A 111212-nucleotide genomic window follows, 5' to 3' on the forward strand; every position below is an offset into this window, starting at 1 on the left:
CGGCCGGTCCCGAACAGTTCTTCCTGGACTACGGCGACGATCCCGACCCGACGGGTGCGATGCCGCCGGCCTGGACGCCCGAGCGGATCGCCGCGATCGTCGCCGAGCAGGATCCCCACAAGGTGATCCCGCTCCCCGGCCCGGACTGGGACTGAGAACCGCGCCCCCGGGCCGTGCGCCGCCGATCGATCGGCACGGCGCGTGAGCTCGGGGGCGATGTCACCGTCATCCTCTCCGGAGGGTCGGTACCGAGCCGGTCCCCGGAGCCCCGGCGGCGTTGGCGGAGCTGCGAACCGGGGGGCCGATCCGGCGGGTGCGGCTGGGAAGTAGGAAGAATCCCGAGCCCGCCCTGGCGGCTCTGAAAGCGGCCGGTTTCACCTCGCACAAGGTGGGTGAGGGCTTCGGAGGCTCCATGCTGTTCTCCGATCCGCCGGACCACACCCGCCTGCGTCGACTCGTGACCCCGGTGTTCAGCGGCCGCCGCATCGCCCTGCTGGCCGGCCGGATCGAAGCGATCGCGGACGAGCTTCTCGACGCGATGGCGTCGCGGGACGAGGTGGATCTGGTGGAGGCGCACTGCGCGCCGTTGCCGATGACCGTCATCTGCGAGTTGCTCGGCGTGCCGGTTCGCCGCCGAGGACCTCGAGCTCGGCGGCGTACGCATCCGCCAAGGCGACGTGGTGGTCGTCTACCTGGGTGCGGCCAGCCGGGACGCACCTCCCTCCTGCGACGTTTTCCCGGGCTGCGCCCGGCGGTCCCGCTTTCCGACGTGCCGTGGATCCCGGCCGGAATGATGCGCGGACCCCTGCGTCTGCCCGTTCGCCGGTGAGGGTGGGCCGCCGCACCGTCAGCGGGGGAGGTGATCCTTGGTGCGGGGGCGAGCTCGTCGACGGGTGGGCGCCGGACGTGCGATGAGGTCGCCGAGCGCCACACCCGCCGCGACGGCCAGCCCGATGGAGAGGGCTAGCACGAGGGTCACCAAGCCGCTCACCACGTCGTCGCCGGCCAGTTGGTAGAAGCCCCGGTAGGCGGTCAGGCCCGGGAGGAGGGGAATGATCCCGGACAGCACGATCACCTGCGTGCGCCGGCCGGAACCCCGCCGGGACAGACCCGTCGCGAGGCCGACGACCGTGGCCGCCACACCACTGGCGGCCACGGGGCCGACGTCAGTGAGCATGATGACGGCGGCATAGGCCGCCCACGCCGTTCCTCCGACGACGAAGGCGGCCGGTAGGGAACGCAGCGGTGCATAGCCGGCCAGCGCGAACAGGGCCGCGGACAGCGCCGCGGCGACGGTGGTGAGGACGAAGCCGGCCATGTCGGCCCGGAGCGGCTCGGCCGGGTCGAGGTCGAGGTCGAACACGAGGCCCAGCTTGAGGCCGAGGATGACGCCGACCAGCAGCCCGGCCGACAGCAGCGTGATCTCCGCCGCGCGGCCGGCCGCCGTCACGTAGAAGCCGGAGATGGCGTCCTGAACCGTTCCCACCAACGTCAAGCCCGACAGCAGGGCGGTGAGGCCGGCCGCGATGACCAGTGACGGCTGGGTGTCGCCGGGCAGAGCGCCGGCCGCGAGCAGGCCGAGCGTCGCGACGGTCGACATCAGGGCGCCGGTGACCTGCAGGAAGAACGGCGCGACGTCCCGGCGCTGGAGGACGACCCCGAGGCGGTCGATGAGTGCGGTCACCGCGAAGGCCGTCGCCGCGATGACCGCCGAGCCGCCGAGCAGCACCGCCACCGCGGCGGCCAGCCCGGCCAGCCCCGCGGTGGCGACCCAGCGTGGGTACGGATGCCGGGCGTTCACCGCCTCGCTCACGGCGGCCACGGCGGCCGGGACGGTCATCCGCGATCGTGTCACCTGGTCGACGATGCCGGTGATCAGGGCGATGCGCGTCAGGTCGGTGGTGCCGTAGGTGGCGAGCCGCATCGTGGTCACCGGCGCGGCCACGTTGCCCCGGTGAAAGCACATCGTGATCGCGTTGAACGTGATGTCGACGTCGACCGTCGGCAAACCGCACGCGGCCGCCAGCCCGGTCATCGTGGCCGAGGTCTCACCGACTGGTTCGCCGGTGGACAGCAACACCTCGCCGACCTGTATGCAGAGGTCGAGGACCTCGAGCACCTGGGCGTCCGTCGGCACGTCCGGCCCGAGGTGGCGCAGCAGCTCGACGGTGGGCTCGCCGCCGCGCAGCAGGACCTGCGCTTCACGCGCGACGGCGCCGCGGGCCCACCGGACGAGGGATCCGGGTCGCATGTGTCGTCCTCTCCTCGTCCCGGCCGGCCGGCCGGATCCGCGCCGCCAGGTCTACCTGGCTCAGGCGCGGCCCGTCTTCCGACACGGTGACCTCCGCCGTCCACCGGCGCCCGGGCGTCCCGATCCGGGCGCCGACCCGCTCCGCAAGCGGCAGCCGGAGGCGATCGCAGGCCGGGAAGCGGCGGGGGTACGGCTGCGGGCGGCCGTGCGCGAGACGTCACTCATGCGGCCTCGCCGGCCCTCAACTGCCGAGCAGCGCCGCGCGCAGCGACCGCACGGCGTAGTGGGCGCGGGACTTGACGGTGCCCACGGGGACGCCGAGGTGGGTGGCGGTCTCGTCGAGGGAGCGGCCTCGGACGTAGATCTCGTCGAGAACCGTGCGGTGGGCGGGGCTGAGGCCGTCGACGGCCTGGCGCAGGGTGAGCCGAGCGACGACGGTCTCGGCCGCTCCGTTGCCGGTCGCCGTGGGCTCGCTGTCGCGCATGCTCACCTCGGCGGGACGTGACTGGCGCTTGCGGTGGACGTCGATGGCGAGCCGGCGGGCGACAGTGAACAGCCAGCGTCGCTGGGATGCGGGTTCGGTGGGGACCGCGTCGAGGCTGCGCCAAGCGCGAAGCATGGTCTCCTGAACGAGATCCTCGGCGGTGTAGGCCGTGCCGGGGGAGACGAGACCACGCAAGAAGTGCAGCAGCGCGTTGCCGTTGTTGCGGTGGATCTCGCGCATGTGTTCCGCGCGAACGGCCGGTGGGACGACGCTGCCGCGATTCAGCGTGGTGGTGGTCATGGTCGGGCCCCGTAGTGTTCTTCGACTGGTCGCGCCGAACGCTACGAGGGGTGCCGTGAACTGCTACTTCAACGGTAGTGACACGGAAGTGCCACCGGTCCCGACGACGTCGGGCGCCACGACGCGCGGATTTGGTCAGCGCCGCTGACCGTGCCTACCGCACCGTCCCGCGGCCCGGCTTCGACGGCGCGGCGCCCCCGACCGCGAACGGGTGGCGGTCGGGGGCACTGCGCTGCATGAAGCGGGTACCCGCTCCGACGTTGGTCCCGTACTCCGATCGGTCAGTAGTCGGGGTTGTAGTTGAAGTACCACAGGTTGTTCCCCGAAGGGCCGATGTTCCAGCACTGACGAGTAATGCGGTAGTAGCGCGCGTAGTTGCTCTGCTCCTGAATGCAGGCGCTCCGCGACGTGTAGGGCCCCTTGACTTCGACCGCCGCTTGGGCTGGTGCCGCACCTCCGACAAGCAGGCCGCCCAGCATGAGTGTGCCCAACGTTGCCCCGAACAACTTCCGCATGATCTCTCTCCGATCGACGAGAAGTCTTACCTGGCGCTCCGGACTCCATCACTGGGCACTACACGCTGACTACACATTGGACACAAGCTCCTGTAGACGCTGTCCCGCGCGCAGAGGTCCGCCCACGCGTGAGGACGTGATCGAGACCTCTGGGCCAGGTGGGGCGCGGATTGAACGACGCTGCGTTGCCGACGTCGGACAGGTGAGACGGGTGTGGTCCCGTCCTCGAACCGGCTGCCCTGACCTTGGAGGCATCACCATGGCCCGCCCGATCGTCGCCGACCTTCCGCTGACGACGCTGCGATTGTCCCAGGACGGCCCGGTGCTGACCGTCCGGATCGATGCCCCGCCGCACGACTACATGACCGCCGCGATGCAGCAGGACTTCCTGGACCTGGTCCGCGCCGTCGACGCCGATGGCACGGTCCGGGCCGTCGTCGTGACCGGAGCCGGACCGGGCCGGTACCTCGCCCACTACGACATCGGTGACCTCCTCGTCGCGGCGGAGGCCGCGCCGCTGCTGCCGCGGCCGGCGGCTCGGCTGCTGCTGGGCGCGGTCCGCGCCGTCACCGCGGCCGGTGGCGAGCGCCTGATCGACCGGTCCCGGCTGTCCGGAATCCTGGCGATCACCCGGTTCCACGAGCTGGTCACGCGGCTGCTTCGATCCCGGGTGATCTGGATCGCCGCCATCGACGGTCCGTGCGGAGGGGGCGGCCTGGAGATGTCGGTCTGCTTCGACATCCGGGTCGCTGCCGACACCGCGTCATTTCTGCTGCCGGAGCTGTCGATCGGGCTCACCACCACCGTCGGCGCCCAACGCCTGGTCCACCTCATGGGGCCGGCCCGGGCGCTGCGGATGATGCTCGAGGCCCGGGCCTGGTCGGCCGCGGAGGCGCAGGACGCGGGGTTGGTCGAACGGGTGCTCCCGGCCGGGGACGTCGTCGTCGAGGCCCAGGCGATGGCGGCCCGGTACGCGCGCCGCTCGCCGACCGCGGTGGCGGCGCAGAAGCGCATCATCAACACGGCCTACGACGTCGGTCTGCGGGCCGGCCTCACGGAGGAGGGTGTCGCGCAGATGACCAACGTGCCGACCGCGCGCACCCGCGCGTCCCTGCGGACCTGGTTGTCGATGCAGAGCGCGGACGGCGCTTCGGTGTTCCGCACCGACCCGGAACCGTGGGCGGACGGCACCGCGGTGGCGGAGACCTCTTTGACTACTGCTCGCGACGCGGTGTGAAATATATTGCATGCCGATTCCAGAGGATGTGGGCGTCATCGCGCGACCGCTGTTGCGTGAGAACGCCTACCGGTCGATCCGGGACGCGATCGTCGACGGCACCCTGGCCCCGGGGGAGCGGCTGAACGACGCGGAACTGGCGCAGTGGCTGGGGGTGAGCCGGACGCCGATCCGTGAGGCGCTGACCCGGCTCGAGGAGAGCGGACTCGTCCAGACCAAGCCCGGTCGCTACACGATCGTCAGCCCTCTCGACACGCGCGCCGCCCGGGCGGCGCAGACGGTGACCGCCGCGATGCACGAACTGGCCGTGCGGGAGGCGGTGCCCCACCTGTCGTCCGCCGAGATCGAGGCGATGCGGCAGGCGAACGTCCGCTTCGCCGGTGCTCTGCGAGCCGACGAGGTGGACGCGGCGATCGCGGCCGACGACGAGTTCCACAACGTCGCGGTGACGGCCTGCGCCAACCCGGCCGTGCGCACGGTGCTCGAGCAGTTCACCCCGGTGCTGCGCCGGCTGGAGCGACTGCGCTTCTCGTCGTTGATCGGACGCGGCTCGGTGGCCACCCACGATCGCATCATCGCGCTCTGCGAGGCGGGCGACGCCGAGGGTGCGGCGGCTGCGGCCCGCGACAACTGGCTGAGCCTGAGCGAAGTGTTCGACGTCGACGACTCGGACGCTCCGCGCGCGCAGTGACGACGTCGCGGCACCGCGCCGAGGCGGACCGCGCGGATACCGGAACACCATCGGTCGAATGACTTAACGACACCGGGGCGACGCGGCCGCCGGACCGCCCCGGAATCGCCGTCGGCCGTCGGCCGGAGCCCGCCCGTCCACGCCGTCGGCCGGCGCGGCGGGGATCCGGGCCGCTCCACGGACAGGCGAATGACTGATTCGGCCGCCGGGCCGGCCGCCCAGTCTGTATCTCAGCAGCGGCCGCCCGCCGGGCGCTCCGCCACCGCTCGTCGTCAGGGAGCCCACATGAAGCCCACCATCGTCCTGGTCCACGGGGCCTTCGCCGAGTCCGCCAGCTGGAACGGCGTCATCAGCCGGCTGCAGGCGGCCGGTCACCCCACCATCGCGGCCGGGAACCCGCTGCGCAGCCTGTCCGGTGACGCCGCCTCCGTCGCCAGTCTGCTCGCCACCATCGACGGCCCGATCGTGCTGGTCGGCCACTCTTACGGGGGCGCCGTGGCGTCCAACGCCGCGGTCGGCAACGACAACGTCAAGGCTCTGGTCTACGTGGCCGCGCTGGCCCCCGACAAGGGTGAGAACGTGCCCGACCTGACCGGCAAGTTCCCCGGCGCCACGCTGGGCGACCATCTCCGCGAGGTGCCGCTGGGTGACGGCACCGCCGACGCCTTCGTGGTGCCGGAGCACTATCACGAGCACTTCGCCGCCGATCTGACGGCTGAGGAGGCCGCTCTCGCCGCCGCCACGCAGCGGCCGTTCAACAGCAACGCGGTGACCGAGGCCTCGGCCGAGCCGGCCTGGAAGACGATCCCGTCCTGGTTCATCTCGCCCGAGCTCGACCGGGCCATTCCGCTCGAGGTGTTCCGTTTCATGGCCGCGCGCGCCAACGCCCGCGAGGCGGTCGAGGTCCCCGGCGCGTCCCACGCTCTGCCGGTGTCCCAGCCGCAGCGGGTGGCCGACTTCATTCTCCAGGCCGCGGCCTCGGCCTGACTCCGACGGGGCGACTCAGGTAAGTCCGGACGACCGCCGGTACGGCCGTCGTCGCGGGCGTGGTGGCCGCCGTGATCGACCAGGCTGCTCGCGCCACCACACGCTGACCATCGGTTGCCGCCCGGCCGCCAGGCCGGCCCGGCGGCAACCGTCCCGGCGGAGAAGGGAGGTGGATTTCGTGCCGGTGATCGACGACGGCGGAACAGCGTTGTGGTTCGGCGTGCTCGGGCCGGTGCAGGTCCGGCGGCAGGGTGCGGAGATCGATCTCGGCCCCCGTCAGCAGCGGCTCATCCTCGCGCTGTTGCTGGCGAACGCGGGACAGCCGGTGGGCATCAACGACATCGTCGACGTGCTCTGGGATCAGCGGCCGCCACCGAGCGCCGTCAACGTCGTGCACCGTTACGTGGGGGCGATCCGGCGATCGTTCGAACCGGGGCTCGCTCCCCGGTCCGCCGGGCGCTGGCTGCTGGGCGACGCCGCCGGATACCGAATGCGCGTCGACGCCGAGAATCTGGATCTGCTGCACGTCCGGCGGCTCGCCGAGCAGGCCCGGTCCGACGAGGAAGCCGGTCGGCTCACCGAGGCGATGTCGGCCTACGAGACCGCGCTGGGCCGCTGGCGGGGGCCCTGCGCCGGAATTTCGGAGCTGGCGACCTTCGACCACCTGGCCTTCGGCGTCGTGGATCACGAATGCGCCGATCTGGTGCGCGCGGCCGCCACGCTGGCCGTGCGTCTCGACCGGGCCCGATCCGTGCTCTCCGTCCTCCGGCGCATGGCCGAGCAACGGCCGTGGGACGAGGCGTTGCAAGCCCAGCTGCTGCTGGCACTGTCCGCCGACGGCAAGCGGGCAGAAGCCATCACGCTGTACCAGAACGTGCGGGGACGCCTCGCCGACGAGCTGGGTGTGGACCCCGGTGAGGAACTCCGCGAGGCGTTTCAGCGGGTCCTGCGACAGGACTCCGCCGAGCCGGGCCCGTCGCCGGTGCCGGGCCGGTTGCGGATCGCCGGCGTCCGGGCGACCCACCGCGTGCTTCCGGCGCAGCTACCGGCCGATCTACCGCACTTCACCGGCCGGGACGAGGCCCGGCACCGGACGCTGAGCGTGGTCAACGGCCAGGTCCTGGCCAGGGTGTCCATGCCGGTGCTGGCCATCGACGGCATCCCCGGCATCGGGAAGACCTCACTCGCCATCCATCTGTCCCACCAACTCGCCGACGCCCACCCCGACGGGCAGCTCTACGTCGACCTCCGGGGGTTCGACCCCGGCCGGGTCGCGTTACCGCCGGCGGAGGCACTTCACCTGTTCCTCAACGCGCTCGGCGTGCCCGACGCGGAGATTCCGGCGAACCTGGACGCCCGCTCCGGCCTCTACCGCAGCGTACTGGCCGGTCGCCGGATCCTGATCCTGCTCGACAACGCCCACGACGTCGAGCAGGTACGCCCGCTGTTGCCGGGCGCCCCTGGCTGCCTGGTGCTGGTCACGAGCCGTCGGCGCCTCACCGGGCTGGCCACCGCGCACGGCGCCCGCCTGATGACGCTCGACGTGCTGTCGGCCGACGAGGCGCGTGCCTTCCTCATCGCGCGTGTCGGCGCGGCCCGTACGGCGGACGACCCGCGGGCACTGGACGAGATCGTCGAGCGCTGCGGCCGTCTCCCGCTCGCGCTGGCCGTGGTCGCCGCCCGGGCGCTGACCCACCCGGATCTCCGGCTGACCGACGTCGCCCGGGAACTGCGCGAGACCCGGGGAAGCCTGGACGGCTTCTCGGGCGACGACGTGAGCAGCGACATCCGGACCGTTTTCTCCTGGTCCTATCAGCGGCTGGGTGTTCGCGCGGCCCGGACGTTCCGCCTGTTGTCGCTGCACCCCGGCGCCGACGTCACCCTGTCGGCGATGGCCGGGCTCGCTGGTGAGCCGCCGGCGGAGATGCGGGCCCTGGCCGGGGAGCTCGTGCGTACCGGGCTGATCACCGAGTACCGGCCGGGACGGTTCAGCACGCACGACCTGATCCGCGCCTACGCGCAGGAACTGATGCGTTCGCACGACGACGAGCCGGACCGGGACCGGGCGACGCGCCGGCTCGTCCAGCACCACCAGCTGGCGGCCGACCGGCTGCTCGACCCGACGACTCCGCGGGAACCGCCACCGACAGTCGTCGCCCCGGCTCGGAACGCTGCCGACGAGGCCGTCGCCTGGCTGACCGCCGACCGCGAGGTGCTCACGGCGACGGTCCATCGGGAGATCGACGAGGGCCGCCCGGCCACGACGGCTCGGGCCTGTCCGCGGGCGGCCTCCGCGGCCAGGGATCACCCGGGTCGCGCTCACGGGTCTCGCAGTACCCTCGGTCCGGTCACGTTCGCTCAGGGGAACCATCCCGACTCGGTGGCCCGGCTGCGCGTCCCGCGCCGGTACGGGCCGCAGCCACCCCGGTAGGGGGCGCGGTCCACCGGGCGGGAGCGAGGGTCGTGGATCCGGCGCACGACGGCGAGGCGACGGGGTGTGCTTTCCGGCCCTCGGGGTGTGGCTGCGACCTCGACGGCGTCCCGACCGGCGGCTCCTCACCGGCGTCGCGGACGCCGACGCCGTCCGCTCGCTGGGAACCCGGCACCTCGCCCGGGATCTGACCGGCGCTGTCGGGTCAGTGGAGTGTTCCGTAGTCGATGCGCAGGGCTGATGCCATGGCTCGCACGTTCGACCGGGCGAGGTTGTCGAACGGTACCCAGCCGGGGAAGACGACGTCGATCAGATCAACGTCCGCTGGTGGGGCGCGTAGATGAACAGGTTCCCGGGAGAGTGGTTGGGCCCTCGGTAGTCGAGTCGCAGCTCCTGGTCTCCCACGGTCAGAACGTGGCTGTCGTCGACGATCCCGGTGGGCTGCGGCCGGTGCTCGTCGTTCAGCCGGGAGAGCAGCGCGGCGGTGTCACGGTGGGCCCATCACTGGGCGTCCCGCGGATAGATCGACGCTGCGCCGATGTGATCGAAGTGGTGGTGACTGTGGACGACGTGGGTCACCGGCCTGCTGGTGACTTCAGCGACGGCGGGCAGGATGGAGCGCCCGAGAGCCGGCGGGGCGTCGACCGCGATCACGCCGTCGTCGGTCACCAGGAACATCATCTGGTAGACGCCGTCGGTCACGAGGTGTAACCCGTCGCCGATTTCCTGGCGCAGGTACCCGTGCTCGGGGATGGCCGGACCTTCGGCCCCCGAAGGCACCGGCGCGAACGAAGGAAGATTCGAGGTCATCTCAGCTCTCCTTGACAGTGGTGTGATCGGTCTTGCGGATGGGGTCGGGTACGCCGGAGCCCGGAGACCACTGACCGGACAGGTTCATGCTCCAGCTCGTCGAGGGCACGATTTTCAGGACTTCCTGACCGTGGCGGCGGACGAACTCGGCGGTGCCGTGGACGCGGAGGTACCGAGGGGTCCAGGGCCGATGGGACTTCAGATCGTCGATGGTCAAGGCGACCCTGGTGTTGCCGTCGCGTACGTTGCGGGCGCGGCGCGTATTGGCCGGTCGGAAGCCGCTGCGCGCACAGGTCGAAGACGTCTGGTCGGACCTCGAAGCCGCTGTCACCCGCAACCTCGATGCGGGGCAGGAAGCCCAACTGCTCCAGCTGCTCGAACAAAGCCGAAGCGGCTCTGATACCCGTCGCTGCCCATGCGGAGCCCGACGGGATGGCTCAGCTCTGATCGAACTGGCGTCGGGCCGGCCGGCCCCTCTCCGCGAATCCTTCACCACACCGCCCTTCCCCTCAAGCGTGCGAGTCCGGACGCGCAGCCGCGGACGGATCGCATCGGTCCCACCCGGCGGTCAGGATGCTGACGGCTCCGCACCGACCGGCCCGGCCGACCGGGACCGCACGGCCGCGGCGACCCGTCTCCTGGTGAGCGGGAACGGCGATCGTGGAGGGCGGATGGATCTCCGTAGCGTCGTGGCGGACATCACGTCTTGTGAAGGTCCGTGTCATCGAGGCGGTCGCTCCGCCGACCCGGTTCGCGCGTGGCCGGCACTGCCTGGGGCTGGCTGACTCCTTTCGCGACGGCGAGGTCGGTGTAGGTGAGTCGGAGCATCGTCCGTGCGGTGAACATCGCCGACTCCTTGAGCAATTGCTTGTTCGGTAAGCTCGTCAGCGGGCAGGACCGGGGGAAGGGAGCAGTCCATGGTCTCGACGGAGTCGGTGCCGCGCTCGAAGCGCCGCGCCACGTCCCAGAAGTCGCTCGGACGCCGGAGCGAGTTGCTCGCGATCGCCGCGGAGATGTTCGCGACCCGCGGCTACGCGCAGACGACCGTGCGGGACATCGGCGACGCCGCGGGCATCCTGTCCGGCAGCCTCTATCACCACTTCGACTCCAAAGAGGCGATGCTCGACGAGATCCTCCGGGACTTCATGGGCAGCCTCCACAGTGCGTTCGCCGCGATCGCCGCCGAGGAAGAGGGGCCGCGGCAGGTACTCGAGGGACTCATCCGCTACTCCATCGCCACGATCCACGACCGCCCGCACGCCGTCGCGCTCTATCAGAACGAGTCGTCGCTGCTCGCTCACCTGCCGGATTTCTCCTACGTGGCCCAGATCAGCGCCGACATCGCGAAGATCTGGCTGGACGTGCTCGCGGCCGGCCGGGAGGCGGGCACCTTCCGGCGCGACCTGGAGCCGGGTATCGCCTATCGGTTCATCCGGGACTCGGTGTGGGGGTCGGTCCGCTGGTACTCCCCGGACGGCGCGCTCGACCACGAGACGGTAGCCGAGCAGTACCAGAAGATGTTGTTCGGCGGCCTGCTCGCCGAGTGAGCGTCAGCCCCGCACCTCCCGATCACGCAGGCCCTCCGGGTCGATCACGGCCCGGATCAGCCGCAGTTCGTCCGGGGTGGGCTGCCGGGTCGGCGGTGCGTCGGAGCAGTCGATCGGGAATCCGGTGTTGGCCTTCACCTCCTCGGCGGTGACGTCGGGGTGCAGCGAACGGACCTCCAGGCGACCGTCGGCGTCGTAGCCGAGCACCGCCAGGTTCGTGACGACCACGCCGAGGTCGTGATACTTCAACGAGCCGCTCGGATGCGCCCGTGCCCGGTCGTTGCCGACCCCGCAGACGACGTCGACGTGCTCCACGAACACCTTCGCCGAGTGCCGGGACACCCAGTAGTCGGTGCGGTGGTTGACGGTGTTGCCCGGCGCGCCCCGGGCTCCGATCAGCTGGCGCTTCGGGCGATCCCAGTCGCCGATCAGCGAGATGTTCTGATTGCCGTACCGGTCGATCTGGCTGGCGCCCATCATGCTCTGGCGACGTCCGGAGTTCAGGATGTCGAAGATCGCGCGGAACGGCGCCCAGCCCTCGATCTGGCCGCCGGTGGCGGCGGTGCCGCCCAGCGGCGGCGGCTCGCTCATCAGGAACGCTTCGCCGTCGGTGAGCACCAGGTCGGGGGAGTGGGTGAGACGGGCCAGGCGGGCGCTGATCGTGGGAACGGTGCCGACGGCGTGTGCGAGTACCTCGCCGGCGCCGCGCCAGGCGTCGGCGCAGGCGATCACGCAGATCTCGGCCCGGGTGACGTCGTCGCTCATGCCGGTGCTCCTTCCAGCGCGTGGTTGCGCACGGCGGCCTGGTACTGGTCTTCGTCACCGGCGAGGTAGGCGGCCGCGAACGCCCGCCAGGCGTCGGGATCACCGGCGCTCGCGACGTAGTGCCGCTGGAACGCCTCGTCGCGGTCGTAGTCCGGGACGCACGAGGTGAAGTGGGCGCCGTTCGGCGCTTCCACGACCGCACGGGTGAACAGGCGGCTGACCAGCAGCGACTGCGGCGGGGCGGTGGCCGTCAGATCGGCCGTCGACACGATCTTCTCCACCGAGAGGATGGTCCGGTCGGCGGCCATCGCGAGCACGTCGTCGAAGTACGGGTCGGGGCCCAGGTACTGGCCGTTGCCGGCGGCGTCGCCGCGGTTGAGGTGGATCAGTGCGACGTCGAGCCGGATGCCCGGCACCGCCACGTACACCTCGTCGTCGTACGGGGACGCGACCGTGCGTAGTTCGGGGTTGCGGCGCATGACGTCGCTCTCCAACCCGGCCCGGGTCGGCAGGAACGACAAGCGGCTCGCCCCGGCCCGCAGCGCGGCGACGAACATGCCCTCGTCGTACTCGGTGACCGGCAGGCCGTGCTGCTCCCGCGCGGCCCGGAAGTGCGGGTCGAGCGGGATGCTGTCCAGCGAGACGAACCCGTAGACGACCCGGCGCACCTTCCCGGCGGCGCAGAGCAGCCCGACGTCCGGACCGCCGAAGCTGACCACGGTCAGGTCCGTGACGTCGCTGCGCAGCAACTGCCGCACGAGGGCCATCGGTTTGCGCCGGGAGCCCCAGCCGCCGATGCCGATCGTCATGCCCGACTCGACGTGGCCCGCCACGTCGGCCAGCGCCAGGGTCTTGTCGCCCATCCGGTCTCCCTACTCGTTCGCTGAGGGGTCGGCCGCCGACTCGTGCGGCGGCTCGACCAGCTCGACGCGGATCCGGTCCGGGTCGAGGACGTAGACGCAGCGGTGCCCGGCCAGCGGAGCACTCGCCACGATCGGTTCGGAGAGCGCCCGCACGCTGCGTTCGAACGGCCCGAGCCGGTCGCCGCCGAGGAGGTCGGCGTAGAAGTCGGTCGAGCGCTCCAGGTCGCTCACGGTGAGTCCGACGTGATGGATCGCGCTCACACGTACTCCAGCAGCCGTCGACGGTGTTCGCGCGCGGAGCCGAACAGCTGAGCGGTGGCGTGCGCGCGTTTGAAGTACAGGTGGGCGTCGTGCTCCCAGGTGATCGCGATGCCGCCGTGCAGCTGAACCATCTCGGCGGTCACCGCGCTGAACGCGTCGGAGCACCATGCCTTCGCGCACGCGGCCCGGTAGGGCAGGTCGTCCGGGTCGTGCGCGGCGGCCCGTGCGGCGGCGAGGAACATCGAGCGGGCGGTCTCGACCTGGACGTACAGGTCCGCGACCCGATGCTTGAGCGCTTGGAACGACCCCAGCGGCCGGCCGAACTGGACCCGCGTCGTCAAGTGTTCGACGGTGCGGTCGAGGGCGGTCTGGGCCGCGCCCACCTGCAGGGCGGTGATCGCGACCGCCGCGACGTCGCGCAGCCGGGACAGCGCGGGCCCGGCGTCGGTGGCGAGTGGGGTCGCGGGTGCGCCGTCGACGTGGACGGTCGCGAATCGGAGGGTCGGATCCAGGGCGGGTGTCGGATCGCGCCGGACGCCGCTTCCGGCTTCGAAGAGGCCGACGCCGTCCGGGGTCGTCGCGACCACGAGGAGCACGTCCGCGTCGGTGCCGTCGAGCACGAGCGGGGAGGTGCCGGAGAGGCGCCAGCCGTCGTCGGTCCGCTCGGCCCGTACGTCGCTGCCGTCGGTCCGCCACCGGCCGCGGGTGTCGGCCCAGGCGAGCGCGCCGGTGGTGCGCCCCTCGGCGAGACCGGGGAGGAGACGGGCGCGATCCTCGGGGCCGGCGGCGGCGAGGATCGCCTGTGCCGCGAGCACGCCCGAGCCCAACAGCGGCGACGGCGTCAGCTCTGCGCCGAGCCTTTCGAGCACCACGAACGTCTCCACCAGCGTGAAACCGGCCCCACCGTCGTCCTCGGGGATCGCCAGCGCGGCGGCACCGATCTGCTCGCAGAGCGTCGTCCACAAGGTCGTGTCGTAGCCGAGCGGGGACGCGACGGCCGCGCGCAGGTCGACGACCTCGGACCGGCGCCGGACCAGGCGGGTCACCGCGTCGGCGAGCGCCTTTTGATCGTCGTCGAGTTCGGAGCGCATCAGGCCCCCCGCAGGGCCGTCGCGACCCGGGCCCGGTGGAACGCCGGGGTGCCCCAGGCGCCGACCAGCGCGCGGACCCGGAGTAGCCAGAGGCTCAGGTCGAACTCGCGGGTGTAGCCGATCGCGCCGTGCAACTGCAGCGCGGTTCGGGCGGCGCGGTGGGCCGCGTCGGACGCGAGAACCTTCGCGCCGGAGGCCTCCGCCGAGCCGTGTCCGGCGGCCAGTGCGCGGGCGGCCCCGTGCACGAGTGGGCGCGCGAAGTCCAGACCGACGAGGACGTCCGCGAGCGCGTGTTTGACGGCCTGGTACTCGCCGACGACCCGGCCGAACTGGCGACGAGTACCCACGTAGGTGACCGTGTCGTCGAGCAGCCGCTGGCCGGCGCCGACCAGCCACGCGGCTGCGCCCAGCGTCACCGCGTCGACCGCGCGACCGTCGACCCGGCCGAGGTTCTCCACCGGGGTGAGGGCCGAGAGCCGCCGCGCCGGGTCGACCGACCGCAGCGGGTCGCCCGCGCGGGCACGCGCGAGCGTCTCGTCGGTGAGCAGATAGACGTGGGTCGCGGTGTCGGTGTCCAGTGCGTACGGGGCCCAGGGCGGCGCGGCGCAGGTGATGCGGGCGGTGCCCTTCGCCAGTTCGGGCAGGACCGTCGGGTCGGCGTCGGCGAGCAGGGCGGGGGCGAGCGCGACGGTCTCGATCCACGGCCCCGGTACGCCGTGGTAGCCGAGCCGCTCGAGCGCCACCGCGACGTCGAGCGGCGTGCCGCCGAGACCGCCGTGCTCCTCGGGGATGCCCAGCCCGGTGACGCCGAGCTCGGCCAGGCGCGCCCAGAGTCGCAGGCCTCCGGCCGGGTCCCCGTCGGCCCACCTGCGGGTCACCCGGGGGACGTCCGCGGCCGTGAGCAGCGCATCGAGCGCATCGCCGAAAGCGCGTTGTTCCTCGGAGAGTGCGAACCTCATGCCGTGGCCCTCCGGTCGCTGCCGCGGGGAAGCCCCAGGAGTCGTTCGGCGTCGGTGAGGCCGATGCCGATACCGATGCCGGGATCGCGGCGGTCCGGGTCGCCCATCGCGTCCGGATCGCCGAGGAACACCGGCCCGCTGGGAGCGGTCACGCGGGGCTCCCGGCGCGCTGTGCGGCCTCCGCGGCGGCCTGCTTGTCGGTCGCGGCCTTGCGCTGGAACGGTTCGTCGATGTCGCGGCCGGGGGTGCCGATGTCGTGACCGCCGCTGAAGTGTCTGCCGTTCCCGGCGAGCACGATGACCTTGACCGTGTCGTCGTCGACGGCGCGGACGAACGCCGCGTCGAGAGCGTAGGTGACCTTGGAGTTCTGGGCGTTCGTGTACTTCGGACGGTTGACCGTGACGACCGCGACCGGGCCCCGCACCTCGTAGGTGACGACCGGTTCGCCGTCCTCGACGTGGGGCTCGAATGTCGTCATGAACGTTCCTCCTGGATCAGCTGCTTCGACGCACGCTACCAAACAAGTGCTTGGTGAAGTAGGGTCCGATGGTGGCAGTGACAAGGAGGAGCCCGTGGGACTGACTCGCTCGTCCGAGGACGCCTTCCCGGAGGAGAGAGCATTCCGCGAAGAGGTCCGGACCTGGCTCGCCGACAACCTGACCGGTGAGTTCGCCGCGCTGCGCGGGCTCGGCGGATCCGGGCGGGAGCACGAGGCCTACGACGAGCGGATCGGGTGGAACCGGCATCTCGCCACGCACGGCTGGACGTGCCTGGGGTGGCCGACGGAGTACGGCGGCCGGGGGCTGAGCCTGCTCCAGCAGGTGGTCTTCCACGAGGAGTACGCCCGGGCCGACGCGCCCGCACGCGTCAATCACCTCGGTGAGGAACTGCTCGGCCCGACGCTGATCGCGCTGGGCAGCGAGGCCCAGAAGGCACGCTTCCTGCCCCGGATCGTCGACGTGACCGAGCTGTGGTGCCAGGGTTACTCCGAGCCCGAGGCCGGGTCCGACCTGTCGAACGTCCGCACGCGGGCGCGTCGGGACGGCGAGGAGTGGGTGATCGACGGGCAGAAGATCTGGACGTCGCTGGCCCACCACGCCGACTGGTGTTTCGCGGTGGTTCGTACCGAGCCGGGCTCGCGTCGGCACGCCGGGCTGTCCTACCTGCTGGTCCCGCTGGATCAGCCGGGCGTCGAGATCCGGCCGATCCAACAGCTGACCGGCACGTCGGAGTTCAACGAGGTGTTCTTCTCCGGGGCGCGCACGCGTGCCGACCTCGTCGTGGGTGAGCCCGGCGACGGGTGGCGGGTCGCGATGGCCACGCTCGGCTTCGAGCGCGGTGTCTCGACGATCGGACAGCAGGTCGGCTTCGCGCGCGAGCTGGCGGTGATCGTCGCCGAGGCCCGGGCCAACGGCTCGTTCGACGATCCGTTGATCGCCGACCGGATCGCCCGCGCCAAACTGGGCCTCGAGGTGCTGCGTACGCACGCGTTGCGGACGTTGTCCGGCGATCCGGGACCCGGTGCGGGCCCGGTGCAGAAGCTGCTCTGGGCCCGCTGGCACCGGGACCTCGGCGAGCTGGCGATGGGCGTGCGTGGCGCCGCCGGGCTCACCGTCGGGCCGCCGTACGACCTCGACGACGCCCAGACGCTCTATTTGTTCTCCCGCGCCGACACGCTCTACGGCGGTTCGGACGAGGTGCAGCGCACCATCCTCGCCGAGCGGGTGCTCGGCCTACCGAAGGAGCCCCGCCCGTGATTCCTCAGTACGTGCCGGGTCACTCGCTGCTGGCCGACCGCACGGTGGTGGTGACCGCCGCGGCCGGCGCCGGTATCGGGGCAGCGGTCGCCCGCAAGTGCTTGGAGGAGGACGCGCGCGCGGTGGTGCTCGGCGACGTCCACAAGCGCCGGCTCGACGAGGCGGTCGAGACGCTCCGGGCCGAGTTCGGCGCTTCCCGGGTGGACGCGGTCCTCTGCGACGTCACGAACGAGGAGGACGTGACGACGCTCCTGGACGCCGCGGAGCCGTTCGGCGGCGTCGACGTGCTGGTCAACAACGCCGGGCTCGGTGGCACCGCGTCGATCCTCGAAATGACCGACGAACAGTGGTCCAGGGTGCTGGACATCACGCTCACCGGCACCATGCGCTGCACCCGGGCGGTCGGCCGCCGGCTGGTGGCCGCCGGACGCGCGGGCGTGATCGTCAACAACGCGTCGGTCGTCGGCTGGCGGGCCCAGGCCGGGCAGGCGCACTACGCCGCCGCGAAGGCGGGGGTGATGGCGTTGACCCGGTGCTCGGCGATCGATCTGGCTCCGCACGGCATCCGCGTCAACGCCGTTTCGCCGAGCCTGGCGATGCACCCGTTCCTCGCCAAGGTCACCACCGACGAAGCACTCGCCGAGCTCACCGCCCGGGAGGCGTTCGGGCGGGCCGCGGAGCCGTGGGAGGTCGCCAACGTGATCGTGTTCCTCGCCAGTGCCTACTCGTCGTACCTGACCGGCGAGGTCGTCTCCGTCAGCAGCCAGCACCCCTGAGGAGTTCCCGTGCCAGAGGCCTACATCGTCGAGGCGGTCCGCACCCCGGTGGGGAGGCGGGGCGGCTCGCTGGCGGGCATGCACTCCGCCGATCTCGGCGGCCACGCGCTGGCCGCGTTGATGCGCCGCAGTGGCGTCGACCCGGCCGCGGTCGACGACGTCATCCTCGGTTGCTGCGACACGATCGGCTCCCAGGCCGGTGACGTCGCGCGGACCGCGTGGCTGGTCGCCGGGCTACCCGACCACGTCCCCGGGGTGACGATCGACCGGCAGTGCGGTTCGTCGCAGCAGGCGGTGCACTTCGCCGCGCAGGCGGTGATGTCCGGGACCGCGGACCTGGTCGTCGCCGGGGGCGTGCAGAACATGTCCGCGATCCCGATCTCCTCGGCGATGGTCGTCGGGCAGCAGTTCGGGTTCGCGACGCCGTTCGCCGAATCGCCGGGGTGGCGGGCCCGCTACGGCGATCAGGAGGTCTCCCAGTTCCGGTCCGCGGAGATGATCGCGGAGAAGTGGGGGATCTCCCGGCAGCGGATGGAGGAGTTCGCGCTGGCGTCGCACACCCGGGCGCTGGCCGCGATCGACGCCGGGCACTTCGCGCGGGAGATCGAGCCGGTCGGGGACTTCACGACCGACGAGGGGCCGCGCCGGGGGACGTCGCCGGAGAAGATGGCGGGGCTGGCGCCGCTCCGGGCGGGCGGGCGGCTCACCGCGGCGCTCGCGTCCCAGATCAGCGATGCGGCCAGCGCGATGCTGATCGCGTCGGAGGCCGCCGTGAGGACCCACGGGCTCGCGCCCAGGGCGCGGGTGCACCACCTCGGCGTGCTGGCCGACGATCCGGTGTGGATGCTCACCGGCCCGATCCCGGCCACCCGGCGAGCGCTGGAGAAAACCGGGATGAAGATCGACGACATCGACCTGTTCGAGGTGAACGAGGCGTTCGCGTCGGTCGTGCTGGCCTGGGCGCAGGAACTCGGCGCCGATCTGGACAAGACCAACGTCAACGGCGGCGCGATCGCGCTCGGCCATCCGATCGGCGCGACCGGCACCCGGCTGATGACCAGCCTGCTGCACGAGCTCGAGCGCACCGGCGGCCGCTACGGCCTCCAGGTCATGTGCGAGGGCGGCGGCCAGGCCAACGTCACGATCCTCGAGCGGCTCTGACCCACCGGCGCGGCGCCGGTGACCCGGCGTCGCGGTACGTCGACGGGGGGTCCACGTACCGCGTGGCCCCCCGCACGCGTCAGCGTTTCGGCGGCGGGCCCGGCTCCGCGCCCGGCTCCGCGCCCGCCGGGGTGGGCGGGACGAGGGCCGCGTGGGCGGCGGTGAGGTGGGTCACCGCGTCGGCGACGATCCGGGCCACGAGCTCCTCGCACGAGGGGAGGTCGTCGATCACGCCGACGGCCTGTCCGGACGCGAGCATCCCGGCCGAGGTGTCGCCGTCGACGAGGCCGGCCTTGAGCAGCATCGGGGTGTTCGCGGCCTGCATCGTCTGCGTCCACGACCGGTCGCTGCCGCGCGTCATCGACCAGCCGTCGGAGACCAGCGAGCGCCAGGACGCGCCGCTCATCCGCTTGTAGGCCAGCGCGCGACGGACCGTGGACGCGGCCCGGCGCACGCGGTTCCCGGACTCCAGGGCCTCGATGAACGGCGTGCGCAGCAGGCGGTGCGGCATGCCGTCGGCCTTCGTGGTCACGACCGTGCCGGTGAGGCCGAACTCCAGGTACTTCTGTTTGATCGCGTCCGGTACCGCGCTGTCGCTGGTGAGCAGGAAGCGGGTGCCCATACCGATGCCGGCGGCGCCGTAGGAGAGTGCGGCGGCCAGCCCGCGCCCGTCGAAGAACCCGCCCGCCGCGATGACCGGGATGTCGACCGCGTCGAGCACCGAGGGCAGGAGCAGCGTCGTGGGGACCGGGCCGGTGTGGCCGCCGCCCTCACCGCCCTGCACCAGCACGAGGTCCGCGCCCCAGGAGGCGACCTTGCGGGCGTGCTTGGCCGCACCGACTGACGGCATGACGACGACGTCGTGCTCCTTCAGCCTCGCGATGAGCTCGGGTTTGGGTGCGAGCGCGAACGACGCCACCTTGACGCCGTACCGGATGAGCAGGTCCACCCGGGCGCCGGCGTCGCTCGCGTCCGCGCGGAGGTTGACGCCGAACGGGCGGTCGGTGCGCTCCTGAACCTCCAGGATCGCCTTCTCCAGCTGATCGATGCTCATCGTCGCCGAGGCGAGCAGGCCGAGGGCGCCGGCCTCGGCCGTGGCCGAGACCAGCCGCGGCCCGGCGACCCACCCCATTCCGGTCTGGACGATCGGGTGCTCGACCCCGGTCAGCTCGGTGAGCGGCGTCGAGAAACGGGTGGCGGTCACGGTTTGCCGTCGCGCACGAACGCGTCGCGGTGCTCGTCGGCGACCCCGGCGAGGTTGAGCTCGAACGTGAAGCCCTGCTCGAACCGGTAGCTGCGGTTGACGTCCACCGGCTCGATGCCGTTGAGCGCTTCCTTCGCGGCGCGGATCACCCGGGTGTCCTTGGCCGCGATCTCCCGCGCCACCTCGAGCGTCGCGTCCTGCAGCTTGTCCCGCGGTACGACGTCGAGCACCGACCCGTGGCGCTGCAGTTCGGCCGCGGGGATCGTGCGGCCGGTGAAATACATCGTGCGCATGAGCTGCTGCGGTACCAGCCGGGAGAGGTGCGTCGCGGCTCCGAGTGCGCCCCGGTCGACCTCGGGCACGCCGAAGTACGCGTCCTCGCTCGCGACCAGCGTGTCGCAGGTGCCGACCAGGCCGACGCCGCCGCCGAGGCAGAAACCGTGCACGGACGCGATGACCGGCACCGGGCATTCGTAGATCGCCTTGAACGCGGCGTAACACCCTTTGTTCGCGCCGATCAGCGCGTCGAAGCCGGTCGTACGCTGCATTTCTTTGATGTCGACGCCGGCGTTGAACCCGCGCCCCTCGGCCCGGAGCACGACCACGTGCACGGTGGGGTCGTCCCCGAGTGATCGCATGGCGTCGGCGATAGCGGACCAGCCGGCGACGGGCACTGCGTTGACCGGCGGATAGTCCATCGTGACGACGCCGATCGTGCCGTCCACGAGCTGGATCGAAAGAGTCATGGCTCGTTTCCTAACCTAGCGATTGCTTGGTAGCGTAGCAGTCGCTTGGTCAGCGGAAGCCTGGCTTGTGAAGGAGCGTGGATGACCGGCATCCTCGAAGGCCGCGTTGCCATCGTCACCGGCGCGGGCCGCGGGCTGGGTCGCGCGCACGCGTTGGAGCTCGCCCGGCAGGGGGCCGCGGTGGTGGTCAACGACCTCGGCACGTCAGGTTCGGGCGAGGGGGCGTCGAGGACGCCGGCCGAGCAGGTCGCGGCGGCGATCAGGGCCGCCGGGGGCGAGGCGGTGACGAACGGCGCCGACGTCGCCGATTTCGCGGCCGCGGAGGCGTTGGTCGCGCAGGCCGTCGAGACGTTCGGCGGGCTGGACGTCCTGGTCAACAACGCCGGCTTCGTCCGGGACCGGATGCTCGTCAACACGTCCGAAGAGGAGTGGGACGCGGTGGTCCGCGTCCACCTCAAAGGACATTTCGCGATGCTGCGGCACGCGGCGGCGTACTGGCGACGCGAGGCGAAGGCCGGGCGGCCCCGGGCGGCCCGGGTGATCAACACGTCCTCCGGCGCGGGCCTGCAGGGCAGCGTGGGCCAGGGCACGTACTCGGCGGCCAAGGCGGGCATCGCCGGGCTCACGCTGGTCGCGGCCGAAGAGCTCGCGCCGTACGGGGTCACGGTCAACGCGATCGCCCCGTCCGCGCGGACCCGGATGACCGACGGGCCGTTCGCGACGAAGATGGCCAAGCCCGCCGACGGTTTCGACGCGATGGACCCGGCGAACGTGTCCCCGGTCGTCGCGTGGCTCGCGAGCGCCGAAGCCGGTGACGTCACCGGACGCGTGATCGAGATCGAAGGCGGGCAGATCTGCGTCGAGGACGCCTGGCGGCACGGGCCGGCCCACGATCTGGGTGCCCGCTGGGACGCCGCTGACGTCGGCCCGGCCCTGCGGGAGCTGCTGGGCCGCGCCGCCGCTCCCGAGCCGGTCTACGGCGCCCGCCCGGCCCCGGCGGCTCAGCCCGACGGGGCGCGGGCGTGAGCCCGGCGACGGCCGGGGACTGGGCCGGCCGCCCGCTCGGCGACCGCACCGTGCGCTGGACCGAGCGGGACGCGATCCTCTACGCGCTGGCGGTCGGCGCCCGCCCGGATCAGCTCGACCTGGTCTACGAGAAGCACCTGAGGGTCCTGCCGCCGTTCGCGCTCACGCTCGCCCAGTGGGCACCCGATGCGCTCGGCTCCGCCGGTGCGTTCGACGTCGGCACCACCCTGCACGGCGCCCAGCGGCTCACCGTCCTCGAGCCCCTGCCGCCGGCCGGGGAACTGACGCTCGCCGCGCGAGTCGGCGACGTCTGGGACAAAGGCAGCGCGGCGATCTTCGACGTCGTCGTCGAGAGCCGCTGTTTCGTCGCCACCTGGACCCTGTTCGCCCCGGGCCGCGGCGGCTTCGGCGGCGAGCGCGGGCCCGGCCGTCCCGCGCCGCCGGACACCCCGCCGACCAGCACCGCCGCGGTGTCGATCGCACCGAACGTCGCGGTGCTCTACCGGCTGCTCGGCGACACGCACGCCATCCACGTCGATCCGGAGGCAGCAGCCGGTATCGGCCAGCCGCGCCCGATCCTGCACGGCCTGGCCACGCTGGCGATCGCGTCCGTCGCCCTGGCCGAGGAGGTGGGCGCCCACCCCGCCGACCTGAGCGAACTCTCCGGCCGCTTCGCCGCGCCGGTGTTTCCCGGCGAGACCGTGACCGTCCGCGGTTACGCCGGGGGAGCGTTCGACGTGCTCTCCGAGCGGGGCGCCGCGGTCGACGGCGGCACGGTCCGCTTCGCCTGAGCGGGCTCCCGGTGAGCGGGAACGAGTCTGGTTCGGCGCCACGCTCGCTCCCGACGATGAACACATGTCATCCGCACCCCTGCTACGGCTTTGGCGCTGCGGACCGGCAGCCGCCGGGGGCGTTCGGGCGAGCGCGTTCCGGATTCCGGTGTCGCCGGTCGGAACCCCCGACGGTCATGGAGAACCCGCACTTCGCCCCCCGTGGGGTGTTCGTGCCGAACTCCGCCGGGACTCTTCGGCTGCGTCGCCGGGCGAGCCGCAGGCGCCCCGGAACCGGTCGAGGCTGTAGGTCCCCGCGCACCTCCGCGCGGTGATCCGATCACCGACTCGGCCGGAGTGCGACCGGATCCGGCACGTGATGTCCAGAGTCTCGGTGGTACGCCCGGCCAGTGGACTACGGATGAGGCCCCGAATCGCGAAGGCCGATGGCATTAGCCTTCAGTCCGCGCTTCGACGCCGTCGAAGGCTGGGGCCCCCGTCAGGGCTGAGCGCCTGCACCGACCGGCCGGTTGCGGACCCGCCGGGACGTCAGGAGAGCGGTACGGCCGCGCTGCTCAGGATGCCTGCCCGTCAGAACCGGCCGGGAGCTGAACGGATGCGAGTGCGCGAACCACGAGGTCCTCGATGAGTTCCGGGGTCGCGACCAGTCCTTCGAAGGCGATGCGCACGAAGATCCCGCCGGCGAGGAGAGCCAGAACCGGGTCGACGTCCCGGGCGTCGAGGTGGGTTTCCAGAACCGTCCGAAGCATTCGTGTGCCCGTGTCGTAGAGCAAACGACGCAGCTCTTCGACGACCGGATCGGTTCCCGAACGCTCGATGACACCACCGAGGACGCGGGCGAGGCGTCCGGTCAGATCCTGGGCGAAGTCGGTCAACCCCGTGACGAGGTCGGTTCGGAGGTCGCCGCCGGGCTCGGGGTGCCGAGCCTCGTCGCAGATCTGTGTCACGGCGTCCCGGATCAGGTCGAGACGCGTCGGCCAGTGCGCGTACAGCGTCGCCTTCGAGTAGCCGGCGCGCCGGGCCACCTCCGCATGGGTGACCGTGTCCCACCCGCCCGACATCAGCAGGTCCGCAGCCGTGCGGACCACGTCGCGGTGCGTTCGCGCGACGCGGGGATCGACTGAGGCGTCCGGGTCCGTGCCCATGAACCAAGTGTATTCAATCAACCTGCGATCGCATATACTGAACAATGTGTTCAGTAGTTATCTCCTCGTCTAGGGAGTTTCCCGGTGCCAGCGCTCACCCCTCTGCCCGCGGCCACGCCGCCGGTGACCATGACCATCCATCAACTGCCCACCGGCTCGTACTCGACGAAGGCGAACATGGCGCTTCGCGGCGGCTCACGCCGCGAGACGGTCCAGTTCGCGGCCACGGCCGTTCTCGTCCAGCACCCGTCCGGCGACGTCCTGATCGACGCGGGGCTCGGCCGGGACGTGGAGAAGCACCAGCAGATGCTGCCCGGGTACCGCCGCGTGGAGCACCGGGTCGGCTCTCCGGTGGTCGATCAACTGGCGGCCGCCGGGTACGACCCGCACCGGCTGTCGGGAATTCTCATCACCCATTCGCACTGGGACCACGTCAGCGGTGTCCCCGACCTGGCCGCGCCCGTCCTGATCACCGCCGCGGAGGTGACCTATGCCAAGAAGCAAGGCGCCGACAAGATCTTCACGTCGTTCTCGCCCGGCCACCCGTTACGCGAGTACACGTTCGACGGCGGCCCTTACCTCGGCTTCGCGCAGAGCCACGACCTCTACGGGGACGGGTCCATCGTCATCGTCCCGGCGGCCGGGCACACCACGGGATCGGTGATCGTTTTCGTCGCCCTCCCGTCCGGTGAGCGCTATGCCTTCATCGGCGATCTCACCTGGCGACTCGAGGGCATCGAAAAGAACATCGAGCGCCTCTTCCTGATGCGGCTGTTCGCCGACAGCGACCGCAAGCAGGTGACCGTGGACCGGGAACGCATCATCGCGATCGCCGACCTCGTCCGGGTGGTGCCGGCCCACGACGAGCGAGGCTTCGCCGGCATTCCTCTGCTCGTCCAGGAGGCTGGTCGCGGACCGGTGTGACGGCCGAGGCCGCCGCGGCCGTCGGGGCGCCGCGACGACCCGCGGTCGCCCGCCGCCGCCGCTGATCGGCTCGTCCGCGTGCTCGCAGCCGTGGACGACCTGCCGCGCGCTCAGCGTGAGGCGGTCCAGCTGTTCCTGTTGGGCGAGACCTCGGTCCAGGACGCCGCTCAGATCCTGGGGATCTCCGTGCACAGCGTGCAATCGCGGCTGGCCAGGGCACGCGGGCGACTCAACCGGATGACGGCCCAGGAGCGAGATGACTGACTCAGGCGACTTCCCCCGCCTCCCGCAGCGGTTCGCGCTGCGGCGCGCCGCCGTGTGCACGAGGCGCTGATGCAACCTCCACGCCGTCGGTCCGGCCTGACGGTCGCGGCCGGAGTCGGTGCGGCGGCCGCGGTCTTCGCGGTGAAGATGCTGGCCGGCGCGCTGCAGCCGAACACCGCACCCGACGGCGTGGACCTGGCGCAAGCAACGGCAGCGCCCGCCGGCCCGGATGTTCCGGCGAACCTGAAAGCGCCACCCGTGGAGCAGAGGTACCACGTCCGCACGGGCGCCTCCGCCGATGACGTGAACCGGTGTCGCCAGGCCGCCGCGCCCACCACTGTCGGCACCCCGTTGTTCACCGCAGCGGCGCGGGGGGCGACCATGGTGGTGTTCGGAGCCGGAACGTGCCTCGGTTCTGTGAGCTGACACCCGAGACGGTGTCCCTCTCACCCGCTGCCGGCGGGAGCGCCGTACTGACCTACGCCTCCCGATTCGGAACGGTGGCGGGAACGGTCGACCCGGACGTGCCGACCCTCGACGTCCTGGACCGTGCGCTGCGCTACCCGACGACTGATCACGGCGAGCCTGCGGTAGTGCGTGACGGGGTCTTCGTCCTGCCCAACGGCGTGACGGCACAGCCGGGCACGCTCACTCTGCGCGTCGGAGCGACACCGGCCCGACGAGCGGCCGGCGTGACCGTCGACGCCACGCGCGTGCCGAGCGGCGTCTCGACGCGAACGGACCGGCCGCAACCCTCGGTATCGCCGGGTGACTTCGCTCGGTGCGGTGACCGACCCGGGGTTCCTCCGCTGGTCGATGCCCACGCGTGGCGGCCAACGGTCACGGTCGACCTCGGCTCCGGCGAACTCCTGCGGCTGGCGCGCACGGTCTTCTACGACTTCTCCGCGGAGAAGCACGGCAGCGACACGGCTGCCGTCACCGGGCTCGTCACCGACGAGCGGTCCACGAAGGTTTCCCTCGGTGGCCGGGGTCACCGGACGATTTCCGTTCCGGTGGTCGGCGGCACGCTCGTCCTACCGGGAGTGAACCTCGGCCGCCTCCCCACTCACCGTGGTGACGCGTGTGCGAAACGCCGACACGAGATGTTGTGTGTGACTTCTGTGGCGTACCTAGATATGGTGGCGAGCGCAGCTGGTTCGGCCGTCCCGCCAGGACGGTCGTGGCAACAGGGAACCCGGTGGGAATCCGGGACTGCCCCGCAGCGGTGAGTGGGAACGACCGCCGTCAATCAAGCACTGGGCCGGCCACGGCCTGGGAAGCGACGGCCAGTAGGAACGCCCGTCCGGCTCCGGCCGGCCGGAAACAGCCCACGAGTCCGAAGACCTGCCAGCGCGCCGGACCGGTATCGGTCCGGCGGTCGGAGGCCGCGCGGGACGGCTGATGCCAGCTCCGCACGCCGTTGTGCGCCGATGGTGTCTGTTCTCGCGTGTCCTCAGGAGGACTTACTCGCGAGGAGAGAGTTGTGACAACCGCCGAGGTCGCGCCGGAGACACCGGTCCAGCGCAGGCCCCAGATGCACGTCACCAAGCGCAACGGCGACGCCGAGCCGGTGGACGTCAACAAGATCGTCAAAGCCGTGGAGCGCTGGGCCGACGACCTCACCGACGTCGATCCGCTGCGGGTCGCGACGAAGACGATCAGCGGTCTCTACGACGGTGCGACCACGGCCGAGCTCGACCAGCTCAGCATCCAGACCGCGGCCGAGATGATCGGCGAGGAGCCGCAGTACTCCCGTCTCGCCGCCCGCCTCCTCGCCGGCTACCTCGACAAAGAGGTCCGCGGGCAGGGCATCGCGTCCTTCAGCCAGTCGATCGCGCTGGGCCACGAACAGGGCCTGATCGGCGACGAGACCGCCGCGTTCGTCAAGAAGAACGCCCGTAAGCTCGACGACGCGATCGACGAGTCCAACGACCTGCGCTTCGAGTACTTCGGCCTGCGGACGGTGGCCGACCGGTACCTGCTGCGCCACCCCCACGCCCGGCTGGTCGTCGAGACTCCGCAGTACTGGCTGTTGCGGGTCGCCTGCGGCCTGAGCACCACCGCCAAGGAAGCCATCGGCTTCTACCGGCTGCTCGCGAGCCTCGCGTACCTGCCGAGCTCGCCGACCCTGTTCAACTCCGGCACCCGTCACACCCAGATGTCGAGCTGCTACCTGGTCGACTCGCCGAAGGACGAACTGGACTCGATCTACCAGCGGTACGCGCAGGTGGCGAACCTGAGCAAGTTCGCCGGGGGCATCGGTATCGGGTTCTCCCGCGTCCGCGGCCGCGGTGCGCTGATCCGCGGGACGAACGGCCAGTCCAACGGCATCGTCCCGTTCCTGCGCACGCTCGACGCCTCGGTGGCGGCGGTCAACCAGGGCGGCCGACGCAAGGGCGCGGCCTGCGTCTACCTCGAGCCGTGGCACCCCGACATCGAGGAGTTCCTCGAGCTGCGCGACAACACCGGCGAGGACGCCCGCCGGACCCACAACCTCAACCTCGCGAACTGGATCCCGGACCTGTTCATGCGCCGGGTCGAGGAAGACGGCCTGTGGTCGCTGTTCGACCCCGACGAGTTCCCGGACTTCCCCGATCTGTGGGGCGAGGACTTCGAGCGGGCCTACGAGGCCGCCGAGCAGGCCGGCCGCGAAGTCCGGAAAATCAAGGCCCGCGACCTGTACGGCAAGATGATGCGCACGCTCGCCCAGACCGGCAACGGCTGGATGACGTTCAAAGACGCCTCCAACCGCCTCGCGAACCAGACCGCCGACAAGAAAAACGTCGTCCACCTCTCCAACCTCTGCACCGAGATCATCGAGGTCTCCAGCGACGACGAGACCGCCGTCTGCAACCTCGGTTCGGTCAACCTCGCCGCGCACGTCGCGGGCACGGACCTGGACTGGGAGAAGCTGCGCGCGACGGTGCGCACCGCGGTGGTCTTCCTGGACCGCGTGATCGACATCAACTTCTATCCGACCCCGCAGGCCGCGGCGAGCAACCCGCGCTGGCGCCCGGTCGGCCTCGGCGTGATGGGGCTGCAGGACGTGTTCTTCGCCCTGCGGCTCCCGTTCGACGGAGCGGACGCCAAAGCGCTGTCCACGAAGATCGCCGAGGAGATCTACCTCACCGCACTCGAGGCCTCCGCGGACCTGGCCGAGCAGTTCGGCGCGCACCCGGCGTTCGCCGACACCCGGGCGGCCCGCGGCGACCTGCAGCCCGACCTCTGGAACGTCGAGACCAGCGGCGAACGCTGGGACGCCCTCCGGACGCGGGTCGGCACCACCGGTCTGCGCAACTCGCTGCTGATCGCGATCGCCCCCACCGCCACGATCGCGTCCATCGCCGGCTGCTACGAGTGCATCGAGCCGCAGGTCTCCAACCTGTTCAAGCGCGAGACGCTCTCCGGCGAGTTCCTCCAGATCAACTCCGCGCTGGTCCGCGAGCTGAAGGACCGTGGCCTGTGGACGGCCGAGGTACGCAACGCGATCAAGCAGGCCGACGGCTCGGTCCAGGGCATCACCGCGCTGCCGGCCGAGGTCCGTGAGCTGTACCGCACGGCCTGGGAACTGCCTCAGCGCGCGCTGATCGACCTCGCCGCCGCCCGGGCGCCGTTCATCGACCAGTCGCAGTCGCTGAACCTGTTCCTGGCCTCGCCGACGATCGGCAAGCTCTCCTCGATGTACTCCTACGCCTGGAAGACCGGGCTCAAGAGCACCTACTACCTGCGGTCACGCCCGGCGACTCGCATCCAGCAGGCGACGGTTGCCGTCGCCGCGCCCAGCACACCCGAGCCCGAAATCAGCGAAGCCATCGCCTGTTCGCTGGAGAACCCCGAGTCCTGCGAGGCCTGCCAGTAATGCTTCTCGACCCCGGCATGGACCTCACGTTGCGTCCCATGCGTTACCCGCACTTCTTCGACCGTTTCAAGGACGCGATCAAGAACACCTGGACCGTCGAGGAGGTCGACCTCCACACCGACCTGCGCGACCTCGCGAAGCTGTCGCCGGCCGAGCGGCACCTGGTGTCCCGGCTCGTGGCGTTCTTCGCCACCGGCGACACGATCGTCGCCAACAACCTCGTGCTCAACCTGTACCAGCACGTGAACTCGCCCGAAGGGCGGCTCTACCTCTCCCGGCAACTGTTCGAGGAGGCCGTGCACGTCCAGTTCTACCTGAATCTCTTGGACACCTACGTCCCCGACGAGAACGAGCGCTTCGAGGCGTTCGCCGCCGTCGAGAACATCCCGTCGATCGCGCGGAAGGCCGAGTTCTGCTTCCGCTGGATCGACTCGCTCGGCGACCTGCACCGCCTCGAAACCCGGGCCGACCGCAGGAAGTTCCTGCTCAACCTGATCTGTTTCGCCGCGTGCATCGAAGGGCTGTTCTTCTACGGCGCCTTCGCCTACGTCTACTTCCTGCGTTCGCGCGGCCTGCTCCACGGCCTGGCCTCCGGCACGAACTGGGTGTTCCGCGACGAGTCGATGCACATGGCGTTCGCGTTCGACGTCGTCGAAACCGCTCGCCGCGAAGAGCCCGATCTCTTCGACGACGAGATGGCCCAGCAGGTCCGGGACATGCTCGCCGAAGCCGTCGAGTGCGAGACCCAGTTCGCCGAGGACCTCGTCGGGCCGGGCGTGCCGGGCCTGTCGCTCATCGACATGCGCGAGTACCTGCAGCACGTCGCGGACCGGCGGCTGCTGCAGCTCGGGCTCGACCCGATGTACGGGTCGTCGAACCCGTTCGGCTTCATGGACCTGCAGGACGTCCAGGAGTTGTCGAACTTCTTCGAACGCCGCGTCTCCGCGTACCAGGTCGCGGTCCCGGGTTCCGTCGCGTTCGACGAAGACTTCTAGCTCTACGCCTGCCGGGCTGGGGCCGGTCGCTCCCGCGACCGGCCCCAGTGGTTCCGGCCGAGTCGTCCCGCTCGTCAGCGGTGGCCGATCACCCACCCTCGCGTGCTGGGGGTGTGCAACTAACTGTCCCGGCGGACCTCGGCGGCCGCGGCCACCAGGTGCGCGAGCGAGGCCTCCACCTCCGCGTAGCCGCGGGTCTTGAGCCCGCAGTCGGGGTTGACCCACAACCGCTGCGCGGGCACGACCGCGACCGCCCGGCGCAGGGCGTCGGTCACCTCGTCCCGGGCGGGTACGCGGGGGGAGTGGATGTCCCAGACACCCGGGCCGACGCCCCGGCTGTACCCGGCCGCGGCGAGGTCGTCGAGGATCTCCATCTTCGACCGGGACGCCTCGATGCTCGTCACGTCCGCGTCGAGCGCGTCGATGGCGGGCAGCACCTCACCGAACTCGGAGTAGCAGAGGTGGGTGTGGATCTGGGTGGAGTCCGCGACCCCGCTGGTCGCCAGCCGGAACGACCCGACCGACCAGTCGAGGTAGGCCTTCTGGTCGGCCCGGCGCAGCGGCAGGGTCTCCCGCAGCGCCGGCTCGTCGACCTGGATGATCCGGATCCCGGCCGCCTCCAGGTCGTGGCACTCGTCGCGCAGAGCGAGTGCGACCTGGTTCGCGGTGTCGGCCAGGGGCTGGTCGATCCGGACGAACGACCACGCGAGGATCGTCACCGGACCGGTCAGCATGCCTTTGACCGGCTTCGAGGTCAGCGACTGCGCGTACGCCGACCACGCCACGGTCATCGGCGCTCGGCGCGTGACGTCGCCGTGGATGATCGGAGGACGGACGCAGCGGGAGCCGTAGGACTGGACCCAGCCGCCGACGGTGGCCGCGAACCCGCCGAGCTGCTCCCCGAAGTACTGCACCATGTCGTTGCGCTCGGGCTCGCCGTGCACGAGTACGTCCAGGCCGAGACGTTCCTGCCGCGCGACGACGTCGGCGATCTCGGCGCGCATCCGCTCCTCGTACCCGGCCGCGTCGAGCCGCCCGGCGCGGACCTCGGCGCGGGCGTGGCGCAGCGCGTCGGTCTGCGGGAACGACCCGATCGTGGTCGTGGCCAGCGGCGGCAGGTTCAGCCGCTGCTGCTGGGCGGCGGCCCGGTCGGCGTAGGCACCCCGGCGCGAGTGCTCCGGGCGCAGCGCGTCCAGGCGGGCGCGGACGGTCTGGTCCCGCCATGCCTCGGGTGCCTCGCCGGGAGAGGCGGGGAGGCCGCCGACGCCGTCGTCCAGGACCTTGCTGAGAGCGACGATCTCGTCGACCTTCTGCCGGGCGAACGCGAGACGCTCCACCAGCGCCGGGTCGAGGTCGGTCTCGGCGGCCAGGTCGACCGGCACGTGGAGCAGCGAGCACGAGGTGGAGACCGCGACGTCCTCGGCCAGGCCGCTCAGCGTGGCGTAGCGCGCGGCCGCCGCGCCGAGGTCGGCGCGCCAGACGTTGTGGCCGTCGACGAGCCCGGCGACGATCGTCGTGCCGCTGACCGTGCCGGTGCCGGCGAGCCGGTCCAGATCCCGGGCCCCGTTGACCAGGTCGAGGCCCAGCGCGTCGACCCGGGTCTCCAGCAGCGCCGGCAGGGCGTCGTCGAGCGCGCCGAAGTACGTGGCGACGAAGATCTTCGGCCGGTGCTCGAGCGCGACGAGCCGGGCGTAGGCGGCGCGGAGCGCGTCGATCTCCGCGGGGGTGCGGTCGGCGTCGTAGGCGGGCTCGTCGAGCTGTACCCACTCGGCGCCGGCGTCGGCCAGCGCGCCCAGGATCTGCGCATGGACCTCGACCAGGTCGTCGAGACGGTCGAACGGCCGGAAGCCCTCCGGCGCACCGTCGGCGGCCTTGGCCAGCAGGAGGAACGTCGCCGGGCCGATGAGCACCGGCCGGGTCCCGGGTGCTTCCGCCAGCTCGGCCAGGGCTTTCGCGGGGTCGGCCGCGAAGACGGTGTCCGGGCCGATCTCCGGCACGAGGTAGTGGTAGTTCGTGGCGAACCACTTGGTCAGCTCGAGCGCGGGCTCGGCGTCCACACCGCGGGCCATCGCGAAGTAGGTGTCCAGGTCGGACAGCCCGAGACGGCGGAACCGCTCCGGAACCGCTCCGACGGCGACCGCGGTGTCGAGCACGTGGTCGTAGTAGGAGAACGTGTTGGACGGGATCGCCTCCAGCCCCGCCTCGCGAAGGGTGCGCCACACGTCGGCGCGCAGCTCAGCCGCGAGGGCGTGCAGGTCGGCTTCGGTGATCCGGCCCGCCCAGTAGCCCTCGACCGCTTTCTTCAGCTCGCGGTGGGGGCCGATGCGGGGATAGCCGAGGACGGTGCTTCGTCCGAAATTACTCATGAGGTCCTTCCCTCGAAGATCCGATGGACCGAAGGAAGGCAGGGGAGGGCACAGCGCAGCCGCCGACCCCGCCCTGACCCTCCCTCGGGGTCGTCGGCGGCGCACACGGGTCGCGTGCGCGGTGCGGGCAGGTCTTCGGACTCGTGGGCTGTTTCCGACCGGCCGGAGCCGGACGGGCGTTCCTACTGGCCGTCGCTTCCCAGGCCGTGGCCGGCCCAGTGCTTGATTGACGGCGGTCGTTCCCACTCACCGCTGCGGGGCAGTCCCGGATTCCCACCGGGTTCCCTCTTACGACGCCCCGTCTGGCTGACGGGGCGAACCAGCACTGCGCTCCATCGTAGACGCCGCACGGGCCCGGAGACCGTCGCAGGGGCGTTGCTCACGGCCGGGCGCCGGGCACCGCCGGGGAAGCGATCGACTTCCGGGACCAACGACTCACGCGTCACGGCGGGCGATGGGCGCCTGTGGTCGCCGGCCGTGGCTCGCCTGGGCGGGTGGCGCTCACCGACGCGCCGATCGCGGTCGCGGTGTGCGGCGGAGTCGCTCAGCGGCTGGCGCGAGCCAGCGGGGTGCCGTCGAGGGCCTGGCGGAAGGCGACCAGCGAGTCGAAGACCTGGAGGACACCGGCCTCCTGCAGTTCCCCGACCGAGAAACCGCCGGTACGGACCCCGAGAGTGGGGATCTGGAGCTTGGCGGCCGCTTGCGCGTCGAAGATCGAGTCCCCGACCATGACCGCGCTGGCTCCCTCGACCTTGGCCAGGGCCGTCGCTATGAGGTCGGGCTCGGGCTTGCTCTTCGCCACGTCGTCGGAGGTGGTCCAGGCGTCGGCCAGGGACTTCCCGTCGATGAGGTCGAGAAACCGGTCGACGTGGTCGGTCCGGCCGGAGCTGGCCAGGACCAGTCGGAAGCCGCGTTCCTTGACCTCGGCCAGCAGATCGTGGGCACCCTCGAACGGCTGGATCTCGTCGATGAGCCGGTCGAACTCCTCCGCCCACGCTTTGCGCAGGTCGTCGCCGTGCGCTTCCTCGATGTCCCGGCCCCCGACCTCGGGCACGAACATGTCTCCGCCCATCCCGATCCCGCGGTGGATGCGCCACAGCGGATGGGTGATGCCGAAACGGCGGAAGGCACGGAACCACGCCAGAGCGTGCTGGTAGTTGGTGTCCACCAGGGTTCCGTCGACGTCGAAGATCGCGGTGTCGGCCATACAGTGTCTCTACCCGGTCCGACGGTCGTCACGCGTCCCACCAGCAGCATCGCACCCGCGAATCCGGCGACGGGCCGGATGTCGGCCAACGACTACGAGCGACTGGAGCAGGGGCACTCGCGGTCCGTGCGGTGGGCCCGTCCGACGACGAGACCACCCATCTCTGCTGCTGGCCGGCACCTGGACGCACTCGGCTGGATGGGCGTGGGGTTCCCGCTGCCGTCCGAGCTCACCGGCTGGGACCGCCGGACCCGCTCCGGCCCGGAACTGCCTGCCTACGTCCGCTGAGCCGTCAACTCAGATCCACCCCGCGTCCTTGGCGATACGGATGGCGTCGATGCGATTGCGCGCGTTGAGCTTCATGACGACCTTCGTGAGGTAGTTCCGCACGGTGCCGAGGGACACGTGAATCGTCGCGGCGATCTCCTGCGGCTCCGCTCCACCGGCGGCCAGACGCAGAACCTGGATCTCCCGGGCGGAGAGGGGATTTTCCCCGATGTCCCAGGCGGTGAGGGCCAGTTGGGGGTCGACGACCCGCCGGCCGGAGGCGACCTCACGAACCGCCTGGACCAGGCGCTCGTACGGGGAGTCCTTGAGCAGGAAACCCGACACGGACAGGGACAGTGCCCGGCGCAGCGTTCCGGGGCGGTCCAGGCCGGTGAGGATCAACGTTCGGCAACTGGGCAGTCGCGCGTGCATCTCCCGCGCGGCCGACAACCCGTCGAGTACCGGCAGATCGATGTCGATGATCGCGACGTCGGGCCGGGTGCGGAGGGCCGTCGGCACGATCTCGTCACCGCGGCCGACCTCGCCGACGACGGTCATGTCCGCCTCGAGCCCGAGGAGCGCGGTGAGCGCCCCGCGCACCATCGTCACGTCCTCGGCGAGCAAGATCTTCAACACGACCGTTCCCAGTCTTCGGTCTCGGTGGGCTCCGTCGGTATTTCGATCAGTAGCTCGAAGGTCCCGTCCGGGTGCGCGTGCGCGACCAGCCTGCCGCCGAGCTGCCCGACCCGTGCGGCGAGGTCCCCGAGGCCGGAGCCGCTTTCGAGGACCGGGTCGGACGATCTCGCCGCGCCGTCGTTCGTGACGTCCAGCCGCACGTCGTCCGCAGTGTGGCAGACCCTGATCCGGCACCGGGCCGCATCGCTGTGACGCAGCACGTTTGCCACCGCCTCCCGGAGGGCGAGGCTGAGTACCGCGTCCAGCGTGCGCGGCACGGGCCGCGCCGACGCCTCGATCGAGAGGTCCACCCCGGCCGCCTCCAGGATGGACGCCGCCGAGTCGAGCTCGGCCGAGAAGGAGAGGTACCGGTATCCGCTGGCCGCGGCCCGCACCGTGGCCAGCGCCCGGTGGGAGACCTCCAGCACCGCGGCCATCTCCGTCCGGGCGAGCTGCGGATCGGTGGCCAGGTGCCGGTGCGCGCTGCGGCAGGCGACCGCGACCTGCGACAGGTCGCGGCCCAGCAGTTCATCGAGGTCACGTGCGAGTCGTAACCGCTCGCGAGCCACCGCCGCCCGGGCCAGTTCGTCGCGCGTCTGGTTCACCTGCACGACGAGCGAGGACAGGGAGCCGATGCCGTAGAGGGTCAGGCCGGTCAGCAGGGTGCTGATCACCAGATAGACGTTCCACTGGAACGACCCGGGCTCAAGCGCCGCGAGCGCGGCGACGGCGACGCCGATCGCGGCGAACAGCAGCCAGCCGCGGCGTCCGGGCAGGGCGAGCAGAACGGTTCCGGCGAGGAACCCGCCCATCGAGCCCCACGGGGCGTCCAACCACAGCAGAGGAAGAGCGGCGGCCACCAGTTGCAGCACCAGGGTCCCGGTGCGCAGCCGGCCGGGCAGTCGGCGCCGGCGGCCGAGGGCGTAGGCGATGAGGACGCTCGCCTGTACCGCCATGCACGCGACGAATCCGATCAGCGAACCGACGGTGATCGGCCGGGACACCACGTTGACGACGGTCAAGGCCGCATAGCCGACGGTCACCGCCACCGCGACCGACCGGGCCACCCGCAGATGCCAGGGCCGGCCACGTCCGATGCGCGCGGCGGCATCGTCGAGCCCCGCCTCGTCCAGGGTCGACGCCGGCGCCCGGCGGGATCCGTCGCCCAGCGGCACCTGCGCCGTCAGGCGGAACCACTGTCCCGCGACGGCCACGGTCAGCGCGCCGCCCACCCCGGCGAGCCGGTCGGCCAGGTTCGTGAGCCCGATGCCCGGCCGCTCCCCGCTGCCCGGACGCTCGCTACCGCCCTGGTCCGGCTCCGCGCCGTCGCTGTCCACGTGCAGCCGGATCTGCGTCGACCCGCGCCGCACCCGCACGGCGCAGTGCCTGGCCCGGCCGTGCCGCAGCACGTTCGTCGTCGCCTCACGCAGCACGACGGCGAGGACGTTCTCCACCTCACCCGGCACGTCGCGGGGATCGGCGACCACCTGGAACTCGATGTCCGCGACCGCGAGGATCGACTCGGCCGACTCCACCTCGGCCGCGAAGGACATCGGCCCGGACCCGCTCGTCACCATCCGCACATCGGCGAGCGACTGCCTGGTGACCTGCAGGACCGCGGTCAGCTCCTCCCGGGCGCGTGCGGGGGCCCCGGGCAGGAGCCGGTGCACGAGCTGGCTGCGCAGGGCGATCGCGGAGACATTGAGGCCGAGGAGATCGTGCAGGTCGCGGGCGATCCGCACCCGTTCCCGGGCGACCGCCGTGCGGGCCAGTTCGCCCCGGCCGGCGAAGACCAGGCCGACCAGGGACGTCAGCGAGCTGATCCCGAAGATCATCAGGCCGGCCAGCACCGTGAAGTAGGTCCCGTACAGGATGTCCACCCAGCCCAGGTGGATCGCCCGGAGGCCGATCAGGACGGCGACGCCCACGGCGGCGTACAGGAGCCAGCGAACCCGACCGGCGACCGCCAGCAGCATCGAGCCCGCGAGGAACCCGGCCATCGCCGCAGCCTGTGCTCCCACCCAGAGCAGAGGCACCAAGGTGACCAGCGTCTGGGCCGTGAGGGTCAGCAGCCTGGTGGGGGCCCGCCAGGTGAGGGGCTCGCGGAACGAATGCAGGAACTGCAAAGGCAGCAGGACGACGAGGCAGCCGACGAACGTGGCGAACTGTGGCCACGGAAGCGTCGTCCAGGTGGAGTTGACCGTGTTGACCGCGTAGCCGAAGAACACGGCCAGCACGATCAGCCGCGCGATGCGCGGGGCCTCCGGACCGACCACGAGCGCGGTCGAGGGGTACCGATGCGGTGACGGCTCCCCTGGGTCGCGGTCGACGTGGCACCCCGCAGGTTCGAGACCGGCCGCCGCTGACGACGTCGTGCCGGGAAGTCTGCCGGGTGATCGTACCCGGGTCGATCCGATCGTCACGTCCCTTCACGTGAGGAATTCACATCGCGGCGATGACGTCTGGTGTCGAGGCGTCCGGGGGCCGCTGCCTACCGTGGTGACCACCTCGGCGGGCGAGCCGGAAGTGGGCACGGAGTTCGCCGTTCCTGCCGTCGGTCACATATCCGAAAACCTCGTGAGGAGGGCATTCATGGCTGCCCGGAAAACGTACTGGAGCACGACGATCGTCTTGGTCTTCGTGCTGTTCACCGGTGGCATCGCGGACCTCGTCCGGGCGCAGGCCACGGCCGAGGGGGTCTATCAGCTCGGCTACCCGCCGATCTTCCTGACCATCCTCGGCACGTGGAAGGTCCTCGGCGCCGTCGCGCTGCTCGCCCCTCGTTATCCGCGACTCAAGGAATGGGCGTACGCCGGCTGCTTCTTCAATTTCTCCGGTGCCGTCGTCTCGCACCTCGTCGCCGGCTCCGCCGTCTCTCATGTGGTCATCACCGGAGCGCTCGCCGCCGTCACCCTCGTGTCCTGGGCGACCCGCCCGGCCGACCGCACGCTGGGCGTGCTCGACGTCGCCGGACGCACCATCGACCCGACCACGTCGCCGCGGCGCATCCCGGTGAAGCCGGACGCGCTCCCCAGCTCGTGACGCTCAGAGAAAGGACGACAGTCATGCCTCTGCAAGCAACCACCATCATGCTCGGGGTGCAGGACCTGGCCCGGGCCAAGCGCTTCTACGGTGACGGCCTCGGCTGCACGATCGATCAGGACCAGCCCGGTTTCGTGTCGTTCACGTTGGGGGGAGGGCCGTCGCTGGCGTTGTACCCGTGGGAGGCGGCCGCGCGTGACGCCGGCGTCCCACCCGCCGGATCGGGCTTCCGTGGCGTCTCGTTCCACTACGTCGTCGACTCCGGCGAGGCCGTTCACCAGGTTCTGAAGGACGTCACGGAGGCGGGTGGAACCATCGTGCGGGAAGCGGTCGACGCGCCGTGGGGCTGTTCCGGGTACTTCAGCGACCCGGACGGCTACCTGTGGAAGGTCGCCGCCGCCGCTTGAGGCCCGGCCGCCTGGACGAGGCGACCGATCGTCCGGTGGCGTGCCGTCTATGCTCGGCGGGGTGGGCAGTCGTGAGCCACGGGACGCCCCGCCGGGTGAGCGGTGGGATCTGGCGCAGGCGAACATCGCGCGGTTGCGCCAGCCGCTCGGCGACCCGCGGGTGGCCGAGTTCGTCGCGGCGCTGGACGCGGTCTACCGCCTCGCGGAGCACTCGCCGGGTTTCGTCTGGCGGTGCGCGACCGACGAGGGCCACCCCGGGGTGGACCCGACTGACCCATTGACCGTGGTGAACGTGTCGACCTGGCGTTCGTATCAGGCGCTGCACGAGTTCACTTATCGCAGCCGGCACGGGCATTTCGTGCGCAGGCGCCGCGAGTGGTTCGATTCGCTGCCCGGTCCCACCACCGTGCTGTGGTGGGCACCGGCGAACGCGCAGCCGACGATTCCCGAAGCGCTGGCCCGGCTGAGCGTCCTGCGCCGGTACGGGCCGCAGCCACCGGCATTCGGGATTCGTCAGCGTTTCCACCCGGACGGTCGGCCGGAGCGGCCGTGGAGTGGTCGACCTCGGTAGGGCGCGCGGTCGACCGGGAGGTCGGAGTCCGATGCGTCCGGTCGTCGTGCTCGGCGCTCCCGAGCACAGCGCGGGAGCCCGGACGTGATCCGTTGTTCGGCGGACACGGGCTGCCGTCACGGCCGCGCCGCGAGGGTGCGGGCGAGGCGGCCGGCCTCGGTGACCAAGCGGGTGCGACCGCCGCGGAGGGCGACGTCCTCGAGGTCGGGAATGGTCTCGTGTGCTCCGACCGCGGACGCGGCGGCGCTCGCCAGCGCCAGGAGGTCCGGCCCGCCCGCGCTCGCGGTGAGCGCGGCGGGTACGAGGGCACGGGCCGCCGCCCAGACCTCGGCTGCGGCACCCGCGCGCAGCGCCCCGGTCAGCGCCTCGGCGACGCGGCGCAGCACGAGAAGGCCGGCGTCGTGAAGGGCGGCGAGTTCGTGGCCCACCAGAGCGCCGACGTCGGCGCCGCCGAGGTCGGCGCGCGCGGCCGTGATCACGAACGCGTCGGCGGCCGCGAGTCGTTCGGCGGGGCGACCGAGCGTGAGGCCGTAGGCGAGGCAGAGCGCGAAGGCCGGACCGAGCGGCCCGGACGCGCGAGCCAGTGACGGCAGTAGCGCGCCCCGGTCGCTGCGGACACTGCCGTCACTGGCTCCGGCGAGCAGCGGCTGCAGGTGCGCGGCGACCAGTTCGCGGTGGCTGGGCGCGGCCAGTGGCCAGGGCACCGCGCTCAGTACGTAGTGGAACCCGTCAGCGTGTTCCGGTGGGCGGCTGAGCAGTTCCGGCGGGAGCGTGAGATCAGGATGCGTCAGCAGCGGGAAGGTCGCGGTGCGCCGGTACGCCCTGGTGGGCCCGCACCCGCACGGCAGGTACGCCTCGTCGAACCGGTTGCCGTGCCGGCACCGCTGCTGCGGGACGTCGACGATGCGGATGTCCGGGTCGGCGAGGCCACCGCCGGCCAGCCACCGGGCGAGGGCGCGCCCGGCCGGCGAGCGTAACCGGGCGGCGGCCTCGGCGACCCGGGGCTCGACCACGCGGGGAAGGCGGAGCAGTGCCTGGGTGAGGTCGTAGGGGCCGGGGCGGGTGCCCGCGGCCTCGGCCGCGGCGACGAGGTCGAGTACGCGTACCGGGTCGACGTGCCCGTCGACCGTGGCCGGCGTTGCGAGCAGCGCGGCCGGAGGTTCGCCGGCCAGCTGTTCGGCCAGCTCGACCGCGCGTCGAGCGGTGAGGTGGGACAGGTGGGCCGGATTGCGTTCGTACTCGTTGAGCGCGTATCCCCGGCAGACCCCGGTCACCGCCGACCGCATCATCAGCACCACCGAATCGGTCCACTCCGGGAGCAGCGGTGTCAGGGCCGCCGACACCGCGGCCCGGTCGGCGCGCACGAACACGGGCAGGGCGGCGACGAACCGTTCGAACACCAGGGGATCGGCGCGGTTGCGCAGCAGGGACGCCCCGGCGGCGGCCAACTCGGCCACCGACGCGATCGGCGGCGGCATCGGCGCCGGCGGCGGTATTAGTACCGGCCGTGGGATTAGTACCGGCCGTGGGATCAGTACCGGCCGTGGGATCGGTACCGGCCGCGGGATCGGTACCGGCATCGGCGCCGGCAGCGGCAGCGGTATCAGTGCCGGCGGCGGGATCGGTGCCGGCGGCGGGATCGGTGCCGGTATCGGCGGCGGCGCCGGGTGGGCGGCGGTCCGGTCCACGTCCACGGCCGCGGCCGCCGCGGCGGTGCCGACGTGCGGTCCGTCCAGCAGCGCGTAGGCCTGGCGGCGCAGGTCGCCGTCGAGAGCGTCGGCGGCGTCGCGCACCATCGCGCGCCCTTCGGCACCGAACGTGGGCAGGTGTCGGGCGGCCAGCGTGAGGGTGCGCTCGGCCAGGTCGACCGACTCGTTGCCGATACCGGCGGTCAGCGCGGCGAACACGTGCGGGTCGGGGGTTCGGCGCAGCACCGCGTCGAGCCAGCCGAGCGTCGTCCGGACGAGCTTCTTCTCCGGCCGGGGCAGCACGGCGTATGCGGCCTCGGAGATCGCGTCGGCGGGAAGCCGACCCGCGTCGTCCGCGGCCCGTAGCGCCACCAGAGCCGAGTCGGCGACGGTCACGTGGGGCGACGACAGCATGCCGAGATACTCCTGGCGGTGCTCGGCGTACTCAGCCGTGGTGGGTGCCAGCGACCGGTGGACCCGCACGACGACGCGGACGGCTCCCGGGCGATCGCCGATACGCAGCCGCAGCAGGACATCAGCGAGCAGCACGGCGCGTGGGTAGTGGCCGTCGGTGACGAGCCGGGCCAGCGCCGGCGGCCACTCCTCACGCAACTCGGCGGCCACCCGCGGGATTCGGAACACGTGCGGCAGCAGCAGCGCGGTGTGGGGGTGCGCCCGGAGACGTTCGGTGACGTCGACCCGGCCGATCTCGCGGATCCAGCCGCGCACGACCGCTTCGGTCGGGGGCGGGGCCAGCCCGGCCGCGGTCAGCAGCCCGCTGACCATCGGCCAGTGCCGGTCGACCTGGGCCGGTCGCAACCGGTCGGCGAGCGGGCGTGCGACGCTCGCCGGCGCGGGACGCCCCGGGGCGGAGACCACCCGGGTCAGAGCGGCCACCGCCGCGAGCGACGGTGTCCTCCAGAACCGGTCGGAGCGCAGCCAGGTCACGACGTCGGCCGCGCGTGGCAGGCACGCCGCGCCGGCTATCCGCAACACGTCCTCGCGATTCCGCTCCAGGGTTTCGTGCCGCCGCCATGAGCGCTGGTATCGGTCGTGGACCTCTCGGAGGTCGAGAGAGGGGCCCGAGTCCTCGTACTGGGGAAAGGCCGGCCGATCCGGCCGGTACGCCTTCAGGCGGGGGGCGAGCGCACGCCGCTCGGACTCGGAGAGAGCCAGCAGCGCGTCCGTCGCCTGTTCGACGTGGCCACCCTCGACGCACGAGATCAGCTGCTCGAACATGGGGTCGCTCATGCCGGGCCGCCTGCGGCGAGCAGCGACACGGCGAGGACGTGCTTGCACGGCCCGCGCCGCCCGTACCGTTCGGACCACCACGGGCAGGTGCACCCCCAGGTGCCGTCGGCGCCGCGGTGCACGAGCCGGGTGCCGACCCGGTAGCCACCCGCGACCGGCTCGATCTCGCCGGCGGCGACGAGTGCGCGGGCCGCCGCGTGCCGAGGGTGCGCCACGGCCAGCAGGTCCGGCCGGTAGGGCAGCTCACGGTGGAACCAGCCGGCCTCGGACCAGTCGTAACCGACGGTGCCGGAGGTGGCAAGCGCCGCGAGGGCACCGCGGACCTGCGCACCCGAGAGTCCCTCGGAGTTGGCCGAGGCGGCCGGGTCGACGGTTCCGTCCCCGCCGAGTTCGTCGGCGAGCGGGTCGGCCGCCGCGAGGTGCGGCAGCAGACCACCCTCACCGGACAGGCCACGGTTGATCCCCGGCGACAGCAGCACGGAGAACCGGACGGCGCCCAGGTCGAACTCCCAGCCGCTGGCCGTCGGCGCGCTCCCCGCGGCCACGGGAGGCCCGTAGAGCCGCAGCGTGCGGGTGAACGGCAGCAGCGGCCGGACGAGGCTGAGCCGGTGCGCCCCCGCCAGACACACCGCGCCCGGCGCGGCGACGGACGTAGCGCGCACCGAGCGGCCGGCGGGCACGAACCAGCGATCGTCGCCGCGATGTGCTGGCAGCCGGTGCAGCAGCGCCGCGGCGTGCCCACCGGGAATCTCGGCCCGTAGGTCGAACCCGGCGGCGAGGAAGCCGGCCTCGGCCAGGCCGCGCAGCCAGCGCTCGGGCAGCGGGACGCGCTTCTCGACGACATGCGCGTTCCGCGTCGTGACGGCGAGTTCGTCGGGCCCGATCGTCAACCGCAAGCGATCGCCGCCGCCGACCTGGGTCAGAGCCGTGTAGAGCGGCGGGTTGACGTCGACGTTCGTCGTGCCGCGCGCACGAATCTCCCCGTCCAACGCGGCCGGCAGCACGTCCAGGCGGGCGTAGAGCCCGCAGCAGCCGGACAACGTCTCGAACCGCAACCGCTCCTGCGCGCAGGTGACCACCGGATCACGCAACCCCCGGGTGCCGATCTGGTCCCGTCGAAAATCGGCCGCGGCGACGTCGGCCAGCGTGGCGAGGCCCATCGCGGCCGGCCGCGCCGCGGTGAGGAACCCCGTGAAGTACGACGCGTGACGCCCGGCCGTCTCGAGCACCAGCCCGTCGCCGGCCAGCGCCGAGGGCCGCCGATAGACGACCTCCTGGATTCCTGCGGTCATGGATCGGCACGGTACTGACGCCCTCCGACAATTCCTGATCCCGATCGCTGCCGACCGAGACCCGCGGCTGAGCGTCGTCAGCGCACCCGGGTGACGGCCTCGGGCCGGGGTGGGACCGCGTCGGGGTGGAGGATCGCGGCGATGGCTTCGACGCCGTCGATCAGGCGGGGGCCGGGGCGGACGACGAGGCCGTCGGCGTCGATCGCCCAGATCTCGGCGTCCGGGAACCGGTGCGCGATGCCGCGGGCCTGGTCGGTGGCGGCGTCGAGATGGGCGCCGCACGGGCTGACGATCACTACGTCCGGCCGCGCTCCGGTCAGCTCGTCCCAGGTGGTGGCGGCGGAGCGGGCTCCCGGCCGGGCCGCGAGCGGCTCGCCACCGGCGGCGGTCACCAGGTCGGGGATCCAATGCCCGGCCGGGAACGGTGGGTCGATCCACTCGACGACGACCACCCGGGGCCGGGGCCGGGCGGCGACCGCGTCGCGGACGGCGTCCAGCCGGGCCCGGAGCCGGGCGAGCACTGCCTCGGCTCGCTGCGGGACCCCGGCCCGGAGTCCGACGGCGGAGATCGTGCGCAGGACGTCGTCCAGGGAATGTGGATCGAGGGAGAGCACGTCGGCGCGGCACCCGAGGTGGTCGAGGGCCCGTTCGACCTGCCCGGAGGGCAGGGCGCAGACCCGGCAGAGGTCCTGGGTGAGGATCAGGTCCGGCTGCAGGCGCGCCAGCGCACCGGCGTGCAGCGTGTAGACGGCCGGGCCGGCTTCCCGCACGTACGCGTCGATGTCGCCCGGTGTCATCCCGCGGGTGTCGCGCCCGCCGACCACGACCGTCTTCTCGCGGCGGGCGTCCGAGGGCTCGTCGCACTCGAACGTGACCCCGTGGAGCGACTCGCCCAAGCCGAGGGCGTAGACGATTTCGGTCGCTGAGGGAAGCAGGGACACGACGCGCACGTCACCATCCTGCCTCGCCGGGGTCAGCGGTCCCGGTCCGGTCGGGCGTCAGCTCGCGCGGCAGCTGATCTCCATGCCGTCCTCGACCGGGAACGCCACGCTCACGTAGCCGTTGGCCGGGCTGCGCACGTAGCGCAGGTAGTCGGCCATCGAGTCGAAGGTGGTGTCGTCGGCGACCACCAGTGCCCCCGGGGCCAGCCTCGGCTCGAGCGCGCGCAGCACGTCGAGGCAGGCGTCTTTCCACCCGTCCAGCAGCACCAGGCCGATCGGCCCCGGCACGTCGCGCAGCGTCTGACGGGCGTCTCCGGGCAGCAGGGTGACCTGGTCGGCGACGCCGGCCTCGGTGAGGTTGTCGCGGGCGGCGGCCAGCTTCGTGGTGCTCAGTTCGCTGCCGTACACGTGCCCGGTGCCGTTGTCGGCGACCGCGGCGGCGAGGTAGATCGTCGAGATCCCGAAGGAGGTGCCGAACTCGACGACCGTGGTGGGGCGGGCGGAACGCGCGAGGGCGTAGAGGAGGTCGCCGCCGGCCGCGGAGATCGGCATGTAGACCTCCGCCCGCGACTCGGCGCGCTCGTGGTCCGGTGCGGCGAGGAACGCGCGGGGGTCGGCGAGGTCGGTGACCTGCTCGTCGTCGTGCGCGGCGGCGGCGAACAGGCGGTCGAGGACACGGCGGACGGACGGGTGCGTCAAGGTCGTAGTCATTGCCCTAGAGTAGACGCAACGTTGCGTCCACTCTAGGGGGACTGATGGGCGATGGTCACCACGGCAACCGGCACGGCCGCAGCGAGGCCGCACGGGAGGCCGTGCTGGAGGCGGCCGACGACCTGCTCACCGAGCGGGGCTTCGCCGGAGTGACGGTGGAGGGCATCGCGGCGCGCGCCGGAGTCGCGAAACAGACCATCTACCGGTGGTGGCCCTCCAAGGTCGACATCCTCCTCGAAGCCCTCGGGTCCGACCTGGCCCAGCACCTCACCCCGGCCGACCGCGGCCCGATCGCCGAGGATCTGCGTGCCCATCTCCGGGCGCTGGCGCGCTTCCTGACCCGGTCCGATCCGGGAACGGTTCTTCGAGCCCTGGTGGGGCAGGCGCAGCACGACCCGGAGCTGGCGGCGCGGCTGCGGAGCGAGCAGCTGGCCCCGCAGCGTGAGCGCGAGACGGAGCGGCTGCTCCGCGCCGTCGAGGCCGGTGAGCTCCCGGCGGACCTCGATCCGGGGAGCGCCGTCGACCAGCTCGTCGGTCCGGTGTACTACCGGGTTCTGGTCACGGGGGAGGCGGTGCTCCCCGCGTTCACCGACGCGCTCGTCGACGGCTTCCTCCGCGCGCACGGGAGCGTCGAGAAGCCTTCCTGACCAGGTCCGGACGTCACGCCGGCGGTGCGCTCGCCGTGGCCCCGAGTCGGCACACGGGGCGCCCGGGACCGCCGTCGGCAACGGTGACGGCTGGGAGGCACCGGCGTCCCGGCCGTGGTCAGCCCCCGCGGATCCGCAGGTCGATCACCATCTGCGCGGCCTCCGTCATCCCCGCGCGCGGCGGCTCGGATCCCGACGACTCGATCCGCCGGTGGGTCTGCGCGATCGTCGTGACCTCCCGATCCGACAGCGGCAGGGCTTTCCGCGCCCGCAGCGACAGCGCGGTCGGCTGCCATGCGGCGATCCACCGCGAGCGCTCATCGTCGTCCATCTGCTCCCAGGCCCGACTGACCTCGATGGACGATGCTCGGGCCAGCCGCTCAGCGAGAGCGTTCACCTCCCCGCCCCGCCGTCGACTCATTCTGTCGCCCGGGTGGTGTCGGGGCGGGCGTGGGCGCACACCTGGAGCACCGCGCCGTCGGGGTCGACGACCCGCATGATCCACTGGGTGGGCAGCCGCTCGATCTCCCCGATCCGCGCGCCCGCCCGGACCATGCGGTCGCGCAGCGCACGCAGCTCGTCGTGGGATTCGACCGCGAGACCGAACCGCTCGGTGGTGGAGCCGAGGGCGTCGGTGGCCGGAGCGCCGGACCGGTTCTCGACGATCTTCACGTAGCGCGTGCCGCCGAGCTCGACGATCGCCATCCGGGGATGCCCGTGTGCTGCCTGGCCTTCGAAGACCTTCGTCGCGTCGAACATCTCGGAGTAGAACCGTACGAGGCGATCGACGTCGGCCGTGACCGCCGTGACGTGATTGATTCCGATTGTCAGGGGCATGGACCGATCCTGACATGCGGCACGGCCGTGGGTCGGATTCGTCCGCTGCGGTCGACGACAGCCTGGTCCCGCTGTTCCTGGTGACGGCGGTGTGGCATCTGGTGCTGCGCCGCGGCCCCGGGCGAGCCGGCACGACAGCCGGCAACCCGGGCCGGACGACGCCACCGGCTACCCGGCCCGCTGACCCGGGACCACCCTGCCGCCGGCGGAACGAGGGAGGACCGCGGTGGAAGACCCGACCCGCCCTCTGACCGAGCCGCATCCCCGGGCCGACGCCGCCGCAGCCCTGCTGCGGCGCAGCCCGGAACAGCTTCGCGAGAGCGTCGCCGGACCGGCGTGAGATGGCCGAGGACGTACTGGCCGGCCGCACGACCCTGCGCGGCGCGGCCGGGTTCTCCTTCCACCAGGACGCGCTGACCGCGCGGTTGGTGGAGTTCCGCGAGTGGCAGCGGACCGCCGACCCGGCCGACGTCGAGGCCGCCGTCCGGGATGCCCGAGCGGCCACTGCCTCCGAACCGCACTGTGGACAGCGGTGGACGAGACCCGCGCCTACGGCGTCCGTAGGGCGGCGCGCATCGCGTGCGCCGCCCAGGTGCCGGCGTCGGTCTCGCCGTGCAGCAGGCGCGCCGGCCCGACGCCGGAGGCGATCGCGTCGAGGGTGAAGGCCGCCTGGTGCGGGTCGAGGTCCGGCGGGAGGTCGCCGTTCCCGATCGCGGTGGTGATCTCCCGGACGAGCGTCGCGCGCCACTGCCGGACGCCGCCGGCCAGTTCGTCGCGCACCCGGCCCGGCCGGCCGTCGAACTCGTGGGAGAACGTCGCCACGCAGCATCCGCCGGGGTAGCCGGGAGCCATCGCGTAGCGGGCCCACGCCTCGCAGACCCCGGTGAGCCGCGGCAGGCCGCGCTCGAGATGCCGGGCGGGCTCCCACACCCGGGCCACGAAGTTCGCGAGCACCAGCCGCACGGTCTCCAGCTGGAGCTCCTCCTTGCTGCCGAACTGCCCGAGCACGCCGGACTTGCTCATCGACAGCTCGGTCGCCAGCCGGCCGATCGACAGCCCCTCGAGACCGTCGACCGAGGCGATGTCGGCCGCCGCCCGGAGGATCGCGGCGCGGGTCTCCAGCGCGTCCACCGCGCTTCGTCGTCCGGTCACGCCGCTACTTTAGCGCACGGTCGTTCGCCTTTGACGTCCGAACGATCGGACGCTAAATTCGCCAGGGACTACGGGAGGTCCGATGACTGTCCTTGACCACGCCGCGACGTTCGCCGCCCCGGTGCTGCGGGTGCGCGAGGCGACCGCCGCCGACCTGACGGCCGTCAACGACCTGCACCGCCGATGTTCGACGCGGACGCTGTGCCGCCGCTATCACGCGGGCCGCGACCGGCTGAGCGCCGCCGAGTGGAGCCGGATGGTCGATCGCTCGCTGGGGCACACGCTGCTGATCGCCGACCCGGCGGTGGGCGACGCGCTGATCGGGTTCGCGAACGTGATGCGGACGACGTCCGACGGCGCGGCCGAGGTGTCCCTGCTACTGCACGACGAGTGGCAGGGCGTCGGAATCGGTCGGGCCATGGCCCGGTATCTCGTGCTGTTCGCGCGCCGGCGGGGGTTCACCGACGTCGTCGCGTGGGCCGAGCCCGACAATCGCCGGGCGGTCGGCCTCCTCCGCGGGATCGGCGCGCGGCCCGAGGTCATCGAACCCGGCGAGGTCCGCTGGACGCTTCCCCTCGGGCCACGCTGAGCGCCGCTACCACCACGGGTGTTCGAGCGCGCGGTCGGTCGCCTGGGTGCGGTCCAGCGCGTCCAGTGCGGCCACGTCGTCCGGTCCGAGCTCGAAGTCGAAGACCTGCGCGTTCTGCTCGATCCGCTCGCGGTGGGTGGACTTGGGCAGCACGATGAGCTCGCGCTGCAGCGCCCAGCGGATGAGCACCTGGGCGGGGGTCCGCCCGAGCCGCCCCGCGATCTCGGCCACCCGGGGGTCGTCCAGGTGGCGGCCGGTGCCGAGCGGGCTGTAGGCCTCCAGTGCCACGCCGCGGCTCTCGCAGGCCTCCCACAGTTCCCGGCGGAACTCGAACGGGCTGAACTGGACCTGGTTGACGACCGGCGGCACGTCGGCGACCTTCCGCACCGCGTCGAGGTCGGAGACGCTGAAGTTCGAGACGCCGATCGAGCGCGCGTAGCCGCGTTCGTGAGCGCGCTGCATTCCGTCCCAGGCCCAGGTCGGCCCGCCCTGGGGCCAGTGGACGATGTACAGGTCCACCGACTCGACGCCGAGGCGCTCGAGGCTGCGCTGCGCCTCGGCTTCCGGGTCGCGGAGCCCGGGGTTGAACTTGGTCGTCAGGAACACCTCGTCGCGGGCCAGTCCGCTCCCACGCAGCGCCCGGCCGACGCTGCGCTCGTTGCCGTAGGCCTGGGCGGTGTCGATGTGGCGGTAGCCCAGCTCCAGCGCCCAGCGCACCGCGTCCTCGCACTCGCGGCCGTCCGGGACCTGCCAGACGCCCAGTGCGAGCAGCGGGATCTCGTTGCCGTCCGCGAGCGCCCGCGTCCGATCGTCCGTTGCCATCGTGTTCTCCTCCTCGTGGTGGCCGCCGACCGTAGCGGGGTTCCCCGGGCGCAGCGTTTCAGGCTTCGAGCGCCGAGCCCGAAGGGAGTCATAAGACTCATAAAAATGCAGGGTTACGCGGTGCGCACTCCCGGCGACTCCGAGTCAAGGTCCTCGGGAACGCCGTCGAGGAACCAGGGAGCGCTGCGCCAGTGCGATCCGTCCGGACCCACGCCCGTCGTCCGATCGCTCTGCTGGGCGTCGTCGTCGCCGTACTGGGCGTGGTCCTGCTGCCGGGCGGTGGCGCCACCGCGGCGCCGTCACCCGCCGACGCCGCGCGTCAGCTGCACTCGCTCGGCGTCACCATGGACCGCCTCAACGAGCGGGCGAACAGCGCACGGGCGCAGCTGCGGCGGGTGGAGGCGCAGCGGGTCGGCCTGGAACGCCAGCGGGCCGCCGCGCAGGTCGCCCTCGACGAGTCCCGCGCGCAGGTCGGTCAGATCGCACAGTCCGCCTACCGGGACGGTGGCCTGCGGCTCTCCTCCTCCGTGCTGGAGGGCTCGCCCGGGGACTTCTTCGCCCGGATGTCGACGCTGGAATGGCTCAGCGACCAGCAGCGCGCGACGATCGCCGCCGCGAAACAGCGACAATCCCAGTTCGACGACGCGACGGCGCGCGTCGAGGGGCAGGTACGCAGCGCCCGGCGGCTACGGGCACGACTCGACCGCCAGAAGACGGAGCTGGCCGCGCGGATGCGCAGGTGGGAGAAGCTCAAGGAGCAGGTGCCGCCCCCGCGCGCCGAGCCGGACCCGGAGAACGACGCGCCGCCGCCGCGCCCGGAGGACGACGCACCGCACCCGGACACGCGTCGTCCCACCGACGTCGGCCCGGCGTCCGGGAACGGCGCCCGGGTAGCGCGGTTCGCGCTCGCGCAGCGGGGCGAGCCGTACGTGTTCGGCGCCGCCGGCCCCAACGCCTGGGACTGCTCCGGCCTGACCCAGAAGGCCTGGGCGCAGGTGGGCGTCCCGCTGCCGCACTCGGCGCATCAGCAGTACTACCAGATCCGGCACGTCCCCCGGTCCGACCTGCGGGTCGGTGACCTGGTCTTCTTCTACGGCCTCGAGCACGTCGGCGTGTACATCGGCGGCAACCGGGTCGTCCACGCCCCGACGCCCGGCGAGTCGGTCACGGTGACGAACCTGAACTACATGCCCTACGCCGGCGCGGGACGCCCCTGACCCGCGATCCGGCGACGCCGTCCCGCGACGCGACTCGGGAGTTCGACCGCCAAGCGGCTAACAACCGTAGCGGCGCTGCCGAACAGGGTGGCGATGCTGAACTGGTTCCGGACCGGCCGGGTGTCCGCCGCGGGCGTGCTCGCCTGCGGGCTTCTGCTCGTCGTGCAACAGGTCTGGTTCTTCGCTGGCTGGGGCGGCTCCGAGGTCAGCAGGCTGGTCACCGACGCCGCGTACGTCCCCCTCGCGATCGTCTTCACCGTGCTGGCCGCCCGGGTGGCCCGGTCGAAGCGGCAGGAGCGACGGACCCGGCGCGCCTGGCGCGTGATCACCGTCGCGTTCATCTGCCAGCTGGCCGCGCACTGCTCCTGGTTCGCCCAGGAGCACCTCCTGCACACCACCGGTTACCCCTCGGCCGCCGACTACTTCTTCCTGCTCTTCTCCCCGTTCATGTTCGCCGGGCTGCTGATGCTGCCCGGCCGGCACCGGAGCCGCCGGCAGCGGCAGAAGCTGGCGCTCGACGCGCTGATCGTCGGCGCGGGCGGGTTCGTCGTCCTCTGGTATCTGTTGCTCGGGCCCGTCTTCAAAACCCCCGGCGTGACCGGCTGGGAGCGCGCGTACACGGCCGCGCTGCCGATCGGTGACCTGTTGCTGGTGCTGGCCGTGTCGACGGCTCTGCTCCGGCGTCACCAGGCGGATACCCCGGCGCCGATGCGGTTGCTCGCCGCGGCGATCACGGTGACCGTCGTCGCTGACGTCTCCTACAGCTGGATCCAGGTGCACGGCGGGTTCACCGGCGGCTCCTGGCCGGACCTGCTCTGGCTGGCCGGGTGCTTCCTGCTCGTGCTGGCGGCCGATCAGCAGTACCGCCGCCCGCCCCGGCCCGGCGCCTGGCGTGGCGACCGCAACGCGGTCTCCGTCCTTCCGTACGTGGCCGGCGCCGGCGCCTACCTGCTGCTCGCCGAGCGGTCGTCGCACCTGCCGCTGGACCCCTACGGCGGCATGATCCTGGGCTCGGCCGTGCTCACGCTCCTGGTGATGGCGCGCCAGTTGTACGCGCTGCGCGAGAACCGGGAGATGGCGGTCACCGACGGTCTGACCGGCCTGGCCAACCGCACGCTGATCACCGAGCGACTGGACCAGCTCGCCCGCCAGCCGATCCGGCCGGGCGGGCACACCGCGGTCATGGTCGTCGACCTCGACGGGTTCAAGCCCATCAACGACACGTTCGGCCACGAGGCGGGCGACGCGGTGCTGGTCGCCACCGCCGACGCCCTGCGCGCCGCGGTCCGCGGCGGCGACCTGGCCGGACGGCTGGGCGGCGACGAGTTCGTCGTCCTGATGCACGGCCTGCCGTCGCGGGAGACCGCGGGCGCGATCGCCGACCGCCTGCTGGAGGCGTTGCGGACGCCGGTGATCTTCGGCGAGCACGTGCTGATGGTCGAGGCGAGCATCGGTGTGCTCGTCCGTGACGAACCGGACGCCTCCGGCGACACCCTGCTGCAGCAGGCCGACGCCGCTCTGTACGCGGCGAAACGGGCCGGCCGCGGCCGGTTCGAGTACTACTCCGACCTCCTGGACACCCGGGCCCGCGAAGCCGAGTTGCGCCGCGCCGTCGCCGACGACGAACTCGTGGTGTACTTCCAGCCCGCGGTCGAGCTGGCCACCGGCGAGCTGCGCGCGGTCGAGGCCCTGGTGCGCTGGAACCACCCGTCCCGGGGCCTGCTCGGCCCGGACGCGTTCATCGAGCTGGCCGAGGAGACCGGCGTGGTGGTGCCGCTCGGCACGTGGGTGCTGCGCACGGCCTGCCGCGAGGCCGCGGGCTGGCGCGAGGCCGCGGGCCGCCCCGCCGCCACCCCCGACGCTGCCGACGTGCGCCTCTCGGTCAACCTCTCACCGAAGCAGGTGGCCCAGGCCGACCTGGTGCGGACGGTCGAGAGCATCCTGGCCGAGACCGGGTTCCCGCCCGACCGGCTGACGCTCGAGATCACCGAGAGCGTCATCCTCCACCCCGACCCGCTGACGATCGGCCGTCTGGAGGCGCTGCGCGACCTCGGCATCGAACTGGCCGTCGACGACTTCGGCACCGGCTACTCGGCCCTGAGCTACCTGCGCAACCTGCCGGTCACCGTGCTCAAGATCGACCGCTCGTTCGTGACCGGCATCGCCGACGACACCGAGGCCCGGGCGGTCTGCGAGGCCGTCGTCCACCTCGGCGAAGCCTTCAAGATGACGGTCGTGGCCGAGGGCATCGAGACCGCCGACCAGGCGGCCGCCCTGATCGAGATGGGCTGCACGATCGGTCAGGGCTTCTATTTCCACCGTCCGCTCCCACCGTCCGAGGCCGGAGTCCTGGTCCGCCGCGAGTACGAGACGCGGGGGCAGCGGCACCGGACGTAGGACCCGGCGGCGTCGTGCCGTCACGAACGCGGCCGGAGCGCGCGCGAGTCACGCGGCCATCGTTCGAGCGGGGGGTGATCCGAGCGCGTTCGGTACGGTCACCGGCATGGCCTTCGTGTCGCTGAGCGTGAGTAGCCCGGCCGCGTCCGGCGCGGGTGGATGGGCGCCGCCGGTGATCGACCGCGCGGTGCTGCTCGCTGCTACCGGCCTCCCGAGCACGCTCGGATGAGCGACGAGCAGCCGTACCGCGTGCTCGTCGTGGAGGACGAGCCGACCATCCGGTCGCTGCTGGAATTCGCGTTCCACCGCTCGGGTTACCAGGTGAGCAGCGCGGAGACCGCGCGCGCGGCGCTCGCCGAGATCGATCGCGGCGAGCCGCATCTGCTCGTGCTCGACGTGATGTTGCCGGACACGGACGGCATCGAGTTGACCCGGCAGTTGCGAGCGTCCGGCAACGGTGTCCCGGTGCTCCTCCTGACCGCGCGGACCGCGCTCCGCGACCGGGTCGCGGGGCTGGCGGCCGGCGCGGACGACTACGTCGCGAAACCGTTCGACATCGAAGAGGTACTGCTCCGGGTCGAGGCGATACTCCGTCGTACCGCGCCGAGTTCCGGCCGGTCGGCTCCGGACCAGGTGCTGCGCTACGCGGACCTGGAACTGAACGTGACGCTCCACGAAGTGCACCGGGCGGGGGAGCACATCGCGCTGTCGCCGACCGAGTTCAAGTTGCTGCGCTACCTGCTCGCCCATGCCGGGAAGGTCGTCACCAAAGCGCAGATCCTCGATCACGTGTGGAGTTACGGATTCGGTGGGGACCAGAGCATCATCGAGACGTACGTGAAGTACTTACGGCGGAAGGTCGATCGGTTCGACCCGCCGTTGATCCAGACGGTGCGGGGCGTGGGCTACTCGCTGCGGTCGCCGCGATGACCCGTCGGCTGGTCCTGGGCGTCACGCTGACGGCCACCCTCGCGGTGCTGGTCTCCCAGGCCGTCGGGCTCCTCGTGGTGCGGTCCTGGCTCCTGGAGCGCGTCGACCATCAGCTCTCCGCCCTGCGCCCGCCGCCGGGAATCGTGCCCGTGCCGGAACAGCCGGCGGGAGCGCTGCCCTCGGAGTTCCGGATCTACTTCTACGACGGCGCCGGCCGGCTGGTCGGGAAGTCCGACGCGACCGGGCCCGCGCTCGCAGACGACCGGCAGCACCTGGACGTGGCGTTCGGCCGCCCCGTCACGGTTCCCGCCGCCGACGGCGACGGCCGGTGGCGAATCCTGGTCCGTACGCTCTCGGACGGCACCACCGGCGTCGTCGCGTTGCCGCTGGACACCGTCAACGGGGCGGCGTCGAAGCTGCTCTGGATCGACGGATTGCTTCTGCTGTTCACCGTGGGTGGCCTGCTGGCGCTCAGCCGGTGGGTCGTGCGGTTGGGGCTCCTGCCGCTCTCCCGGGTGGAGCGGACGGCGGAGGAGATCACGGCCGGTCGGCTGGATCTGCGGCTGCCCGACACCGACCCGAGCACCGAGGTCGGCCGGCTCGGGCGAGTACTCAATTCCATGCTGGACCGGCTGCGCAACGCCCTGGCCGAGCGGGAGGCGTCCGAGACGCGGCTCCGTCAGTTCGTCGCCGACGCCGGCCATGAGCTGCGCACGCCCCTCACGACGATCCGCGGTTACGCCCAGCTGGGCCTCCGCGACGACGAGGAGGGGTATCGGGTGATCGCGGAGAGCAGCGCGCGGATGGCCCTGCTCGTCGACGATCTGCAGTTGCTCGCGACGCTCGACCGCGAGCCGGCGTACGAGCGCGGTCAGGTCGACCTGCTGTCGCTGGCCGCTGATGCGGTGAGCAGCATCGGCGTGCAGAGTCCCGCGCACCCGATCGACCTGGGTCCCCTCCGGGGCGTGCCGGCGTTCGGGAAAAAGCCCGAACTGGAGGTCGTGCAGACGGTCGGCGATCCGCGCCGTCTCCGGCAGATCGTCGACAACCTGCTGTCCAACGCGGTTCGGTACACCCCGACGGGAACCCCGGTCCACGTCCGCCTCGGTACGGCGCGGGCCGGTGCCCTGACCGGGGGAACGGACCGGCCCGGCCGGGTCGGGGCGTCGGCGCCGCTACCGGTCGGAACGCCGATCTGCGTGCTGGAGGTCGCGGACGAGGGACCGGGGCTCGCCCCCGACGACGCCGCCCACATCTTCGAGCGCTTCTACCGTGCCGACCGCTCCCGATCGCGGGGTCTGGGAGGCAGCGGGCTCGGTCTCGCCATCGCCGCGGTGATCGCGGAAGGCCACGGCGGCCGGTTGGAGCTCGACCCGGTGCCCGGGTCCGGCTGCGTGTTCCGTCTCGTCCTGCCGGATCCCGTCTGACCCGGCGGCAAAGCCACCGGGCACCCGAGTGCCTCGCGGACGGTGACCGTCCTTAGTAGGCGGCTGTGCGATTCCGGGGAGGTGCCGGGGAGGCGACGCCGAGCCGTCGCGTCCCCGGGCATTCACCCGGAATTCACATGTCGTTCCAAGGGGGCGATGTTTGACTCGCCGCGCTCCCACGCTCCACGAGATCGGCGACGCCTATGCACATCCCTTTTTTCGGCCGGAAAACGGCACGACACTCACCACCCCGTCCCGCGGACGATCCGGCGGATCGACATCCCGCGCGCGACGACCGCGCCGGCCATGCCCTGCGCGCGCCGAGCCGGCTGCACGCCTTCAACCGGTACGAGATCAAGTACCTCGTCCCGGTGGATCGGCTCGACGACCTGCGGGACGAGTTCCACTCCCGGATGGATGCCGACTCCCACGGCGGCAGCGCCGGCTACGGGGTCTGGAGCGTGTACTACGACACGACCGACCTGCGGTTCTACTGGGAGAAGATCGAAGGTCTCCGGTTCCGTCGCAAGCTCAGGGTGCGCCACTACGGCGACCGGTCGACGATCGACGACGACACGACCGTGTTCGTCGAGATCAAGCAACGGGTCAACCGGGTCACCCAGAAACGCCGGGTGGCGCTGCCGTACGCGAGGGCTCGCGAGTTGTGCGACGACCGCACGCTCGTCGAACACGAGCCGCGTGAACGAGCCTTCCTCGAAGAAGTGCTCGAACTGGTGAACGGTCTCGATCTGCGTCCGGTGGCCATGACCGGCTACCACCGGGACGCGTTTCTGGGGCGCGACGCCGACGTCGGCCTGCGGGTGACGACCGACTACCGCATCCGCGGGCGCGACCGGGACTTCCACCTGGGCGCGGACGCCGAGAACCGGCTGATCGTGCCGGCCCGGCTGGCGATTCTCGAGATCAAGGCCAACGAGCGCATTCCCTATTGGCTCACCGATCTGACCGCGCGTCACAACCTGTCGGTGGCGCGCGTTTCCAAGTACTGCCAGAGCGTGGAGGCCTACGGCCGCGCACCGCGCTCGATCTACCACGTCACCGACGAACCCTTGACGAAAGCGGCCCTCTGATGGATTTCAACCTGCAGGATCTTTCCGGCACGTTCAGTGTCGGTGACATCGCGGCGGTGCTGTCGCTGGCGTTCGTGCTGTCCGCGGCGATCGGCTGGGTCTACCGGTTCACCCACCGGAACATCTCCTACAGCCAGTCGTACGTGCAGACGCTCGTCATCCTCGGGATGCTGATCGCGCTGATCATGCTCGTGGTGGGGTCCAACATCGCCCGGGCGTTCGCGCTGGTCGGAGCGCTGTCGGTGGTGCGGTTCCGGAACGCGATCAAGGAGACCCGCGACGTCGGGTTCATCTTCCTGGTGATGGGCGTCGGGATGGCGGTCGGCACCCGCTTCTACTCGCTGGCGATCATCTCCGCGGTCGCGATCACGCTGATCATCGTCGTGATGTACCGGTTCGACTGGTTCGCGCTCAACGTTCAGCGGCAGGTCGTGAAGGTGCAGGTGCCGCCGGACGGGGACTACACCGAGGGTCTGCAGGACGTGTTGTTGCGGTACACGTCGGAGTTCGAACTGGTCAGTATGGAGACGATCCGCGGCGGGGCGTTGACCGAGATCATGTACACGGTCCGGCTGAAGAAGAACTCCACGCCGGGTGACCTGATCGCCGCGCTCTCCGAGCGGACCGCCGGACAGCGGGTGTCGGTGCTGACCGGATACGACCAGACCGACCTGTGATGGCTCCTCTTCCGCCCACGCGTCGGCAGAAGGTCGTGCGCCGGCTACCGCGCCGGGTGCGTCACTACTGGAAACTGCTCGTCGCGTGCGTGGCGTTCGTCGGTGTGCTCGCGGTGGTGCTCGGCACGGTCTCGGTGCGGCCGTACGTCACCAGCGCCAGCGACGAGGGCGCCGACGCCGTCACCCAGAACGTCGCCGGCACGAAGGATCTCTTCGACGCGGGGGTGGCGCACAGCATCCAGCTCTCGTTCACGCAGGCCGCGTACGACAAGATGCTCGACCAGTACTTCCAGGACGGGGAGAAGGAGTACGTCGAAGCGGATCTGACGATCGACGGCACGCGCCTTCCCAGCGTCGGTATCCGGTTGAAGGGCAACTCGACGCTCGGCGGGCTGACGCGCGACGGGAAGGCCGCGACGCGAGGGCCGGGTGGATTCGGCGGCGAGAACCGGCCGGGGCGCGACGCCCAGCCGCCCGGGGGAGGGTTCCCGCAGAACGGACAGCTGCCGGAGGGTTTCACGCCCCCGGACGGCGCCCAGCAGCCCGGCGCCGCCCAACCGGGTCAGCAGCAGCCCGGCGCCGCTCAACCGGGGCAGCAGCCGGGGGGCGGCTTCGGCCGGACGGCGCTCAAGGCGGAGGAACCGGAGAAGCTGCCGTGGCTGATCCGCGTCGACGAGTTCGTCGAGGGACGCCGCTATCAGGGTCATCGTGACCTCGCGGTCCGGGTTTCCGGCATGGGCGGTGGCACCACGGTGCTGAACGAGGCCGTCAGTCTCCAGGTGCTCGCCGCCGCCGGTGAGGTCGCGCAGAAGTACGCCTACACGAGCTTCACGGTGAACGATCGCCCGACGACCGCCCGTCTGGTCGTCGAGCACCCCGACGAGAACTTCGCCGACCAGATGGACGGCACCGGAGTCCTCTACAAGTCACTCGCTACGGGCCGCTTCACCGATCAGGGCGACGACCAGACCGACTACCAGGACGACTTCCAACAGATCACCAAGAAGGGCAGCCAGGACCTGCAGCCGGTCATCGACCTGATCCGATGGGTCACCACCAGCAGTGACAAGGAGTTCGACGCGAAGCTCGACGAACATGTCGACGTCGAGTCGTTCGCCCGCTATCTCGCGGTGCAGAACCTGCTGCTGAACTTCGACGACATGTCCGGCCCGGGCAGAAACTATTACCTCTGGTACGACCTGTCGACGAAGAAGTTCTCCGTGGTCGGATGGGACTACAACCTGACGATGAGCGGCGACGGCACGTCGGGACCGCACGACTCCGTGTCGATGGGCTTCGGCGGCGACCGCCCGCAGGGCCAACAGCAGGGCGCGCAGCAGCCACCCGCCGGTATGCAACTGCCAGAGGGCGTCGAGATGCCCGGCGGCAACGGCGGACCGGGCGGTCTCGGCGGTGGTCACACGCTGAAGGAGCGCTTCCTGGCCAGTGCCGCGTTCGACGAGGTCTACGAGACCGCGTACCGCGAGCTCTACACCAAGATCTACGGCAGCGGGTCCGCGCTCTCCGCGGTGAAGAACATCGTGGCCGTTCTCCGGACCGTCGACGGCGGCGACTCCGGGACGCTCGCCTCGGAGAGCAGTCAGCTGGAGGACCTGATCACGCGGCGAACGTCGAGCCTCGCCCAGGACGAGGTGATCACGCAGCGCTGAGGTGCGGTGAGGGCCGTGTCCGCCGTGCACCGCCGTGCGCGGCGGACCGGCTGTGGTCAACGGGCGGTCGCGGCGACACCGCGGCCGCCTACCGGCTTCATTCGGGTCGGGGAGTGGCGGCGCCGCCGCGGAGCCCCGGTGCGACGACCTGCCCGGTGGTCGGCGGGTCGGGGAGGTCTCCGCTCGACGGGTCGCCGTGGTGGGCCGGGTGCGAGCCGGGTCGGAACATCTGGTTCGGGTGCGGCGACCAGGCGACCTCGCGGGCTCCGAACAGGTGTGGCGCGATCCGGGTCTGGTCTCCGGCGATTCCGATCGCGCGGACCGGCGTGACCGGCTGGACCTGCGCGCGCGCCGCCGTCGTGCTCTCGGGGCTCGCGGTGACGTGTGCGCGTTCGGGGTGTCGCCGTGCTGCGGATGGTCCGACGGGGAACAGACGTGGCGTCCGACCGGCGGCGAGGTCCTCGACCCAGCCGAACACGACGACGCAGATCGCGACGAGCACCCAGATCACCGCGTAGTTCCAGACGGCGTTCCCGGTCAGCGGCGCCGCACCGGGAAAGACGCTCTCGATCGTGTCTTCGAGCACGAAGGACAGGCCGATCATCACGTTGTGCCAGAGGTAGATCGTCACGGCTCGGTTGTTCACCAGTGTGACGACCCGGCCGAGGACCGGCGTGCGGCCGATCCGGCTGGCGTCGGGCGCGAACCGCAGGAGCGGCAGGACGAAGGCGATCGACCAGAGCGCGTCGGCCAGAGGTATCTCGTTGAGGTCGTACGTCGCACCCGGGTCGTCGCCGGGGTGGGTGAGCGCCCACCCCGTCGCGGCGGCCGCGCACACCGCCGCGACACCCAGCAGCGCGCTCTTCGGGATCCGCCGCAGTGCGCCGGTGCGGTGAGCGAACCCGAGCATCCAGCACGGCGCGAACATGCCCAGGCTGACGAGCAGGTCCCAGAGTTGGCCGTGGTTCTGATCCGGGACGAGACCGAACGCCGCGGCGACCACGATCGTCAGGGGCGCGAGCAGCGTCGGCAGCGGCCATCGGCGGAACGCGCCGAGCAGTAGCGGTGAGAGCGCAACGAGCCAGAGGTACGTGCGCAGGTACCACAGTGGCGCGGTCGCGTCGGCGCCCCAGGTGCTGCCCGGCGGGTCGAATACCGGTACCACCCAGAACAGGAGACCGGGCCGGCTCAGCGGCGAGTCCTCGTCGTCGGCCCAGCCGTGGACGAGCATCAGCGGCACCATGATCGCGCCGAAGAGCCAGAGGGCGGGGAGCAGCCGCCGGAAGCGGTTGCGGACGACGGTGAGCGGAGGCTGCCGGTCCAGCGAGCGCACCATGAGGCCACCGGCGAGGGCGAACATGATGCCCATCGCGGGGAACACCCAGCTCAGCCACGACCCACCGAACGCGTGGTAGGTGACGACCCGCACGATGGCCGCGGTGCGCAGCGCGTCGAGATAGAGCTCGCGCCTCGGAGCTGCCGCCGGTGGTGTCGCGACTGGACGAGGGGTCGACAGGCGGACCAGCGCGTCAGAAACGCCGGACGGGACGCGGAGGGATGGTCGGGGCCGATGCTGTCGGGTGCGAGCCACGCGAGTGATTCGGAGCGACCGGCGGCGCGGACAGGTCGCCGTACGGGGGAACGCGCGAGGACGGCGGTCCCGTCGGAGGGCCACCGTCCGCGGCGCGGCTCCGCCCGGGTGCCGGAGGACCGGGGACAGGACTTCGGACTCTGCCCGGCCGCGCCCGGGCGGACGAACATCGGTGTCGAGGCGTTCGCGTCGGTCGACACGACGCCGGCTCCACGGCCGACGCCGCCGTGCCGTGAGGAACGGAGGAGTGCGATGACGCGCTACACGGTTCGTGACGTGATGAGTGACGAGGTCGCCACCGTCGTGGTCGACGCACCGCTCGCGACGGTGGCGACGCTGCTGGGCCGTCGGCGCATCAGCGGCGTTCCGGTGCTGGACGGCGAGGACCGTGTCGTCGGTGTGGTCACGGTCAACGATCTCCTGCACACGATGACCGGGCACCAGGACACGGCCGACGTGCGCGCGCGGGACCTGATGACCGCGCCGGCGGTGACGATCGACCCCGACGCGTCGATCGTGGAGGCCGCGGCGAAGCTCGAGGACACGGGCGTCGGGCGGCTGCCCGTGGTGGACCGCGACGGTTCGCTGGTCGGCGTCGTGAGCCGCGGGGACCTGGTGAAGGTGTTCACCCGGCCGGACGAACACATTCTCGGCGAGATCACCGAGGACGTCGTCGCGGACCTGTTGCTGATCCCGCCGGAGTTGCTCACGATCACGGTCACCGACGGGGTGGTGACCCTGCGCGGCCATCTGGAGAAGCGGTCCCAGGCCACCCAGCTCGTCGCACTGTCGCGACGGGTCGACGGCGTCGCCCGGGTCGTCGACGAACTCAGCCACGGGACGAACGACGCCGGCCGATAGCGGCGGACCGGTCGTCAGTGCACCGCGAGCGTGATCGCCAGACGCGGCACGAGCCCGCACCGGCCGCCGGACCCGCCTCGCCGGTCGTCGTCCCGCATCGCCGCGTCAGCTGCGGGTGATTCGGCGGAGTGCTTCCTCGATCAGCACCACGCTCGCGGCGACCGCCCCGCAGATCGCCCACTGGCCGGTGGTCAGCGCGGCCGTGCCGAACAGGGACTCCGCCCAGGGCAGGTGGACCAGCGCGATCTGCGTGAGGAGCACCGCACCCAGCGCCACCCACAGAGCCGGGTTGCGCAGCTGGTCGCGATGGAACACGGTGCGCCGGCCGGCTCGCGCGTTGACCACGTTGACCAGCTGGAACAGCACGAACGTCGTGAACGCCATGCTCATCGCGGTGGCGTCGCCGAACGGGCCCCGGGCGAGCGCCAGCACACCGAGCGTCCCGGCGGCCATCACCGCTCCGACCCGGACGACGTCGGCCAACCGGCTCCGCGAGAGGATGCGCTCACCGACCGGGCGGGGCCGGCGTCGCAGGACGTCGGAGCGAGCGGGGTCGACGCCGAGCGCCATCGCGGGCGGACCGTCCATGATGATGTTGACCCAGAGCAGTTGGAGCGCGGTCAGCGGAGCCGGCAGCCCCAGCAGCGGGGCGGCGAGCAGCGCCAGGATCGCGCCGATGTTCGTGGACAGCTGGAACCGGACGAACGTGACGACGTTGTCGTAGATGGCGCGGCCCTGGCCGATGGCCCGCACGATCGTGGTGACGTCGTCGTCGGTGAGCACCATCGCGGCGGCTTCCTTGGCCACGTCGGTGCCGGTGCGCCCCATGGCCACGCCGATGTGCGCGGCGTGCAGGGCCGGTGCGTCGTTGACCCCGTCGCCGGTCATCGCGACGATCTCCCCGCGAGCAGCGAGAGCGCGGACGATCGCCACTTTGTGCTCCGGGGCGACCCGCGCGAACACGCCGACCCCGGCGACCTTCGCGGTGAGCTCCTCCTCGGTGAGGCCGTCGAGCTCGGCGCCGGTGACGACGTCCCCGGCGATTCCCAGCTCGCGGGCGATCGCGGCGGCCGTGTCGGCGTGGTCGCCGGTGATCATCGTGACCGCGACACCGGCCGCCCGGCACCGCTCGACGGCGTCGCGGGCCTCCGGGCGCGGCGGGTCCGCGATCCCGACGACCGACACCAGCGTGAGCTCGTCGGGCAGGCCGCCGGGGTGGTCGACGACCGCCGTGGCCCCGGCCAGCACCCGCAACCCGTCGTCGGCCATCTCGTGCGCGGCCGCGCGGACCTGCCGTTCGAGGGCCGCGTCGAGCGTTCCCACACCCGCCACGTCCGAGCAGCGCGGCAGCAGGACGTCCAGAGCCCCTTTGGCGTAGACCCGGGTCCGGCCGTCCGGCTCGGGATGGAACGTGACCATGTACCGGGCGGCCGCGTCGAACGGCACCTCGCCGGTGCGGGGCACGGGCGCGTGCAGCCCGGCCTTGGCCCCGAGCACCAGCAGCGCGGCTTCGGTCGGGTCGCCCGCGATGCCACCGTCGGCGAGCAGCTTCGCGTCGTTGCAGGCGACCATCGGCATCAGCGCCGTCGGAAGACCGCCGGCCGGTCCGCCGGTGATCACGCCGGACGGGCGGTAGCCCTCGCCGGTCACCCGGTAGCGACGGCCCGCGAACCACAGCGTGCGAGCGGTCATCTGGTTCATGGTCAGCGTGCCGGTCTTGTCGGTGCACACCACGGTGGCCGAACCGAGCGCCTCCACGGACGCCAGCCGCCGGACGATCGCCCCGCGCCGGGCCATCCGGTGCACGCCCAGCGCCAGGGTCACCGCGAGCACCGCGGGCAACCCTTCCGGCACCGCGGCGACGGCCAGCGCGACGGAGCGCAGCGCCAGCGCCGACAGGCTCTCCCCACCGGCCAGCGTGAGCTCCACGACCAGGTAGACGACGACCGCGACGCCACCCAGCAGCGCGAGCCGCCGGCCCAGGCTGTCCAGCTGGACCTGCAGCGGGCTCGGGGGCTCCTCACCGGCGCGCAGCTGCTGGGCGATGGCGCCGATCCGGGTGCACATCCCGGTGCCGGTGACGACCATCTCGGCCCGGCCCCGCGTCAGCGTGGAGTTCATGAACAGCACGCTGGTGCGCTCCGCGACCGGGACGGTCTTCTTCACGGCGGTCGTGGACTTGCTGACCGGGAGCGACTCGCCGGTCAACGCCGCCTCGTCGACGTCGACGGCTTCGGCCACGGTCAGCCGTCCGTCGGCGGGTACCCGGTCGCCGGCCTCGAGCAGGACGACGTCGCCGGGCACGACGTCCCGGGCGGGTACCACCCGGATCGCTCCCGCCCGGCGGACGCGGGTCGTGGCGACGAGCATCTGGCGGAGGGCCTCCAGGCTGTGCTCGGCCCGGCGCTCCTGGACGAAACCGATCACCGCGTTGATCAGCAGCACGAGGAGGATCACGGCGGCTTCACCGAGTTCACCGACCGCGGCGGCGAGGACCGCCGCCCCGAACAGGATCGCGAACAGCCAGCTGCGGAACTGGTCGAGGAAACGCAGCCAGGGCGAGCGGTGGGTGGGTTCGGGGAGTTCGTTGGGGCCGTAGCGGTCCAGGCGCGCCGCGGCCTCGGCCTCGGTCAGGCCCCGGTCGGGACGCACCTCGAACAGCGCGGCGATCTCGGTGGCCTCGCGGTCGTGCCCGTCGACGGGACTCCGGTCGCGCGCCAGCATCGTGGTCATCGAGCCCTTCCTTCCCTCGCCGGTCACGCGGACCGGCTCTCCGGAAGGTCTCCCCGGAGCCTCGCACTCGACGGGACCCGATGCGGCCGGGTCCCGGTTCGCCGGGGCCGTGCTGACGGCCTGCCACCTGGCGGGTACTCCCCTTCACCACCAGCATCACCTGCGGTGGTCCGCGTCGACAGGGGCGAAAGACCTGCCCCCGCGACTTCTCGGAGAAGCGTTCCGGGCCGTGCGCGGCGAGCCCGTCACGCCCCGGCCCCGGCGATCGGCGGACTCCCACGCCGGCGATCGTCGCGCGGACGGCCGCGCAGCACGGGGGACCGCTGGCGCGGCGCGGAACCGTCGTGGCGATGCGGATCCCGGCCTCGCCTCCCGCACCGCCGACGGCGACCGGCGGCTGACGGCGGCACGGACCTCCGCCCGGGACTCCCGGGACTTCGGGCCCTGCCGCCCGTCGCGACGCCGGGCGGACGATCGGGTCACGGTACGACGGAGGAGGTCCACGATGACCAACCGCACGGTCAGAGACGTCATGACGACCGAGGTCCGCACGGTTCACCCCGGCTCGTCGGTGAAGGCGGTCGCCGAGCAGTTCGACCTCGGCCGCATCAGTGCGGTCCCGGTCGTGAACGAGGAGCGGCACGTGCTGGGCGTCATCTCCGAGACCGACCTGCTGCACAAGATCACCTATCAGGACGACGCCGACGGCCGGCCCCGGCTGCTGCGGCGGCACCGGGCCGACCGGGCGAAGGCCGACGGGATGACCGCGGCCGAGCTGATGACCACCCCGCCCGTCACCGTGGGCCCGGGCGCCTCGCTGACCGAGGCGGCCGGTCTGATGGAGCGCACCGCGGTGAAGCGCCTCCCGGTGATCGACGAGTCCGGCGCGCTGGTCGGCATCGTCAGCCGTGGTGACCTGATCCGGGTCTTCACCCGATCCGACGCGGACATCCTCCGCGAAGTGGAGCGGGAGATCTTCCTGCGCGTCCTGATGCTCCCGCCGGGTATGGCGTCCGCCGAGGTCACGGATGGTGTGGTCACGATACGCGGCGCGCTGGCACGGGAGTGCGAGACCGAGGTCGCGGGTGATCTCGTCCGCCGCGTCGACGGGGTGGTGGGAGTGGACAACCAGCTCACCTACCGCTTGGACGACACCACGTACCGCGCGATCCGCGACGCCGACGCGCCCCGGGGCGTCTTCTACTGACGGTGTTGCGCAGCGAGACGGCCGAGATGGCTACCGCATCGGACCGGATCTCCGCGCTGACCGCGGTGGCCCGGCCCGGCACGGTGCACAACTCGCTCGAGTTCCGTCCGGTCGTCGACCTCACCGTCACGACAGCTGGGCGAGAGTCAGCGTGAACTCGGTGAGGCCCTCCTGGCCGCTGCTGCTCCGCCGGCACCGTGTCGACCACCGGAAGGCCGACGCGTTCCTCGCCCGGAACCTGATGAGCGCACCGCCGGTGACGGTGGGGCCGGAGGCGTCCGTGGTGGAGGCGGCGCGGCTCATGGAGCGTCACGACGTCAAGTGGCTGCCGGTCGTCGACGCGGACGGGAGCCTGGCCGGGATCGTCAGCCGCGCGGATCTCCTCGGGCTGCTCCGGCGCTCCGACGCGGATCTGCGGGCCGAGGTGCGGGAGCAGGTACTGCGGCGTCCCCTGCTGTTGCCGCCGAACACCGCACGCGACGAGTTTGACCTACGCGGCGGACGACGTCCGCGACGAAGCCCTGCGCTTCGAATCCGGCCGCGCACCCGGTCGCTTCTTCTGAGCGGCTCGTGGTGAGCCCGGGCTCAGTCCTGCGTCGGATCCGGCGGGGATCCGCAGCCGTGGAGATGCTTGACCTGCGCATCCGGTCCCGGGTAGAGCAGCGTCGTGCGGCCGTCGCTCCACCGCACCAGGTAGGGAGGGAAGCCGTCGGGATCGTCCACGCCGATGACCTCGCCGTCCCGGACCGGGTGTCCGGCCCCGGGCGGCTGAAGCAGGATCTCGTCTCCGCGATGAGCGTTCATTCCGGGCCTCCGATTTCCAGGGCGATGACCAGCTGGGCCGCGCGGCGCGGCGTTTCGGGTGGGGGATCGGGCGCGCCCGGCGGCGGCCGCTGTCACGAGCGCGTGGTGCAGGGTGGCGCCGCAGCTGATCGTGGGCAGGCGACCGTCGGGTCGACGGTCGGAAGCTGTCGGCGGCGATCGGCCCACAGCTCCACGGCGTGACCGGACAGGCGCCATCGCCACGGCCGGCTGTCGCGGATCGACGGTGCGCGCAGCCCGGCCTCCGCGACCTCTTGAAGGACGTTCTCGACCGTGGGCACGCCTTCCCTCCTCGCCCGGTGCGCCGCTGTGCCCAGCCTCGGCTCGTCCGGGACCACCGGGCAGAGGCGGAAGTCCCGAGGTGGACCACGATCAGCGGGACGATCGCCTCTGTCCGCCCGGGCCGTCCCGTCCGACGATCGGGCAAGGACGGGAGGTGCGGTCATGACGAGCATCGAAGACCGCGGTGTGGTGACGGTCGGCCTGGATTCGCCGGCGACGACCGGGCCGGCGGTGCAGTGGGCGCTGGAGTACGCGCGGACCCGCGGGGCGGCCGTGCGACTGATCGCCGGCCGGCCGTACCCCGGCCCGGCCGAGCAGGTCCGGGCCCGGGTGGACGATCTGGTGTTGCTGTCCCGCTCGACGGTCCCGGGCCTCGATGTCGTCGGTGAGGTCGCCGCGGAGCCGCTCGGACCCGCGCTGCTGGCCGCGGCGCAGAGCAGCGAACTGGTCGTGATCGGTGACCGCGCGTCGCGGCGCCATGCCTCCGACCTGCGGCCGACGGTCGACGCGCTCGTCGCCTGGGCCGAGTGCCCGGTGGTCGTCGCGCGGTCGGCGCGCTGGCCGAACCCGGAGGCGCCGATCGCGGCCGCCCTCGACGGATCGGATCGCGACGACGCGGTGCTGGACACGGCCTTGGAGCTGGCGGCGCGCTGCGTCTCGCCGCTGGTCGCGATCCAGCTCAGCCCGGACGGACCGGACCGGGCCACGGCCGCGCGGGTCGCCACCCGGCTGGCGCACCGGGAGCGGGCCTACGCGCGGGTGCCGGTTCGCTTCCGGGCGGCGGTGGGTCCGGCCGCGCCGGTCCTCCTGCTGGCCGCACGCTGGGCGAGCCTGCTCGTCGTGGGGCCGCCGCGTGCCGACGGCGTCACCCGCTCGGTGACGCACGAAGCCGTGTGCCCGGTGCTCGTCGCGCGCCGCCCGAGCGTGGCGCCGGGCCTGGCCGGGCTCGGTGGCCTGATCGTCTCCGCGCCCGTTTGACCTGGTCCGAGGGGACCTTCGACTCTGCCCCACCGGGCTCGGCTCGGCGCACGCTCGAAGGAGAGGGAGGAGGCAGTCATGACCATCACTCCTGTTGTCACCGTCGGGATCGACGGTTCGGAATCCGCGCGTGCCGCCCTGGACTGGGCGGTGGAGTACGCGCGGGCGCACGGCGCGTCGCTCCGTCTCGTCAACGGCTTGGAGTTGCCCGAGCCGTCGCCCGCGTACACGCCGTATCCGATCGGGGACGTCCGCGACGCCGTCGAGAAGGAAGCGTGCGAAGCCCTGGATGCGGCGCGGACCCGGGTGCACGAGACCGCACCGGAGGTCGAGGTGACCACGGCGGTCGTGGCCCATCCACCGGTGCCGGCTCTGCTCGAGGCGTCCGGACACAGCGCGTTGCTCGTCGTCGGGTGCCACGGGTGGGGCGAGTTCGCCGGCCTGTTCCTCGGCTCGGTCTCCGCGTCGGTCACGGCTCACGCCGCGTGTCCGGTCGTGGTGGTCCGCGGCGACGGTGCCGGCCGGACGGCCGCGCCGGTCGTCGTCGGCGTGCACGGATCCGGCGACGAGGACGCCACGCTGGAGACCGCGTTCGGCGAAGCGGCGCGCCGCCGGGTGCCGCTCGTGGCGGTGAGCGCGTGGAGTGACGTCACGCTGGAGAACGCCGCCGGTGCGATCGTCGGAGCCTGGCCGACCTGGGACCGGCTCCGCGAGGAAGCGGGCCACCGCCTCGAGGCGACACTGCGACCCTGGCGGGACAAGTACCCGTCGCTCCACGTCGGAACCATGGTGGTTCGGGACCGTCCGGCCGCGGCTCTGCTCGACCGGTCGGCCGAAGCGCAGCTGCTGGTGGTCGGCTCCCGCGGACGCGGTGGCTTCGCCGGCATGCGTCTGGGCTCGGTTCCCCGACGCCTCGTTCACCACGCGCACTGCCCTGTCCTCGTCGTCCGACACGCGGAGGAGTAAGGCCATGCGGGCTCGAGACCTGATGACGACACCGGTGCACCTGCCGGTGCTGGACGACGATCGCCTAGTCGGCATGGTGAGCGACGCGCTGGCCGCCGAGGCGCACGGCCGCCTCGACGAGTACCGCGGCGGCGTGCGGCGCTGGGAGGTCTTCGTGGCCGACCGGGTCGCCACCGTCGCCGGGACGTTCGGCGACGCGGGCGAGGGGAGGGCCGTCCGCGTCCTCGTCGGTTCCGTGCCCGGAATCCGCACGGTCCGGCTGGACGCGACGGAGGAACGATGACCGCCTACCGCAAGCCGATAGTCGTGGGTGTCAGCCCGACGGACTCGGCCAACGACGTGGTGGCCTGGGGAGCGCGTGAGGCCCAGCTGCGGGGGCGACGGCTCCGGCTCGTGCACGCGCACGAGTTCGCTCACGGAGGCACCGCGGCGCCGGCCACCGCGCGGCTGGCCTACCGCGACGCGGCCGAGTGGATGCGTGCTCAGCGCGCGTACGCCGCCCGGTTGCTCCCCGGCGGCGAGCTCGAGGCCACCGTGCTCGACGGCAACTGGGTGGAGGTGCTCCTCCACCAGGCGTCCGACGCCGAGATGCTGGTGGTGGGCAGCGGCGACGAGTGGCGGACCGACGGGCTCGCCACCGCGCGGGCCGTGCAGCTCGTCGCCCACGCCGACGTCCCGGTGATCGTCGTGCGTGGAGGCGGGCAGCCGGCTGCCGCCGCCGGTCGGGTGGTCGTCGGTTGCGGGGAGGGAGACCAGCCCGACGTCCTGCTCGCCGCCGCTTTCGACGAAGCGGACCGGCGTGGGGTGGACCTGCTGGTGGTGCGGTCCCGGATCTCGGCCGACGTTCCGCGGGAAGCGGACGTGCTGGCCGGTTGGCGCGCGAAGTATCCCCAGGTCGTCGCCGGGCTCAGGGTGTGCCACGAGTCGCCGGCGGCGGCGCTGATCGAGGCGTCGCAGGCGGCCGGTCTGGTCATCGTCGGGAGCCGCGGAGCGGGAGGTTTTCCCGGGCTGCGGCTCGGATCGGTGACCGACGCGGTGCTGCGCCACGCCGTCTGCCCCGTGCTGGTCGTCCCGGTCGTCCGCTGACGCGGAACGGGCCGCCGCTTCCCCGGCGGTGGCCCGTCGTCGATCAGCGGATTCTTCCGCGGGCCGGCTCGTCCGTGGGAAGGGTGTCGCGGACGAGCCGGCGGTCCGGTCAGAGCTGGGAGTGTTTCGGGAGACGAACAGCATCGGGTGTGACGTCGGCGCTTCTCCGGGTGCGGGTGGCCAGCCGGCTGTTCGTGCTCATCGTGCCTCTCCCTTCAGGGGGCGGTCGGGCACGGAGGCGGCGAGGCGCTGCCCCCACGCCGTCGCGCGCTCGAGCTCGCCGGCGCGGAGCGGTCCGGCGGTGTCGAGGACGAAGAAGTCCTCCGGTGGGGCCGCGGCGCGGTACCCGTGGCGTTCGAGCCGCCGGGTCGCGGCCTTGGCCGCCGATCCCGGGACGAACTTCTTCGGGATCCGGGTCGTGAACGCGGTCGCGAAGGTACCCGGCAGGCACGGCGAGAGGTTCGCGAGCCACTCGCGGAGGCCCCTGTCGCGGTGCTGCGCGCCTTGCTGCTCCGCGGCGTGCCGGGTGTTGGGGCGGGAGAGGCTGAACGCGTGCGTCGGTGCGCCGACCACCAGCAGGTCCACGTCGACGTGCGGGGCCGGCGGTGCGTCCGCCAGATCCAGCACGGTGACGGGACCGGCCGAGGCCAGCCCGTCCGCGACGGCGTCGGCGACGGCACGGGTGTTGCCGAACATCGACTCCACCACGATCAGTGATCGCATCACAGGCTCCTGACTCTCAGAGGAACGGGCCGGACGGGTAGCTGACTTGCTCCCGCAGAGCGCGGTAACTGGTGTCGTCGTCCACGTGGGCCAGCGCGTCGACGACCCTGACGACGCCGTCGATCCGGCGCGCGAACTCGACGGCGAGCTCGACGTCGCTGCGGCGTGGCAGCGTGCCGCTGAGCGTCACGACCCCGTCGGTGACCTCGGCGGCCACGTCCGGCGGGTGCAGCAGCACCCGGCCGAAGACCTCGGCCTCCACCTCGTCGCGGATCTGCGCGTCGGACCGGACGAACAGCCGGACGAGGTCACCGCGGCTGACGATCCCCAGGAGCTTGCCGGTGTCGTTGACGACCGGCAGCCGCTTGACGTCGCGCTTCTCCATCAGCCGAGCGGCGTCGACGACCGAGGCGTCCGCGTCGATCGTGATCGCCGGCGCGGTCATCAGATCGCGGGCCACCAGGCCCTCGGCCTTCGCCCGGTCCGTGCGGTGGCGTCGCAGCAGCCGCGGCCACTCGTCGCGCTCGTCCTGGTAGGTGATCTTGTGCAGCAGGTCGGTCTCCGACACGACGCCGACCACGTCCGCTTCGTCGTCGAGCACGGGCATCGCGCTGATCCCGGCGAAGTCGAGTTGCTCGGCGATGAGCTTCACCGGCGTACCGGCGTAGACGATTCGGACGGTGGTCGTCATGACGTCCTTGACCGTGCGGTGGCTCATGACACGCTCCCTTCCTCGTTGATCTCCATGCTTCGCCGGTCGCGATCGCGTCGGCAGGGGAGGAAGTCCCGGGTGCACCGGACCGAGGTCAGTCGCCGGTGGCGGACGTCCTGCTGCGGTCGGACGTTCGCCCCTACCCGACCGCCGGGACACGGGCATTCCGCCACTGGCCGTGTGGCCGGCGATGGGAAGCGCCAAGGGCGGCATCCGGTTCGAGGAGCGCCGGGAGAAGGACCGCTACGTGGTGCGCGCCGAACTGCCCGGCGTGGACCCGGAAAAGGACATCCAGATCTCCGTCGCGGAGGGCACCCTGACGATCACGGCGGAACGGCGCGAGGAGAAGCAGGAGGGAACCCGGACCGAGTAGTGACGCACGGCAGCATGGCTCCGCCTACATGCCCACGTAGACGGTGTCGTCGGTCCGGTACGAGAGCTCGTTGTCCACGTGCACGACCCCGTCGACGCGCTTGACCAGGCCGGCCGCGACGTTCGCCTGGGTCAGCCGGTCCAGCGTCCCGCGCAGCGTCACGACGCCGTCGGTGACCTCGACGGCCAGGTCCGGGACGTCCGCGAGCAGGGCCGCTCCGAAGATCTCGTGCACGATCTCGTCGTGGATCTGCTGGTCCGGTCGCAGCAGCACACCGACCAGGTCCCTGCGGGTGACGATGCCGACCAGCTCGCCGACGCCGTCCACCACCGGCAGGCTCTTCACGCCGTGCCGCTCCATCCGCTGCGCGGCCTCGACGATCGTCGCGTCCGGGAGGACGGTGACGGCCGGCGAGGTCATCAGGTCGCGGGCCACCGAGGCGCGCGACTTGGCCTTGGCGTCGTGGTGCCGGCTGAGCAGCCGCCACCAGCCGTCGGTGTCCGCGTCGGCCAGGTCCGCGTAGGTGATCTTGTGCAGCAGGTCCTGCTCGGAGACGACCCCCACCACGTGGCGCTGCTCGTCCAGGACCGGTACGGCGTTGACGTGCCGGGCGTCCAGAACCTGGGCGATCACCTTCGCCGGGGTGTCGCGATCGACCGTGACGACGTCGGTCGTCATGACCGTTCGAAGAGTTCGGTGTGACACGGTGCGCTCCGATCCCGCGCCGCAGCGCGTGCTGGTTGATGCCTCCGGCTCGAGCCTCGCGCGGCCGGCGCACCCCGCGGCAGAGCCCGAAGTGAGCAGTGCACGGGGCGAAGGTCCCGGGTCGTTCGGGAACGGTGACTCTGCCCCGGCGCCGCGGCCGGGCCTAGGAAGGAGGTGAAGCGATTCGAGGAGGATCCCCATGACCACGACCGTGGCGCCCCACCGGCTCGACGCCTGGCGCGGCTTCTCCGGGCACCGGTGGCGCCGTGCCGTCGACGTCCAGCGCTTCATCCTCGACAACGTCACGCCGTACCTCGGTGACGGCGGGTTCCTCGCCGGCCCGACCGACCGGACCACCGCGCTGTGGCAGCGCGTCTCCGAGCTGATGTCGGTCGAACGGCAGCGCGGGATCCTCGACGTCGACACGGTCACCCCCTCGACGATCACCAGCCACCGGCCGGGCTACATCGACCGCGCGAACGAGCTGATCGTCGGCCTGCAGACCGACGCACCGCTCAAACGGGCGATCATGCCGAACGGCGGCCTGCGGATGGTCGAGAACGGCCTGGCCGCCTACGACTACCAGCTGGATCCCGGTGTGCGGACGATCTTCACGACCTACCGCAAGACGCACAACGACGGGGTCTTCGACGCGTACACCCCGCGGATCCGGGCCGCGCGCAAGGCCGGGATCGTCACCGGGCTGCCCGACTCCTACGGGCGCGGCCGGATCATCGGCGACTACCGCCGCGTCGCGCTCTACGGCGCCGACGCGCTGGTCGCGGCGAAGGAAGCCGAGAAGGCGGCCCTCGACGACGTCCGGTCCGGCGCGGACGTGATCCGGGACCGGGAGGAGATCGCCGAACAGATCCGCGCCCTGCGTGAGCTCGTCACGATGGCCGCCGGGTACGGCTACGACCTCACGCGCCCGGCGGCGACCGGCCGCGAAGCGGTGCAGTGGCTCTACTTCGCCTACCTCGCCGCGATCAAGGAGCAGAACGGCGCGGCGATGTCGCTGGGGCGCGTGTCCACGTTCCTCGACGTCTACCTCGACCGGGACCGGCACGAGGGCCGGTTGACCGAGGACGAGGCGCAGGAACTCGTCGACGACCTGGTGATCAAGCTGCGGATGGTGCGGTTCCTGCGCACGCCCGAGTACGACGCGCTGTTCTCCGGCGACCCGACCTGGGTCACCGAGGCGATCGGCGGGATGGCCCGCGACGGGCGCCCGCTGGTCACCCGGACGTCGTTCCGGTTCCTGCAGACGCTGTACAACCTCGGCCCGGCACCCGAGCCGAACCTCACCGTGCTCTGGTCGCCGGCGTTGCCCGAGGGCTTCAAGCGCTACTGCGCGCAGACCTCGATCGACACCAGCGCGATCCAGTACGAGAGCGACGACCTGCTGCGGACCCGGTACGGCGACGACACCGGGATCGCGTGCTGCGTGTCGGCGACCCAGCTGGGCAAGAGCATGCAGTTCTTCGGTGCGCGGGTGAACGTCGCGAAGGCCTTGCTGTACGCGCTCAACGGCGGCCGCGACGAGATGTCCGGCGCGCAGGTCGGCCCCGAGTCCGAGCCGGTGGGCGGAGACGTCCTGGACTACGACGACGTGTCGGCGCGGTTCGACCGGATGCTCGACTGGCTCGCCGAGACCTACGTCGACGCGCTCAACGTCATCCACTACATGCACGACAAGTACGCCTACGAGCGGCTCGAGATGGCGCTGCACGACCATCCGGTCAAGCGCACGATGGCGTGCGGCATCGCCGGGCTGTCGGTGGCCGCAGACTCGCTGTCGGCCATCCGGTACGCCACGGTGCGGCCGGTCCGCGACGAGACCGGGCTGATCGTCGACTACCGCACCGAAGGCGAGTTCCCGGTCTACGGCAACGACGACGACCGCGCGGACACGATCGCCGTCGAACTCGTGCACGCGTTCATGCAGAAGCTGCGCCGCCGGCCGACCTACCGCGGCGCGCTGCACACGCAGTCGGTCCTCACGATCACGTCGAACGTCGTGTACGGCACGCACACCGGCAACACCCCGGACGGCCGCCGGGCCGGGGAGCCGTTCGCACCGGGCGCGAACCCGATGAACGGCCGCGACCGCCACGGCCTGATGGCCGCCGCGCTCAGCGTCGCCAAGATCCCGTACGACGACGCCCGGGACGGCATCTCGCTGACCGCCTCCACGGTGCCCGCGGGTCTCGGACGGACACCTGCGGACCGGGTCACCAACCTGGTCGGCGTGCTCGACGGGTACACCGACGCCGGCGGCTTCCACCTCAACGTCAACGTCCTGAACCGGGAGACGCTGCTCGACGCGATGGATCACCCGGAGAACTATCCGAACCTCACGATCCGGGTCTCCGGCTACGCGGTGAACTTCGTGAAGCTCACCCGCGAGCAGCAGCGCGACGTCGTCAACCGGACCTTCCACCAGACGGTGTGACGTGACCATCGGCTCGGTTCACTCCTGGGACCTCTCGATCGGCGTCGACGGACCCGGCACCCGGCTGGTGCTGTTCACCGCGGGGTGCCCGCTGCGCTGCCAGTACTGCGAGAACCCCGACACCTGGCACCGGCGCAACGGTGTCCCGACCACCGTGGAGGACGTGATGGCGAAGGTGCGCCGCTACCGTCGCCTGTTCGACGTCACCGGCGGCGGCGTCACGATCACCGGCGGGGAACCGCTGATGCAGGCGCAGTTCACCGGCGAGGTGCTCGCGGCCTGCGCGGCCGAGGGAATCCACACCGCGCTGGACACGTCGGGCTTCCTCGGCGTCCGGGCCCCGGACGAGATGCTGGCCGACGTCGGACTGGTACTGCTGGACCTCAAGTCCTGGGACCCGGCGACGTACCGGAAGGTGACCGGGCGCGAGCTGGTGCCGACACTCGCGTTCGCCGAGCGGCTGGCCAGGCTCGGCCGGCCGACCTGGATCCGGTTCGTGCTGGTGCCCGGGCTCACCGACGCGGCGGAGAACGTGGACGGCCTGGCCGACTACGTGGCGACGCTGCCGAACGTCGAACGGGTCGACGTCCTGGCCTACCACCGCTTCGGCGTGGCGAAGTACGCCGAGCTCGGCGTTCCCTACCGGCTGGACGGCGTGCCGGAGCCGACCGGTGAACAGCTAGAGCACGCACGCCGGGCGTTCGCGTCCAGCGGCTTGATCGTCACCTGACGACCCATCTCACCCCGTTCGAGGAGGAAACCATGTCCGTCCGCATCGGAATCAACGGCTTCGGCCGCGTGGGACGCTGCTTCTACCGCATCGCCCGGGCGCGAGGCCTGGACGTCGTCGCGGTCAACGACCTGACCGCACCGGCGACGCTCGCCCACCTGCTGACGTACGACTCGACGTTCGGCCGGCTGGACACCGAAGCGGTGGTGACCGATGACGGTATCGCGGTCGGCGACTCCCGCTTCGCGGTCACCGCCGAACGCGACCCGGCCGCACTGGATTGGGGCGCGTACGGCGTCGACCTCGTCATCGAGTCGACCGGTCGCTTCCGCGCCCGCGACGACGCGGCGGTGCACCTCAAGTCGGGCCCGAAGAAGGTGCTGATCAGCGCCCCGGGGAAGAACGCCGACGCCACCGTGGTACTCGGCGTCAACGAGGAGACCTACGACCCGGGGCGTCACGACGTCGTCTCCAACGCGTCCTGCACGACCAACTGCGTCGCGCCGATGGCCAAGGTGCTCAACGACGCCTTCGGCGTCGAACGCGGGTTGATGACGACGATCCACGCCTACACGAACGACCAGTCGCTGCTGGACGCCCCGCACAAGGACCTGCGGCGGGCCCGGTCGGCCGCGAGCAGCATGATCCCGACCAGCACCGGCGCCGCCAAGGCCGTCGGCCTGGTCGTCCCGGAGCTGGCCGGCAAGCTCGGTGGCGTCGCGGTGCGGGTGCCGATCGAGGACGGCTCGCTGACCGACCTCACGGTCCAGCTGCGCCGGGACGTGACGGCCGACGAGGTCAACCGGGCGTTCGCGGACGCCGCCGTCGGCCGGTTGAACGGCTACCTGCGCTACAGCACGGCGCCGATCGTGTCGCGCGACATCGTCGGTGACCCGGCGTCCTGTGTCTTCGACGCACCGCTCACGCAGGCCGACGGCCCCCTCGTGAAGGTGTTCGGCTGGTACGACAACGAGTGGGGTTACTCCGCCCGCCTGGTCGACCTGGCCGAGTACGTGGCCGCGCGGTTCTGATGTCCGCGCGGGGTGGGGTCGGTCGCGATGCCGAGGGAGGTTCCGTGATGAGCTCCGGGACGTCGATGTTCTGGCCCGACGAGGATCCGCTGCAGCCGACGTCCGAGGAGTACGGGGCGGACCTGCCGGTGACGACCGTGATGCGCCCGTGCGTGGTGCTGGGGGAGAACGAGCCGATCACGGTGGCGTGGAACCGGATGCGGGCCCACGGGGAGGTCGCCCTGGTCGTCGACGGGGCCGCCCACGTCGTCGGCCTGCTCGGCCTGCGAGAGGTGTCGGAGCGGTGGCCGGTCCGGCCACCGCTGTCCGCCGAGCCCACCGCTGGGGACGCGTTGCGGGGCGTACGGACCTGCCGCATCACCGCGACGACGTCGGTCCGGGACGCGGTGCGGACGCTGATCACGGATCAGCGGGCCACCGCGCCGGTGGTGACGGCGGACGGCCGGGGACTCGGTGTGGTGACCGCTCTGGACTTGCTGACCGCGCTCACCGGCCGGAGTTCACCGGCCGGGCGGAGCTCAGCGCAGCCGGCGGGCGCGTAGAGCGTGCGCCCACCACGGTCGTGAACCCGGGTCGGTGGCGCGAGCCCGGGGTGCGCGGGCTCCACGGACGCTGAGCCAGCCACCGGGTCCCATCGACACCGGCCCGACCGCGGGGGTGCGGTGCAGCGCGCTGCCGAGCACCGCGGCCGCGCCGGCCACCGCGACGACGCCGAGAACGAGCCGTTCGACGTCCACCGCCGGCTGGTAGCGGACCGACGCGCCGTCGCTGACGTACGCGCCGATCGTGCGCGGTCCGCAGCGGCCCGGCCGCTCGACGGGCAGGAGCACGGGATCGCTCATGGTGACCTCCCAGGTCGCTTCCAGCCTGCGTGAGACCGCCCGGAGCGGGGAGAGGCGGAGGCCCCACAGGTCGGGACCTTCGGCCGTTTCCGCTCGTCATCCGGCGTTCTAGCGTCGAAGACACGAGAACATCCGAGGGAGGTGCGCACGCCATGACGTACGCAGCGGGAGCCCCGGTCACCGTCGGCGTCGACGGCTCTCCGGCCAGTCTGGACGCTGTGGCCTGGGCGGCGGACGACGCCGGTCGGCGTGGACGTTCGATGCGGCTGGTCTACGTCAACAGCTGGCCGGCCTACACCTACGCGATGTGGCCGGCCTGGGGCCCGCCGGAGAGCCGGGACGGCCAGGAGGCCGGGCGGCTGATCGTCACGGACGCCGCTCGGCACGCCGCGGTGACGGCTCCGGCGACCCGCGTCACGACCGAGGTCGTGGACGGTGGACCGGCGAGTGTTCTCCTCGACCGCGCCGAGCACTCGGCCCTGCTGGTCGTCGGCCGCCGCGGGACCGGCGGGTTTCCGCAGCTGGTGGTGGGGTCGGTCGCGACGCAGGTGGCGATCTACGCCGGCTGCCCGGTGGCGATCGTGCCCGAGCACCCGGCGCCCGCGGCCGGCGACGGTCCCGGCGTCGTGCTGGGAGTCGACGGCAGCGACCAGTGCCAGGCGGCGATCGAGTACGCGTTCACCGAGGCGTCCCTGCGCGGCCGGAAACTGACGGCCGTGCGGTCGTGGTACTGGCCCTCCGACGACCCGGCGATCGTGGAACCGGCCCCGCTGCCGGCCCACCACCTGCTCGAGCAGCAACGGCTGGTCAGCGAAGGGCTCGCCGGCTGGGCGGAGAAGTACCCCGACGTCGAGGTGCGCACCGTGATCGCGCACCACCGGCCGGCGCGGGCGTTGCTGGACGCCGCCGCGGGCGCCGAGATGCTGGTGGTGGGTGCCCGCGGAAGCGGGGGATTCCGCGCGCTGCTGCTGGGATCGGTCGGTGAGACCGTGGCGCGCCACGCGCACTGCCCGGTCGTGATCGTGCGCTCGTGACCGGCCGCCGCCGGACGGAACGGTGCCCTTCCCCTCCGGCGGCCCCGCCCGCCGGAGGGGACGATGAGAACGGCGCGGCGCCGGGCCTGGACGGCTGTTCTCCTCAGAGCGGCGTTCGTCGTTTTCCGCCGGTCGCTTCCGTCGCCGGCGACGTGCGTTCCCTGGAGCCCGGACGGGCGCTCCTGGCGCTCGTCGCTCAGGCTGGCGTCGCTCGGCGCGTACGTGGCTTGCTCCGCGTCCTGGGTGGGCGGATGTCGGTGCTGCGAACGGCTGACCTGACGTTCGCGCGGACCGCGATGTCGGTCACGCTCCCGGGCGGTGGTGTGGTGTCGAGCGCGTACGCCGTGCGGCAGTTCCACCGAGCCGGTGTGAGCAGCGGCGGCGCTCGTGGTCCTGACCGGCCTGCAGTCGGTCGCCACGCTGGTCGTGGCCGAGGCACGGGGGTCGGCGGTCGGCCAGGGTCTGGTGGCGATCGTCGTACTGGCCGTGGTGACCGGTGTCTGGTTCGGGGTGAGATGGGCCGACGCCCACCTGAGCCACCTGACCGGCCCGCCCCGGGTGCCCCGGCCGTCCTGGCGTGATCGTGCCCGCGACGCCGTCGAGGCCGCCCTGCACGCGGCCGCGACGCTGGCCGCGCTCGTCACCGGCGGCTCGACGGCCGCCGCGGCGACCGCGGCGGTACTGACGTACCGGCTGCTGTCGTGCCGGCTGATCGTCGTGATCGGACTGCCGGCGTCGCTGGCGCACTGGAGGTCGCCCGCGGTGGCCCGACAGCGGGAAACCGGGAGGACGAGCACGCCACCCGTCGCTGATCCGCCCGGGAGCTCAGCCGGGACGTTCGACCCTGTCGTGCCACTGCCGTCCGACCTAGCGTCGAAGCAGAGAAGTGGTGATGATCATGACAACCGAGAGGCCTCCGGTGTTCCGGATGACCCGGGCACGTCGGGCCGGCGATTCGCTGATGGGGCCGCTGATCCGGCTGGGGCTCGTCCCGCACTCCTATCTCCTGACCACGCGGGGACGGAAGACCGGGCAGTTCCGCACGACTCCGGTGACCCTGGTCGAGGCCCACGGGCGCCGCTACCTGGTCGCGCCCTACGGCCCGGTGTCCTGGGTGCTGAACACCCGTGCCGCCGGTCGGGTGGGCATCGCCCGGCGCGGGCGCGAAGTGGAGTGCACGGTGCGCGAAGTGCCGCCGGCCGAGGCCGGACCGGTGCTCAAGCAGTACGTGCGGCTGGCCCGGCCGACTCGTCCGTATTTCCGGGCGCGGACGGACGCGCCGGTCGAGGAGTTCGTGGCCGAGGCGGGTCGGCACCCGGTGTTCGAACTCACGGTGCTCGGCGGGGAGCGTTGGCCATGACGAGCGTCATCGCTGAGCCACGGCGGCCGGAGACCTGGGGACACCACCGCCGCTGGCGTGACCTCACCGTGGGGGAGCGCCGGTTCGTGGTGGCCGGGACCGCGCTGGACACCGCACTCAAGGTCGCGATGCTGGTGGACCTGCGTCGCCGGCCGGGGGAGCAGGTGCGGGGACCCACGTGGGCGTGGGCGTCGGCGGCGCTGATCAACTCCGCCGGTGTGATCCCGGCGGCGTACTTCGCCGTCGGCGTCACGCGGAGCGGACGACACGGACTCCGACCGCAGCTCCCCGATCACCGCCAACCGAGGAGACACGACTCATGAACGAGAACGAAGGCCGGATCGTCGTCGGCATCGACGGGTCGGACCCGTCGAAGCAAGCGTTGGCCTGGGCGGTTCGGCAGGCGCGGCTGACCGGCGCGCAGATCGACGCGGTGATCGCGTGGCACCCCGTCGTCGTCTTCGGCTACATGCCGCCGCCCGGCGACTTCGACGTCGAAGGTGCCGCGCGGTCCGCCCTCGCCGACGTGATCGACAAGACCGCGGCCGACGCGGGGGACGTGCCCATCCATCCGCGCGTGATCGAGGGCGCGGCGACCCGGGTCCTCGTCGACGCGGCGCGCGGCGCGCAGCTGCTGGTGGTCGGCAACCGGGGTCACGCGGGGTTCACCGAAGCGCTACTCGGTTCGATCGGCCAGTACTGCGTGCACCACGCGGCCTGCCCGGTGGTCGTGGTCCGGGGTAGCGACGGCGAGGACACGTAGCCTCTCCCGGCGCCCGACGTTCCGGACCACACCCGGCAGCGGCGGATCAGTGCCGAGTTGCATATATTTGCAATTTGCTATTTTCTTAAATCACTAATCCTGCAAGTGCCGTCCCGGCGATCCCGGTGCGTCGGAGCGGAGGACATCGGTGCGGGTCGCGAGGGCAGCACGGTGAATCCGGCCCTGGTGCGGTGCGCCCGCGGTGTACGAGCCGTCCTGCCGGTCGGCGCCGACTTCCGGCTGATGACCCGCAACCCCGGCCGCGACCTGCTGGCCGGGGTGACGGTGGCGGTCGTCGCGCTGCCGCTGGCTCTCGGTTTCGGAGTGTCGTCGGGGTTGGGTGCGGAGGCCGGGATGGTGACGGCGGTGATCGCCGGGAGCCTGGCGGCGCTCCTCGGTGGCTCGAACCTGCAGGTGTCGGGTCCGACCGGCGCGATGACCGTGGTCCTGGTCCCGATCGTCGCCCGCTTCGGACCGAGCGGCGTGCTGCTGGTCGGGTTGATGGCCGGGGCGCTGCTGATCGGCCTCGCGCTGCTGAAGACCGGCCGGTACATGGCGTACGTCCCCGCGCCGGTGGTGGAGGGCTTCACGCTCGGGATCGCCTGCGTGATCGGTTTGCAGCAGGTCCCGAACGCGCTGGGGGTGGAGAAGCCGGACGGCGAGAAGGCGCTGACGATCGCGTGGCGATCCGTGCTCACGTTCGCCGACGCGCCGGACTGGACGGCGCTCGCGCTGTCGGCCGGGGTCGCGGCGGCGATAGTGGCCGGGGCTCGGTGGTGGCCGACCATTCCGTTCTCGATCGTCGCCGTCGCCGCGTCGACGATCGTCGTGGACGTCTTCTCGCTGCGTGACGCAACGCGGATCGGAGCCTTACCGACCGGATTGCCCGCGCCGTCGTTGAGCTTCCTCGACGCGTCGATGGTCGACGACCTGTTCGCGTCGGCGGTCGCGGTGGCGGCGCTGGCCGCGTTGGAGTCGCTGCTGTCGGCGACCGTCGCCGACGGTATGACCGTGGGCCAGAAACACGACCCGGACCGCGAACTGTTCGGCCAGGGTGTGGCGAACCTGGTGGTGCCGTTGTTCGGCGGGGTGCCGGCTACCGCCGCGATCGCCCGCACCGCGGTCAACGTCCGTACCGGTGCGTCGTCCCGGTTGGCGGCGCTGACGCACGCCGCTGTCCTCGGGGTGATCGTGTTCGCCGCCGCTCCACTGGTCTCCCGCATTCCGCTGGCCGCGCTGGCCGGGGTGCTGCTGGCGACGGCGATCCGGATGGTGGAGGTCGGTTCGCTGCGGGCCATGGCCCGCGCGACCCGTTCCGACGCGCTCGTCCTGGTGCTGACCGCCACCGCGACGCTGGTGCTCGATCTGGTGTCCGCGGTGATCGTCGGACTCGTGGTGGCCGGGGCGCTGGCCCTGCGCGCGGTGGCCCGGCAGGCCCGGATCGACCAGGTCGACTTCCGGCCCGATCTGCTCGGCGAACACAGCGACGAGGAACACGCGCTGCTGGCCGAACACATCGTCGCGTACCGCATCGACGGGCCGGTGTTCTTCGCCGTCGCCCACCGGTTCCTGCTCGAACTGTCGGAGGTGTCCGACGTCCGCGTCGTGGTCCTGCGGCTCTCGCGGGTCAGCACCATGGACGCGACCGGCGCACTCGTCCTGAAGGATGCGGTCGAGAAGCTGAACCGGCGAGGCATCACCGTGCTGGCCTCCGGAATCCGACCGGCCCAGCGGCAGGTACTGGACTCCGTCGGAGCGCTGGACCTGCTGGGCCCGGACGGTCACGACCATCGCACCACCCCCGAGGCGATCGCCGCGGCCCGCCGGCTCCTCGAGCAGGACGGGCTCGTGTCGGCCGACGATCGCGACCACCGCTGAGGGGCTGCTCGTCAGGAGACGCCGAAATCTGCAACTCTAGAAGTGATCAGACACCGTCGCGGGCCTCGTCGGGGCCGAGAGCAGGATGGGACGAGAGTGCCGAGCCGGAGCGCGGACGAGACCGCAGGGGAAGGTCGCCGAGAACCTCGGCCCGACCCGCCGCTCTATCAGCTGAAAGCGGAGTTCTTCAAAACGCTCGGCCATCCCGTGCGCATCCGCGTCCTAGAACTGCTCAGCATCCGGCCGCACGCGGTCTCCGAAATGCTTCCGGAGGTCGGTGTCGAGTCAGCGGCGCTCTCCCAGCAACTCGCCGTCCTGCGCCGCGCGAACCTGGTCACCGCGCGGCGCGAAGGATCCGCCGTCTACTACCAGCTCGCGACCGACGACGTCGCCGAACTTCTCCGGGTGGCCCGGGGCATCCTCACCGGTGTGCTGCAGGGACAGATCGAGCTCCTGGCCGGCTTGCGCGCTAGCTCGTAGTAGCAGCCGGCGTGACGCCGCCGATCCGGAACACACAGTGATTTAACAAGCTGACCAGTCCAATGTGCACGGTCAGTTTCCACTGTGATTGGAGCATTCATGAGCCGGAAGTTTCATGGGGGCCGTAACGGGATGCGGAAGCCGACGACCGTCGCGCTGACGATCGTCGCCATGGCGCTCGCGGTCCTGGGCTGGCAGTCGCCCGCTCTGGCCGTCAACGAGGTCGCCTGCGGCACCCGCACCGACCTGGCCAAGGCCTGGGACGTCAGCGGCACCCACTGTTACGCGAACGCCGGAGCCATGTCGATCAACCTCACCAACGTCACGCGGCTCTGCGCGGGGAACAATGTCGTGTCGTGGACGGTCTGGCCCACGGCGACGAGCGCGACGCAGCTCCGCCAGAACCGCTGGCAGTGCAACTACGACGTGCGGTTCGTCAAAGCCACTCGCGTCTCCATTTCGTGAGTGCTGACGGTTCGGGCCCCGGCATCGACCGGGGCCCGAACCGTCGGGGGTAACCGCGATCGGCGTCGCGCTCACCGCGCTCCTACCCGCCCGCTCCTACCCGCCCGCGCCTACACGCCGACGATGAGCCCGGCCGACGTCGCCACCGCACGGCGGCTCTACGCGCAGCACGAGTCGATCCGTCCGCTCGTCGAGCAGGTCCGTGCCGTCGCGGACGCACTCACCCGGCCGGATCCCCGGGTCGAACCCGTCCGGACCCTTCTCGGGCAGTTGCGTCGCGAGTTGTTGCCCCACGAACACGCCGAGGAGGCCGACCTCGTCCCGATCCTCAACCGGACCCTCGGCGGCGCCGACGCCACCGGAGCGATCAGCCGCACCCATGCGGAGATCGAGCAGTACGTCGTCCGGCTGGGGCGAGCCCTCGATGCCATCACCACTACCGAGAACCTCGCCGACCTGCAGCGTCTCCTGTATGGCCTCTACGCGATCCTGCGTCTGCACAACGCCCAGGAGGAGGAGGCGGCCTTCAGCCTCGTCCCCGGACCGGCACCGTAGGACGCCGCCCGGCGCGGGTCACGCGGCCGTGGTGTGCCGGTACCTCCGCACCGCCGCGGTCACCGCGACCGCGAGCAGCCCGCCGACGCAGGCGAGAGCCTGACCGGCGTGGGCGGCGGTGGGACCGCCGAGGCACAGTGCCCGGAGGGCGTCGACGGTGAGGGTGATCGGGTTGACCGACGCGAAGGCCCGCAGCCAACCAGGGAAGGTGGCGATCGGGACGAACGTGGAGCTGGTGAAGACGAGCGGGACGGCCACGAGCAGCCCACCGACGCCGGCCGATTCCGGGTCGTGGACGAGCAGGCCCAGCAGGGCGAAGATCCACGAGAAGGCGACACCGACGCCGAGCGCGAGACCGAGCGCGGCGAGTGCCGCGGCCGGGCCGGCGTGGAACCGGAATCCGATCGCGGTGGCGACGCCGGTCATGAGCGCGAGGACGAACAGGTTACGGGCGGCGTCGGCCACGGTGCGGCCGATCAGTACGGCGGAGCGGGCCATGGGCAGGACCCGGAACCGGTCGATCATTCCGGTGGCGAGGTCCTCGGCGACGGCGACACCGGTCTGGGAGGCGCCGAAGGCGAGTGACAGCACCCAGATGCCCGGTAGCGCGTAGTCGATGTAACGGGTGACGCCGGGTGGGTGGACGGCGCCGCCCCAGGCGTAGGTGAACAACAGCACAAAAAGGACCGGCTGCACGGTCGCGAACGCGATCAGGGTCGGCACTCGCACCAGGCGGCGCAGGTTGCGACCGGTGACGGTGGCGACGTTCGCCGCCAGCCACCCCGCGCCGCGCATCGGGCCGACCACGACTGCCTCCGTCACGACTGCCTCCGTCACGACTGCCTCCGTCATGGCTGCCTCCGTCATTGCGGCCTCCGGTCGGCCGGGCCCCCGGGGCCGGTGAGGGTGAAGAAGACCTCGTCGAGGGTCGGACGGCGCAGAGCGACGTCGCTGATCCGGAGATCGGCGGCGGCCAGCCGGGTGGCGACCCCGAGCAGGGCACCGGGGCCGTCGGCGACGGGGAGGAGTACCCGTTCGGTGCCGGCGTCGATGACCGGCGGGCCGGTACCGAGGTCGCACACCGCGGCGGCCAGTGCCCGCGGGTCCGCGCCGGGCAACGTCCGGAGTTCCAGGCGGTCCCCACCGACCTGACGTTTGAGTTCCTCTGGGCTGCCGGTGGCGATCGCGCGGCCCCGGTGCAGAACCAGGATCCGCGTGGCGAGCCGGTCGGCCTCCTCCAGGTATTGCGTGGTCAGCAGCAGGCTCGTGCCGCTGCTGCGCAGTTCGTCGAGCAGCCGCCAGAGTTCGGTCCGGCCACGTGGGTCCAGGCCGGTGGTCGGCTCGTCGAGGAAGAGCACCGCGGGTGCGGCGACCAGGCTCGCCGCCACGTCCAACCGTCGGCGCGTTCCCCCGGAGAGGGTGCGGGCGGTCCGGCCGGAAGCCGACCCCAGGTCGAAGGTCTCCAGCAAGTGGTCGGCGCGCCGTTTCGCGTCGGTTCGGGACAGCCCGGACAGGCGGCCGATCATGCGGAGGTTCTCCCGCCCGGTCAGGTGGGCGTCCACGGCGACGTACTGTCCCGAGACCCCGATCAGCCGGCGGATCTGCCCCGGGGCGTCACGCACGTCGTGCCCCAGGATCCGGGCGGTCCCGGCGTCGGGCCGTAGCAGCGTCGTCAAGATCCGTACCGCGGTGCTCTTCCCGGCTCCGTTCGGACCGAGTAGCCCCAGGACTTCACCGATCGGCACGTGCACGTCGAGTCCGTCCAGCGCCCGCACCGTGCCGAACCGTTTGACCAGCCCGTGAGCCTCGATCGCCGACCGTTCGGTCACGGCCATCACCCCGCATAGATAGGTTAGCTACCTATTGGCGGAACAGTAGCATAGCTATCTATCCGGCCTCTAGACTCAGAGTTGTGAAGGCCGACGCGCAGGTACTCAAAGGACACCTCGACGTGCTGCTGCTCGCCACGCTGGACGAAGGACCCCGGCACGGGTACGCGATCAGGGACGAGCTCCGGCAGCGCAGTGACGGCCGGTTCGACCTGCCCACCGGCACCATCTATCCGGCCCTGCACCGCCTGGAAGCCGCCGGCCTGATCACCGGTTCGTGGTCGCGGGCCGAGGGCCGGAGGCGGCGCTCCTACCAGCTCACCGCCGCCGGGCAGCAGCGTCTGCACACCGAACGCGGCGGCTGGCGCGAGTTCGCCGCCACCGTCACCGCCGTTCTGGACCGCGAGCCGTGGCCGGCCACCCCCTGATCGGCCGGTACCTGCGCCAGCTCTCCGATCGGCTCCCCGCCGACACCGTGGACGAGCTGGCCGACGGGCTGCACGAAACGTGGACCCATTTCCTCGAACGCGGAGACGACGCCGAGGCCGCCGCGCGCGCCGCGATCGCCGAGTTCGGTACTCCGGCCCAGGTCGTCGACGCGTTCGTGGCCGACGCGCCCGGGCGCCGGACCGCCCGGGCTCTGCTGGCCACCGGCCCGCTCGTCGGCGCGTGCTGGGCCGCCTGTCTCATCGAGGCGCGGGCCTGGACCTGGCCGATCCCCACCGGCGTGCGGGCCGGCTACGCGGCCGCCGTCGTCACCGTCGTGATCTGCCTGCTGATCGCCGCGAGCAGCCGCCACGGCTACCGCCGTACCCGGCTGGGCGACGTGGGCGCCGCTGCTCTGGTCCCGCTCGACCTGGTCATGATCGCCGCCGTCGCGCTGGCGGGATCCACGTTCGTCTGGCCCGTGATCGTCGCCGTCCCCGCCAGCGTGATCCGCATCCTGCTGATCACGCGCGCGCTCCCCGGGCGCGCGGCCCGCTGACGGGTCGGTGCCCGGGCGACCCGTGCGGCTTCAGCCGGTGGTGCGGTGCGCGGCCACGAGCACCGGCCGGTGCGCATGGTGCAGCGTGGCCATCGCGACGCTGCCGAGGAACATCTCGCGCACCGTGGACCGGCCTCGCGATCCGACGACGATCACCGCGGCGCCCGCCGCGCGGGCCGCCTCGCTCAGGGCTTCGGCGACGACCCGGCCCTGCGGTCCGATCCGGCCGGGGAGGGCGAGCGTGGTCACGTCGGCGTCGCCGGGGAGCTCCGGAGCGTCGGCGTCGACCTCGCCCACGGAGACCAGGACGAACTGACGGGACGGGAAGATCGTCCGGGCCGCGGCGAGCGCCTCGGCGGCTCCGGTGGAACCGTCCCAGCCGACCACGACGGGCCCGTCGGTGAGCGCGTCGTACTCGGCGGAGAGCAGCGGCTGCGGGATCACGAGCGCCGGGCCGGGTGCGTAGTGGACGACCACGTCCGAGACGCTGCCGAGGAACGCCCGGGTTCCGCCCAGACCGCGGGAGCCCACGACGACCAGGTCGGCGTCGAGTTCCTCGGCGAGCTGGGCGAGTTCGAGGCCGTTGCCACCGTAGGCCGCTTCGAGACGGGCCTCGGCGTCCCAGCCGGCCGCGCGCGCGAGGTGGATTCCGGTGGAGATCAGCCGGGTGGCTTCCCGGCTGCCCTCCCGCTCGACCGCGGCCCGGAAGGCGTCGATGTTCTTCGCCCCGGCCCACAGCCGGTTGCGCATCTCGTCGCTGGCGAACGGCGGTGTCCAGACGTAGGCCAGCGTCGCGTGTGCCCCGGGGAACAGTCGTGCACCGGCGTCGATCGCTGCGTTCGCAGCCGGCGAGCCGTCGTAACCGAGCAGTACTCGAAGGGCGGCGGGATCGCTCACGGGGACTCCGTTCGTGGGGCCGATTACGGGTGTACCAGGATTTTGACCGCGGTGTCGTTGTGATTGATCAGCGTGTCGATGCCCTTCTCGAGCAGTTCGTCCAACTGAATACGCGCGGTGATGAACGGGGCGAGGTCGACCTTGCCGTCCTGCACGAGCTTGATCGTGGCGGGGTGGTCGTTGACGTAGGCGATCGTGCCCCGGAGGTCGATCTCCTTCAGGACGACCTTCTGCATGTCGATCGTGGCAGGCGCGCCCCAGATCGACACGTTGACGACGACACCCGCCGGTTTGACCGCGTCGAACAGCTGGTCGAGGACGGCGTTGACGCTGGTGCATTCGAACGCGACGTCGGCGCCCACTCCGCCGGTGAGTTCCCGGACGCGGGCCACGACGTCCTCGGCGGCGGGGTCGAGAACGTGGTCGGCGACCCCGGTGGTGCGCGCCATGGTCTTCCGGGCGTCGCTGAGCTCCGAGATGATGACGGTCAGGCCTTCGGCCTTGAGGACGGCGGCCAGCAGCAGTCCGATCGGTCCGGCACCGCCGACGAAGGCGACGTCCCCGGCCCGGGCGCCGCTGCGCACGAACGCGTGATGGCCGACCGCGAGCGGTTCGATGAGCGCGGCCTGGTCGAGCGGGATGTCGCCGACGGGGTGGACCCACCGCTCGTCGACGACGACCTTCTCGCTCAGCCCCCCACCTCCACCGGCCAGGCCGATGAAGCCCATCCGGGTGCAGAGGTTGTAGTTGCCGGCGGCGCAGGGGGCACAGTCCCCGCAGACGACGTAGGGCTCGACCACTACGCTGTCGCCGACCTCGAGGCCGGTGACCCCCTCACCGAGGGCGGTGACCGTGCCGGAGAACTCGTGTCCCATGGTGACGGGCTGGGCCTCGCCGGTCAGCGGGTGCGGATGACCGGCGGGCGGGATGAAGATCGGTCCTTCGAGGTACTCGTGCAGGTCCGTCCCGCAGATGCCGCACCAGGCGACGTCGATCGCGACCGCGCCGGGCCGCAGCTCCGGCGCCGGAACGTCGTCGATGGTGATGGTCTTGCGGTCGTGGAAGATCGCTGCCTTCACGGTGGTGCCCTCCAGGTGGGTGACGGACCGAGGAGTCCTGTCCAGGACGCTAGGTCGCCGGTGGCCGCGGCAGTAGGGACCTTGTACCCGCCCGGCCCGGGCGCCTACAACGCGTCGGGTGGGCGCAGGACGGGCGCCGGACGGGTCAGAGTGACGCCGGCGACGATCAGCCAGGCGGCGAAGGCCGCTTCGGTGATCGCGGTGAACACCGGCCCGATGAGCCAGGGATAGGCGCCGACGAGTTGCAGCGCCCCGGCCGCCACGCCGGCGACGGCCCACGTCGCCGGGTGCCTCGTCGAGAGCCCGAGCACGACGAGCGCGGCGCCGACGAGCAGGGACACCAGGTGCGCTCCGCCGTAGTACAGGGAGATCGTCAACGCCAGGGTCGCGGGGGCGTCGAGGTCGATGCCGTAGACGGGGTAGACGAGGCGCCCCTGGACGACGGCCAGTACCAGGATCACCGGTACCGCGGTGGCGAGCGCCGCGCAGCCGATCCCGGCCCACGGCTTGGCCGACCCGTGGAGACGCTGGTGGAGCGCGAGGGCCAGCGGAATGAGCAGGACGGCCCCCAGGGCCATCGTCTCGTTCGTCAGCGCCAGCGGAAGGTGGTGCGAATCCACCCAGGACGGTAGTCGCGCCCGGTCGGACGGCGGCTCGCCGACGACGAGGTCCAGTCCAGCTTTGACCAGGAAGAGCGCGCCGCTGACGACACCGCAGATCCCGCCGGGGGACGTGGTCACGGTCGGCTCACCGCCGCGGCCGGGCGCCGGGGGGATCGGCGTCCGGGGCGTTCCGGGTAGCCGACCCGGACCGTGGCCAGCACCTCGAGTGGTCCTAACGCTCTGGTCCGGGTCGTTGTCATGGCGATCTCCTCTGATCACGTACCGACACCTCGAGACTTCATCCGTCCCACCTGTCCCCGGCAGGGTCGTGTGGTGCGGTGTGTCCGGGTCGAAGGTCCCGAGGTCGTGACCTTCGGATCTACGACGCGGCGCTCGGCGGTGGTGCGCTGGGACCATGGACAGGCTGCGATCCGCCGACGTGATCAACCTGGCGGCGGAGGCCCCCGGGGTGCCGATGCACATGACGGTGGTGGCGGTCCTCGACGGGGCCGCGCTCTGCGACTCGGCCGGGCGTCTCCGGCTGGACGCCATCCGGCGGACAGTGTCGGCCGGGGTCGAGGCGGTGCCGCGGCTCCGGCAGGTGCTGCACGAGCCCGGCCGTTTCGCCGGGCGGCCGCTCTGGGTCGACGCGGCGAGCTTCGACGTCGTGAAGCACGTCGGCCGGATCGGGGTGCCGTCGTCGTCGGGCGAGGACGCGCTGCTGGAGGTGGCGGCCCGCGTTCTCGTGCGCCCCCTCGACCGGCGGCGGCCGCTGTGGCGGATGGTGTTCGTGACCGGGCTCGGGGATCACCGGATCGGGCTGATCGTCGTGGTCCACCACGTGGTCGCGGACGGCCTCGCCGCGACCGCGCTGCTGCTCTCGCTACTGGATCGCCCCCTCCTGCCGGACGACGGCCGTGCCCCGGTCGCGCCGGAGGCTCCGGTCGCGCCGGAGGCTTCAGGGACCCCGGTCGCAGCGGGCGAACCGGTCGCTGCGGGCGAACCGGTCGCGCGGCCGGGTTGGGGTGCGCTGGTGCTCGACAACGCGCGGGGCGGGTTCGGGAACGCGCGGCACGCGCTCGCGTCCGTGCGGCACGTTCGTGCCGCCGGGATCCGCGCCGCGCTGCGGCCGATGGTCGCCCGTGCTCCCGGTCCCCGCCCGGCGTCGCTGAATCGGCCCGTCGGACCACATCGCGGGGTCGGCGTCGTCCGTTTCGATCTCGCAGAGGCCGCACGGGTCGCTCACGCCCACGGCGGGACCGTCAACGACCTGGTCCTCGGACTGACGAGCGGCGGCCTCCGGGCGCTGCTGGTCGAACGTGGTGAGGACGTCGGCCGTCTCGTCGTCACCGCCTCGGTCGCGGTGTCGCTGCGCGACCGGGGCCGCGACGGCGATGTCGGCAACCGCACCGGGGCGTACCTCGTCGACCTCCCGGTCGGTGTCCGCGACCCGGGGGAGCGGCTCCGGTGCGTGGCGGCCCGAACCGCGGCGGTGAAGGCCGCCCAGCCGTCGTCGGCGGCGACCGCGTTCCTCGCGGTGCTGTCGCGGGTGGGGGTGGCGCGCTGGTTCAGCGTGCACCAGCACCTGGTGCACGTCGTCGAGAGTGATCTGACCGGTCCGACCGGGCCGGTCACCGTGTTCGGCGCCCCGGTGCTGGGGCTGATCCCGATCGGATCGCTGGCCGGCAACGTGCCGGTCTCGGTGCTCGCGCTGTCCTACGCCGGCCGGCTCGTCGTCGCGATCCAGACCGACACCGACGCGGTCCCGGACGCGGACACCCTCCTCGACGGTCTCCGTGCGGAGTGGGCGGCGCTGCGCGGGACGAACGACTCTAGGCCCGGCGCGGTCGGCGCGGGATCCTTGGGCAAACGGTCCGAAGGAGGCGCCGGATGACGTCGCCGGATGTCGTCGCGGAAACGACGAGGAGCGCGCCGGCCGGCCGGCCGGTGCTGCGCTGCCACGAGTTGCGTAAGAGCTTCGACGGGACGGCCGCGGTGGACGGCCTGTCGTTCACGGTCGCGCCGGGGGAGACGTACGGCCTGCTGGGTCCCAACGGCGCCGGGAAGACCACGACGATCCTGATGGTCGCCGGCGTCCTGGCGGCCGACCGGGGTGAGATCGAGGTCGGCGGGCAGCCGATGACGGTCCGTTCGGTCCGCGCCAAGCGCGCGATCGGCTACGTCCCGCAGGAGACCGCGCTCTACCCGGAGCTCACGGGGCGGGAGAACCTGCGCTTCTTCGCCGGGTTGTACGGTCTCGGCCGGGCCGCCGGCCGCGCGCGGGTGGAGGACGTGCTGGGCGTCGTCGGGCTGGCCGAGAAGGCGAGCGCGGCGGTCAAGACGTACTCCGGTGGTATGCAGCGGCGGCTCAACATCGCCGTCGGGCTACTGCACCAGCCAGAATTACTCATTCTGGACGAGCCGACGGTCGGCGTCGACCCGCAGAGCCGCAACGCGATCCTGGAGAGCATCGAAGCGCTCAGCGCCGCCGGCATGGCCGTGCTTTACACCACGCACTACATGGAGGAGGCCGAACGGCTCTGCGACCGCGTCGGCATCATCGACCGCGGGACGCTCGTCGCGGAGGGAACCACCCGTGAGCTGACCGGCCTGGTCGGCGAATCGGACCGTGTCCGGCTGGCCGCCACCGGCAACCTCGCGGCCGCGGCCGACGCGCTGCGGGAGCTCCCGACCACGCGCACCGTGACGGTCGGCCCGGACGGCCTCGACGTCCTGGACGCCGATGCGCGCACCGCGCTGCCCGGCCTGCTGGCCGCCGCCGCGCGTGCCGGTGCGGTGGTGCGTTCGGTCGCGGTCGAGGAGCCCGACCTCGAGGCCGTGTTCCTGCACCTGACCGGCAGCCGGCTGCGGGACTGACGATGCGACCGGTACTCCTGATCGTCGGTAAGGATCTACGCGAACGTCTCCGCGACCGCTCGCTGTTCCTGTTCGCGTTCGTCGTCCCGCTGCTGCTGGCGTTCGTCTACGACCTCGTGCTCGGGAAGGCGTCCGATCCGGATCCGTTCCGCTACGCCGTCGTCGATCTCGACGGTGGACCGGTCGCCGCCGCCTTCGCCGACGACGTCCTGGGCGCACTCGTCGACGACGACGTCGTGACCGTGCGCCGGGTGGCCACCACCGATGCGGCGCGGACACTGGCCCGGGACGGGGACATCGACGCCGCGTTCGTCCTTCCCGCCGGGTTCAGTGCGCGCGTCCCGACGCGGGACCCGGCCGGCATCGACGTGATCGGCAACGTCGATGCGCCCACCGGCACCCAGGTCGCCACGGCGATCGCGGACGCGTACGCCGGACAGCTGAACGCGGTGCGGGTGACCGTCGCCGCGGGCGGCGATCCGCGCGTGGCGGAGCAGGCGGCCCCGCTCACGGTGGTCGGCGGTCCGGCGTCGAGGAAAGTGCTGGATCAGACGACGTACATGGCCGCCGCGATGGCGATCCTCTTTCTGTTCTTCACCGTTCAGGCCGGGCTGTCGTCGGTGATCGACGAACGGTCGGCCGGCACGCTGCGCCGGATCCTCGCGCTGCCGGTACCCCGCTGGACCGTGCTGGCCGCCAAGGCGGTGACCAGCATCGTCATCGGTGTCGTCGGCATGGGCGTGCTCGTCGTCGCCTCGTCGCTCCTGATGGGAGCCGACTGGGGCGACCCGGTCGGCGTCGCGCTGCTGGTCGTCGGCGGTGTGCTCGCCGCCACCGGCGTCACGGCCGCGGTCGTCGCGACCGCGCGGACCGCGGAGCAGGCCGGGAGCCGACAGGCCGTGGTCGCGATCCTGTTCGGCCTGCTCGGTGGGGTGTTCTTCCCGGTCGGCCAACTGGGTGGTGCGGTCACGACGCTGAGCCTGGTGACGCCGCACGCCTGGTTCCTGCGCGGGCTCGGAGAACTCGCCGGGGGCGGCGGTGCGACGGCCGCGCTGCCGTCGGCCGGAGTCCTGACGGTGTTCGGGGTCGTCACCGGAGCGATCGCGCTCGTCGGTCTGCGCCGGGAGGTGGCGCCGTGAAAGCGCTCGTGATCGCCGGGACGAACCTCCGCCGGATGTTCCGCGACCGGACGACGATCTTCTTCGTCGGGGTGTTCCCGCTGCTGCTGATCCTCGTCCTGGGACTGGCCTACGGCGGTGCCAGCGAACCCCGCGTCGGGGTGAGCGTGGCCGGGTCCGGGCCGCTCGCGGAGGAACTGGAGCGGCGGCTCCGCGGCGCGGACGGGCTGGACGTCCGGACCGGCGACAGCGCCGACGCCGTGGTGCGTGCGGTGGAACGGGGACAGCTGGAGGCCGGTGTCCTCGTACCGGCCGGCTACGACCGGGACGTCGCCGCCGGTCGAACCGTGACCGTGCGGGTGATCGTGCCACCGGGGCTGGCCGGTCAGCAGACCCAGGCGTCGCTCCGCGCGGTGGTGGGCCTCGAATCCGACCGGCTGCGCGCGGCCCAGGCCCTGGACGTTCCGTTGTCCGAGGCCGTCGTGCGCGTCGATGAAGCACAGCGGTCGGTGCCGGGTGTCCCGGTGCGGACCCGCACCGAGGGCGACGCCGCGTTCGGCACGAGCACCGGCCGCTTCGACGTCGGAGCGAGCTCGCAGCTCGTGCTGTTCGTGTTCGTCACCTCGATGAACGGTGCGGCCGCGCTGATCGAGACCCGCCGCTTGGGCGTGTCCCGGCGCATGCTCACGACGGCGACGTCGGCCGGGACGATCGTCACCGGAGAGGCGCTCGGCCGGTTCGCCGTCGCGGCCGCACAGGGCGCGATCATCATGGCCGGTTCCGCGCTGTTGTTCGGCGTGCGCTGGGGCGATCCGGTCGCGTCGGTGCTGTTGATGCTGGTGTTCGCGTTGTTCGCGGCCGGAGCCGGAATGCTCCTGGGCACGCTCGCGCGGAGCGTCCAGCAGGCCACCGCGGTCGGTCTGCTCGCCGGGCTCGGGCTGGCCGCGCTCGGCGGCGCGATGATGCCGTTGGAGTTCTTCTCCCCGGTGATGCGGCTGGTCGCGCACGGAACGCCGCACGGCTGGGCCGTCGAAGGCTTCGGCACGCTGCTGCGTCACGGCGGCACGCTCGTGGACGTCCTGCCCCAGCTGGGCGTCCTGGCCGGTGGCGCCGCCGGGGTGTTCACGCTCGCCGCGTGGCGATTCCGCGCGATTCTGACCCGTTGAGAGCGACGGCGGCGGGTCCCCTCGGGTCGGGACCTCCGCCTCTGCCGCCGGGACGGCACGCGCCCGACGATCGGGAGAGACGACGGGGAGGTGTGCCGTGACGATCGACGGTGCGACGGAACGGGGAGCGGTCCAGGAGCGCGAAGCTCGGGGCGCCGTGGTGGTCGGTATCGACGGTTCACCCGGCGGTACCCGGGCACTCGACTGGGCCGCGCGGGAAGCCGCCGCCCGCGGTGCGCGGCTGCACGTCGTGGTGGCCGAGGCGGAACCGTCCGCGCGGGGCGCCGGACAGGGTGAACTCGACCGCGCGGCGATCCGGTGCCGCACCACCGCTCCCGGCCTGCCGGTCACCGGGACGGTCCGGCCCGACTCCCCGGCCGCGGCGTTACTCGCGGTGGCCGCCGACGCCCAGTTGCTGGTGGTCGGGCGGAGCGGTCGGGGCGGCCGGGTCGGCACGCATCTGGCGTCGGTTCCGGCCGCGGTACTGCGGTTCGCGGGGTGCCCGGTCGCGGTCGTCGCGGGTGGACGAACCGGCCGGCCGCCGGAATGGGCCGGTGAGGTCGTCGTCGGGATCGACGGCTCGGCGGCCGACCGGCCGGTGCTGGCCGCGGCGTTCGGCGAAGCGGGCGCGCGCCGAGGGCGGTTGACGATCGCGCACGCGGCCACCGTGGGCGCCCACACGGACGGCGCCGCCACCGCGCGGGCGCTCGTGGACGCCGCGATCGGCGAATGGTCGCCGCGGCATCCGTCGGTGGAGGTCGCCGGGCGCGTCGTGCACGACGCACCCGTGCGCGCGCTCGACGGTCTGTCCACCGGTGCGGCGCTGCTGGTGCTCGGCGCGGTCGGCCGGAACGCGATCCCGTCGGAGCTGCTCGGCGCCGTGCCGCGGGCGCTGGCCGGGCAGGCGGCCTGCCCGGTACTCGTCGTGCGCTGAGCGGAGCCGCGGCCGAGCACGGATTCGCAGGACATGGCCTAAGTCCCGCCACGACGGGTCTTTCCGGCCTGGGGTGGTGCGGGCCGGAGGGCCAGTCTGGAGTGCGGGGAAGGGTTGCACCCTTTCGCCGCCCTCCCCGCTCGAAGGGAGGGCCTCATGCGTACCCGACAGACCGTGCTGCTGATCTTCGGGGTTCTGAGCCTGGTCGTGACGCTCGTGCTGCTGGCGATCGCCGGACCGTTGCTCTGGGCGCACGCCACCCGACGCGACGCGGACGGCTTCTACGTCCTGCCGTCGCAGCGGCTGGCGTCGCCGACGGTCGCGATCACGTCGGAGCCGATGGCGATCTTCGCCCACATGCACGGCGGCTACGCCGACCGCATGACCGACCGGCTCGGTACGGTCCGGGTGACCGCCGACGATCTCGGCGGCCACGACGTCTTCCTCGGCATCGCCCGGACGGCGGACGTGACCGCGTACCTGAGCCCGGCGTCCTACGACGTGGTGTCCGGCGTCTACGGCGGGCGGGCCGACTACCGACGGCACGACGGCGCCGGAGCGCTGTCGGGAACGCCCGCCGAGCAGGCCTTCTGGGTCGCCTCGGCCGACGGAGCGGGACGCCGGACGCTCACCTGGAGCGTCCGGCCCGGTGACTGGACGCTCGTCGTGATGAACTCCGACGCGAACCCGGGCGTCGACGTCGACGCGCGCGCCGGTCTGCGGACGGACGCCCTGCTGCCGGCCGGCGGCTGGTTTCTGGGTGCCGCTCTGGTCAGCGCGCTCCTGGCCGCCGGGTTGCTCGTCGGAGCGGTTGCCGGGGTGAGCCACGAGCCCGGTCCGGCGCCGGGAACCGGCACCCCGGGCGCCTACCCGGTGCGGGTCGACGCGCGGCTCGACCAGCCGCTCCACCGTGGTCTGTGGCTCGTGAAGTGGCTCCTGGCGATTCCGCACTTCGTCGTGCTGGCGTTCCTCTGGCTCGCGTTCGGCCTTCTCACGGTGGTGGCCTGGGTCAGCATCCTGCTCACCGGCCGCTACCCGAAGGGCGTTTTCGCGTTCAACGTCGGCGTGCTGCGGTGGCACTGGCGCGTCGTCTACTACGCGATGACGCTCGGCACCGACGAGTACCCGCCGTTCCGCCTGGACACCGGCGGCACCGACCCGGGCAGCGTGTCGGTGCTCCCACCGGCGCCGCCGGCGGCACCCGCCCCCGCGACGGGCGACGAGCTGGCCCGCATCTGACACACCACCGCTCCCGGAGCCGCGTCCGCCCGATCGGGCGCGGTTCCCTCCTTTCCCGGAGGGGATCACCATGGCCGCCGACTTCCAGACCCACGTGCACGACCACGCCGGAGCCGGCGTGCTGGAGACCGAACAATGCCTTGCGCTGGTACGCGGCGAACGGCTCGGCCGGGTGGGGTTCGTCCGCGCCGGGACGGTCGAGGTGCTTCCGGTCAACTACGTCCTGCTCGGCACGACGATCGCGTTCAAGTCCGGATACGGATCGAAGCTCGGCGCGGCCCTGGACGGGGCGCCGATCACGTTCGAGGTGGACGGCGTCGGATACACCGGCGCGCTGCCGCTCGGCTGGAGCGTCGTCGTGAAAGGCACGGCCGGTTTCCTGGCCGACGACGAGCGCACGGCGCTGCTGCTCGCCGGGGCTCCGCTGCCGTCGCTGCCGTCCGCGGCGGCGACCGGCCGCTGGATCGTGATCCGGGCCGAGGAGATCACCGGCCGCACGGTGCCGTTCACCTAGGCGAGCGGTGCCGTCCAGGACAGGCAGGTGCCGTTCGGCAGAGCGGGCGCGACCAGGAACGTCCCGCCGTGGCGTTCGGCGCGCGCACGCAGATCGGCCAGGCCGCTGCGGTCGTCGGTGGGACCCGTTCCGATGCCGTCGTCCCGGACCTCGAGCGTGATCTCGGCGCGGCGGCCCGCCTGGGCGTCCTTGGCGGTGATCCCGACCTCGACCCGGGTGGCGTGCGCGTGCCGGGCGGCGTTGCTCAGCGCCTCCCGGAGCACCGCGAGCAGGTCCGCGCCGAGGGAAGTCCCCGGGCCGCCGAGGAGCGCGTCGATCGGGCCGGAGAACCGGAGGCCGGGGGAGAAGCCCAGTGCTCCGGCGGCGTCGTTCACCAGGTCGAGGATCTCGGCCCGCAACCCACCGGTGCGGGGGCCGGTCTGCTCGAGCGCGAAGATGCTGCTCCGGATCTGGCTGATCGTGTCGTCGAGCTGCTCGACGACACCGACCAACTCGCGGGACAGCGCGCGGTCCGGTATCCGCGCCGCCGCGCCGTGCAGCGTGAGCCCGGCCGCGAACAGCCGCTGGATGACGTGGTCGTGTAGACCTTCGGCGATGCGCCGGCGTTCCTCGACCATGCCCATCCGTTCCTGGTCGGCCCGGGCGTCGGCGAGTTCGAGCCCGACGGAGGCCTGGGCGGCGAATCCGGCCGCCATGTCCAGGTCCTCGGAGGAGAACGCCGGGCGTCCCGGATGGCGGATCACGGCGAGCACGCCGTTGGTCCGTCCGGAGCCGGTCAGCGGGACGAACAGCATCGGGCCGGCGCTGACGTCATCGGCGATGGCCGAGCGCGGGAGGTCCGGGTGGTCGGCCGGATCCCGGAACCGGAGCGGCTGCCCGGTGGTGAAGACGTGTCCGCACAGCGAGCCGTCCGCGGCCACGTTCCGGCCGGTCACCTGATCCGCGGTTCCGCCGACGGCGACTTCCACGCGCAGCGTGGAGCGGGACTGATCCTCCGGGAGGAACAACGCGACCAGATCGGCGTCGGACAACCGCCGGGTGTTCTCGGCGATCATCCGGAGTGCGTCCCGGGTGCCGGGCGCGAGCAATCGTTGCGTGACCGCTGCGGACGCGTCGAGCCACTCGCCGCGACGGCGGGTGGACTCGAAGTGGCGGGCGTTGTCGATCGCCACCGCCGCGGTGGCGGCGAGCGCGCGGGCCAGTTCCTCGTCCTCGGCGCTGAATCGGCCGTGCACGCTGTCGGTCAGGTAGAGGTTGCCGAACACTTCGTCGCGGATGCGGATCGGGACGCCGAGGAAGTTCTCCATCGGCGGGTGCCCGGGCGGGAAACCGGACGAGCGGACGTCGTCGTCGAGCCGGTCGAGCCGGATCGGCCGGGGATCGTCGATCAGAGCACCGAGTAGCCCCTTGCCGGTCGGCAGGTCACCGATCGTGGTGACGGTGTCGGCGGGCATGCCCACGTGGACGAACTCGACCAGGCCTCCGGCCGGCGTCAGCACGCCCAGCGCGGCGTAGCGGGCGTCGAGCAGTTCGCGGGCCGCTTCGACCACGTGACGCAGCACGGCCGGTAGCGCGAGGTCGGTGACGATCAGCTGGTTGGCGCGGAGCAGACCGCGCAGCCGCCCCTGCGCGCCCATGACCTCGGTGGCGCGCTCGATCAGTTGGGCGAGGAGCTGATCGAGCTCCAGCCGGGGCAGATCCGGGAAGTGAAGCATCGGTTCTGCTTCTCGCGCCACGCTGTCCTCCAGGGACCATGCTGAGTAGGCGCCACTCTCCGAACGCTTCGGCTCTCCCACCCTACGCTCAGGGCGGCCGCGAGAACCGTGGTCGCGGCCGGCTTCGGTGCGTACCGCTCTCAGCGCGTGTCGGACCCCGTCCCGGCCACGGCGGCACGGCCGGCCTCCAGGCGCGCGATCGGCACCCGGTACGGCGAGCACGAGACGTAGTCCAAACCGGCGTCGTGGAAGAAGTGCACCGACTCCGGGTCTCCGCCGTGTTCGCCGCAGACGCCGATGTGCAGCTCCGGGCGCGCCGCCCGGCCCTCCTCGACCGCGATGCGGATCATCCGGCCGATGCCCTTCCGGTCGATCGTCTCGAACGGCGACACCCCGAAGATGCCCAGTTCCAGGTAGCGGGAGAAGAACGCGCCCTCGACGTCGTCGCGGGAGAACCCCCAGCCCATCTGGGTCAGGTCGTTCGTCCCGAACGAGAAGAAGTCGGCCGCGTGCGCGATCTCGCCGGCGGTGAGCGCCGCGCGCGGGACTTCGATCATCGTGCCGATCCTCACCGGGAATCCGGCGGTCAGCTTCTCCGCCTCGGCGCGCACGGTCTCCAGCTCCTGCACGGTACCGACGAGCGGCACCATGATCTCCGGCCGCGGATCGCCGCCCGCCTCGCGGTGCGCGACCGCCGCTCGCACGATCGCGCGGATCTGCATGGCGAACAGACCGGGAACGACGAGCCCGAGACGCACACCGCGCAACCCGAGCATCGGGTTGGCCTCGTGCATCCGGCGCACGGCCGCGAGCAGGGCCAGGTCGCTCCCGGGGTCGTTCCCGAGCGCCTGGGCGACGCCGACCTTCACCGCCAGTTCTTCCAGCGACGGCAGGAACTCGTGCAGCGGCGGGTCGATCAACCGGATCGTGACCGGCAGACCGTCCATCTCCCGGAACAGCTCCTCGAAGTCCGCCTGCTGCAGCGGCAGCAGCGCATCCAGCGCGAGCTCGCGTCCGGCGGCGTCGTCGGCCAGGACGAGCCGTTCGATCAGGCCCCGGCGCTCCCCGAGGAACATGTGCTCGGTGCGGCACAGCCCGACGCCCTCGGCGCCGAAGCGCCGGGCCCGGGCGGCATCGGGGCCGGTGTCGGCGTTGGCGTGCACACCGAGCCGGCGCCGGGCGTCCGCGTGCCGGAGCAGCCGGTCGACGGCCGCGACCAGCCGGTCGGCGGTCGGGGCCAGGGAGCCCTCGAAGTACCGCACGACCGGCGACGGCGCGACCGGCACCGCGCCGAGGTAGACGCGCCCGGTGGTCCCGTCGATCGAGATCACCTCGCCCTCGGTGAGCACGTGTCCGTCGACGGTCAGCTCGCGCCGCTCGGCGTCGACCTGCAGGCCGTCCGCGCCGCAGACACAGGTCTTGCCCATGCCGCGGGCCACCACCGCGGCATGGGACGTCTTGCCTCCCCGGCTGGTCAGGATCCCGTCGGCGGCGATCATGCCGGGCAGGTCGTCGGGGTTGGTCTCCCGGCGCACGAGGACGACGTGCTCGCCTTCGGCGGCGAGCGCGGTGGCGCGAGCCGAGTCGAAGACGATCCGCCCCACGGCGGCGCCGGGGGAGGCGCCGACGCCGTGCGCGAGCGCGCGAGTGGCCGCGCCGACCTCGAACATGGGGAACATCAGGTGCGCCAGCTGCGTGCCGTCGACGCGGGCCAGGGCCTCGTCGGCGTCGATCAGCCCTTCGTCGATCAGCTGGGACGCGATGACGAACGCGGCGGCGGCGGTGCGCTTGCCGACCCGGGTCTGCAGCATCCAGAGCGTGCCGCGCTCGATCGTGAACTCGATGTCGCAGAGGTCGCGGTAGTGCGCCTCCAGCGTCGCCATGTGTTCGAGCAGTTCGCGGTACGAGGAGGGATCGATCTGCTCCAGGTCCTGCAGCGGCACGGTGTTGCGGATGCCCGCGACGACGTCCTCGCCCTGGGCGTCCGGCAGGTAGTCGCCGTAGACGCCCCGGGCGCCGGTGGCCGGATCGCGGGTGAACGCGACGCCGGTGCCGGAGTCGGGCCCGAGGTTGCCGAACACCATCGCCATCACGTTCACCGCGGTGCCGAGGTGGGCAGGGATGCGTTCCTGGCGACGGTAGAGCACGGCGCGTTCGGAGTTCCACGACTCGAACACCGCGCGCACCGCGAGGTCCAGTTGCTCGCGGGGGTCCTGCGGGAACGGCCGGCCGGTGTGTTCGAGGAAGACCTTTTGATATGCGGTGACGAGTTCTTCCGGGTCCTCGACGAGTGCTTTCGCCGCGTCGAAGTCCGCGGACGGGACGCCGCACACCGTGCGTCCGAACATCTCGATCAACCGCCGGTAGGAGTCCCAGGCCGACTCGCCCCGGTGCGCCGCGAGACCAGCAGCGGATCGGACGGGTCACCGAGGCGACGGCCCATCCGGCGTTCGAGGTCAGCGAGTTTCTCGCTGACCTGATCGGCCAGTTCGGCCGGCTCCCGGCCGGTTCGCAGGTAGGCCCGGCAGGCCTCGGTGGTGATCGTGAAGCCGGGCGGCACCGGGAGACCGATGGTGGTCATCTCGGCCAGGTTCGCTCCCTTCCCGCCCAGCAGGTCCTTCATGTCCTTGTTGCCGTGGGTGAAGTCGTAGACGAACGTGACCATCGGAGCGTCTCCTTACGATTGGCCGGGGAACCCGAGCGCGTCCGAGTTCGGACGCCGGACGGTCCGGGGTGGGGCCGCCGTGTCGGCGGGGACGCCGATCCGCAGCGCGATCGCCGGGTGGTCGCTCCCGCCCAGCAGGGTGCGCAGCGCACGCCGGGCCGAGGAGACCTCGACCACTTCGCTGATCGGCGACGCGACGAGCCTGTGGCCGGTCAGCGTCAGCCAGACGTCGGACAGCGCCTCGCCGGCCGCCAGCCAGGAGCGGCGGTCGTCGCGTTCGGTGAGCAGGACGCCGTAGGCGGTGCCGCCGTCGGTGCCCGAACCCAGCTGCTCGTGCTCACGGCGGAAGGTGCGCGTCGGCACGGTCCGCCAGGTGTCCGGCACGATGGTGCGGCCGGGCAGGCCGTCGCGCCGGTCGGCCGGGCGGGTGGTCCAGGTCCGCAGATCGCGCAGGAGCGACGGCTCGGCGTGTTCGACGACGTCGGCCACCTCGGCGATGTCGGCGAACGAGGTGAGCTCGTCCGGCGTCAGGAACCGCAGCCGGGCATCGTGGCGCCCGGCGGCCGCCCGCAGCGCGTCCAGGTCGGCGGCCGCGGGCGGCTTCTCCGCGAACGGCCGGCGCTCGGTCTGGCGGCGGTAGATCGCCTCGTGGTTCCGTGGGTCGGCCACGCAGCGCGCACCGAGACGCAGCCGGGCCACCAGCTCCGGCCGGGTGTCGTCCGGCAGGCGCTCGACGCTCCCGGCGTACCCACCGGCGCGCAGCGCCGCCACCGCGTGGTCCAGGGCGGCGCCGCAGCTGAGCAGCAGCAGGCGTCCGTCGGGGTCGAGCGCGCCGAGCCGGCGGTCGGCGTCGAGCCGGAGCTCCGCGGTGTCGCCGAGGAACGTCCACCGCCAGGGCTGGGTGTTGAGGACCGATGGGGCGCGGAGCGCCGCCAGGGTCGCTTCGGTCAGCTGGTCGATTGCCGCACGGTCGGACATGGTTGGTTCCCTTCGTCGTTGGCGGGTCCCTCGTCCACGGTCGTCGCCCCGGGTGGCTCGCAGTAGGGCCGGGAGGGCCCCGGGGACTGCGACCAAAGACCCGGGTCCAGAGCTGCTCAGCCGGGGACGACGACGGCGCGGCCGGGCACGGTGCCGGCGGCGACCGCCGCGTAGGCGTCGGTGGCCCGGCTCAGCGGCCAGGTGCGCACCTCGGCGCGCAGGTCCCCGCGCGCGGCCAGCCGCAGCACCTCGTGCAGCTCGGGGCGGGTTCCCCAGTAGGTGGGCGTGACCGAGACGCCGTAGGGCGTACCGAGCAGCGACACCGGCAACACCCCACCACCCAGTCCGACGATCAGGATCTGACCGCCCTTCGCGACCGACCTCGCCGCGATCGACAACGTGGCGTCGGAACCGACCAGGTCGAGGACGGCCGCGGCACCCGCACCGCGGGTGAGGTTGCGGACGGCGTCCTCGGCGCACGCGCTGGCGTGCACCAGGTGGTCGGCGCCGCACGTCTTGGCCAACTCGAGGGCCTCGGGTTTGGTGTCCACGGCGATGATCTCGGAATCGGTGGTCGCGCGCAGGATCTGCACGGCGAGGTGCCCCAGGCCGCCGATGCCGATCACGACCGCGGTGGCGCCCGGCGTCAGCACGGACCGTGCCTTGGCGATCGCGTGGTAGGGCGTGAGGGCCGCGTCGGTCAGTGGCGCGGCCTCGGCCGGCGACAGGCCGTCCGGCAGCGGAACGAGGAAGCGTGCCGACGGCACCAGCAGGTACTCGGCCATTCCGCCGTCGGCCCCGAGGCCGGCGACGGTCCAGTTGCCGGGCACCGACGCGCAGTAGTTCTCGGCGCCGGTGGCGCAGGTGCGGCACGTTCCGCAGCCCCACGGCCCGTACACCGCGACCGGGAGGCCCGGCTCCAGGTCGACTCCCGCGCCGACGGCGTGCACCCAGCCGGCGTTCTCGTGGCCGAGCGTGAACGGCACCGGCCAGTCGAGCAGGCCGGGCGGGAAATCGTGGAGGAGGTGGAGGTCGGAGTGGCAGACGCCGGCGCCGCCGACACGGACGAGTACCTGCCCCGGTCCCGGGTCGGGGACGGGCAGCTCGGCGAACTCGGGGTCGTGGTGCCAGGCGACGAGGCGGAGCGCGCGCATGGTGATCTCCTCACGGACACGGCCCGGCCCTCGAGGGCCGGGCCGTTGTGGGCAGTTGTGATCGGGCCGGGCTCACGTGAGCCAGGGGAACCTCTGGACCAGCGCGGTCTGCCGCCACCAGGTGCCGAAGCCGAAGTAGTTGCCGGCTCCGAGCAGGACGAGCGCGGCCACGATCAGCGCGCCGAGGATGTGATCGTCGGTGATCGGGTTGTTCTCCGGGGGCAGCGCGACGGTCCACATCAGGACGTAGAGCAGGCTGCCGCTGACGCCGGCGATGCGCATTCCGATGCCGAGCGTCATCGCGACGCCGATGCCGAGCAGACCGAGCATGAACGCCCAGTTGGCGAAGGCGGTGCCGGCCAGGTCGTGGTAGAGGCCTTCGAACGGGCCCTTGGCGCCGTTCGCCAGGAAGCCCTGCGTGGGCGAACCGCCGTCGATCCAGCCCTTGCCGGCGGGCGTCGCGTAGCCGAGACCGAAGACCTTGTCGACGAACGCCCACAGGAACGTCCAGCCGACGACGATCCGGGTCGCGGCGAGCACGATCCGGGTCGCGGTGGCGGTGCGGCCGTCCGGCGTGTCGTAGAGCGCGGCCGGGCTGTCGGGGGCGGTCAGGTGGAGCGAGTCGGGGATGTGGAGGCGGTGCTGCTTGCCGTGGGTGGTGGCCATCGTGCGTCACCTCGTCGGTAGTGGGGGTGCTCGGTGCAAGTCCAGATTCCACTCGCGCCGGCGTGCCCAGCAGAGGCAGAGGTCCCGGTCCGCCCGGCCCGCTCCGGCCGGTTCCCGGGACCTTGGTCCCGAGCCCCCACGCCCACCGGCGCCGCCCGGAGAACCCGTGCGCGAGGAGCGCGAACTCCGACAACGAGGTACTGGAGCCGGCGAGGCTCGCGATCCGCGCCGAACAGCACTACGGCTCGGCTCCGGACAGGGAACGGGCGACCGGCGCCGTGTTCGGGGGCGCGGCGTTCGAGGGCGCGGTGCGAGAAACGGGACCTTCGCCCCTCGTGACCGCCTTCCCGGGGGAGCGACGGTGATCGAGGACCAGGCGAGGAGAACCACCGTGAACGTCATCGAGGAGACCCACTCGCCGGTGATCGTCGGCGATCCCCGGGAGAACATGCAGTCACTGCTCCGCGACCTCCGGGCGCGGCCCGGCGGGCTGAGCGCGGAGGAAGCGGCCCGGCGGCGCGTCCAGTACGGCCCGAACGCCCTCCCCACCCAAGGCGGCCCCAGCTGGATCAGGGCGCTGACCCGGCAGCTGGTCCACCCGTTGGCGCTGCTGCTCTGGGGCGCCGCGGTGCTGGCCGGGCTCTCGGGTACTCCCACGCTGGCGATCGCCATCGTCGCGGTCGTTCTCCTCAACGCCGCGCTGGCGTTCTGGCAGGAGCAGCAGGCCGAGCGGTCGGTCGAGGCGCTCGCGGCGTTCCTGCCGCCGCACGCCCGGGTGCTGCGTGACGGCCACGTGGTCGAGCTGGACGCGGTCGAGATCGTCCCGGGTGACGTCCTCCTGGTGGACGAGGGTGCGACGGTCCCGGCCGACGCCCGGCTGCTGGACGGGGCCGTCGAGGTCGACATGAGCGCGCTGACCGGCGAATCGGTCCCGGTGATCCGCACCGCGGGGGAGACCGACGCCGTTGCCCAGCTGCTGCACGTCCCCGACGCGGTCTTCCGCGGCACGCTCTGCACCGGTGGGACCGGTCACGCGGTGGTGTTCGCGACCGGTGCCGCGACCGAGATCGGGCGGATCGCGACGCTGTCGCACGGCGTGGAGCGCACGGACAGCCCGCTCGAGCGCCAGGTGCGCCGGGTGGCGTGGCTGATCGCCGCCGTCGCGGTCGGCGTCGGCCTCGCGTTCCTGCCGCTGGGCCTGGTCGCGGGTCTGTCGCTCCCGGCCGCCCTGGTCTTCGCGGTCGGGCTGCTGGTCGCGAACGTCCCCGAGGGGCTGCTGCCGACGATCACGCTCGCGCTCGCGGTGGGCGTCCGGTCGCTGGCACGCGCCGGAGCGGTCGTCAAACGGCTGTCCGCGGTGGAGACCCTCGGGTCCACGACCGTCATCTGCACCGACAAGACCGGCACGCTGACCGCGAACCGCATGCAGGTCCACCAGCTGTGGACACCGCATGCCGACATCCGCGACGCCGCCGACATCCCGCCCGGCGACGGCCACGTCGCGGCACTGGCCGAGGCGCTCGCCCGGTGCACCGACGCGACGCTGGACGGTGAGCACGACACCGGCGACCCCACCGAACTGGCGTTGCTGCGATTCGCCCGGATCCACGTTCCGGCGCGTGGGGCGCTGCGGATCACCGTGCACCGCTTCGATCCGCGGCTGCGCCGGATGTCGACCGTCGACCGCGGCACCGAACGCCGCGAGGTCTCCGGCAAGGGCGCGCCCGAGGCCGTGCTCCCGCTCTGCCGGCTGAGCGACGCGGAGCGCGCGACCGCCGAGAGCGTCGTCGCGCAACTGGCCGGGCGCGGACTGCGGGTCCTCGCGGTCGCGCACCGGCCGCTGGGCGACACCGTGCCCGCCGACCGCGACGCGGTCGAACGCGACCTGCGGCTCTGCGGGCTGGTCGGCCTGCTCGACCCGCCGCGTCCCTCGGTCGCTCCGGCCGTGCGGACCTGCCACCGGGCGGGCCTCCGCGTCCACGTCGTGACCGGTGACAGCCCGCTGACCGGGGCCGCGATCGCCCGCTCGGTGGGCATCGGCGACGACGACTCCGCGGTGATCACGGGCGACGAGTTGGCGGCGATGACCGACGAACAGCTCGCCGGACGACTGCAGACCGACGGCGAGGTGGTGTTCGCGCGCAGCACCCCGGAGGACAAGCTGCGGATCGCCGACGCACTGTCCCGGGGCGGTGAGGTGGTCGCGATGACCGGCGACGGCGTCAACGACGCGCCCGCGCTGCGCCGCGCGGACATCGGCATCGCGATGGGGAAATCGGGCACCGACGTCGCCCGCGAGGCCGCCACGATGGTGCTCACCGACGACGACTTCGCGACGATCGTCCGGGCCGTGGAGGCGGGACGGCGCGTCTACGACAACGTCCGCAAGTTCATCCTCTACATCTTCGCCCACGCGGTTCCCGAGGTGGTCCCGTTCCTGCTGTTCGCGCTCTCCGGCGGCGCGATCCCGCTGCCGCTGACCGTGCTGCAGATCCTCGCGATCGACCTCGGCACCGAGACGCTCCCCGCGCTCGCGCTGGGCCGCGAACCGGCCGAGCCGGGCCTGATGGACCGGCCACCGCGGCGCCGCTCCGAAGGGGTCGTCACCCGACGCATGCTGATCCGGGCGTGGGCGGTGCTCGGCCCCGTGTCCGCCGCGCTCGTGCTGCTCGCGTTCTTCTCCGTGCTCTGGCGCGCCGGCTGGACGCCGGGCGCCGACGTCGGGCACCACACCTACCTGCAGGCCACCACCGCGACGTTCGCGGGAATCGTGGCCTGCCAGATCGGCACCGCGTTCGCGTCGCGGACCGAGCGGGTCTCGCTGTTCACGGTCGGACTGTTCACCAACCGCCTGCTGTTGATCGGCGTCGTGTTCGAAGTCGTGTTCACCGCGGCGCTGGTCTACCTGCCGCCGCTGCAGGCGGTGTTCGGCACCGCGGCGCTGGACGGCTGGACGGTCGCGCTGCTGTGCACGTTCCCGCCGGTCGTGTGGGGCGCGGACGAGCTCTACCGCTGGCTGGTGCGTCGTGGTTGAGACCCTCGCGGGCGTCGCCGAGACGCACACCGGCGTCGTGTTCTTCGTCGGCGACCGCGCCTACAAGCTGAAGAAGCCCGTCGACCTGGGATTCGTCGACTTCCGCACCCGCGAGTCCCGGCGCACCGCCTGCCGTCGCGAGCTCGAGCTCAACCGGCAGTTCGCGCCGGACGTCTACCTGGGCGTCGCGGAGGTGCACGACCCGGAGGGGCGACCCTGCGACTGGCTCGTCGTGATGCGCCGGATGCCCGCCGATCGACGGCTCTCGACGCTGGTCCGGGCCGGAAAGGACGTCGACGAGCCGCTCCGGGCACCCGGTTCCTGGCCTGGTTCGCGGAGTTCGCGGGCGGCCCGCGGGTGACGTCACTGGAACATCGCTACGTGACTCACCGGGCCGTCATGCGGGCCAAGGTCGCGTGCCTGCGCCGGCAGCAGGGCGTCGCCGACAGCGCTGCCACCGCCGTCCGGCTGCTCGGGATCGGCGTCACCCATCTGCGTGCCGCCGAACCGCGGCTGATCCTCGTCGGCGGCCTGCCCGGCGCCGGGAAGTCGACGCTGGCCGGTGGCCTCGCCGACGCGCTCGGCGCGGTGCTGATCCGATCCGACCGCGTCCGTAAGGAACTGGCCGGGATCTGGCCGCTGACCGACCGGCGGTCGCCGTGGCGCACCGGGCTCTACCAGCCCGGTCGTACCGCGGCGGTCTACGACGCGCTGCTCCGCCGGGCCGCCGACGCGCTCCGGCACGGCGAGTCGGTGGTCCTGGACGCCGGCTGGGTGGACGCGGCCGCGCGCGACGCGGCCCTCGTGATCGCGTCCCGGGCCGGTGCGACGCCGGTGGAGCTGCGCTGTGTCGCCCCGGCGCAGGTCGCGGCCGAGCGGATCACCGGCCGGACCGGCGACCCGTCCGACGCGACGCCCGAGATCGCCGCCCGGCTGGCCGCGGGGTTCGCTCCCTGGCCGGCCGCGTCCGAGATCGACACGACCGCGCGTCCCGCCGACGCGGTGGCCGCGGCGCTGCACCGCGTCGAGCAAGTCGGGACGAACGTCCCGTCCTAGCGGTCCACCGGCTCTGCTGCCGGACCCCGCCGGGCCGCACGCTGAACACAGAAGCCACCGAGATCACGGGAGTTCGCCATGGCCGCCACCGCTGCACCCCGGCCGCTCCAGGCGGTCCTCGACGTCGCGGCCGCGGCCGCGCTGCGCGCGCCGTCGGTGCTCAACACCCAACCGTGGCGCTGGATCGTGCACGAGAGGTCACTGGACCTGCGTGCCGACCCGGGCCGGCAACTGGGCGCCGTCGACCCGGAGGGCCGCATGCTGACGATCAGCTGCGGGGCGGCGCTCGACCACGCGCTGATCGCGCTGCGTACCGAGGGCTACGACGCCCGGGTGGAGCTGCTGCCCGACGCCCGCGACCCGGAGCTCCTCGCGGCGATCTACCCGGCCGGGCACCACACGCCGCTGGCCGAGGACTTCCGCCGGTACCAGACCACGTTGCGCCGGCACACCGACCGGCGGCCGTTCGGACCGGATCCGGTCACCGAGGACATGATCGCCGGCCTGACCGGGGCCGCCCTCGCCCACGGGGTGCACGTGCACGTCGTCCGGGACGACCAGGTGCCGACGCTGTCCGCGCTGGCGTCCGTCGCCGCCGGCGAGGAGCTGGCCGACCCGGCCGAGCGCGCCGAGCTCGCCCGCTGGACCCGTCGCGCACCGCACGCCACCGAAGGCCTGGCCACGGACGTCACCGTTCAGGGCTCGCCGCGGCGAGTGCCGTTGCGCCCCCACGCCGAAGACGCCGCCGGTCGGCTCCCGGCCGGGCCCGGGAACGACAGCGGCGCCCGGTACCTCATCCTCTGGGGCAACCAGGACGGCCGCCGCGCGTGGCTGCGCGCCGGGCAGGCGCTCTCCGCCGTCCTGCTGACCGCCGCCGAGTCAGGCCTGGCCGCGTCGCCGATGACCGACCTCGTCGAGGTGACCGATACCCGGGTGTCGCTGCGCCGCCTCCTGTCCTGGCAGGGTCACCCCTACGCGGTGCTGCGCGTCGGCGTGGCCGCCGCCGACCTCGGTGTGCCCGCGGCGCACCGGCTCGGCCACGACGAGGTCGTCGAGATCGATCGGCCGTCGTCATGACCACGCCCGGGATCACCCTGCTCGACGCCGAGCGGTTCGCCGAACTGGTGACGCTCGGCACGCGGGCGCCGTCGCTGCACAACACCCAACCGTGGCTGTTCCACCGGGACGGCGACGCGGTCGAAGTCTTCGCCGACCCCTCCCGGGTGCTCCCCGCCACCGATCCGTCCGGCTGGGGCCAGCGCATCGCGATCGGCGCCGCCGCGTACAACCTCCGGCTGGGGTACGCGCAGCTGGGTTGGCGGGCCGAGACCGAGCCGTTCCCCGAAGCGGGGGAGAAGCACCTGGTGGTCCGGGTCCACCCGGTCGCCGAGCACCGGATCACGCCCGCCGAGCGGACGGTGGCCGACGCCATCCCGCGGCGGCACACCAACCGTCGCCCCTACCTGGAGGCTCCGGTGCCGGCGGCGACACTGGCCGCGCTCGTCCATGCCGCCGACGAGGAGGCCTGCCGGCTGACCGTGCTGGACGCGCGGGGCGTCGGTGAGGTCTCCGAGCTGATCCGGGACGCCGACGCCGAGCTGGAGCGTCGGCGGGGGTACCGCGAGGAACTCCGGCGCTGGTGCCGCGACGCCGGCGGACCGCCGGACGGCGTCCGCTGGGACCGGCTGACCGGCCGTCCCCACGCCGACGAGCGGCTGCGGCGGCGCGACTTCGGCGCTCCCACGACCAGCTCCGATCGCCGCTACGAGAGCGACCCCTGCCTCGCGGTCCTGACCAGCAGCGGTGACGGTCGCTTCGACGAGCTCCGCGCCGGTCAGGCCCTGCAGCACGTGTTGCTGCGGGCCACATCGGCCGGGCTGACCTCGTCCCTGTACTCGCAGCCGATCGAAGTCGGCGCGGTACGTCAGCGGCTGAGTGCCGTGTGCGGCGGCGGCACCCCGCAGATGGTGGTGCGGGTGGGCTACGGGCTCGCGCACGGACCCACCCCACGGCGTCCGATCGACGAGGTGATCCGGTGAGCGACGTCGAGGCGCTCCTCGCCGGCGGAAGTGTCGTGCTGGTCCGGCCGGTCGTCCCCGCGGACGCCGACGGACTGCGTCACCTGCACGTCGACGCGTCCGGCAGCAACCGCCGGATGCGGTTCTTCACCGTCGGTGACGTCACGGCCGCCGCCTACGCCGAGCACCTCGCGCATCCGGACGACGACCACCTCGCCCTGGTCGCCGTCCGCGACGGCGAGATCCTCGGGGTGGCGTCGGCCGAGCCGACCGGCACCGATCCCGCCGTGGCCGAGGTCGCGCTGATGGTGACCGACCGGCTCCACCACGCCGGCATCGGCACGCTCCTGCTCGAGCACCTGGCGGCCGCCTCGCGCCGGGCCGGGGTCACGCGCTTCACCGCCGACGTGCTGTCGGAGAACCGGGCGATGATGACGGTCTTCGCCGACGCCGGCTTCACGGTGTCGATGGCACGGCCGGAGGCGTCGACGGTCGGCGTGAGCGTCGATCTCACCGGCACCACGATGCTGGCCGCCGCGGTCGCGGATCGCGAGCGGCGGGCCGGCGCGGCCTCGCTCGCTCCGGTCCTGGCGCCGACGTCGATCGTGGTCGTCGGCGCCGGACGGAACCCGGGCGGCGTCGGCCGCGCGGTAGTGACCAACGTCCTCGCCGGAGGCTTCACCGGCCGGCTGGCGGTCGTCAATCCCCACGTGGCGCCGGGCGCCACGATCGGCGACGTCCCCGCGTATCCGTCCGTCGCGGACGTGCCCGGCGCAGCGGTTCCCGGCTCGGCCGGTCCGGCCGCGACCGCCGTCGCGAGCCCGATCGATCTCGCGGTCGTCGCCGTTCCCGCGGACAAGGTCGCCGCCGCACTCGGCGAGTGCGGGCGCGCCGGCGTGCGCGCGGCCGTCGTGCTGTCCTCCGGCTTCGCCGAAACCGGCGGCCGCGACGCCGAGCGGGAACTGGTCGCGATCGCCCACCGCTACGGGATGCGGCTGGTCGGCCCGAACTGCCTCGGCGTGGTGAACCTCGACCCGCGCATCCGGTTGAACGCCACCTTCGCCGACCTGCGGACCAGCACCGCCCCGGAAGGCGCCGGAGTCGGGCTGGCCTCGCAGTCCGGAGCGCTCGGGATCGCCGTCCTGGAGGCCGCGGCCCGGCGTGGGATCGCGGTGTCGCAGTTCCTCTCGCTCGGCAACAAAGCCGACGTCAGTGGAAACGACGCGTTGCTCGCCTGGGAGGACGCGCCGGGTGTCCGGGCCATCGCGCTGTACCTGGAGTCCATCGGCAACCCCCGCCGGTTCCGGCGCATCGCCGCGCGCATCGCACAGCACAAGCCCGTCGTCGCCCTCCGCAGCGGACGGTCGGCCGCGGGCGCCCGTGCCGGCGCCTCGCACACCGCGGCGGCCGTCACCCCGGACGCCACCGCCACCGCGTTGTTCCGCGACACCGGCGTGCTGGCCGTCGACACCACCGAGGAACTCCTCGACGTCACCGCGCTGCTGGCCACCCAACCGGTTCCGGCCGGAACCCGGATCGGTGTCGTCGGCAACGCGGGTGGCCCCGGGGCCCTCACCGCGGACGCCGCCGCGGCGGCCGGCGCGCGGATCCCGGAGCTGAGTGAAGCGACCGCGGCGGCGCTCCGCCGGCTGATCCCGCGGGCCGCCGCGGTGTCCAACCCCGTCGACCTCGGCGCCGAGGCTTCGCCAGCCGCCTACCGGTCCGCGCTGGTCACGGTGTTCGCGTCCGGAGAGGTCGACGCGGTCGTCGTGTTGCACGCGGTGACCCGCGCGCAGCCGGTCTCCGCGGTCGTCGACGCGGTGCAGCGGGTCGCCGACGCGCACCCCGGCATACCGACGGCGGGCGTCCTGCTGGGCGCCGAGCCGCCCCGCGGCGCAACCGTACCGTGGTACTCGTTCGGAGAATCCGCGGCCCGCGCCGTCGCCAGAGCCGGACACCTCGCGGTGTGGCGGGCGCGGCCGCACCTGCCGGCGGCGGTGCCGGGCTTCGACGAGCCCGCCGTCGCCGCGCTGCTGGCCACCGCTCCACGATCGACGGACGGGTGGCTCGACGCGGGCGCCGCCCTCCGGTTGCTCGACCTGGTCGGTGTGCCGGCCTGCCGCACCGTTCCGGTCGTCGGCGCGGACGCCGCCGTGCGTGCCGCCGCGGACCTCGGCGGACCGGTCGTCGTCAAGTCGGCGGCTCCCGGCCTGGTGCACAAGACCGACCGGCACGCCGTCGCGGTCGGACTGGCCTCCCCGGGAGACGTCGCCGCGGCCGCCGCGGCGATCTGCCGCAGCACCGGCTCGGACGCCCTGCTCGTGCAGACGATGGCCACCGGGC

Annotated in this window: 111 protein-coding genes, 3 pseudogenes and 2 riboswitches (2 of these 116 cut by a window edge); of the genes and pseudogenes, 68 read left to right on the top strand and 46 right to left on the bottom strand. The window is 72.3% G+C overall.

Going from position 1 to position 111212, the window contains the following annotated elements; all coding sequences use genetic code 11:
- On the top strand, positions 1-155 hold the end of the coding sequence (locus tag CRYAR_RS17485) for a cupin domain-containing protein (protein WP_035864112.1). 382 nt of this gene lie to the left of the window's left edge; the window shows 155 of its 537 coding nt (coding positions 383-537); its start codon lies beyond the left edge, outside the window; the stop codon is at positions 153-155.
- A 257-nt stretch (positions 156-412) separates the two neighbouring features.
- Positions 413-829: a hypothetical protein gene (locus tag CRYAR_RS17490; RefSeq protein WP_157017833.1), complete on the top strand. Its 417-nt coding sequence runs from the start codon at positions 413-415 to the stop codon at positions 827-829.
- Positions 830-847: 18 nt separating this feature from the next.
- Here CRYAR_RS17490 and CRYAR_RS17495 read toward each other — a convergent pair whose 3' ends face one another.
- The 3 genes from CRYAR_RS17495 to CRYAR_RS17505 form a co-directional block, all read right to left on the bottom strand.
- A complete protein-coding gene (locus CRYAR_RS17495) occupies positions 848-2251 on the bottom strand; it encodes a threonine/serine exporter family protein (RefSeq protein ID WP_051570487.1) in 1404 nt (467 codons plus the stop codon).
- 241 nt (positions 2252-2492) lie between these two features.
- Positions 2493-3035, bottom strand: a complete 543-nt coding sequence (locus CRYAR_RS17500) for a sigma-70 family RNA polymerase sigma factor (RefSeq protein WP_051570489.1) — start codon at positions 3033-3035, stop codon at positions 2493-2495.
- A gap of 281 nt (positions 3036-3316) precedes the next feature.
- The gene (locus CRYAR_RS17505; protein WP_035852168.1) at positions 3317-3550 is read right to left on the bottom strand and encodes a hypothetical protein; all 234 of its coding nucleotides are present in this window, start codon (positions 3548-3550) and stop codon (positions 3317-3319) included.
- 259 nt (positions 3551-3809) lie between these two features.
- Between CRYAR_RS17505 and CRYAR_RS17510 the strand changes: the two genes are divergently transcribed.
- The 4 genes from CRYAR_RS17510 to CRYAR_RS17525 all read left to right on the top strand — a co-directional run bounded on the left by CRYAR_RS17510 (position 3810) and on the right by CRYAR_RS17525 (position 8896).
- On the top strand, positions 3810-4787 hold the full coding sequence (locus CRYAR_RS17510; protein WP_035852170.1) for an enoyl-CoA hydratase/isomerase family protein: 978 nt from the start codon (positions 3810-3812) through the stop codon (positions 4785-4787).
- A gap of 10 nt (positions 4788-4797) precedes the next feature.
- Positions 4798-5478, top strand: coding sequence for a GntR family transcriptional regulator (locus tag CRYAR_RS17515; RefSeq protein ID WP_035852173.1), 681 nt, complete (start codon positions 4798-4800; stop codon positions 5476-5478).
- Between the two features lie 285 nt (positions 5479-5763).
- The gene (locus tag CRYAR_RS17520) at positions 5764-6465 is read left to right on the top strand and encodes an alpha/beta fold hydrolase (RefSeq protein ID WP_157017835.1); all 702 of its coding nucleotides are present in this window, start codon (positions 5764-5766) and stop codon (positions 6463-6465) included.
- A gap of 169 nt (positions 6466-6634) precedes the next feature.
- Complete coding sequence (locus CRYAR_RS17525; protein ID WP_051570491.1) at positions 6635-8896, top strand: AfsR/SARP family transcriptional regulator; 2262 nt, start codon at positions 6635-6637, stop codon at positions 8894-8896.
- A gap of 501 nt (positions 8897-9397) precedes the next feature.
- Here the strand turns inward: CRYAR_RS17525 and CRYAR_RS43235 are convergent.
- Both CRYAR_RS43235 and CRYAR_RS17535 read right to left on the bottom strand, forming a co-directional pair.
- Positions 9398-9706 (bottom strand): MBL fold metallo-hydrolase, encoded by a 309-nt coding sequence (locus CRYAR_RS43235; protein ID WP_051570493.1) that lies wholly within the window; start codon positions 9704-9706, stop codon positions 9398-9400.
- Between the two features lies 1 nt (position 9707).
- Positions 9708-10037 carry a PNPOx family protein gene (locus CRYAR_RS17535; RefSeq protein WP_157017837.1) on the bottom strand — a complete coding sequence of 110 codons (330 nt, stop codon included), beginning with the start codon at positions 10035-10037 and terminating at the stop codon, positions 9708-9710.
- 344 nt (positions 10038-10381) lie between these two features.
- On the opposite strand from CRYAR_RS17535, the pseudogene CRYAR_RS51320 reads away from it, so the two are divergent.
- Positions 10382-10510: pseudogene (locus CRYAR_RS51320) on the top strand (3-ketosteroid-9-alpha-hydroxylase); the annotation flags it as partial.
- 113 nt (positions 10511-10623) lie between these two features.
- Positions 10624-11253, top strand: a complete 630-nt coding sequence (locus CRYAR_RS17540; protein ID WP_035852177.1) for a TetR/AcrR family transcriptional regulator — start codon at positions 10624-10626, stop codon at positions 11251-11253.
- A 3-nt stretch (positions 11254-11256) separates the two neighbouring features.
- On the opposite strand, the gene CRYAR_RS17545 is transcribed toward CRYAR_RS17540, so the two are convergent.
- The 7 genes and pseudogenes from CRYAR_RS17545 to CRYAR_RS17570 form a co-directional block, all read right to left on the bottom strand.
- Entirely contained in the window at positions 11257-12018 is a 762-nt protein-coding gene (locus tag CRYAR_RS17545) for a CoA-transferase subunit beta (RefSeq protein ID WP_035852179.1), read from the bottom strand.
- Positions 12015-12881 (bottom strand): CoA transferase subunit A, encoded by an 867-nt coding sequence (locus CRYAR_RS17550; protein ID WP_035852181.1) that lies wholly within the window; start codon positions 12879-12881, stop codon positions 12015-12017. The genes CRYAR_RS17545 and CRYAR_RS17550 overlap by 4 nt, the downstream gene beginning before the upstream one ends.
- Before the next feature lie 9 nt (positions 12882-12890).
- The gene (locus CRYAR_RS48115) at positions 12891-13142 is read right to left on the bottom strand and encodes a VOC family protein (RefSeq protein ID WP_051570498.1); all 252 of its coding nucleotides are present in this window, start codon (positions 13140-13142) and stop codon (positions 12891-12893) included.
- Positions 13139-14233 carry an acyl-CoA dehydrogenase family protein gene (locus CRYAR_RS17560; RefSeq protein ID WP_035852183.1) on the bottom strand — a complete coding sequence of 365 codons (1095 nt, stop codon included), beginning with the start codon at positions 14231-14233 and terminating at the stop codon, positions 13139-13141. The genes CRYAR_RS48115 and CRYAR_RS17560 overlap by 4 nt, the downstream gene beginning before the upstream one ends.
- Positions 14233-15192: an acyl-CoA dehydrogenase family protein gene (locus CRYAR_RS17565; RefSeq protein ID WP_035852185.1), complete on the bottom strand. Its 960-nt coding sequence runs from the start codon at positions 15190-15192 to the stop codon at positions 14233-14235. The genes CRYAR_RS17560 and CRYAR_RS17565 overlap by 1 nt, the downstream gene beginning before the upstream one ends.
- The gene (locus CRYAR_RS47355; protein WP_157017841.1) at positions 15189-15344 is read right to left on the bottom strand and encodes a hypothetical protein; all 156 of its coding nucleotides are present in this window, start codon (positions 15342-15344) and stop codon (positions 15189-15191) included. The genes CRYAR_RS17565 and CRYAR_RS47355 overlap by 4 nt, the downstream gene beginning before the upstream one ends.
- Before the next feature lie 53 nt (positions 15345-15397).
- Positions 15398-15670: pseudogene (locus CRYAR_RS17570) on the bottom strand (enoyl-CoA hydratase-related protein); the annotation flags it as partial.
- Positions 15671-15764: 94 nt separating this feature from the next.
- Here CRYAR_RS17570 and CRYAR_RS17575 point away from each other — a divergent pair.
- The 3 genes from CRYAR_RS17575 to CRYAR_RS17585 are packed head-to-tail and all read left to right on the top strand — an operon-like array spanning position 15765 to position 18886.
- A complete protein-coding gene (locus tag CRYAR_RS17575) occupies positions 15765-16949 on the top strand; it encodes an acyl-CoA dehydrogenase family protein (RefSeq protein WP_051570500.1) in 1185 nt (394 codons plus the stop codon).
- A complete protein-coding gene (locus CRYAR_RS17580) occupies positions 16946-17725 on the top strand; it encodes an SDR family oxidoreductase (protein WP_035852192.1) in 780 nt (259 codons plus the stop codon). Before CRYAR_RS17575 ends, CRYAR_RS17580 begins: the two co-directional genes overlap by 4 nt.
- Positions 17726-17734: 9 nt before the next feature.
- Entirely contained in the window at positions 17735-18886 is a 1152-nt protein-coding gene (locus CRYAR_RS17585; RefSeq protein ID WP_035852194.1) for an acetyl-CoA C-acetyltransferase, read from the top strand.
- Between the two features lie 79 nt (positions 18887-18965).
- Here the strand turns inward: CRYAR_RS17585 and CRYAR_RS17590 are convergent, their stop codons facing one another.
- Together CRYAR_RS17590 and CRYAR_RS17595 are read right to left on the bottom strand one after the other, a co-directional pair.
- Positions 18966-20090, bottom strand: a complete 1125-nt coding sequence (locus tag CRYAR_RS17590) for an NAD(P)H-dependent flavin oxidoreductase (RefSeq protein ID WP_051570502.1) — start codon at positions 20088-20090, stop codon at positions 18966-18968.
- Positions 20087-20836, bottom strand: a complete 750-nt coding sequence (locus tag CRYAR_RS17595; protein ID WP_035852198.1) for an enoyl-CoA hydratase family protein — start codon at positions 20834-20836, stop codon at positions 20087-20089. Before CRYAR_RS17595 ends, CRYAR_RS17590 begins: the two co-directional genes overlap by 4 nt.
- Positions 20837-20917: 81 nt before the next feature.
- Here CRYAR_RS17595 and CRYAR_RS17600 point away from each other — a divergent pair, with 81 nt between their 5' ends.
- Positions 20918-21862, top strand: coding sequence for an SDR family oxidoreductase (locus CRYAR_RS17600; protein WP_035852200.1), 945 nt, complete (start codon positions 20918-20920; stop codon positions 21860-21862).
- A complete protein-coding gene (locus CRYAR_RS17605; protein WP_035852202.1) occupies positions 21859-22653 on the top strand; it encodes a MaoC/PaaZ C-terminal domain-containing protein in 795 nt (264 codons plus the stop codon). The genes CRYAR_RS17600 and CRYAR_RS17605 overlap by 4 nt, the downstream gene beginning before the upstream one ends.
- Before the next feature lie 554 nt (positions 22654-23207).
- Here the strand turns inward: CRYAR_RS17605 and CRYAR_RS17610 are convergent.
- Positions 23208-23843, bottom strand: coding sequence for a TetR/AcrR family transcriptional regulator (locus CRYAR_RS17610; protein WP_211247510.1), 636 nt, complete (start codon positions 23841-23843; stop codon positions 23208-23210).
- Between the two features lie 39 nt (positions 23844-23882).
- Between CRYAR_RS17610 and CRYAR_RS17615 the strand changes: the two genes are divergently transcribed.
- The 5 genes from CRYAR_RS17615 to CRYAR_RS17635 all read left to right on the top strand — a co-directional run bounded on the left by CRYAR_RS17615 (position 23883) and on the right by CRYAR_RS17635 (position 29840).
- A complete protein-coding gene (locus CRYAR_RS17615) occupies positions 23883-24722 on the top strand; it encodes an MBL fold metallo-hydrolase (protein WP_035852207.1) in 840 nt (279 codons plus the stop codon).
- A 78-nt stretch (positions 24723-24800) separates the two neighbouring features.
- Positions 24801-24986: an RNA polymerase sigma factor gene (locus tag CRYAR_RS17620; protein ID WP_051570506.1), complete on the top strand. Its 186-nt coding sequence runs from the start codon at positions 24801-24803 to the stop codon at positions 24984-24986.
- Between the two features lie 141 nt (positions 24987-25127).
- Positions 25128-25412: a hypothetical protein gene (locus tag CRYAR_RS17625; protein ID WP_157017843.1), complete on the top strand. Its 285-nt coding sequence runs from the start codon at positions 25128-25130 to the stop codon at positions 25410-25412.
- A 725-nt stretch (positions 25413-26137) separates the two neighbouring features.
- Positions 26138-26338, top strand: a riboswitch (cobalamin riboswitch).
- 182 nt (positions 26339-26520) lie between these two features.
- A complete protein-coding gene (locus CRYAR_RS17630; RefSeq protein WP_084700643.1) occupies positions 26521-28845 on the top strand; it encodes a ribonucleoside-diphosphate reductase subunit alpha in 2325 nt (774 codons plus the stop codon).
- Positions 28845-29840 (top strand): ribonucleotide-diphosphate reductase subunit beta, encoded by a 996-nt coding sequence (locus CRYAR_RS17635; RefSeq protein ID WP_035852216.1) that lies wholly within the window; start codon positions 28845-28847, stop codon positions 29838-29840. The genes CRYAR_RS17630 and CRYAR_RS17635 overlap by 1 nt, the downstream gene beginning before the upstream one ends.
- A gap of 119 nt (positions 29841-29959) precedes the next feature.
- On the opposite strand, the gene metE is transcribed toward CRYAR_RS17635, so the two are convergent.
- Positions 29960-32206: a 5-methyltetrahydropteroyltriglutamate--homocysteine S-methyltransferase gene (metE, locus tag CRYAR_RS17640; RefSeq protein ID WP_035852219.1), complete on the bottom strand. Its 2247-nt coding sequence runs from the start codon at positions 32204-32206 to the stop codon at positions 29960-29962.
- Positions 32207-32315: 109 nt separating this feature from the next.
- Positions 32316-32545, bottom strand: a riboswitch (cobalamin riboswitch).
- Between the two features lie 205 nt (positions 32546-32750).
- Positions 32751-33413 (bottom strand): HAD family hydrolase, encoded by a 663-nt coding sequence (locus CRYAR_RS17645; protein ID WP_035852222.1) that lies wholly within the window; start codon positions 33411-33413, stop codon positions 32751-32753.
- A 78-nt stretch (positions 33414-33491) separates the two neighbouring features.
- On the opposite strand from CRYAR_RS17645, the gene CRYAR_RS47360 reads away from it, so the two are divergent.
- On the top strand, positions 33492-33701 hold the full coding sequence (locus tag CRYAR_RS47360; RefSeq protein WP_157017845.1) for a hypothetical protein: 210 nt from the start codon (positions 33492-33494) through the stop codon (positions 33699-33701).
- Positions 33702-33710: 9 nt separating this feature from the next.
- Here CRYAR_RS47360 and CRYAR_RS17650 read toward each other — a convergent pair whose 3' ends face one another.
- Together CRYAR_RS17650 and CRYAR_RS43240 are read right to left on the bottom strand one after the other, a co-directional pair.
- A complete protein-coding gene (locus tag CRYAR_RS17650; protein WP_035852223.1) occupies positions 33711-34316 on the bottom strand; it encodes a response regulator transcription factor in 606 nt (201 codons plus the stop codon).
- On the bottom strand, positions 34310-36631 hold the full coding sequence (locus tag CRYAR_RS43240; protein ID WP_051570510.1) for a sensor histidine kinase: 2322 nt from the start codon (positions 36629-36631) through the stop codon (positions 34310-34312). Before CRYAR_RS43240 ends, CRYAR_RS17650 begins: the two co-directional genes overlap by 7 nt.
- 316 nt (positions 36632-36947) lie before the next feature.
- Between CRYAR_RS43240 and CRYAR_RS17660 the strand changes: the two genes are divergently transcribed.
- From CRYAR_RS17660 to CRYAR_RS17670, 3 genes are all read left to right on the top strand, one after another.
- A complete protein-coding gene (locus CRYAR_RS17660) occupies positions 36948-37397 on the top strand; it encodes a DoxX family protein (RefSeq protein WP_063725727.1) in 450 nt (149 codons plus the stop codon).
- Positions 37398-37420: 23 nt separating this feature from the next.
- Entirely contained in the window at positions 37421-37804 is a 384-nt protein-coding gene (locus CRYAR_RS17665; protein WP_035852226.1) for a VOC family protein, read from the top strand.
- Between the two features lie 61 nt (positions 37805-37865).
- Positions 37866-38375, top strand: a complete 510-nt coding sequence (locus CRYAR_RS17670; RefSeq protein WP_169745052.1) for a DUF3291 domain-containing protein — start codon at positions 37866-37868, stop codon at positions 38373-38375.
- A 116-nt stretch (positions 38376-38491) separates the two neighbouring features.
- On the opposite strand, the gene CRYAR_RS17675 is transcribed toward CRYAR_RS17670, so the two are convergent.
- From CRYAR_RS17675 to CRYAR_RS17690, 4 genes are all read right to left on the bottom strand, one after another.
- Positions 38492-41314, bottom strand: coding sequence for a hypothetical protein (locus tag CRYAR_RS17675; RefSeq protein ID WP_157017849.1), 2823 nt, complete (start codon positions 41312-41314; stop codon positions 38492-38494).
- Positions 41311-42606: an SWIM zinc finger family protein gene (locus tag CRYAR_RS17680; RefSeq protein WP_035852232.1), complete on the bottom strand. Its 1296-nt coding sequence runs from the start codon at positions 42604-42606 to the stop codon at positions 41311-41313. The genes CRYAR_RS17675 and CRYAR_RS17680 overlap by 4 nt, the downstream gene beginning before the upstream one ends.
- Before the next feature lie 77 nt (positions 42607-42683).
- Positions 42684-43556, bottom strand: coding sequence for an ABC transporter substrate-binding protein (locus CRYAR_RS17685; protein ID WP_035852235.1), 873 nt, complete (start codon positions 43554-43556; stop codon positions 42684-42686).
- 48 nt (positions 43557-43604) lie between these two features.
- Positions 43605-44258 carry an O-methyltransferase gene (locus tag CRYAR_RS17690; protein WP_035852237.1) on the bottom strand — a complete coding sequence of 218 codons (654 nt, stop codon included), beginning with the start codon at positions 44256-44258 and terminating at the stop codon, positions 43605-43607.
- Between the two features lie 44 nt (positions 44259-44302).
- On the opposite strand from CRYAR_RS17690, the gene CRYAR_RS17695 reads away from it, so the two are divergent.
- Positions 44303-44905, top strand: a complete 603-nt coding sequence (locus CRYAR_RS17695) for a TetR/AcrR family transcriptional regulator (protein ID WP_035852240.1) — start codon at positions 44303-44305, stop codon at positions 44903-44905.
- A 118-nt stretch (positions 44906-45023) separates the two neighbouring features.
- Here CRYAR_RS17695 and CRYAR_RS17700 read toward each other — a convergent pair whose 3' ends face one another.
- From CRYAR_RS17700 to CRYAR_RS17710, 3 genes are all read right to left on the bottom strand, one after another.
- Positions 45024-45302: a hypothetical protein gene (locus tag CRYAR_RS17700; protein WP_157017851.1), complete on the bottom strand. Its 279-nt coding sequence runs from the start codon at positions 45300-45302 to the stop codon at positions 45024-45026.
- Positions 45303-45322: 20 nt separating this feature from the next.
- The gene (locus tag CRYAR_RS17705; protein ID WP_035852245.1) at positions 45323-45742 is read right to left on the bottom strand and encodes a VOC family protein; all 420 of its coding nucleotides are present in this window, start codon (positions 45740-45742) and stop codon (positions 45323-45325) included.
- Between the two features lie 549 nt (positions 45743-46291).
- Positions 46292-46894: a TetR/AcrR family transcriptional regulator gene (locus CRYAR_RS17710; RefSeq protein ID WP_035852246.1), complete on the bottom strand. Its 603-nt coding sequence runs from the start codon at positions 46892-46894 to the stop codon at positions 46292-46294.
- An 82-nt stretch (positions 46895-46976) separates the two neighbouring features.
- On the opposite strand from CRYAR_RS17710, the gene CRYAR_RS17715 reads away from it, so the two are divergent.
- Positions 46977-47483, top strand: a complete 507-nt coding sequence (locus tag CRYAR_RS17715) for a GNAT family N-acetyltransferase (protein ID WP_051570514.1) — start codon at positions 46977-46979, stop codon at positions 47481-47483.
- Between the two features lie 6 nt (positions 47484-47489).
- Here CRYAR_RS17715 and CRYAR_RS17720 read toward each other — a convergent pair whose 3' ends face one another.
- Positions 47490-48305 (bottom strand): aldo/keto reductase, encoded by an 816-nt coding sequence (locus CRYAR_RS17720; RefSeq protein ID WP_051570516.1) that lies wholly within the window; start codon positions 48303-48305, stop codon positions 47490-47492.
- Positions 48306-48496: 191 nt separating this feature from the next.
- Between CRYAR_RS17720 and CRYAR_RS43245 the strand changes: the two genes are divergently transcribed.
- From CRYAR_RS43245 to CRYAR_RS17755, 8 genes are all read left to right on the top strand, one after another.
- Positions 48497-49522 carry a C40 family peptidase gene (locus CRYAR_RS43245; protein ID WP_051570518.1) on the top strand — a complete coding sequence of 342 codons (1026 nt, stop codon included), beginning with the start codon at positions 48497-48499 and terminating at the stop codon, positions 49520-49522.
- Between the two features lie 93 nt (positions 49523-49615).
- Complete coding sequence (locus CRYAR_RS43250; RefSeq protein ID WP_051570520.1) at positions 49616-51919, top strand: putative bifunctional diguanylate cyclase/phosphodiesterase; 2304 nt, start codon at positions 49616-49618, stop codon at positions 51917-51919.
- A 106-nt stretch (positions 51920-52025) separates the two neighbouring features.
- On the top strand, positions 52026-52148 hold the full coding sequence (locus tag CRYAR_RS50225) for a hypothetical protein (protein ID WP_281174600.1): 123 nt from the start codon (positions 52026-52028) through the stop codon (positions 52146-52148).
- On the top strand, positions 52145-52849 hold the full coding sequence (locus CRYAR_RS17735; protein ID WP_035852247.1) for a response regulator transcription factor: 705 nt from the start codon (positions 52145-52147) through the stop codon (positions 52847-52849). Before CRYAR_RS50225 ends, CRYAR_RS17735 begins: the two co-directional genes overlap by 4 nt.
- Complete coding sequence (locus CRYAR_RS17740) at positions 52846-54276, top strand: sensor histidine kinase (RefSeq protein ID WP_035852248.1); 1431 nt, start codon at positions 52846-52848, stop codon at positions 54274-54276. The genes CRYAR_RS17735 and CRYAR_RS17740 overlap by 4 nt, the downstream gene beginning before the upstream one ends.
- 203 nt (positions 54277-54479) lie before the next feature.
- The gene (locus tag CRYAR_RS17745) at positions 54480-55367 is read left to right on the top strand and encodes a polyphosphate polymerase domain-containing protein (RefSeq protein WP_035852249.1); all 888 of its coding nucleotides are present in this window, start codon (positions 54480-54482) and stop codon (positions 55365-55367) included.
- Positions 55367-56044 (top strand): DUF4956 domain-containing protein, encoded by a 678-nt coding sequence (locus tag CRYAR_RS17750; protein ID WP_035852250.1) that lies wholly within the window; start codon positions 55367-55369, stop codon positions 56042-56044. Before CRYAR_RS17745 ends, CRYAR_RS17750 begins: the two co-directional genes overlap by 1 nt.
- Complete coding sequence (locus CRYAR_RS17755) at positions 56044-57714, top strand: CotH kinase family protein (protein ID WP_035852251.1); 1671 nt, start codon at positions 56044-56046, stop codon at positions 57712-57714. The genes CRYAR_RS17750 and CRYAR_RS17755 overlap by 1 nt, the downstream gene beginning before the upstream one ends.
- Positions 57715-57811: 97 nt before the next feature.
- Here CRYAR_RS17755 and CRYAR_RS17760 read toward each other — a convergent pair whose 3' ends face one another.
- On the bottom strand, positions 57812-59389 hold the full coding sequence (locus tag CRYAR_RS17760) for an acyltransferase family protein (RefSeq protein WP_281174601.1): 1578 nt from the start codon (positions 59387-59389) through the stop codon (positions 57812-57814).
- A 168-nt stretch (positions 59390-59557) separates the two neighbouring features.
- Between CRYAR_RS17760 and CRYAR_RS17765 the strand changes: the two genes are divergently transcribed.
- Positions 59558-60166 carry a CBS domain-containing protein gene (locus tag CRYAR_RS17765; RefSeq protein ID WP_035864303.1) on the top strand — a complete coding sequence of 203 codons (609 nt, stop codon included), beginning with the start codon at positions 59558-59560 and terminating at the stop codon, positions 60164-60166.
- Positions 60167-60271: 105 nt separating this feature from the next.
- On the opposite strand, the gene CRYAR_RS17770 is transcribed toward CRYAR_RS17765, so the two are convergent.
- Complete coding sequence (locus CRYAR_RS17770; RefSeq protein WP_211247511.1) at positions 60272-62899, bottom strand: cation-translocating P-type ATPase; 2628 nt, start codon at positions 62897-62899, stop codon at positions 60272-60274.
- A 505-nt stretch (positions 62900-63404) separates the two neighbouring features.
- On the opposite strand from CRYAR_RS17770, the gene CRYAR_RS17775 reads away from it, so the two are divergent.
- The 3 genes from CRYAR_RS17775 to CRYAR_RS43255 are packed head-to-tail and all read left to right on the top strand — an operon-like array spanning position 63405 to position 64683.
- Complete coding sequence (locus CRYAR_RS17775; protein ID WP_035852252.1) at positions 63405-64106, top strand: CBS domain-containing protein; 702 nt, start codon at positions 63405-63407, stop codon at positions 64104-64106.
- Positions 64107-64132: 26 nt separating this feature from the next.
- Positions 64133-64261, top strand: a complete 129-nt coding sequence (locus CRYAR_RS50230; protein WP_281174602.1) for a hypothetical protein — start codon at positions 64133-64135, stop codon at positions 64259-64261.
- A 5-nt stretch (positions 64262-64266) separates the two neighbouring features.
- Positions 64267-64683: a CBS domain-containing protein gene (locus CRYAR_RS43255; protein ID WP_169744969.1), complete on the top strand. Its 417-nt coding sequence runs from the start codon at positions 64267-64269 to the stop codon at positions 64681-64683.
- Between the two features lie 8 nt (positions 64684-64691).
- On the opposite strand, the gene CRYAR_RS17785 is transcribed toward CRYAR_RS43255, so the two are convergent.
- Together CRYAR_RS17785 and CRYAR_RS47365 are read right to left on the bottom strand one after the other, a co-directional pair.
- On the bottom strand, positions 64692-64910 hold the full coding sequence (locus CRYAR_RS17785; protein WP_051570528.1) for a DUF1918 domain-containing protein: 219 nt from the start codon (positions 64908-64910) through the stop codon (positions 64692-64694).
- Between the two features lie 92 nt (positions 64911-65002).
- The gene (locus tag CRYAR_RS47365; RefSeq protein WP_157017855.1) at positions 65003-65209 is read right to left on the bottom strand and encodes a hypothetical protein; all 207 of its coding nucleotides are present in this window, start codon (positions 65207-65209) and stop codon (positions 65003-65005) included.
- Positions 65210-65372: 163 nt separating this feature from the next.
- Here CRYAR_RS47365 and CRYAR_RS47370 point away from each other — a divergent pair, with 163 nt between their 5' ends.
- From CRYAR_RS47370 to CRYAR_RS17805, 4 genes are all read left to right on the top strand, one after another.
- The gene (locus CRYAR_RS47370) at positions 65373-66188 is read left to right on the top strand and encodes a universal stress protein (RefSeq protein WP_035852253.1); all 816 of its coding nucleotides are present in this window, start codon (positions 65373-65375) and stop codon (positions 66186-66188) included.
- A gap of 78 nt (positions 66189-66266) precedes the next feature.
- Entirely contained in the window at positions 66267-67154 is an 888-nt protein-coding gene (locus CRYAR_RS17795; protein ID WP_035852254.1) for a universal stress protein, read from the top strand.
- Between the two features lie 4 nt (positions 67155-67158).
- Complete coding sequence (locus CRYAR_RS17800; protein WP_051570530.1) at positions 67159-67437, top strand: CBS domain-containing protein; 279 nt, start codon at positions 67159-67161, stop codon at positions 67435-67437.
- Positions 67434-68240 (top strand): universal stress protein, encoded by an 807-nt coding sequence (locus tag CRYAR_RS17805; protein WP_035852255.1) that lies wholly within the window; start codon positions 67434-67436, stop codon positions 68238-68240. The genes CRYAR_RS17800 and CRYAR_RS17805 overlap by 4 nt, the downstream gene beginning before the upstream one ends.
- A 198-nt stretch (positions 68241-68438) precedes the next feature.
- Here the strand turns inward: CRYAR_RS17805 and CRYAR_RS17810 are convergent, their stop codons facing one another.
- Together CRYAR_RS17810 and CRYAR_RS17815 are read right to left on the bottom strand one after the other, a co-directional pair.
- The gene (locus CRYAR_RS17810; protein WP_035852257.1) at positions 68439-68963 is read right to left on the bottom strand and encodes a flavodoxin family protein; all 525 of its coding nucleotides are present in this window, start codon (positions 68961-68963) and stop codon (positions 68439-68441) included.
- A 16-nt stretch (positions 68964-68979) separates the two neighbouring features.
- On the bottom strand, positions 68980-69681 hold the full coding sequence (locus tag CRYAR_RS17815; protein WP_035852259.1) for a CBS domain-containing protein: 702 nt from the start codon (positions 69679-69681) through the stop codon (positions 68980-68982).
- Positions 69682-69865: 184 nt separating this feature from the next.
- Between CRYAR_RS17815 and CRYAR_RS17820 the strand changes: the two genes are divergently transcribed.
- Positions 69866-70048, top strand: a complete 183-nt coding sequence (locus tag CRYAR_RS17820; protein ID WP_035864336.1) for an Hsp20/alpha crystallin family protein — start codon at positions 69866-69868, stop codon at positions 70046-70048.
- 24 nt (positions 70049-70072) lie between these two features.
- On the opposite strand, the gene CRYAR_RS47375 is transcribed toward CRYAR_RS17820, so the two are convergent.
- Entirely contained in the window at positions 70073-70726 is a 654-nt protein-coding gene (locus CRYAR_RS47375) for a CBS domain-containing protein (RefSeq protein ID WP_051570536.1), read from the bottom strand.
- Positions 70727-70952: 226 nt separating this feature from the next.
- Here CRYAR_RS47375 and pflB point away from each other — a divergent pair, with 226 nt between their 5' ends.
- From pflB to CRYAR_RS17845, 4 genes are read left to right on the top strand one after another with little or no spacing between them, the layout of a single operon-like run.
- Positions 70953-73205 carry a formate C-acetyltransferase gene (pflB, locus tag CRYAR_RS17830; protein ID WP_035852262.1) on the top strand — a complete coding sequence of 751 codons (2253 nt, stop codon included), beginning with the start codon at positions 70953-70955 and terminating at the stop codon, positions 73203-73205.
- 1 nt (position 73206) lies between these two features.
- Complete coding sequence (gene pflA, locus CRYAR_RS17835) at positions 73207-73935, top strand: pyruvate formate-lyase-activating protein (RefSeq protein ID WP_035852263.1); 729 nt, start codon at positions 73207-73209, stop codon at positions 73933-73935.
- A 32-nt stretch (positions 73936-73967) separates the two neighbouring features.
- Positions 73968-74966, top strand: coding sequence for a type I glyceraldehyde-3-phosphate dehydrogenase (gene gap / locus CRYAR_RS17840; protein WP_035852265.1), 999 nt, complete (start codon positions 73968-73970; stop codon positions 74964-74966).
- 47 nt (positions 74967-75013) lie between these two features.
- Positions 75014-75508, top strand: coding sequence for a CBS domain-containing protein (locus CRYAR_RS17845; RefSeq protein WP_169745053.1), 495 nt, complete (start codon positions 75014-75016; stop codon positions 75506-75508).
- On the opposite strand, the gene CRYAR_RS17850 is transcribed toward CRYAR_RS17845, so the two are convergent.
- Positions 75485-75808, bottom strand: a complete 324-nt coding sequence (locus CRYAR_RS17850) for a hypothetical protein (RefSeq protein WP_051570538.1) — start codon at positions 75806-75808, stop codon at positions 75485-75487. The two genes, CRYAR_RS17845 and CRYAR_RS17850, sit on opposite strands and share 24 nt — an antisense overlap.
- Positions 75809-75960: 152 nt before the next feature.
- Here CRYAR_RS17850 and CRYAR_RS17855 point away from each other — a divergent pair, with 152 nt between their 5' ends.
- The 8 genes from CRYAR_RS17855 to CRYAR_RS17890 all read left to right on the top strand — a co-directional run bounded on the left by CRYAR_RS17855 (position 75961) and on the right by CRYAR_RS17890 (position 82343).
- Positions 75961-76842 carry a universal stress protein gene (locus CRYAR_RS17855; protein WP_035852267.1) on the top strand — a complete coding sequence of 294 codons (882 nt, stop codon included), beginning with the start codon at positions 75961-75963 and terminating at the stop codon, positions 76840-76842.
- Between the two features lie 898 nt (positions 76843-77740).
- Entirely contained in the window at positions 77741-78202 is a 462-nt protein-coding gene (locus tag CRYAR_RS17860) for a nitroreductase family deazaflavin-dependent oxidoreductase (RefSeq protein ID WP_035864361.1), read from the top strand.
- Entirely contained in the window at positions 78199-78525 is a 327-nt protein-coding gene (locus CRYAR_RS17865; RefSeq protein WP_063725728.1) for a hypothetical protein, read from the top strand. The genes CRYAR_RS17860 and CRYAR_RS17865 overlap by 4 nt, the downstream gene beginning before the upstream one ends.
- Entirely contained in the window at positions 78522-78965 is a 444-nt protein-coding gene (locus CRYAR_RS17870; RefSeq protein WP_035852268.1) for a universal stress protein, read from the top strand. Before CRYAR_RS17865 ends, CRYAR_RS17870 begins: the two co-directional genes overlap by 4 nt.
- Positions 78966-79208: 243 nt before the next feature.
- A complete protein-coding gene (locus tag CRYAR_RS17875) occupies positions 79209-80843 on the top strand; it encodes a SulP family inorganic anion transporter (RefSeq protein ID WP_084701928.1) in 1635 nt (544 codons plus the stop codon).
- 171 nt (positions 80844-81014) lie between these two features.
- Positions 81015-81323, top strand: a complete 309-nt coding sequence (locus CRYAR_RS17880) for a metalloregulator ArsR/SmtB family transcription factor (RefSeq protein WP_035864384.1) — start codon at positions 81015-81017, stop codon at positions 81321-81323.
- Positions 81324-81455: 132 nt separating this feature from the next.
- Positions 81456-81788: a beta/gamma crystallin domain-containing protein gene (locus CRYAR_RS17885; RefSeq protein ID WP_035852273.1), complete on the top strand. Its 333-nt coding sequence runs from the start codon at positions 81456-81458 to the stop codon at positions 81786-81788.
- A 123-nt stretch (positions 81789-81911) separates the two neighbouring features.
- Entirely contained in the window at positions 81912-82343 is a 432-nt protein-coding gene (locus CRYAR_RS17890; RefSeq protein ID WP_035852276.1) for a hemerythrin domain-containing protein, read from the top strand.
- An 18-nt stretch (positions 82344-82361) separates the two neighbouring features.
- Here the strand turns inward: CRYAR_RS17890 and CRYAR_RS17895 are convergent, their stop codons facing one another.
- Together CRYAR_RS17895 and CRYAR_RS17900 are read right to left on the bottom strand one after the other, a co-directional pair.
- Entirely contained in the window at positions 82362-83165 is an 804-nt protein-coding gene (locus CRYAR_RS17895) for an ABC transporter permease (RefSeq protein ID WP_211247513.1), read from the bottom strand.
- Between the two features lie 41 nt (positions 83166-83206).
- Positions 83207-84178, bottom strand: coding sequence for a daunorubicin resistance protein DrrA family ABC transporter ATP-binding protein (locus CRYAR_RS17900; protein ID WP_035864411.1), 972 nt, complete (start codon positions 84176-84178; stop codon positions 83207-83209).
- A gap of 77 nt (positions 84179-84255) precedes the next feature.
- Between CRYAR_RS17900 and CRYAR_RS17905 the strand changes: the two genes are divergently transcribed.
- Together CRYAR_RS17905 and CRYAR_RS17910 are read left to right on the top strand one after the other, a co-directional pair.
- Positions 84256-84600 (top strand): PadR family transcriptional regulator, encoded by a 345-nt coding sequence (locus CRYAR_RS17905; protein WP_035852278.1) that lies wholly within the window; start codon positions 84256-84258, stop codon positions 84598-84600.
- Positions 84582-85157, top strand: coding sequence for an HAAS signaling domain-containing protein (locus CRYAR_RS17910; protein ID WP_035852281.1), 576 nt, complete (start codon positions 84582-84584; stop codon positions 85155-85157). Before CRYAR_RS17905 ends, CRYAR_RS17910 begins: the two co-directional genes overlap by 19 nt.
- A gap of 30 nt (positions 85158-85187) precedes the next feature.
- On the opposite strand, the gene CRYAR_RS17915 is transcribed toward CRYAR_RS17910, so the two are convergent.
- From CRYAR_RS17915 to CRYAR_RS50235, 4 genes are all read right to left on the bottom strand, one after another.
- Complete coding sequence (locus CRYAR_RS17915; protein ID WP_035852284.1) at positions 85188-86054, bottom strand: universal stress protein; 867 nt, start codon at positions 86052-86054, stop codon at positions 85188-85190.
- A 23-nt stretch (positions 86055-86077) separates the two neighbouring features.
- Positions 86078-87133, bottom strand: a complete 1056-nt coding sequence (locus CRYAR_RS17920; RefSeq protein ID WP_035852289.1) for a 2,3-butanediol dehydrogenase — start codon at positions 87131-87133, stop codon at positions 86078-86080.
- A 104-nt stretch (positions 87134-87237) separates the two neighbouring features.
- The gene (locus tag CRYAR_RS17925; protein ID WP_035852295.1) at positions 87238-87873 is read right to left on the bottom strand and encodes a hypothetical protein; all 636 of its coding nucleotides are present in this window, start codon (positions 87871-87873) and stop codon (positions 87238-87240) included.
- Complete coding sequence (locus CRYAR_RS50235; protein WP_281174603.1) at positions 87870-87995, bottom strand: hypothetical protein; 126 nt, start codon at positions 87993-87995, stop codon at positions 87870-87872. Before CRYAR_RS50235 ends, CRYAR_RS17925 begins: the two co-directional genes overlap by 4 nt.
- Before the next feature lie 155 nt (positions 87996-88150).
- Here CRYAR_RS50235 and CRYAR_RS17930 point away from each other — a divergent pair, with 155 nt between their 5' ends.
- The 7 genes from CRYAR_RS17930 to CRYAR_RS17960 all read left to right on the top strand — a co-directional run bounded on the left by CRYAR_RS17930 (position 88151) and on the right by CRYAR_RS17960 (position 95583).
- Positions 88151-89629: a wax ester/triacylglycerol synthase domain-containing protein gene (locus tag CRYAR_RS17930; RefSeq protein WP_051570540.1), complete on the top strand. Its 1479-nt coding sequence runs from the start codon at positions 88151-88153 to the stop codon at positions 89627-89629.
- Complete coding sequence (locus CRYAR_RS17935; protein WP_035852298.1) at positions 89626-90612, top strand: ABC transporter ATP-binding protein; 987 nt, start codon at positions 89626-89628, stop codon at positions 90610-90612. The genes CRYAR_RS17930 and CRYAR_RS17935 overlap by 4 nt, the downstream gene beginning before the upstream one ends.
- Positions 90613-90614: 2 nt before the next feature.
- Positions 90615-91751 carry an ABC transporter permease gene (locus tag CRYAR_RS17940; protein ID WP_035852302.1) on the top strand — a complete coding sequence of 379 codons (1137 nt, stop codon included), beginning with the start codon at positions 90615-90617 and terminating at the stop codon, positions 91749-91751.
- A complete protein-coding gene (locus tag CRYAR_RS17945; protein WP_035852304.1) occupies positions 91748-92896 on the top strand; it encodes an ABC transporter permease in 1149 nt (382 codons plus the stop codon). The genes CRYAR_RS17940 and CRYAR_RS17945 overlap by 4 nt, the downstream gene beginning before the upstream one ends.
- A gap of 97 nt (positions 92897-92993) precedes the next feature.
- Entirely contained in the window at positions 92994-93830 is an 837-nt protein-coding gene (locus CRYAR_RS17950) for a universal stress protein (protein WP_035852307.1), read from the top strand.
- 156 nt (positions 93831-93986) lie between these two features.
- On the top strand, positions 93987-95069 hold the full coding sequence (locus CRYAR_RS48945; protein ID WP_051570542.1) for a DUF4389 domain-containing protein: 1083 nt from the start codon (positions 93987-93989) through the stop codon (positions 95067-95069).
- A gap of 70 nt (positions 95070-95139) precedes the next feature.
- Positions 95140-95583: a pyridoxamine 5'-phosphate oxidase family protein gene (locus CRYAR_RS17960; protein WP_035852310.1), complete on the top strand. Its 444-nt coding sequence runs from the start codon at positions 95140-95142 to the stop codon at positions 95581-95583.
- Here the strand turns inward: CRYAR_RS17960 and CRYAR_RS17965 are convergent.
- The 5 genes and pseudogenes from CRYAR_RS17965 to CRYAR_RS17985 form a co-directional block, all read right to left on the bottom strand.
- Positions 95580-97298: a sensor histidine kinase gene (locus tag CRYAR_RS17965; protein WP_051570544.1), complete on the bottom strand. Its 1719-nt coding sequence runs from the start codon at positions 97296-97298 to the stop codon at positions 95580-95582. The two genes, CRYAR_RS17960 and CRYAR_RS17965, sit on opposite strands and share 4 nt — an antisense overlap.
- Positions 97299-97438: 140 nt before the next feature.
- Positions 97439-99963, bottom strand: a pseudogene (gene ppdK / locus CRYAR_RS17970) (pyruvate, phosphate dikinase).
- Positions 99964-99975: 12 nt separating this feature from the next.
- Entirely contained in the window at positions 99976-100941 is a 966-nt protein-coding gene (locus CRYAR_RS17975) for an Acg family FMN-binding oxidoreductase (RefSeq protein WP_051570546.1), read from the bottom strand.
- Between the two features lie 116 nt (positions 100942-101057).
- The gene (locus tag CRYAR_RS17980; protein WP_035852313.1) at positions 101058-102095 is read right to left on the bottom strand and encodes an NAD(P)-dependent alcohol dehydrogenase; all 1038 of its coding nucleotides are present in this window, start codon (positions 102093-102095) and stop codon (positions 101058-101060) included.
- A gap of 72 nt (positions 102096-102167) precedes the next feature.
- Positions 102168-102761, bottom strand: a complete 594-nt coding sequence (locus CRYAR_RS17985) for a membrane protein (protein ID WP_035852315.1) — start codon at positions 102759-102761, stop codon at positions 102168-102170.
- A 448-nt stretch (positions 102762-103209) separates the two neighbouring features.
- On the opposite strand from CRYAR_RS17985, the gene CRYAR_RS17990 reads away from it, so the two are divergent.
- From CRYAR_RS17990 to CRYAR_RS18015, 6 genes are all read left to right on the top strand, one after another.
- Positions 103210-105795, top strand: a complete 2586-nt coding sequence (locus tag CRYAR_RS17990) for an HAD-IC family P-type ATPase (protein ID WP_084701932.1) — start codon at positions 103210-103212, stop codon at positions 105793-105795.
- A complete protein-coding gene (locus CRYAR_RS48955; RefSeq protein ID WP_035852318.1) occupies positions 105788-106156 on the top strand; it encodes a hypothetical protein in 369 nt (122 codons plus the stop codon). The genes CRYAR_RS17990 and CRYAR_RS48955 overlap by 8 nt, the downstream gene beginning before the upstream one ends.
- Positions 106157-106176: 20 nt before the next feature.
- Positions 106177-106851, top strand: coding sequence for a P-loop nucleotide/nucleoside kinase family protein (locus CRYAR_RS48960; RefSeq protein WP_211247517.1), 675 nt, complete (start codon positions 106177-106179; stop codon positions 106849-106851).
- Positions 106852-106929: 78 nt separating this feature from the next.
- Complete coding sequence (locus tag CRYAR_RS18005) at positions 106930-107928, top strand: Acg family FMN-binding oxidoreductase (protein WP_035852323.1); 999 nt, start codon at positions 106930-106932, stop codon at positions 107926-107928.
- Positions 107925-108890, top strand: coding sequence for an Acg family FMN-binding oxidoreductase (locus CRYAR_RS18010; protein WP_084700655.1), 966 nt, complete (start codon positions 107925-107927; stop codon positions 108888-108890). Before CRYAR_RS18005 ends, CRYAR_RS18010 begins: the two co-directional genes overlap by 4 nt.
- Positions 108887-111212, top strand: partial view of a bifunctional acetate--CoA ligase family protein/GNAT family N-acetyltransferase gene (locus CRYAR_RS18015; protein ID WP_051570550.1) — the 5' portion only. 413 nt of this gene lie beyond the right edge of the window; 2326 of the gene's 2739 nt are visible here — the first part of the coding sequence; the start codon lies at positions 108887-108889; its stop codon lies beyond the right edge, outside the window. Before CRYAR_RS18010 ends, CRYAR_RS18015 begins: the two co-directional genes overlap by 4 nt.

This window comes from Cryptosporangium arvum DSM 44712, assembly GCF_000585375.1.
Classification (GTDB): domain Bacteria; phylum Actinomycetota; class Actinomycetes; order Mycobacteriales; family Cryptosporangiaceae; genus Cryptosporangium; species Cryptosporangium arvum.

Bases quoted from the DNA above. Each gene is read 5' to 3' on its own strand.
- CRYAR_RS17490 (WP_157017833.1), top strand. From the start codon at position 413: ATGCTGTTCTCCGATCCGCCGGACCACACCCGCCTGCGTCGACTCGTG.
- CRYAR_RS17495 (WP_051570487.1), bottom strand. From the start codon at position 2,251: ATGCGACCCGGATCCCTCGTCCGGTGGGCCCGCGGCGCCGTCGCGCGT.
- CRYAR_RS17500 (WP_051570489.1), bottom strand. From the start codon at position 3,035: ATGACCACCACCACGCTGAATCGCGGCAGCGTCGTCCCACCGGCCGTT.
- CRYAR_RS17505 (WP_035852168.1), bottom strand. From the start codon at position 3,550: ATGCGGAAGTTGTTCGGGGCAACGTTGGGCACACTCATGCTGGGCGGC.
- CRYAR_RS17510 (WP_035852170.1), top strand. From the start codon at position 3,810: ATGGCCCGCCCGATCGTCGCCGACCTTCCGCTGACGACGCTGCGATTG.
- CRYAR_RS17515 (WP_035852173.1), top strand. From the start codon at position 4,798: ATGCCGATTCCAGAGGATGTGGGCGTCATCGCGCGACCGCTGTTGCGT.
- CRYAR_RS17520 (WP_157017835.1), top strand. From the start codon at position 5,764: ATGAAGCCCACCATCGTCCTGGTCCACGGGGCCTTCGCCGAGTCCGCC.
- CRYAR_RS43235 (WP_051570493.1), bottom strand. From the start codon at position 9,706: ATGACCTCGAATCTTCCTTCGTTCGCGCCGGTGCCTTCGGGGGCCGAA.
- CRYAR_RS17540 (WP_035852177.1), top strand. From the start codon at position 10,624: ATGGTCTCGACGGAGTCGGTGCCGCGCTCGAAGCGCCGCGCCACGTCC.
- CRYAR_RS17545 (WP_035852179.1), bottom strand. From the start codon at position 12,018: ATGAGCGACGACGTCACCCGGGCCGAGATCTGCGTGATCGCCTGCGCC.
- CRYAR_RS17550 (WP_035852181.1), bottom strand. From the start codon at position 12,881: ATGGGCGACAAGACCCTGGCGCTGGCCGACGTGGCGGGCCACGTCGAG.
- CRYAR_RS17560 (WP_035852183.1), bottom strand. From the start codon at position 14,233: ATGCGCTCCGAACTCGACGACGATCAAAAGGCGCTCGCCGACGCGGTG.
- CRYAR_RS17565 (WP_035852185.1), bottom strand. From the start codon at position 15,192: ATGAGGTTCGCACTCTCCGAGGAACAACGCGCTTTCGGCGATGCGCTC.
- CRYAR_RS17595 (WP_035852198.1), bottom strand. From the start codon at position 20,836: ATGACTCTTTCGATCCAGCTCGTGGACGGCACGATCGGCGTCGTCACG.
- CRYAR_RS17600 (WP_035852200.1), top strand. From the start codon at position 20,918: ATGACCGGCATCCTCGAAGGCCGCGTTGCCATCGTCACCGGCGCGGGC.
- CRYAR_RS17630 (WP_084700643.1), top strand. From the start codon at position 26,521: ATGCACGTCACCAAGCGCAACGGCGACGCCGAGCCGGTGGACGTCAAC.
- CRYAR_RS17635 (WP_035852216.1), top strand. From the start codon at position 28,845: ATGCTTCTCGACCCCGGCATGGACCTCACGTTGCGTCCCATGCGTTAC.
- metE (WP_035852219.1), bottom strand. From the start codon at position 32,206: ATGAGTAATTTCGGACGAAGCACCGTCCTCGGCTATCCCCGCATCGGC.
- CRYAR_RS17645 (WP_035852222.1), bottom strand. From the start codon at position 33,413: ATGGCCGACACCGCGATCTTCGACGTCGACGGAACCCTGGTGGACACC.
- CRYAR_RS47360 (WP_157017845.1), top strand. From the start codon at position 33,492: ATGTCGGCCAACGACTACGAGCGACTGGAGCAGGGGCACTCGCGGTCC.
- CRYAR_RS17660 (WP_063725727.1), top strand. From the start codon at position 36,948: ATGGCTGCCCGGAAAACGTACTGGAGCACGACGATCGTCTTGGTCTTC.
- CRYAR_RS17665 (WP_035852226.1), top strand. From the start codon at position 37,421: ATGCCTCTGCAAGCAACCACCATCATGCTCGGGGTGCAGGACCTGGCC.
- CRYAR_RS17675 (WP_157017849.1), bottom strand. From the start codon at position 41,314: ATGAGCGACCCCATGTTCGAGCAGCTGATCTCGTGCGTCGAGGGTGGC.
- CRYAR_RS17680 (WP_035852232.1), bottom strand. From the start codon at position 42,606: ATGACCGCAGGAATCCAGGAGGTCGTCTATCGGCGGCCCTCGGCGCTG.
- CRYAR_RS17690 (WP_035852237.1), bottom strand. From the start codon at position 44,258: ATGACTACGACCTTGACGCACCCGTCCGTCCGCCGTGTCCTCGACCGC.
- CRYAR_RS17695 (WP_035852240.1), top strand. From the start codon at position 44,303: ATGGGCGATGGTCACCACGGCAACCGGCACGGCCGCAGCGAGGCCGCA.
- CRYAR_RS17705 (WP_035852245.1), bottom strand. From the start codon at position 45,742: ATGCCCCTGACAATCGGAATCAATCACGTCACGGCGGTCACGGCCGAC.
- CRYAR_RS17715 (WP_051570514.1), top strand. From the start codon at position 46,977: ATGACTGTCCTTGACCACGCCGCGACGTTCGCCGCCCCGGTGCTGCGG.
- CRYAR_RS17720 (WP_051570516.1), bottom strand. From the start codon at position 48,305: ATGGCAACGGACGATCGGACGCGGGCGCTCGCGGACGGCAACGAGATC.
- CRYAR_RS43250 (WP_051570520.1), top strand. From the start codon at position 49,616: ATGCTGAACTGGTTCCGGACCGGCCGGGTGTCCGCCGCGGGCGTGCTC.
- CRYAR_RS50225 (WP_281174600.1), top strand. From the start codon at position 52,026: ATGGCCTTCGTGTCGCTGAGCGTGAGTAGCCCGGCCGCGTCCGGCGCG.
- CRYAR_RS17735 (WP_035852247.1), top strand. From the start codon at position 52,145: ATGAGCGACGAGCAGCCGTACCGCGTGCTCGTCGTGGAGGACGAGCCG.
- CRYAR_RS17740 (WP_035852248.1), top strand. From the start codon at position 52,846: ATGACCCGTCGGCTGGTCCTGGGCGTCACGCTGACGGCCACCCTCGCG.
- CRYAR_RS17745 (WP_035852249.1), top strand. From the start codon at position 54,480: ATGCACATCCCTTTTTTCGGCCGGAAAACGGCACGACACTCACCACCC.
- CRYAR_RS17750 (WP_035852250.1), top strand. From the start codon at position 55,367: ATGGATTTCAACCTGCAGGATCTTTCCGGCACGTTCAGTGTCGGTGAC.
- CRYAR_RS17755 (WP_035852251.1), top strand. From the start codon at position 56,044: ATGGCTCCTCTTCCGCCCACGCGTCGGCAGAAGGTCGTGCGCCGGCTA.
- CRYAR_RS17765 (WP_035864303.1), top strand. From the start codon at position 59,558: ATGACGCGCTACACGGTTCGTGACGTGATGAGTGACGAGGTCGCCACC.
- CRYAR_RS17770 (WP_211247511.1), bottom strand. From the start codon at position 62,899: ATGACCACGATGCTGGCGCGCGACCGGAGTCCCGTCGACGGGCACGAC.
- CRYAR_RS17775 (WP_035852252.1), top strand. From the start codon at position 63,405: ATGACCAACCGCACGGTCAGAGACGTCATGACGACCGAGGTCCGCACG.
- CRYAR_RS50230 (WP_281174602.1), top strand. From the start codon at position 64,133: ATGGCTACCGCATCGGACCGGATCTCCGCGCTGACCGCGGTGGCCCGG.
- CRYAR_RS17785 (WP_051570528.1), bottom strand. From the start codon at position 64,910: ATGAACGCTCATCGCGGAGACGAGATCCTGCTTCAGCCGCCCGGGGCC.
- CRYAR_RS47370 (WP_035852253.1), top strand. From the start codon at position 65,373: ATGACGAGCATCGAAGACCGCGGTGTGGTGACGGTCGGCCTGGATTCG.
- CRYAR_RS17795 (WP_035852254.1), top strand. From the start codon at position 66,267: ATGACCATCACTCCTGTTGTCACCGTCGGGATCGACGGTTCGGAATCC.
- CRYAR_RS17800 (WP_051570530.1), top strand. From the start codon at position 67,159: ATGCGGGCTCGAGACCTGATGACGACACCGGTGCACCTGCCGGTGCTG.
- CRYAR_RS17805 (WP_035852255.1), top strand. From the start codon at position 67,434: ATGACCGCCTACCGCAAGCCGATAGTCGTGGGTGTCAGCCCGACGGAC.
- CRYAR_RS17810 (WP_035852257.1), bottom strand. From the start codon at position 68,963: ATGCGATCACTGATCGTGGTGGAGTCGATGTTCGGCAACACCCGTGCC.
- CRYAR_RS17815 (WP_035852259.1), bottom strand. From the start codon at position 69,681: ATGAGCCACCGCACGGTCAAGGACGTCATGACGACCACCGTCCGAATC.
- CRYAR_RS17820 (WP_035864336.1), top strand. From the start codon at position 69,866: ATGGGAAGCGCCAAGGGCGGCATCCGGTTCGAGGAGCGCCGGGAGAAG.
- CRYAR_RS47375 (WP_051570536.1), bottom strand. From the start codon at position 70,726: ATGACGACCGACGTCGTCACGGTCGATCGCGACACCCCGGCGAAGGTG.
- pflB (WP_035852262.1), top strand. From the start codon at position 70,953: ATGACCACGACCGTGGCGCCCCACCGGCTCGACGCCTGGCGCGGCTTC.
- gap (WP_035852265.1), top strand. From the start codon at position 73,968: ATGTCCGTCCGCATCGGAATCAACGGCTTCGGCCGCGTGGGACGCTGC.
- CRYAR_RS17845 (WP_169745053.1), top strand. From the start codon at position 75,014: ATGAGCTCCGGGACGTCGATGTTCTGGCCCGACGAGGATCCGCTGCAG.
- CRYAR_RS17850 (WP_051570538.1), bottom strand. From the start codon at position 75,808: ATGAGCGATCCCGTGCTCCTGCCCGTCGAGCGGCCGGGCCGCTGCGGA.
- CRYAR_RS17855 (WP_035852267.1), top strand. From the start codon at position 75,961: ATGACGTACGCAGCGGGAGCCCCGGTCACCGTCGGCGTCGACGGCTCT.
- CRYAR_RS17860 (WP_035864361.1), top strand. From the start codon at position 77,741: ATGACAACCGAGAGGCCTCCGGTGTTCCGGATGACCCGGGCACGTCGG.
- CRYAR_RS17865 (WP_063725728.1), top strand. From the start codon at position 78,199: ATGACGAGCGTCATCGCTGAGCCACGGCGGCCGGAGACCTGGGGACAC.
- CRYAR_RS17870 (WP_035852268.1), top strand. From the start codon at position 78,522: ATGAACGAGAACGAAGGCCGGATCGTCGTCGGCATCGACGGGTCGGAC.
- CRYAR_RS17875 (WP_084701928.1), top strand. From the start codon at position 79,209: ATGACCCGCAACCCCGGCCGCGACCTGCTGGCCGGGGTGACGGTGGCG.
- CRYAR_RS17885 (WP_035852273.1), top strand. From the start codon at position 81,456: ATGCGGAAGCCGACGACCGTCGCGCTGACGATCGTCGCCATGGCGCTC.
- CRYAR_RS17890 (WP_035852276.1), top strand. From the start codon at position 81,912: ATGAGCCCGGCCGACGTCGCCACCGCACGGCGGCTCTACGCGCAGCAC.
- CRYAR_RS17900 (WP_035864411.1), bottom strand. From the start codon at position 84,178: ATGGCCGTGACCGAACGGTCGGCGATCGAGGCTCACGGGCTGGTCAAA.
- CRYAR_RS50235 (WP_281174603.1), bottom strand. From the start codon at position 87,995: ATGACAACGACCCGGACCAGAGCGTTAGGACCACTCGAGGTGCTGGCC.
- CRYAR_RS17930 (WP_051570540.1), top strand. From the start codon at position 88,151: ATGGACAGGCTGCGATCCGCCGACGTGATCAACCTGGCGGCGGAGGCC.
- CRYAR_RS17935 (WP_035852298.1), top strand. From the start codon at position 89,626: ATGACGTCGCCGGATGTCGTCGCGGAAACGACGAGGAGCGCGCCGGCC.
- CRYAR_RS17940 (WP_035852302.1), top strand. From the start codon at position 90,615: ATGCGACCGGTACTCCTGATCGTCGGTAAGGATCTACGCGAACGTCTC.
- CRYAR_RS48945 (WP_051570542.1), top strand. From the start codon at position 93,987: ATGCGTACCCGACAGACCGTGCTGCTGATCTTCGGGGTTCTGAGCCTG.
- CRYAR_RS17960 (WP_035852310.1), top strand. From the start codon at position 95,140: ATGGCCGCCGACTTCCAGACCCACGTGCACGACCACGCCGGAGCCGGC.
- CRYAR_RS17965 (WP_051570544.1), bottom strand. From the start codon at position 97,298: ATGCTTCACTTCCCGGATCTGCCCCGGCTGGAGCTCGATCAGCTCCTC.
- CRYAR_RS17975 (WP_051570546.1), bottom strand. From the start codon at position 100,941: ATGTCCGACCGTGCGGCAATCGACCAGCTGACCGAAGCGACCCTGGCG.
- CRYAR_RS17980 (WP_035852313.1), bottom strand. From the start codon at position 102,095: ATGCGCGCGCTCCGCCTCGTCGCCTGGCACCACGACCCCGAGTTCGCC.
- CRYAR_RS17985 (WP_035852315.1), bottom strand. From the start codon at position 102,761: ATGGCCACCACCCACGGCAAGCAGCACCGCCTCCACATCCCCGACTCG.
- CRYAR_RS17990 (WP_084701932.1), top strand. From the start codon at position 103,210: ATGCAGTCACTGCTCCGCGACCTCCGGGCGCGGCCCGGCGGGCTGAGC.
- CRYAR_RS18005 (WP_035852323.1), top strand. From the start codon at position 106,930: ATGGCCGCCACCGCTGCACCCCGGCCGCTCCAGGCGGTCCTCGACGTC.
- CRYAR_RS18010 (WP_084700655.1), top strand. From the start codon at position 107,925: ATGACCACGCCCGGGATCACCCTGCTCGACGCCGAGCGGTTCGCCGAA.